The organism is Brevundimonas sp. LjRoot202, assembly GCF_964253355.1.
Lineage (GTDB): Bacteria > Pseudomonadota > Alphaproteobacteria > Caulobacterales > Caulobacteraceae > Brevundimonas.
This window is the reverse complement of record NZ_CAXUQW020000002.1, coordinates 414,324-521,801: the sequence shown is the minus strand read 5'-3', so window position 1 is coordinate 521,801 and position 107,478 is coordinate 414,324. Positions and strand designations below refer to the sequence as shown.

General features: G+C 69.4%; 112 protein-coding genes, 2 tRNA genes and 1 riboswitch (2 of these 115 running past the window's edge). Of the genes, 64 read left to right on the top strand and 50 right to left on the bottom strand.

Annotation, left to right across the window (positions count from 1 at the left end; genetic code table 11):
• From ACSQ1L_RS07525 to coxB, 5 genes are all read right to left on the bottom strand, one after another.
• On the bottom strand, positions 1–401 hold the 5' portion of the coding sequence (locus ACSQ1L_RS07525; RefSeq protein ID WP_435993525.1) for a cytochrome c oxidase assembly protein. The gene continues 163 nt to the left of window position 1, outside the view; 401 of the gene's 564 nt are visible here — the first part of the coding sequence; its start codon is at positions 399–401; its stop codon lies beyond the left edge, outside the window.
• The gene (locus tag ACSQ1L_RS07520) at positions 398–583 is read right to left on the bottom strand and encodes a hypothetical protein (RefSeq protein WP_435993523.1); all 186 of its coding nucleotides are present in this window, start codon (positions 581–583) and stop codon (positions 398–400) included. Before ACSQ1L_RS07520 ends, ACSQ1L_RS07525 begins: the two co-directional genes overlap by 4 nt.
• A gap of 6 nt (positions 584–589) precedes the next feature.
• Positions 590–1,558, bottom strand: coding sequence for a heme o synthase (locus tag ACSQ1L_RS07515; RefSeq protein WP_435993522.1), 969 nt, complete (start codon positions 1,556–1,558; stop codon positions 590–592).
• A 77-nt stretch (positions 1,559–1,635) separates the two neighbouring features.
• Entirely contained in the window at positions 1,636–3,300 is a 1,665-nt protein-coding gene (gene ctaD, locus ACSQ1L_RS07510; protein ID WP_435993520.1) for a cytochrome c oxidase subunit I, read from the bottom strand.
• Positions 3,301–3,324: 24 nt separating this feature from the next.
• Entirely contained in the window at positions 3,325–4,353 is a 1,029-nt protein-coding gene (gene coxB / locus ACSQ1L_RS07505; protein ID WP_435993518.1) for a cytochrome c oxidase subunit II, read from the bottom strand.
• 241 nt (positions 4,354–4,594) lie between these two features.
• On the opposite strand from coxB, the gene ACSQ1L_RS07500 reads away from it, so the two are divergent.
• The 9 genes from ACSQ1L_RS07500 (at position 4,595) to ACSQ1L_RS07460 (ending at position 12,388) form a co-directional block, all read left to right on the top strand.
• Positions 4,595–4,975: a PadR family transcriptional regulator gene (locus ACSQ1L_RS07500; RefSeq protein ID WP_435993516.1), complete on the top strand. Its 381-nt coding sequence runs from the start codon at positions 4,595–4,597 to the stop codon at positions 4,973–4,975.
• A complete protein-coding gene (locus ACSQ1L_RS07495) occupies positions 4,972–5,544 on the top strand; it encodes a DUF1700 domain-containing protein (protein WP_435993514.1) in 573 nt (190 codons plus the stop codon). The genes ACSQ1L_RS07500 and ACSQ1L_RS07495 overlap by 4 nt, the downstream gene beginning before the upstream one ends.
• 12 nt (positions 5,545–5,556) lie before the next feature.
• Positions 5,557–6,309 (top strand): GIN domain-containing protein, encoded by a 753-nt coding sequence (locus tag ACSQ1L_RS07490; protein WP_435993512.1) that lies wholly within the window; start codon positions 5,557–5,559, stop codon positions 6,307–6,309.
• 52 nt (positions 6,310–6,361) lie between these two features.
• Positions 6,362–7,792, top strand: coding sequence for a metalloprotease TldD (gene tldD / locus ACSQ1L_RS07485; RefSeq protein WP_435993673.1), 1,431 nt, complete (start codon positions 6,362–6,364; stop codon positions 7,790–7,792).
• A gap of 51 nt (positions 7,793–7,843) precedes the next feature.
• Positions 7,844–8,203: a helix-turn-helix domain-containing protein gene (locus ACSQ1L_RS07480; RefSeq protein WP_435993510.1), complete on the top strand. Its 360-nt coding sequence runs from the start codon at positions 7,844–7,846 to the stop codon at positions 8,201–8,203.
• 156 nt (positions 8,204–8,359) lie between these two features.
• Positions 8,360–9,037, top strand: a complete 678-nt coding sequence (locus ACSQ1L_RS07475; RefSeq protein ID WP_435993508.1) for a hypothetical protein — start codon at positions 8,360–8,362, stop codon at positions 9,035–9,037.
• A gap of 10 nt (positions 9,038–9,047) precedes the next feature.
• Positions 9,048–9,284 (top strand): hypothetical protein, encoded by a 237-nt coding sequence (locus ACSQ1L_RS07470; RefSeq protein ID WP_435993506.1) that lies wholly within the window; start codon positions 9,048–9,050, stop codon positions 9,282–9,284.
• An 81-nt stretch (positions 9,285–9,365) separates the two neighbouring features.
• Positions 9,366–10,049, top strand: coding sequence for a hypothetical protein (locus ACSQ1L_RS07465; protein ID WP_435993504.1), 684 nt, complete (start codon positions 9,366–9,368; stop codon positions 10,047–10,049).
• A gap of 248 nt (positions 10,050–10,297) precedes the next feature.
• On the top strand, positions 10,298–12,388 hold the full coding sequence (locus tag ACSQ1L_RS07460) for a TonB-dependent receptor plug domain-containing protein (protein WP_435993502.1): 2,091 nt from the start codon (positions 10,298–10,300) through the stop codon (positions 12,386–12,388).
• 3 nt (positions 12,389–12,391) lie between these two features.
• Here the strand turns inward: ACSQ1L_RS07460 and ACSQ1L_RS07455 are convergent, their stop codons facing one another.
• The gene (locus ACSQ1L_RS07455) at positions 12,392–14,059 is read right to left on the bottom strand and encodes an amidohydrolase (protein ID WP_435993501.1); all 1,668 of its coding nucleotides are present in this window, start codon (positions 14,057–14,059) and stop codon (positions 12,392–12,394) included.
• A gap of 83 nt (positions 14,060–14,142) precedes the next feature.
• On the opposite strand from ACSQ1L_RS07455, the gene ACSQ1L_RS07450 reads away from it, so the two are divergent.
• Complete coding sequence (locus ACSQ1L_RS07450) at positions 14,143–14,472, top strand: hypothetical protein (RefSeq protein WP_435993499.1); 330 nt, start codon at positions 14,143–14,145, stop codon at positions 14,470–14,472.
• On the top strand, positions 14,469–14,900 hold the full coding sequence (locus tag ACSQ1L_RS07445; protein ID WP_435993497.1) for a DUF488 domain-containing protein: 432 nt from the start codon (positions 14,469–14,471) through the stop codon (positions 14,898–14,900). Before ACSQ1L_RS07450 ends, ACSQ1L_RS07445 begins: the two co-directional genes overlap by 4 nt.
• Here ACSQ1L_RS07445 and ACSQ1L_RS07440 read toward each other — a convergent pair.
• The 4 genes from ACSQ1L_RS07440 to ACSQ1L_RS07425 form a co-directional block, all read right to left on the bottom strand.
• Positions 14,897–15,328 (bottom strand): hypothetical protein, encoded by a 432-nt coding sequence (locus ACSQ1L_RS07440; RefSeq protein ID WP_435993495.1) that lies wholly within the window; start codon positions 15,326–15,328, stop codon positions 14,897–14,899. The two genes, ACSQ1L_RS07445 and ACSQ1L_RS07440, sit on opposite strands and share 4 nt — an antisense overlap.
• Entirely contained in the window at positions 15,325–17,502 is a 2,178-nt protein-coding gene (locus ACSQ1L_RS07435) for a 3-hydroxyacyl-CoA dehydrogenase NAD-binding domain-containing protein (RefSeq protein ID WP_435993493.1), read from the bottom strand. The genes ACSQ1L_RS07440 and ACSQ1L_RS07435 overlap by 4 nt, the downstream gene beginning before the upstream one ends.
• 17 nt (positions 17,503–17,519) lie before the next feature.
• Complete coding sequence (locus tag ACSQ1L_RS07430; protein ID WP_435993491.1) at positions 17,520–18,725, bottom strand: acetyl-CoA C-acetyltransferase; 1,206 nt, start codon at positions 18,723–18,725, stop codon at positions 17,520–17,522.
• An 88-nt stretch (positions 18,726–18,813) separates the two neighbouring features.
• Entirely contained in the window at positions 18,814–19,206 is a 393-nt protein-coding gene (locus ACSQ1L_RS07425) for a VOC family protein (protein ID WP_435993489.1), read from the bottom strand.
• A 181-nt stretch (positions 19,207–19,387) separates the two neighbouring features.
• Between ACSQ1L_RS07425 and ACSQ1L_RS07420 the strand changes: the two genes are divergently transcribed.
• Complete coding sequence (locus ACSQ1L_RS07420) at positions 19,388–19,945, top strand: hemerythrin domain-containing protein (RefSeq protein ID WP_435993487.1); 558 nt, start codon at positions 19,388–19,390, stop codon at positions 19,943–19,945.
• Positions 19,946–19,953: 8 nt separating this feature from the next.
• On the top strand, positions 19,954–20,541 hold the full coding sequence (locus tag ACSQ1L_RS07415) for a CAP domain-containing protein (RefSeq protein WP_435993485.1): 588 nt from the start codon (positions 19,954–19,956) through the stop codon (positions 20,539–20,541).
• A gap of 109 nt (positions 20,542–20,650) precedes the next feature.
• On the opposite strand, the gene ACSQ1L_RS07410 is transcribed toward ACSQ1L_RS07415, so the two are convergent.
• Positions 20,651–21,667, bottom strand: a complete 1,017-nt coding sequence (locus tag ACSQ1L_RS07410; protein ID WP_435993483.1) for a KpsF/GutQ family sugar-phosphate isomerase — start codon at positions 21,665–21,667, stop codon at positions 20,651–20,653.
• Positions 21,668–21,773: 106 nt separating this feature from the next.
• Here ACSQ1L_RS07410 and otsB point away from each other — a divergent pair, with 106 nt between their 5' ends.
• The 3 genes from otsB to ACSQ1L_RS07395 are packed head-to-tail and all read left to right on the top strand — an operon-like array spanning position 21,774 to position 25,826.
• Entirely contained in the window at positions 21,774–22,565 is a 792-nt protein-coding gene (gene otsB / locus ACSQ1L_RS07405) for a trehalose-phosphatase (protein ID WP_435993481.1), read from the top strand.
• A complete protein-coding gene (locus ACSQ1L_RS07400) occupies positions 22,562–24,346 on the top strand; it encodes a glycoside hydrolase family 15 protein (protein WP_435993479.1) in 1,785 nt (594 codons plus the stop codon). The genes otsB and ACSQ1L_RS07400 overlap by 4 nt, the downstream gene beginning before the upstream one ends.
• 55 nt (positions 24,347–24,401) lie before the next feature.
• Entirely contained in the window at positions 24,402–25,826 is a 1,425-nt protein-coding gene (locus ACSQ1L_RS07395; protein ID WP_435993477.1) for an alpha,alpha-trehalose-phosphate synthase (UDP-forming), read from the top strand.
• 9 nt (positions 25,827–25,835) lie between these two features.
• Here the strand turns inward: ACSQ1L_RS07395 and ACSQ1L_RS07390 are convergent, their stop codons facing one another.
• Entirely contained in the window at positions 25,836–26,447 is a 612-nt protein-coding gene (locus ACSQ1L_RS07390) for a glutathione S-transferase family protein (RefSeq protein WP_435993475.1), read from the bottom strand.
• Positions 26,448–26,596: 149 nt separating this feature from the next.
• On the opposite strand from ACSQ1L_RS07390, the gene ACSQ1L_RS07385 reads away from it, so the two are divergent.
• Complete coding sequence (locus ACSQ1L_RS07385) at positions 26,597–27,322, top strand: helix-turn-helix transcriptional regulator (RefSeq protein WP_435993473.1); 726 nt, start codon at positions 26,597–26,599, stop codon at positions 27,320–27,322.
• Here ACSQ1L_RS07385 and ACSQ1L_RS07380 read toward each other — a convergent pair.
• Both ACSQ1L_RS07380 and ACSQ1L_RS07375 read right to left on the bottom strand, forming a co-directional pair.
• Positions 27,316–28,518 (bottom strand): acetyl-CoA C-acyltransferase, encoded by a 1,203-nt coding sequence (locus ACSQ1L_RS07380; protein WP_435993471.1) that lies wholly within the window; start codon positions 28,516–28,518, stop codon positions 27,316–27,318. The genes ACSQ1L_RS07385 and ACSQ1L_RS07380 overlap by 7 nt on opposite strands.
• Before the next feature lie 62 nt (positions 28,519–28,580).
• Positions 28,581–29,489 carry an SDR family NAD(P)-dependent oxidoreductase gene (locus ACSQ1L_RS07375; protein WP_435993469.1) on the bottom strand — a complete coding sequence of 303 codons (909 nt, stop codon included), beginning with the start codon at positions 29,487–29,489 and terminating at the stop codon, positions 28,581–28,583.
• 198 nt (positions 29,490–29,687) lie between these two features.
• Here ACSQ1L_RS07375 and ACSQ1L_RS07370 point away from each other — a divergent pair, with 198 nt between their 5' ends.
• From ACSQ1L_RS07370 to aguB, 5 genes are all read left to right on the top strand, one after another.
• Entirely contained in the window at positions 29,688–30,812 is a 1,125-nt protein-coding gene (locus ACSQ1L_RS07370; RefSeq protein ID WP_435993467.1) for an OmpA family protein, read from the top strand.
• A gap of 174 nt (positions 30,813–30,986) precedes the next feature.
• Positions 30,987–31,631 carry a peptide-methionine (S)-S-oxide reductase MsrA gene (msrA, locus tag ACSQ1L_RS07365; RefSeq protein WP_435993465.1) on the top strand — a complete coding sequence of 215 codons (645 nt, stop codon included), beginning with the start codon at positions 30,987–30,989 and terminating at the stop codon, positions 31,629–31,631.
• Positions 31,632–31,841: 210 nt separating this feature from the next.
• Complete coding sequence (locus tag ACSQ1L_RS07360) at positions 31,842–34,217, top strand: TonB-dependent receptor (RefSeq protein ID WP_435993463.1); 2,376 nt, start codon at positions 31,842–31,844, stop codon at positions 34,215–34,217.
• 177 nt (positions 34,218–34,394) lie between these two features.
• Complete coding sequence (locus ACSQ1L_RS07355) at positions 34,395–35,396, top strand: agmatine deiminase family protein (protein WP_435993461.1); 1,002 nt, start codon at positions 34,395–34,397, stop codon at positions 35,394–35,396.
• On the top strand, positions 35,396–36,265 hold the full coding sequence (gene aguB, locus ACSQ1L_RS07350; protein ID WP_435993459.1) for an N-carbamoylputrescine amidase: 870 nt from the start codon (positions 35,396–35,398) through the stop codon (positions 36,263–36,265). The genes ACSQ1L_RS07355 and aguB overlap by 1 nt, the downstream gene beginning before the upstream one ends.
• Here aguB and ACSQ1L_RS07345 read toward each other — a convergent pair.
• The 5 genes from ACSQ1L_RS07345 to ACSQ1L_RS07325 all read right to left on the bottom strand — a co-directional run bounded on the left by ACSQ1L_RS07345 (position 36,246) and on the right by ACSQ1L_RS07325 (position 40,562).
• Positions 36,246–37,016, bottom strand: a complete 771-nt coding sequence (locus tag ACSQ1L_RS07345) for a PA-phosphatase (RefSeq protein ID WP_435993457.1) — start codon at positions 37,014–37,016, stop codon at positions 36,246–36,248. The genes aguB and ACSQ1L_RS07345 overlap by 20 nt on opposite strands.
• A complete protein-coding gene (locus tag ACSQ1L_RS07340; protein WP_435993455.1) occupies positions 37,013–37,522 on the bottom strand; it encodes a hypothetical protein in 510 nt (169 codons plus the stop codon). The genes ACSQ1L_RS07345 and ACSQ1L_RS07340 overlap by 4 nt, the downstream gene beginning before the upstream one ends.
• 109 nt (positions 37,523–37,631) lie before the next feature.
• Positions 37,632–38,003: a ribonuclease gene (locus ACSQ1L_RS07335; RefSeq protein ID WP_435993453.1), complete on the bottom strand. Its 372-nt coding sequence runs from the start codon at positions 38,001–38,003 to the stop codon at positions 37,632–37,634.
• A gap of 141 nt (positions 38,004–38,144) precedes the next feature.
• Positions 38,145–39,197 (bottom strand): 1,9-bis(guanidino)-5-aza-nonane synthase, encoded by a 1,053-nt coding sequence (locus ACSQ1L_RS07330; RefSeq protein ID WP_435993451.1) that lies wholly within the window; start codon positions 39,195–39,197, stop codon positions 38,145–38,147.
• A 99-nt stretch (positions 39,198–39,296) separates the two neighbouring features.
• Positions 39,297–40,562, bottom strand: coding sequence for a type III PLP-dependent enzyme (locus tag ACSQ1L_RS07325; protein WP_435993449.1), 1,266 nt, complete (start codon positions 40,560–40,562; stop codon positions 39,297–39,299).
• A 296-nt stretch (positions 40,563–40,858) separates the two neighbouring features.
• Between ACSQ1L_RS07325 and phnC the strand changes: the two genes are divergently transcribed.
• From phnC to phnE, 3 genes are read left to right on the top strand one after another with little or no spacing between them, the layout of a single operon-like run.
• On the top strand, positions 40,859–41,656 hold the full coding sequence (gene phnC / locus ACSQ1L_RS07320) for a phosphonate ABC transporter ATP-binding protein (RefSeq protein ID WP_435993447.1): 798 nt from the start codon (positions 40,859–40,861) through the stop codon (positions 41,654–41,656).
• Positions 41,653–42,651, top strand: coding sequence for a phosphate/phosphite/phosphonate ABC transporter substrate-binding protein (phnD, locus tag ACSQ1L_RS07315; RefSeq protein WP_435993445.1), 999 nt, complete (start codon positions 41,653–41,655; stop codon positions 42,649–42,651). The genes phnC and phnD overlap by 4 nt, the downstream gene beginning before the upstream one ends.
• Positions 42,652–42,707: 56 nt before the next feature.
• Positions 42,708–43,466 (top strand): phosphonate ABC transporter, permease protein PhnE, encoded by a 759-nt coding sequence (gene phnE, locus ACSQ1L_RS07310; protein ID WP_435993671.1) that lies wholly within the window; start codon positions 42,708–42,710, stop codon positions 43,464–43,466.
• A gap of 75 nt (positions 43,467–43,541) precedes the next feature.
• Here the strand turns inward: phnE and thrS are convergent, their stop codons facing one another.
• From thrS to ACSQ1L_RS07290, 4 genes are all read right to left on the bottom strand, one after another.
• Positions 43,542–45,467, bottom strand: a complete 1,926-nt coding sequence (thrS, locus tag ACSQ1L_RS07305) for a threonine--tRNA ligase (RefSeq protein ID WP_435993443.1) — start codon at positions 45,465–45,467, stop codon at positions 43,542–43,544.
• The gene (gene yidD / locus ACSQ1L_RS07300) at positions 45,464–45,715 is read right to left on the bottom strand and encodes a membrane protein insertion efficiency factor YidD (RefSeq protein WP_435993441.1); all 252 of its coding nucleotides are present in this window, start codon (positions 45,713–45,715) and stop codon (positions 45,464–45,466) included. Before yidD ends, thrS begins: the two co-directional genes overlap by 4 nt.
• Positions 45,716–45,794: 79 nt before the next feature.
• Positions 45,795–46,265, bottom strand: a complete 471-nt coding sequence (locus ACSQ1L_RS07295) for an iron-sulfur cluster assembly scaffold protein (protein WP_435993439.1) — start codon at positions 46,263–46,265, stop codon at positions 45,795–45,797.
• A 47-nt stretch (positions 46,266–46,312) separates the two neighbouring features.
• A complete protein-coding gene (locus ACSQ1L_RS07290; RefSeq protein WP_435993437.1) occupies positions 46,313–47,125 on the bottom strand; it encodes a tetratricopeptide repeat protein in 813 nt (270 codons plus the stop codon).
• Between the two features lie 95 nt (positions 47,126–47,220).
• On the opposite strand from ACSQ1L_RS07290, the gene ACSQ1L_RS07285 reads away from it, so the two are divergent.
• Entirely contained in the window at positions 47,221–48,600 is a 1,380-nt protein-coding gene (locus ACSQ1L_RS07285; protein WP_435993435.1) for a leucyl aminopeptidase family protein, read from the top strand.
• 87 nt (positions 48,601–48,687) lie between these two features.
• Positions 48,688–49,488: an NlpC/P60 family protein gene (locus ACSQ1L_RS07280; protein WP_435993433.1), complete on the top strand. Its 801-nt coding sequence runs from the start codon at positions 48,688–48,690 to the stop codon at positions 49,486–49,488.
• Here the strand turns inward: ACSQ1L_RS07280 and queG are convergent.
• The 3 genes from queG to ACSQ1L_RS07265 all read right to left on the bottom strand — a co-directional run bounded on the left by queG (position 49,479) and on the right by ACSQ1L_RS07265 (position 52,311).
• Entirely contained in the window at positions 49,479–50,600 is a 1,122-nt protein-coding gene (gene queG, locus ACSQ1L_RS07275) for a tRNA epoxyqueuosine(34) reductase QueG (RefSeq protein WP_435993431.1), read from the bottom strand. The two genes, ACSQ1L_RS07280 and queG, sit on opposite strands and share 10 nt — an antisense overlap.
• Positions 50,601–50,625: 25 nt before the next feature.
• On the bottom strand, positions 50,626–51,309 hold the full coding sequence (fzlA, locus tag ACSQ1L_RS07270) for an FtsZ-binding protein FzlA (RefSeq protein ID WP_435993429.1): 684 nt from the start codon (positions 51,307–51,309) through the stop codon (positions 50,626–50,628).
• 69 nt (positions 51,310–51,378) lie between these two features.
• A complete protein-coding gene (locus ACSQ1L_RS07265) occupies positions 51,379–52,311 on the bottom strand; it encodes a cation diffusion facilitator family transporter (RefSeq protein WP_435993669.1) in 933 nt (310 codons plus the stop codon).
• A 129-nt stretch (positions 52,312–52,440) separates the two neighbouring features.
• Between ACSQ1L_RS07265 and ACSQ1L_RS07260 the strand changes: the two genes are divergently transcribed.
• Both ACSQ1L_RS07260 and ACSQ1L_RS07255 read left to right on the top strand, forming a co-directional pair.
• A complete protein-coding gene (locus ACSQ1L_RS07260; RefSeq protein ID WP_435993428.1) occupies positions 52,441–53,622 on the top strand; it encodes a citrate/2-methylcitrate synthase in 1,182 nt (393 codons plus the stop codon).
• Positions 53,623–53,649: 27 nt separating this feature from the next.
• A complete protein-coding gene (locus tag ACSQ1L_RS07255) occupies positions 53,650–54,456 on the top strand; it encodes an undecaprenyl-diphosphate phosphatase (protein WP_435993426.1) in 807 nt (268 codons plus the stop codon).
• A gap of 4 nt (positions 54,457–54,460) precedes the next feature.
• Here ACSQ1L_RS07255 and ACSQ1L_RS07250 read toward each other — a convergent pair whose 3' ends face one another.
• Positions 54,461–55,432 (bottom strand): complex I NDUFA9 subunit family protein, encoded by a 972-nt coding sequence (locus tag ACSQ1L_RS07250; protein ID WP_435993424.1) that lies wholly within the window; start codon positions 55,430–55,432, stop codon positions 54,461–54,463.
• A gap of 174 nt (positions 55,433–55,606) precedes the next feature.
• Here ACSQ1L_RS07250 and ACSQ1L_RS07245 point away from each other — a divergent pair.
• From ACSQ1L_RS07245 to ACSQ1L_RS07205, 9 genes are all read left to right on the top strand, one after another.
• Positions 55,607–55,693, top strand: a tRNA-Leu gene (locus tag ACSQ1L_RS07245).
• A 117-nt stretch (positions 55,694–55,810) separates the two neighbouring features.
• Positions 55,811–56,425 (top strand): ribonuclease D, encoded by a 615-nt coding sequence (locus tag ACSQ1L_RS07240; RefSeq protein WP_435993422.1) that lies wholly within the window; start codon positions 55,811–55,813, stop codon positions 56,423–56,425.
• The gene (gene lptC, locus ACSQ1L_RS07235; protein ID WP_435993420.1) at positions 56,425–57,081 is read left to right on the top strand and encodes an LPS export ABC transporter periplasmic protein LptC; all 657 of its coding nucleotides are present in this window, start codon (positions 56,425–56,427) and stop codon (positions 57,079–57,081) included. The genes ACSQ1L_RS07240 and lptC overlap by 1 nt, the downstream gene beginning before the upstream one ends.
• Positions 57,082–57,083: 2 nt before the next feature.
• A complete protein-coding gene (locus tag ACSQ1L_RS07230; RefSeq protein WP_435993418.1) occupies positions 57,084–57,557 on the top strand; it encodes an LptA/OstA family protein in 474 nt (157 codons plus the stop codon).
• Between the two features lie 20 nt (positions 57,558–57,577).
• Positions 57,578–58,372, top strand: coding sequence for an LPS export ABC transporter ATP-binding protein (lptB, locus tag ACSQ1L_RS07225; protein ID WP_435993416.1), 795 nt, complete (start codon positions 57,578–57,580; stop codon positions 58,370–58,372).
• Positions 58,373–58,485: 113 nt separating this feature from the next.
• Positions 58,486–59,121 carry a DUF998 domain-containing protein gene (locus ACSQ1L_RS07220; RefSeq protein WP_435993414.1) on the top strand — a complete coding sequence of 212 codons (636 nt, stop codon included), beginning with the start codon at positions 58,486–58,488 and terminating at the stop codon, positions 59,119–59,121.
• Positions 59,122–59,184: 63 nt separating this feature from the next.
• Complete coding sequence (rpoN, locus tag ACSQ1L_RS07215; RefSeq protein WP_435993412.1) at positions 59,185–60,705, top strand: RNA polymerase factor sigma-54; 1,521 nt, start codon at positions 59,185–59,187, stop codon at positions 60,703–60,705.
• 62 nt (positions 60,706–60,767) lie between these two features.
• Positions 60,768–61,433, top strand: a complete 666-nt coding sequence (gene hpf / locus ACSQ1L_RS07210; RefSeq protein WP_435993410.1) for a ribosome hibernation-promoting factor, HPF/YfiA family — start codon at positions 60,768–60,770, stop codon at positions 61,431–61,433.
• A gap of 78 nt (positions 61,434–61,511) precedes the next feature.
• Positions 61,512–61,976 carry a PTS sugar transporter subunit IIA gene (locus tag ACSQ1L_RS07205; protein ID WP_435993408.1) on the top strand — a complete coding sequence of 155 codons (465 nt, stop codon included), beginning with the start codon at positions 61,512–61,514 and terminating at the stop codon, positions 61,974–61,976.
• Positions 61,977–62,030: 54 nt separating this feature from the next.
• Here the strand turns inward: ACSQ1L_RS07205 and ACSQ1L_RS07200 are convergent, their stop codons facing one another.
• The 4 genes from ACSQ1L_RS07200 to ACSQ1L_RS07185 all read right to left on the bottom strand — a co-directional run bounded on the left by ACSQ1L_RS07200 (position 62,031) and on the right by ACSQ1L_RS07185 (position 63,670).
• The gene (locus ACSQ1L_RS07200) at positions 62,031–62,291 is read right to left on the bottom strand and encodes a DUF1150 family protein (RefSeq protein WP_435993406.1); all 261 of its coding nucleotides are present in this window, start codon (positions 62,289–62,291) and stop codon (positions 62,031–62,033) included.
• Positions 62,292–62,378: 87 nt separating this feature from the next.
• Positions 62,379–62,798 carry an Hsp20 family protein gene (locus ACSQ1L_RS07195; protein ID WP_435993404.1) on the bottom strand — a complete coding sequence of 140 codons (420 nt, stop codon included), beginning with the start codon at positions 62,796–62,798 and terminating at the stop codon, positions 62,379–62,381.
• A gap of 155 nt (positions 62,799–62,953) precedes the next feature.
• Positions 62,954–63,029 (bottom strand) — tRNA-Ala (locus ACSQ1L_RS07190).
• A gap of 164 nt (positions 63,030–63,193) precedes the next feature.
• Complete coding sequence (locus ACSQ1L_RS07185) at positions 63,194–63,670, bottom strand: TIGR02300 family protein (protein ID WP_435993402.1); 477 nt, start codon at positions 63,668–63,670, stop codon at positions 63,194–63,196.
• A gap of 126 nt (positions 63,671–63,796) precedes the next feature.
• On the opposite strand from ACSQ1L_RS07185, the gene aroA reads away from it, so the two are divergent.
• From aroA to ACSQ1L_RS07145, 8 genes are all read left to right on the top strand, one after another.
• Positions 63,797–65,110 (top strand): 3-phosphoshikimate 1-carboxyvinyltransferase, encoded by a 1,314-nt coding sequence (gene aroA / locus ACSQ1L_RS07180; RefSeq protein WP_435993667.1) that lies wholly within the window; start codon positions 63,797–63,799, stop codon positions 65,108–65,110.
• Complete coding sequence (cmk, locus tag ACSQ1L_RS07175; RefSeq protein WP_435993400.1) at positions 65,107–65,757, top strand: (d)CMP kinase; 651 nt, start codon at positions 65,107–65,109, stop codon at positions 65,755–65,757. Before aroA ends, cmk begins: the two co-directional genes overlap by 4 nt.
• Before the next feature lie 153 nt (positions 65,758–65,910).
• Positions 65,911–67,620 (top strand): 30S ribosomal protein S1, encoded by a 1,710-nt coding sequence (gene rpsA / locus ACSQ1L_RS07170; protein WP_435993398.1) that lies wholly within the window; start codon positions 65,911–65,913, stop codon positions 67,618–67,620.
• 236 nt (positions 67,621–67,856) lie between these two features.
• Positions 67,857–68,147 (top strand): integration host factor subunit beta, encoded by a 291-nt coding sequence (locus ACSQ1L_RS07165; protein WP_435993396.1) that lies wholly within the window; start codon positions 67,857–67,859, stop codon positions 68,145–68,147.
• Between the two features lie 41 nt (positions 68,148–68,188).
• Positions 68,189–68,593, top strand: coding sequence for a large-conductance mechanosensitive channel protein MscL (gene mscL / locus ACSQ1L_RS07160; RefSeq protein WP_435993394.1), 405 nt, complete (start codon positions 68,189–68,191; stop codon positions 68,591–68,593).
• A gap of 160 nt (positions 68,594–68,753) precedes the next feature.
• Positions 68,754–69,413 (top strand): ImuA family protein, encoded by a 660-nt coding sequence (locus tag ACSQ1L_RS07155; protein ID WP_435993392.1) that lies wholly within the window; start codon positions 68,754–68,756, stop codon positions 69,411–69,413.
• The gene (locus ACSQ1L_RS07150; RefSeq protein ID WP_435993390.1) at positions 69,319–70,926 is read left to right on the top strand and encodes a Y-family DNA polymerase; all 1,608 of its coding nucleotides are present in this window, start codon (positions 69,319–69,321) and stop codon (positions 70,924–70,926) included. Before ACSQ1L_RS07155 ends, ACSQ1L_RS07150 begins: the two co-directional genes overlap by 95 nt.
• Positions 70,923–74,207 (top strand): error-prone DNA polymerase, encoded by a 3,285-nt coding sequence (locus tag ACSQ1L_RS07145; protein WP_435993388.1) that lies wholly within the window; start codon positions 70,923–70,925, stop codon positions 74,205–74,207. The genes ACSQ1L_RS07150 and ACSQ1L_RS07145 overlap by 4 nt, the downstream gene beginning before the upstream one ends.
• Here the strand turns inward: ACSQ1L_RS07145 and ACSQ1L_RS07140 are convergent.
• The 4 genes from ACSQ1L_RS07140 to ACSQ1L_RS07125 all read right to left on the bottom strand — a co-directional run bounded on the left by ACSQ1L_RS07140 (position 74,201) and on the right by ACSQ1L_RS07125 (position 76,350).
• Positions 74,201–74,401, bottom strand: a complete 201-nt coding sequence (locus tag ACSQ1L_RS07140; protein ID WP_435993386.1) for a hypothetical protein — start codon at positions 74,399–74,401, stop codon at positions 74,201–74,203. The genes ACSQ1L_RS07145 and ACSQ1L_RS07140 overlap by 7 nt on opposite strands.
• A 34-nt stretch (positions 74,402–74,435) precedes the next feature.
• Entirely contained in the window at positions 74,436–75,536 is a 1,101-nt protein-coding gene (gene hppD, locus ACSQ1L_RS07135; RefSeq protein WP_435993384.1) for a 4-hydroxyphenylpyruvate dioxygenase, read from the bottom strand.
• A 110-nt stretch (positions 75,537–75,646) separates the two neighbouring features.
• Positions 75,647–76,060 carry a DUF6766 family protein gene (locus ACSQ1L_RS07130; RefSeq protein WP_435993382.1) on the bottom strand — a complete coding sequence of 138 codons (414 nt, stop codon included), beginning with the start codon at positions 76,058–76,060 and terminating at the stop codon, positions 75,647–75,649.
• Between the two features lie 47 nt (positions 76,061–76,107).
• The gene (locus ACSQ1L_RS07125; protein ID WP_435993380.1) at positions 76,108–76,350 is read right to left on the bottom strand and encodes a hypothetical protein; all 243 of its coding nucleotides are present in this window, start codon (positions 76,348–76,350) and stop codon (positions 76,108–76,110) included.
• Positions 76,351–76,591: 241 nt separating this feature from the next.
• Between ACSQ1L_RS07125 and ACSQ1L_RS07120 the strand changes: the two genes are divergently transcribed.
• The 3 genes from ACSQ1L_RS07120 to ACSQ1L_RS07110 all read left to right on the top strand — a co-directional run bounded on the left by ACSQ1L_RS07120 (position 76,592) and on the right by ACSQ1L_RS07110 (position 79,070).
• Positions 76,592–77,272, top strand: a complete 681-nt coding sequence (locus ACSQ1L_RS07120) for a DsbA family oxidoreductase (protein ID WP_435993378.1) — start codon at positions 76,592–76,594, stop codon at positions 77,270–77,272.
• A gap of 116 nt (positions 77,273–77,388) precedes the next feature.
• Positions 77,389–77,526, top strand: a complete 138-nt coding sequence (locus ACSQ1L_RS07115) for a hypothetical protein (protein ID WP_435993376.1) — start codon at positions 77,389–77,391, stop codon at positions 77,524–77,526.
• Positions 77,527–77,891: 365 nt separating this feature from the next.
• On the top strand, positions 77,892–79,070 hold the full coding sequence (locus ACSQ1L_RS07110) for a DUF262 domain-containing protein (RefSeq protein WP_435993374.1): 1,179 nt from the start codon (positions 77,892–77,894) through the stop codon (positions 79,068–79,070).
• A 672-nt stretch (positions 79,071–79,742) separates the two neighbouring features.
• Here ACSQ1L_RS07110 and thiC read toward each other — a convergent pair.
• Complete coding sequence (gene thiC / locus ACSQ1L_RS07105; RefSeq protein WP_435993665.1) at positions 79,743–81,578, bottom strand: phosphomethylpyrimidine synthase ThiC; 1,836 nt, start codon at positions 81,576–81,578, stop codon at positions 79,743–79,745.
• Positions 81,579–81,725: 147 nt separating this feature from the next.
• Positions 81,726–81,834: riboswitch (TPP riboswitch) on the bottom strand.
• Positions 81,835–81,901: 67 nt separating this feature from the next.
• Between thiC and ACSQ1L_RS07100 the strand changes: the two genes are divergently transcribed.
• Positions 81,902–82,459, top strand: coding sequence for a hypothetical protein (locus tag ACSQ1L_RS07100; protein ID WP_435993372.1), 558 nt, complete (start codon positions 81,902–81,904; stop codon positions 82,457–82,459).
• Here ACSQ1L_RS07100 and ACSQ1L_RS07095 read toward each other — a convergent pair.
• The 4 genes from ACSQ1L_RS07095 to ACSQ1L_RS07080 form a co-directional block, all read right to left on the bottom strand.
• Complete coding sequence (locus tag ACSQ1L_RS07095) at positions 82,456–82,914, bottom strand: hypothetical protein (RefSeq protein ID WP_435993370.1); 459 nt, start codon at positions 82,912–82,914, stop codon at positions 82,456–82,458. The genes ACSQ1L_RS07100 and ACSQ1L_RS07095 overlap by 4 nt on opposite strands.
• Positions 82,915–82,998: 84 nt before the next feature.
• A complete protein-coding gene (locus ACSQ1L_RS07090) occupies positions 82,999–83,376 on the bottom strand; it encodes a hypothetical protein (RefSeq protein ID WP_435993368.1) in 378 nt (125 codons plus the stop codon).
• Between the two features lie 2 nt (positions 83,377–83,378).
• A complete protein-coding gene (locus tag ACSQ1L_RS07085; protein ID WP_435993366.1) occupies positions 83,379–84,203 on the bottom strand; it encodes a TIGR02587 family membrane protein in 825 nt (274 codons plus the stop codon).
• Positions 84,204–84,274: 71 nt separating this feature from the next.
• Positions 84,275–84,895, bottom strand: coding sequence for a TetR/AcrR family transcriptional regulator (locus tag ACSQ1L_RS07080; RefSeq protein ID WP_435993364.1), 621 nt, complete (start codon positions 84,893–84,895; stop codon positions 84,275–84,277).
• A gap of 341 nt (positions 84,896–85,236) precedes the next feature.
• Here ACSQ1L_RS07080 and ACSQ1L_RS07075 point away from each other — a divergent pair, with 341 nt between their 5' ends.
• Positions 85,237–86,235, top strand: coding sequence for a D-cysteine desulfhydrase (locus tag ACSQ1L_RS07075; protein ID WP_435993362.1), 999 nt, complete (start codon positions 85,237–85,239; stop codon positions 86,233–86,235).
• 65 nt (positions 86,236–86,300) lie between these two features.
• Here ACSQ1L_RS07075 and ACSQ1L_RS07070 read toward each other — a convergent pair whose 3' ends face one another.
• Both ACSQ1L_RS07070 and ACSQ1L_RS07065 read right to left on the bottom strand, forming a co-directional pair.
• Positions 86,301–86,813 (bottom strand): hypothetical protein, encoded by a 513-nt coding sequence (locus ACSQ1L_RS07070; RefSeq protein ID WP_435993360.1) that lies wholly within the window; start codon positions 86,811–86,813, stop codon positions 86,301–86,303.
• A 153-nt stretch (positions 86,814–86,966) separates the two neighbouring features.
• Positions 86,967–88,235 (bottom strand): DUF819 family protein, encoded by a 1,269-nt coding sequence (locus ACSQ1L_RS07065; RefSeq protein WP_435993358.1) that lies wholly within the window; start codon positions 88,233–88,235, stop codon positions 86,967–86,969.
• A 78-nt stretch (positions 88,236–88,313) separates the two neighbouring features.
• On the opposite strand from ACSQ1L_RS07065, the gene ACSQ1L_RS07060 reads away from it, so the two are divergent.
• The 4 genes from ACSQ1L_RS07060 (at position 88,314) to ACSQ1L_RS07045 (ending at position 93,701) form a co-directional block, all read left to right on the top strand.
• The gene (locus ACSQ1L_RS07060) at positions 88,314–88,976 is read left to right on the top strand and encodes an aspartate/glutamate racemase family protein (protein WP_435993356.1); all 663 of its coding nucleotides are present in this window, start codon (positions 88,314–88,316) and stop codon (positions 88,974–88,976) included.
• A 48-nt stretch (positions 88,977–89,024) separates the two neighbouring features.
• The gene (locus ACSQ1L_RS07055; RefSeq protein WP_435993354.1) at positions 89,025–89,957 is read left to right on the top strand and encodes a nucleoside hydrolase; all 933 of its coding nucleotides are present in this window, start codon (positions 89,025–89,027) and stop codon (positions 89,955–89,957) included.
• Positions 89,954–90,802, top strand: a complete 849-nt coding sequence (locus tag ACSQ1L_RS07050; RefSeq protein ID WP_435993352.1) for a ribokinase — start codon at positions 89,954–89,956, stop codon at positions 90,800–90,802. Before ACSQ1L_RS07055 ends, ACSQ1L_RS07050 begins: the two co-directional genes overlap by 4 nt.
• 70 nt (positions 90,803–90,872) lie before the next feature.
• Positions 90,873–93,701, top strand: a complete 2,829-nt coding sequence (locus tag ACSQ1L_RS07045) for a M16 family metallopeptidase (RefSeq protein WP_435993350.1) — start codon at positions 90,873–90,875, stop codon at positions 93,699–93,701.
• Between the two features lie 90 nt (positions 93,702–93,791).
• Here the strand turns inward: ACSQ1L_RS07045 and ACSQ1L_RS07040 are convergent, their stop codons facing one another.
• The gene (locus tag ACSQ1L_RS07040; protein WP_435993348.1) at positions 93,792–94,463 is read right to left on the bottom strand and encodes a bifunctional 4-hydroxy-2-oxoglutarate aldolase/2-dehydro-3-deoxy-phosphogluconate aldolase; all 672 of its coding nucleotides are present in this window, start codon (positions 94,461–94,463) and stop codon (positions 93,792–93,794) included.
• A 118-nt stretch (positions 94,464–94,581) separates the two neighbouring features.
• Between ACSQ1L_RS07040 and ACSQ1L_RS07035 the strand changes: the two genes are divergently transcribed.
• The 3 genes from ACSQ1L_RS07035 to ACSQ1L_RS07025 are packed head-to-tail and all read left to right on the top strand — an operon-like array spanning position 94,582 to position 95,805.
• A complete protein-coding gene (locus ACSQ1L_RS07035; protein ID WP_435993346.1) occupies positions 94,582–94,935 on the top strand; it encodes a hypothetical protein in 354 nt (117 codons plus the stop codon).
• Positions 94,932–95,489, top strand: a complete 558-nt coding sequence (locus ACSQ1L_RS07030; RefSeq protein WP_435993344.1) for a hypothetical protein — start codon at positions 94,932–94,934, stop codon at positions 95,487–95,489. The genes ACSQ1L_RS07035 and ACSQ1L_RS07030 overlap by 4 nt, the downstream gene beginning before the upstream one ends.
• A gap of 31 nt (positions 95,490–95,520) precedes the next feature.
• Positions 95,521–95,805 (top strand): hypothetical protein, encoded by a 285-nt coding sequence (locus tag ACSQ1L_RS07025; protein WP_435993342.1) that lies wholly within the window; start codon positions 95,521–95,523, stop codon positions 95,803–95,805.
• Between the two features lie 55 nt (positions 95,806–95,860).
• On the opposite strand, the gene ACSQ1L_RS07020 is transcribed toward ACSQ1L_RS07025, so the two are convergent.
• Positions 95,861–96,679 (bottom strand): alpha/beta hydrolase, encoded by an 819-nt coding sequence (locus ACSQ1L_RS07020; protein ID WP_435993340.1) that lies wholly within the window; start codon positions 96,677–96,679, stop codon positions 95,861–95,863.
• Positions 96,680–96,725: 46 nt separating this feature from the next.
• Between ACSQ1L_RS07020 and ACSQ1L_RS07015 the strand changes: the two genes are divergently transcribed.
• From ACSQ1L_RS07015 to ACSQ1L_RS06990, 6 genes are all read left to right on the top strand, one after another.
• Complete coding sequence (locus ACSQ1L_RS07015) at positions 96,726–96,983, top strand: Lrp/AsnC ligand binding domain-containing protein (protein WP_435993338.1); 258 nt, start codon at positions 96,726–96,728, stop codon at positions 96,981–96,983.
• Between the two features lie 73 nt (positions 96,984–97,056).
• Positions 97,057–98,241 carry an acyl-CoA dehydrogenase family protein gene (locus ACSQ1L_RS07010; RefSeq protein WP_435993336.1) on the top strand — a complete coding sequence of 395 codons (1,185 nt, stop codon included), beginning with the start codon at positions 97,057–97,059 and terminating at the stop codon, positions 98,239–98,241.
• 4 nt (positions 98,242–98,245) lie between these two features.
• Positions 98,246–99,364 carry an acyl-CoA dehydrogenase family protein gene (locus ACSQ1L_RS07005; RefSeq protein WP_435993334.1) on the top strand — a complete coding sequence of 373 codons (1,119 nt, stop codon included), beginning with the start codon at positions 98,246–98,248 and terminating at the stop codon, positions 99,362–99,364.
• A gap of 49 nt (positions 99,365–99,413) precedes the next feature.
• Positions 99,414–100,712, top strand: coding sequence for a homogentisate 1,2-dioxygenase (hmgA, locus tag ACSQ1L_RS07000; RefSeq protein ID WP_435993332.1), 1,299 nt, complete (start codon positions 99,414–99,416; stop codon positions 100,710–100,712).
• Complete coding sequence (locus ACSQ1L_RS06995) at positions 100,709–101,128, top strand: hypothetical protein (protein ID WP_435993330.1); 420 nt, start codon at positions 100,709–100,711, stop codon at positions 101,126–101,128. Before hmgA ends, ACSQ1L_RS06995 begins: the two co-directional genes overlap by 4 nt.
• Before the next feature lie 39 nt (positions 101,129–101,167).
• The gene (locus tag ACSQ1L_RS06990) at positions 101,168–101,902 is read left to right on the top strand and encodes a DUF1295 domain-containing protein (protein WP_435993328.1); all 735 of its coding nucleotides are present in this window, start codon (positions 101,168–101,170) and stop codon (positions 101,900–101,902) included.
• A gap of 62 nt (positions 101,903–101,964) precedes the next feature.
• Here the strand turns inward: ACSQ1L_RS06990 and ACSQ1L_RS06985 are convergent, their stop codons facing one another.
• The 6 genes from ACSQ1L_RS06985 to hisIE all read right to left on the bottom strand — a co-directional run.
• Positions 101,965–102,225, bottom strand: a complete 261-nt coding sequence (locus ACSQ1L_RS06985; protein ID WP_435993326.1) for a hypothetical protein — start codon at positions 102,223–102,225, stop codon at positions 101,965–101,967.
• 89 nt (positions 102,226–102,314) lie between these two features.
• The gene (glk, locus tag ACSQ1L_RS06980; protein WP_435993324.1) at positions 102,315–103,292 is read right to left on the bottom strand and encodes a glucokinase; all 978 of its coding nucleotides are present in this window, start codon (positions 103,290–103,292) and stop codon (positions 102,315–102,317) included.
• Positions 103,293–103,319: 27 nt separating this feature from the next.
• Positions 103,320–105,209 carry a phosphogluconate dehydratase gene (gene edd, locus ACSQ1L_RS06975; RefSeq protein ID WP_435993322.1) on the bottom strand — a complete coding sequence of 630 codons (1,890 nt, stop codon included), beginning with the start codon at positions 105,207–105,209 and terminating at the stop codon, positions 103,320–103,322.
• Entirely contained in the window at positions 105,209–105,937 is a 729-nt protein-coding gene (gene pgl / locus ACSQ1L_RS06970) for a 6-phosphogluconolactonase (protein ID WP_435993320.1), read from the bottom strand. The genes edd and pgl overlap by 1 nt, the downstream gene beginning before the upstream one ends.
• The gene (zwf, locus tag ACSQ1L_RS06965; protein ID WP_435993318.1) at positions 105,930–107,390 is read right to left on the bottom strand and encodes a glucose-6-phosphate dehydrogenase; all 1,461 of its coding nucleotides are present in this window, start codon (positions 107,388–107,390) and stop codon (positions 105,930–105,932) included. Before zwf ends, pgl begins: the two co-directional genes overlap by 8 nt.
• Before the next feature lie 15 nt (positions 107,391–107,405).
• Positions 107,406–107,478 carry the 3' end of a bifunctional phosphoribosyl-AMP cyclohydrolase/phosphoribosyl-ATP diphosphatase HisIE gene (gene hisIE, locus ACSQ1L_RS06960; RefSeq protein WP_435993316.1) on the bottom strand. 566 nt of this gene lie beyond the right edge of the window, so the window shows 73 of its 639 coding nt (coding positions 567–639); its start codon lies beyond the right edge, outside the window; the stop codon is at positions 107,406–107,408.

The window sequence follows — 107,478 nt, the reverse complement described above, 5'->3', positions numbered from 1 at the left end:
CCGGGCTCGATGGTCTGGCTGTCGAAGCAGAAGCATTGCAGCTTCTGGAAATACGGCCCGGCCCGTTCCGGCACGACGTTGTACGCCGCCGTCGCCTGGATCGGCTGGTCCGAGGTGTTGGTCACGTCGAAGAAGGCCATGCCGGTCTCGCCGATGCGCACCCGCTGGCTGACCTGTTCGGCCCGGAAGATCATCGGCAGGTCGCGGACATTGGTGTCGAAGCGGATCAGCACCGTTTCGTCCAGCACCGTGTCCGGGGCGTTGTCGGCGCGGGACACCGTGCCGTTGAAGCCGGTGACCTGGCAGAACATCCGGTACAGCGGCACGGCGGCGAAGGCCGCGCCGGTCATCGCCATGACCGCGAAGACGCAGGCGATAGCGATGAGGTTCTTGCGGTTCACGGCGTCGGCCTCACGTCCTGCCCGATCGTCTGACCCTCGACGATGGCGGCGGCCTCATCCCGGTTGCCCTGCAGCTTGAGGATGGTCGTCGCGAACACCAGCACGATGAAGGCCACGAGCGCGACGGCGAGCGCGATGTTGCGCTTCTTGCGGGCGGAGAGCTGTTCGGGGGTCAGGCGCATGGCGGGCTACAGGCTCATCATCGGGGCCGCGCTCTCGACCAGCAAGGCCGCGAACAGGGCCATCAGATACAGAATCGAGAAGGCGAACAGGTTGCGGGCTGGTTTGGCCTCGGCGCGCACATCATACAATGCGGCCTCTCGCCCCACGGCCTCGGCCTTGTCGGGCTGGTCGCCGGCCCGCGAGCGCCACAGCCGGACCGCCAGCCACAGGAAGCCGACGCCGCCGGCCGCCGACACCGCCAGATAGACCGGTCCGCCCAGCCCCGTCAGCCCCGGCGCGATGGCGACGGGCACGAAGACGAGGCTGTAGAGCAGGATCTGCAGCCGCGTCGACTTCGCCCCGCGCGCCACCGGCATCATGGGAATCCCCGCCTTGGCGTAGTCGCCGGCCGAATACAGCGCCAGCGCCCAGCTGTGCGGCGGGGTCCACAGGAAGATGATCAGGAACAGCAGCCACGCGTGCCACGGCGCCGTCCCGGTCGCGGCCGCCCAGCCGATCACCGGCGGGAACGCCCCGGCGGCCCCGCCGATGACGATGTTCTGGGGCGTCCGCCGCTTGAGCAGCAGGGTGTAGAAGCCGGCGTAATAGACGATGGTCAGGCCCAGCAGCCCGCCGGCCAGCCAGTTGGTCGCCATGCCCAGCAGCATGACCGAGAACACCGACAGCACGACCCCGAAGGTCAGGGCGTCGTTGCGGCTGACCCGCCCGGCCGCCACGGGTCGCCCGCGCGTGCGCCGCATGAGGGCGTCGGTCTCGCCTTCCAGGGCCATGTTCAGGGCCCCCGCCGCGCCCGCGCCGACGGCGATGCACAGGATGGCGATGGCCGCCGACAACCAGCCGATATCGCCGCGCGCGACGACCAGGCCCGTCACCGCGGTGAAGATCACCAGCGACATCACGCGCGGCTTCAGCAGCTGGAAAAAGTCTTCCGGCTGGGCCGTGGAGATCGAGGGCGTTGCGGCGGGTTGGGTCATGGTGCTTTCAAAAACCCAGAGGCCGCCCCTTCGTCTGAAAGAGCGGCCCCCGTGTGTCAGTTCCGGCTGGACCGGTCCTAGTGCTCGTCGCTCTTGACCACCGGCAGTTCGTTGAACTGGTGGTGCGGCGGCGGCGAGGACAGGGTCCACTCCAGGGTCGTGGCGCCCTCGCCCCACGGATTGTCGACGGCCGGACGGCGGCGGATCGCCGCCTCGATCAGCATGACCAGGAAGACCGCGACGCCCACGATGGTGATGACGTAACCCACCGACGAGACGTGGTTCCAGAAGGCGTAGCCGTCGGCGTAGTCCACGTAGCGGCGCGGCATGCCCTGCAGGCCGAGGAAATGCTGCGGGAAGAACACGATGTTCACGCCCACGAACATGATCCAGAAGTGCGCGGCGCCGAGGAACTCGTTGTACTTCACGCCGAACATCTTCTCGAACCAGTAGTAGAAGCCGGCGAAGATGGCGAAGACGGCGCCCAGCGACAGCACATAGTGGAAGTGGGCCACCACATAGTAGGTGTCGTGCAGGGTGTAGTCGATGCCGGCGTTGGCCAGCACCACGCCGGTGACGCCGCCGACGGTGAACAGGAAGATGAAGCCGATCGCCCACAGCATGGGCGTCTTGAAGCTGATCGAACCGCCCCACATGGTGGCGATCCAGCTGAAGATCTTCACCCCGGTCGGGACCGCGATGATCATGGTCGCGGCGACGAAATAGGCCCGCAGGTTCACGCTCATGCCGACCGTGAACATGTGGTGGGCCCACACGATGAAGCCGACGAAGCCGATGGCGACCATGGCGTAGGCCATGGCGAGGTAGCCGAAGATCGGCTTCTTCGAGAAGGTCGAGACGATGTGGCTGACCATGCCGAAGCCCGGCAGGATCAGGATGTAGACCTCGGGGTGGCCGAAGAACCAGAACAGGTGCTGGTACATGACCGGATCGCCGCCGCCGGCGGGATCGAAGAAGCTGGTGCCGAAGTTGCGGTCGGCCAGCAGCATGGTGATGGCGCCGGCCAGCACCGGCAGCGACAGCAGCAGCAGGAAGGCGGTGACCAGCACCGACCAGGCGAACAGCGGCATCCGGTGCAGGGTCATGCCCGGCGCGCGCATGTTGAAGATGGTGGTGATGAAGTTGATCGCCCCGAGGATCGAGCTGGCGCCGGCCACGTGCAGCGAGAAGATCGCCAGGTCGAAGGCCGGGCCGGTGTGGCCCATGGTCGAGAGCGGCGGATAGGCCGTCCAGCCGCCGCCGAAGCCCTTGCCCGGGCCGCCGTCGACGAACATCGAGGTGCACAGCAGGATCCACGCGGCGACCAGCAGCCAGAACGACACGTTGTTCATGCGCGGGAAGGCCATGTCGGGCGCGCCGATCATGATCGGCACGAACCAGTTGCCGAAGCCGCCGATCATCGCCGGCATGACCATGAAGAAGATCATGATCAGGGCGTGGGCCGTGACGGTGACGTTGTAGCCGTGCTTGCTCGCCTCGACGAAGCCGAGTTGCTCGACCAGTCCGCCGGCGATGAACACCTGCATGCCCGGCTCGGCCAGCTCCCAGCGGATCAGGCCGGACAGGGCGCCGCCCACGATGCCCGCCATGATGGCGAACATCAGGTACAGGGTGCCGATGTCCTTGTGGTTGGTCGACAGGAACCAGCGGGTGAAGAAGCCCGGCTTGTGGTCATGATGCCCGTCGTGGTCGTGGGCGAGGTTCGCGGCTGCGGTGGCCATGGTCTTTGGGGCTCTCGCGTATCGTTACTGGGCGGCCGGAGCGGCGGCGGGGACGGGGGCGGCGGGGGCCGGAGCGGCCGCCGGGGCGGGGGCCGACTGGCCGGCCACGGCGTCCGAAGCGGCCCGCATCGGTCCCGAGGAGACGTTGCGGGTGGCGACCGCGCCGGTGGTGCCGGCCTCGATCTGCGCCGCCGTGCCGCCGGGGGCCTGGTCGGCCGTGCGGGGCGTCATCGAACCGCCCTTGGAGGCCACCCATGAGGCGAACTCGGCGCGCGAGACGACGTTGATCTGGATCGGCATGAAGGCGTGGTCGACGCCGCACAGTTCCGAGCACTGGCCATAGTAGACGCCCGGACGATCGGCGCGGAACCACGTCTCGTTGACCCGGCCCGGAACGGCGTCGGTCTTGAGGCCGAAGGCCGGCAGGGCCACGGCGTGGATCACGTCGGCGGCGGTCACCAGCAGGCGGACGTTGGCGCCGACCGGCACCACCATCGGCTCGTCGGCGGCCAGACGGTAGAGGCTGTGCGGCATGCCGCGCTGGGCCACTTCCTCTTCCGGCAGCATGTTGGAGATGTACTCCGGGATCGCCTGGTCGGGGTATTCGTAGGCCCAGTTCCACTGGTTGCCGGTGACCTTCACGGTCAGGTCCGGCTCCGGCATGTCGTGATAGTTGAACAGCAGCCGGAACGAGAACAGCGAGATGAAGACGAGGATCAGGACCGGGACGACCGTCCAGATAACCTCGACCAAGGTGTTGTGGCTCCACTTGGCCGGGACCGGGTTGGACTTCTTGTTGTAGCGGATGACGATCCACACGATCAGGCCCAACACCAGCAGGCAGATGAAGGTGATGATCGGCATCAGGATGGCGTCATGGAACATGTGCGCCTCGACCTTCAGCGGCGAGGCGGCCGCCTGCAGCCCGAGGGCGCCGTCGGTCGGCTGGCCCACCAATTCCTGCGCCGCGGCCGGTGCGGCGGCGAAAAGGGCCAGGGCCAGGGCGGCCATGCCGCCACCGATCAGACCCCGGGCCCGCGTGCCCATCCCCATGCGAGACATCCTCATAAACCGTTCTGTCGCAAGCGCTTGCGAGTGAATCGCAAGCAGGCGCCGGGGCGGACGCCGCGGCGGTTCTTGCGGGGGTCCATATCGCCCTGCCCGGCGCTTGCCAAGCGATTGGACGCCGCACCCCATCCCGAGGGTCGGATTAAATCGCTGTCATGTTTCACCAGCTACCTTGCATCGCCAGATACCTTGCGATACCCCTTTGGCCATCAAGGGAGACGCCGAGGTGCCTGAAACCATTGAGATCCAGCTGAAGAAGGGGGTGCTCACGCTATGTGTGCTGGCCCTTCTCAACCGCCGCGACAGCTATGCCTACGAGATCGCCTCGACCCTGTCGGACGCGATCGACATGGGCGAGGGCACCATCTACCCGCTGATGCGGCGGATGCAGTCCGACGGCCAGGTCGAGACCTATCTGGTCGAATCGACCTCCGGCCCGTCGCGCAAATACTATCGCCTGACCGACGCCGGTCGGCGCGCCCTGGAGGGGCAGACCGCCGAATGGCGCGCCTTCGTGGTCGCCGTCGAGAACGTCATGAACGCCGACGCGGAGACCGAATCGGCTGCGCCCGTCGCCAACACCGAAGAAAGGGGAGCTGAACTATGACCCGCGCCGAATTCATGGGCCGGTTGAGACGAGGCCTGGTCGGCATGCCGACCGTAGCCGCCGCCGAGATCGCCTCCGATTACGAGATGCATTTCGAGGACGGCGCCGCAGCCGGCCGCACCGAGGCCGAAGTCGCTGAAGCCCTCGGCGACCCCGACCGTCTCGCCCGCGAACTGCGCGCCGAGGCCGGGGCGCGCCGCTGGGACCAGGAGAAGAACCCGTCCGCCGCCGCCGGGGCCGTGTTCGCGGTGCTGGGGCTGGGAGCGATCGACCTGCTGATCCTGCTGCCCATCTTCATGGGGGTGGTCGGGACGCTGTTCGGCTTCTTCATGGCCGCCATCGGCCTGTTCATCGGCGGCGGCGCGATCATGGTCGCCGGCCCGTTCGCGGGCTTCCCCGGCGGCGTCGCCGCCGCGCTCCTTGGCGGCCTCGGCATGATGGCCGGAGCCGCCGCCATCGGCGCCCTGACCGCGATCGCCACCATTCTGCTGGTCAACGCCACCGTCTGGTACGCCCGCCTGCACTACCGGTTGCTGAAGCCGGCCCTTGAACCCCAAGCCCAGGCCTGAGGAGAGACCCGCATGATCCGCACCCTTCTCATCATCACCGGCGCCAGCCTCGTACTCTGCGTCGCCGCCCTGGGCGGAGCCGCCGCCATCGGCGGCCAGGACATCGCCCGCCACGGCGGAAACTGGACCTTCTGGGACAACGACGGTGAAAAGCACGTCGTCCACTTCCAGCGCAACGACGACGGCGAGACGCTCAGCCGCACCCTGGCCTGGACCGGCGGCGACCGCCTCGAGGTCGATGTCGCGGCCGAGGTCATCTACGTCCAGGGCGACGAGGCCTCCGTGACCGTCACCGGGCCGAAGGCGCAGGTCGAGGGCCTCCGCCTCGCCGACGGCCGCCTGACCTTCGACGATGAGGACAACGTCGATCACGTGGTGTTCGGCTGGCGCGACCACCAGCCCCTGAGGATCACCGTGACCGCGCCCTCGGTCCGCAATTTCGGCCTCGGCAGTTCCGGCGACCTGTCGATCCGCAACTACGACCAGCCCAGCCTGTTCGTCGCCATCGACGGCTCGGGAGAGGTCGATGCGACCGGCCGCACCGATGCGGTCGAACTGGACATCTCCGGTTCCGGCGAGGCCGACTTCTCGGGCCTGGAGACCCGCGACGCCGATGTCGAGATCTCGGGTTCCGGCGAGGCCGTTGTCGGCCCGACCGGCGCCGCCCGGATCGCCATCTCCGGCTCCGGCGACGTCGAGCTGAGCCGGCGCCCGGCCAGCCTGACCCAGAGCATCTCCGGCTCCGGCGACGTCAACCAGCGGTAGGATTTCGGGTGGGGCCGGTGACTTGGCCGGCCCCACCCCCTATCTCTGCGGCATGACCCTGCACGTCTCCCCGCCCGCCATCCTCGAGTCCGCCGACGTCGCCCCCGACGAAGCCCTGTCCGTCCTTCAGGACGCGCTGGCCGGCGCCGACGACGGCGAGCTGTTCCTCGAACGCTCCGAATCCGAATCGCTCGTCTTCGACGACGGCCGCCTGAAGTCCGCGGCCTATGACGCCGCCGAAGGCTTCGGCCTGCGCGTGGTGGCGGGCGAGACCGCCGGCTACGCCCACGCCAACGAGATCAGCGGTCCCGCCCTGCGCCGCGCCGCCGACAGCGCCGCCCTGGCCAAGGCCGGTCACGCGGGCGTCGCCGCCGAGGCGCCGCGCGCCACCAACCAGAAGCTCTATGAGGCCGTCGATCCGCTGGCCTCGCCGGCCTTCTCCGACAAGATCGCCCTGCTGTCCGAGATCGACGCCTGGGCCCGCGCGCGCGACCCGCGCGTCGTGCAGGTCTCGGCCTCGCTGGTCGGCGAGCGCCGTCATATCGAAATCCTGCGCGGCGATGGCCGGCGGGTGGACGACATCCGCCCCCTCGTCCGCCTCAATGTCTCGGTCACCGTCGAGAAGGACGGCCGCCGCGAGAGCGCCTCCTCGGGCGCCGGCGGCCGCGCCGGCTTCGAGACGTGGATCGCGCCCGAGCGCTGGCAGGGCCAGGTCGATGAGGCGCTGCGCCAGGCGCTGGTCAATCTGGAGGCCGTCGACTGCCCGGCCGGCGAGATGGACGTGGTGCTCGGAGCCGGCTGGCCCGGCGTGCTGCTGCACGAGGCGATCGGCCACGGCTTCGAGGGCGATTTCCACCGCAAGGGCTCGTCGGTGTTCACCGGCAAGATGGGCCAGCGGGTCGCGGCGCCCGGCGTCACCGTCGTCGACGACGGCTCCATCGCCGGCCGGCGCGGCTCGCTCAGCATCGACGACGAGGGCACGCCGACCTCGCGCACCGTGCTGATCGAGGACGGCGTCATGGTCGGGCTGATGCACGACCGGCTGTCGGCGCGTCAGCTGGGCGCCCGGGCCACCGGCAACGGCCGGCGCCAGTCCTTCGCCCACATGCCGATGCCGCGCATGACCAACACCTTCATGGAGGGCGGCAAGGATTCGCAGGCCGACATGATCGCCTCGACGAAGCGCGGCCTCTACGCGGCCAATTTCGGCGGCGGCCAGGTCGACATCACCAATGGCAAATTCGTCTTCCAGTGCACCGAGGCCTATCTGATCGAGGACGGCCGGATCACCGCCCCGGTGCGCGGCGCCACCCTGATCGGCGACGGAGCCACGGCGCTCCAGCAGGTCCGGATGATCGGCGACGACTTCGCCTTCGATCCCGGCGTCGGGGTCTGCGGCAAGGCCGGCCAAGGGGTCCCGGTCGGCATCGGCCAGCCCAGCCTGAAGATCGGCGGCCTGACGGTGGGCGGCACGGCGGTATAGAACTAAGGGTTGTATAATAGTCCACCTCGCAATCTAAGCGGGGGGAGTTCTATGCGTGTTTCCACCGACGCCTCGGCGTGGGCCGAACGGCTGGGCGAGGCGCTGCGTCAGCGCCGGATCGGCAAGCTGCAAGCGCTGGCCGCCGAATTGGGGGTGGACGAGAGCGCCATCAGCCGTTGGCGTCGCGGGCCGGCCATCTCGATCACCAACGCCATCAGGCTGAGCCAGACGCTGGACGTGTCGCTGGACTGGCTCTTCACCGGCCGTGGCCATATCGACGCGCACCGGGAAGCGGCTCCCGCCGTTGAACGCCTGGCGCGAGAGCTTTTCCCCGGACTGCCGCACGGCCGCGCCCTGATCGCCGCCCAGGCCCTGCTCGACCTGACCCAGGCGGTCGATCCTCGCGCCTGATGCGCGTCGCGCAAACGACTCGCTGTCCGGTTGCGCATCACGCAATCGGTTGCGCTCGCAGAGATCGAAATAAGGGCCAAAAGTTCTCTCGCTGGTTGCGTCCCGTGACCAGCGCCGGACCGATCCGGCCCGGCGAGCTGTTTGGAGGAAGAAACCATGGCGACCTCATACGAGATCGACATCGCGCTATCGTCGGCCACCCTCACCACCCTGAAGACCCAGGGCTTCAGCCTGTATGCATTCAAGGCGGTCCAGAGCACCGTCCAGGGCGGCGCGCCCCTGGTCTGGTTCAAGACCAACAACTTCCTGCCGTCGACCCAGGTGGTCTGGCAGGAACAGTACCAGGCCTACATTTCCAACAGTCAGGTCATCTCCGGCGGCGCGGTCAACGCGCAGAACTCGATCGACATGAACCTGGGCGACACCGCCGACGTCGACCAGTACGGCAACCTCACGTCGACCAGCGGCGGCACGGACTCGGCGATCTCGGTGCTGAACCAGGGTCCGCAGCCGTGGACGACCGGCATCTCGCAGATGACCAACGGCGTGGCCAATCCGATGTGCGCCATTCCGCTGAACGGCAACATGATGGACGTGGTGGCCCCGATCGAGCGAGTGCTGCTGACCTTCGCGACCAACACGGTCGACACCGGCACCGTCCAGTACAAATGCTTCTCGTCCGGCGCGCTGGTCGATCTGACCGCCGCCCAGACCCGGGCGGTGTCCTTCGACATCAACCAGGGCTGGTCGTGGGGCACCGGGACCTGGGCCCGATCGATCCTGCCGAACGCCAGTCTCGTTCCGTTGCTGATCACCAGCAACGCCAGCGCGTAGGGGAAGCGATATGGAAACCCGAATTGGCGCAGGCGCCACCTACGTCTTTCCCGCCGGAGCCCTGGATGAGCAGGTCCGGCTGGAAAACCGGCACAACGTCGCCGGCCAGGTCACCTACCGGATCGCCGCCCAGCCGGCGGTGAACATCCAGATCCAGCCCAACCAGGAGAATACGATCAACCAGATACGGGCACAGTCGCTCACCATCACCAACGGCCTGCCCAACAGCCTCTACGCGGTCTACTAGTCCGCGAAGTCGATACAATCTAGACTTGAAGGGCCGGCGCCCCCCATCCCCGCCGGCCCTCTTTTTTGGGACCGGTCCCTCATGCAACGCACCCTGACGATCAGTCTGTCGAGCGCTACGGTGCAGGCGCTCTCCGCCGGGAACCTCGCGCTCTACGGCTTCACCGCGGTCAGCTACGGCCCCGTCCTCAAGGCCGACGCCGGCTACGGAGGCGGTTACCCCCTGGTCTGGTTCCGGGCGCCCCACTGCCTCCAGAACACGGTCGTGACCCTGTCCGACCCGGCCGTCGCTTTCATCTCGGTCACGCCCCTGTCCGAGAACGCCATCGTGGCCATGTCCGCCTCGGCCCCGGCCGCCGTCGGCCAGACCGTCCAGGTCGCCGCCACGGGCCTCCTGACGACCGAGACAGGCGGCCAGCCGGGGACGATTTCCCTGGTCAACCAGGGGTCCACGCCCTGGACCTGCGGCCTTGGGGCCGACGCGGGATCCGGGCTCGCACCGATCTGCGCCTTTCCGCTCCACGGCAACAGCATGGACATGATCGGGCCGACAGCGAAGGTGCTGGTGATGTTCACCCTCGACAAGATCCCCGTCGGCTCGGCGGTGAGCACCGCCTACGCCGAGGGACTGCTCATCGACTTCCAGACGGAGACGGCCCGGGCGGTCGGCTTCGATATCGATCAGGGCTGGAGCTGGGGCAACCGGACCTGGGCGAGCGTGGTCGCGCCCCAGACGGACCTCGGCGCCCTGCTGATCACCCGGTGAGGCCTATTCCTCCCGCCCGCCATCCGGCCCTTCGACTTCGAACCCCCGCGCCTCCAACCCGCCCAACACAATGATCTCGCGATTACCTGCCATCCTTAATATTAAAGTCGAAATGGCGGTCTTGATAAGAACACCAGCATGACAACTCTGTAATGCTGTCCGAGATTTAATCCACCTTGCCGTCTTGTAACTGGAGCCGGCGGCGTCGGGACGCCACACCTTCGTCACACGACGAGGGGAACCCTGCAATGACCAAGACCATCCTGTTGGCCACGACCGCCATCCTGCTCACCGGAGGCGTGGCCGCGGCCCAGACCGCCTCGGATGGCCCCGAGCCGCAGGTGGCGCAGGCCCCGGTCCCCACCGGGCCGACCAGCCAGGACCCGCAGACCGACGCCGCCCAGCAGGGCGTGCTGGTCTTCACGCCCGACTTCTTCGCCGACCAGCGCCCGAACACAGCGCTGGACATGGTCTCCCGGGTGCCCGGCTTCTCGATCAGCGACGGCTCCGGCAACCGCGGCTTCGAGGGCGCGGTCGGCAACATCCTGATCAACAACGCCCGCCCCGCCTCCAAGAACGACACCGGCTCCAACGTCCTGTCGCGCACCGCCGCCAGCCAGGTCGAGCGCATCGAGCTGATCCGCGGCGGCGCCCCGGGCATCGACATGCAGGGCTATTCGGTGGTGGTGAACGTGATCCTGAAGACGGAGAACACCCGCCAGTCGATCCTCACCGGCACCGGCTATTTCTTCGAAGACGGTCGGGACCAGTTCAACGGCTCGTACCAGTTCACCGCCCGCGAGGGCGAGCGTACCTGGGGCGTCACCCTGAGCGACGGCCTCTCGATGAGCGACGCCAACGGCGTGGGGCCCGTAGTCCGCACCGACGCCAACGGGAACGTCACCCGCCGCGAGGATTACTTCAACGACTCCTGGGGCGGCGGCCAGTCGGTGCGCGGCAACTACGCGGCCCCGCTGCTGGGCGGCAAGATCGACCTGACCGCCCGCTACGGCGTCAACGATTTCGAGGCCGTCAACCTGCAGACCGCCCCCGATGTCCGGCGCGAAAGCCTCTATGCCGAGGACGGCGACGGTGGCGAGGTGGGCGCGGTCTACACCCGGCCGCTGGGCGCCCGGCTGAATCTGGAAACCCGCCTGATCCATGAATGGAACGCGTTCGACTCGGTCTCCACATCGAACACCCGGCTGGGCGGCGTCGACGATCCCGAACAGGCCTTCACCGCCACGGGCGAGGCCTCCGAATCCATCCTGCGCGGCCTGGTGCGCTTCGAGAAATCGGCCGCCCTGACCTTCGAGGGCGGCGGCGAGGTGGCCTACAACATGCTGGAGGTCGACCAGGCCTTCACCGTCGGCGGCACGCCGGTTCCCCTGCCCTCGGCCTCGGTCAAGGTCGAGGAAACCCGGGGCGAACTGTTCGGCAAGGGAACGTGGCGCGTCCGGTCCGACCTGACCCTCGAGGGCGGCCTGCGGCTGGAGAGTTCGACCATCAGCCAGTCCGGCGACGCCGACCAGGAGAAGAGCTTCTTCTTCGCCAAGCCGCGCTTCCTCGCGACCTGGACGCCGATGGCCAATAATCAGGTGCGCGTGCGTTTCGAGCGCGAGGTCGGCCAGCTCGACTTCGGCGACTTCGCGGCCTCGGCCGATCTCGACGACGAGAACGTGTTCGGCGGCAACGTCGATCTCGAACCCGAGCAGCGCTGGATCAGCGAACTGATCTACGAGCGCCGCTTCTGGGGCGACGGCATCGTCAGCGTCGGCCTGCGCCACGACGAGATCACCGACGCCATCGACGTGATCCCGCTGGACCAGGGCCTGTCCGCCGTCGGCAACATCGGCGACGCCACCCTCGATCAGCTGAACCTGACCGTGGCCGTCCCGACCGACAAGCTGGGCGTCTCGGGCGGCATGTTCCGCTTCCGCAACACCTGGAACCACACCGAGGTCACCGACCCGACCACCGGCGAGATCCGGCCGATCTCGAACGTCCGCGCCAGCCAGGCGGTGATCTCGTTCGAGCAGGACATCACCAGCTGGAAGCTGCAGTGGGGCGCGGCCTACATCCCGCTGCTGACCGGCCAGTGGAGCTACGACCCGGACCAGACCTCGGGATGGCGCGGCCACGACTATCTCGAGGCCTGGGCGGAGTACAAACCCACCGATACGCTCTCGATCCGGGCCCAGATCAACCTCTGGAACGACTTCGACGTCGAGCGGACCGTCTACGCCGATCGCACGCCGGCGCGGCCGGTGGCCTTCGTCGAGCACCGCTTCATCGATCCGCGAACCTTCGTTCAGATCCGCGTCCGCAAGACCTTCTAGGGTTCAGTCGGCGCGGTGGACGACGACGCCGTCGACCACCGTCAGCACGGCATGGCCCTTGGGAATATCGGCCACGGGCGCGGTCATCAGGTCGACCGAGAAGGCGGTGAAGTCGGCCCGCTTGCCGACCTCGATGGTGCCCAGCTCGTCCTCGCGGAAGCTGGCGTAGGCCGGCCACAGGGTGAACATCTTCAGGGCCGTCTGGCGGTCCACCGCCTCGTGCGGCCGCCAGTCGGGGCCCTGGAAGCCCTGCAGGTCGCGGCGGGCGACGGCGGCGTAGAACTCGATCAGGGGCGCGCCGCGCTCGACCGGCGCGTCCGAGCCGCCGACGACGATGACGCCGAGGTCGACCAGGCTGTGCCAGGCGTAGGCCCCGTCCAGCCGGGCGTCGCCGAGCCGGGCGGGCGCGAAATGCAGGTCGCCGATGGCGTGGCTGGGCTGCATCGAGGCGATGATCGGCAGGTCGACGAACCAGTGATAGTCCGAGGGCCGCAGGATCTGGGCGTGCTCGATGCGCCAGCGCACGTCGGCGCCGTTCGGGCGATCGGCGGGGGCCACGCCGGCGAGCGCCTGCTGGTACCACTCCGCCACCGAGGCGTTGCCGCGGTCGCCGATGGCGTGGGTGGCGATCTGGATGCCGCCCCGCAGCGCCGCCTGGTACAGGGGCACGATCTCCTGCTCGCCGATCTGCATCAGGCCGGCGGTGTCGGGCCGGTCGGCGTAGGGCTCGAACAGGGCCGCGCCGCGCGAACCGAGGGCCCCGTCGGCGTAGTATTTGATCGCCCGGGTGATGATCCGGCCGTCGGCGACGCTGCGCGGCCCGCCGGCGATCAGTTCGGCGGCGCCGTCGGGGGTGACGCTGTTGTAGATGCGCAGGGGTGCCTCGCCGGCCTCGGCCATCTGTTCCAGCAGCGGGATGTCGCGCCACGGCGCGCTCATGAAGTGGACGCCGGTCCAGCCGTATTCGGCCTCGACGCGGAAACCGGCCCGATAGGCCTCGCGCAGGGCGGCGGGGTCGGCCTGGGGGGCGAGACCGGAAACCAGCTGTTCGGCGGCGTCGACCAGCAGGCCGGTGGGCCGGCCGGCCTCGTCCTTGAGGATTTCGCCGCCCGAGGGCGCGGCGGTGTCGGCGGTGATCCCGGCGGCGGCGAGGGCGGCGCTGGAGGCGACCACGGCGTGGCCGTCGGCGCGGCTGAGCAGCACCACGCGCCCGGGCGCGGCGGCGTCGAGGTCGGCGGCGGTCAGGAAGCGGGCCTCGGGCCAGTGGGTCTCGATCCAGCCCCGCCCGATGATCGGGCCGTCGGGATGGGCTTCGGCCCAAGCGGTCAGGCGGGCCATGGCCTCGGCGACGGAGGCCGAGCCCTCGAGATTCAGGGTCAGCTCGCGCCAGCCGATCCCGTCGAGGTGGGCGTGACCGTCGGTGAAGCCGGGGAACAGGGCCGCGCCCTTCAGGTCGATCTCGGTCAGGCCACTCAAATCTGACGGCAGGGCCCAGTGCGTGCCCACAAAGGCGACGCGGCCGTCTCTGACCACCACAAACTCGGCAGGCCCGTTCGATGCTTCTGCCGGAGCGCCGGTATAGATCGGGCCTCCGTAGATCAGCAGATCCTGCGCCTGCGAAGTCGTGGCCGCCCCGGCGAGGAGCAGGGCGAGAAGGAGGGTGCGGCGCATCTGACGGTTCCTGAGTCTGGCGGAAACCGGACTCGCCTTATGAAGAGGCCTGCGTCAAGTTCGGCGAGACACAGGAGCCGCCGATGATCCTTTCCGCCCTGCTCGCCCTGGCCGCCGCCGACCCGACGCTGGAGGAGGCCCAGACCTGCCGCGCGCACATGGAGTTGTTCATCGAGGACGTGGCCCGCGAGAGCGAGCATGTCGCCGGGCCGACCTGGTTCATCCGCGACTGGTGGACGCGAAAGGCGATCGAGGCGGGTTCGCCGGAAGACGACGACGCGATCGTCGACGGCCTGAAGCGGGACCTGACGGCCCTGAGGGCGGAACATTCCGACCGGTTCGACGCTGGACGGCGGGGCTGTGTCGACACCGCCATTGAGGCGGGCGCGGTTCCCGGAATGGGCCCTGAATGAAACTGTTCACCATCGGCTATGAGGGCGAGACGCAGCCCGCCGTCATCGACCGGCTCAAGGCCGCCGGGGTCGAGGTCGTGGCCGATGTGCGGGCGGTGGCGGCGTCGCGGCGGGCGGGTTTCTCCAAGACCGTGTTGAGGAACAGCCTCGGGGAGGCCGGCATCGACTACGTCCATCTGCGGGCGCTGGGCACGCCGAAGGCGGGGCGGGACGCGGCGCACAAGGGTCATGTCGCGGAAATGCACGCCATCTACGCCGAGCATATGGAGGAGCCGGCGTCGGAACTGGCCTTCCAGGAGCTGCGCGAGGTGGTGGCGAAGCGGCCGACGGCCCTGCTCTGCTACGAGGCCGACGCGGCCGGCTGCCACCGCACCATCCTGTCGCGCCGGCTGGCGGACGAGGATGGGTTCGAGGTGGTGAACCTCTAGACCTCGCGGATGGCGAAGCTGACCTGGCCGAGGACCGCCACCAGAGCGATCAGGGCAAACAGCCACGAGGACGGAAACCGCCAAGGGCGGATGCCGCCTTTGAGCGCCACCCACACCGTCAGCGGCGACAGGATCGCCGCCAGGATCGACAGCAGCATTGCGATATCGAAGGCGTCGGGACGGAAGGCCGCCCAGCCATAGCCGGCGGCCATAACCAGCAGCAGAGCCGTGACCATGTGCCAAGTTAGGTAATTCAGCCAGCGGCTGGCCGGGGGGAAGTCGGGCGCGGCCAAGAGGGGTCGGGCGGCGAACCGGCCGCCGACGAAGGTGTGGACCCCGAAGGTGATCAGGGACAGGACCGCCGCCGCCGCGAAGCCGGGATTCAACGTCCCCTGCGCCAGGATGACGGTGGGCCCCGGCTCTATCATGCCGCCGCCTTCTGCTTGCCCGCGAAGTCGCCGTAGAAGGTGCGGCCCTGGGCGGCCATGTCGCGCAGCAGCTGGGGCGGCGAGAAGCGGTCGCCGTATTGGGCGGCGTATTTGTCCGCCTGCTCGACGAAGGCCTTCAGCCCGGTCTGGTCGATCATGGTGATCGGGCCGCCGGTCCAGGGCGCGAAGCCCCAGGCCAGGATGGCGCCGACGTCGGCCTCGCGCGGGTCGTCGATGACGCCCTCTTCCCAGCAGCGGGCGACCTCGACCGCCTGGCGGTAGAGCAGGCGCTGCTTCTGGTCTTCGATCATCTCGGGCGTGGAGTCGTTGATCCTGACCGGGGCGAGCTCGGACAGGCCCGACCACAGCTTTTTCGGCTTGGTTTCGTAGTCGTAGAAGCCCTTGCCGTTCTTGCGGCCGTAACGGCCGAGGTCCTCGACCATGGTCTGGACGATCTTCCAGCCCGGCAGCGGCTGGTAGGCGTCGCCGAGGTCTTCCTTCGTCTGCTTGGCGATCTTGACCGACAGGTCCAGCGCGACGTCGTCGTGCATTTCCAGCGGACCGCGCGGCATGCCGGTCATGCGGCCGATGTTGTCGATCATGGCGGGGGCGTAGCCCTCCTCCAGCATGGCCAGGCCCTCGGCGACATAGGTGCCGAAGCAGCGCGAGGTGTAGAAGCCGCGGCCGTCGTTGACGACGATCGGGGTCTTCCTGATCTTCATCACATAGTCGAGCGACTTCGCGATGGCGTCCTCGCCGGTCTTTTCGCCGAGGATGATCTCGACCAGCATCATCTTGTCGACCGGCGAGAAGAAGTGGATGCCGATGAAGTCCTCGGGCCGCACGCTGGCCTCCGCCAGGCCGGTGATCGGCAGGGTCGAGGTGTTGGAGCCGAACACGGCGCCGGGGGCCAGTTGGGCCTCCGCCCGCTTCGTCACATCGGCCTTGATCTCGCGGTTCTCGAACACCGCCTCGATGACCAGGTCCGAGCCCTTGATCAGGTCGTAGTCGGTGGTGGCGGTGACGGAGGCGAGCAGGGCGTCGAACTTCTCCTTCGTGAGCTGGCCGCGCGACAGGCGCTTCTTGAGCAGTTCCTCGACGTGGGCCTTGCCCTTGTCGGCGGCCTCCTGATCGCGGTCGATCAGGATGGTCTCGATGCCGGCCATGGCCTGCACATAGGCGATGCCCGCGCCCATCATGCCGGCGCCGATGACCGTGACTTTCTTCGGATCGGATTTCGGCACGCCGGCCGGGCGGACGGCGCCCTTGTCGAGCTCCTGCTTGGACAGGAACAGGCTGCGGATCATGCCCTGGGCCTGCGGCGTCATCAGGGTCTTGATGAAGTAGCGGGTCTCGATGCGCAGGGCGGCGTCCATGGGGACCTGCACGCCCTCGTAGACCGCCTTCATCAGGTTCAGGACGGCCGGGTAGTTGCCGTAGGACTGCTTGCGCAGCATGGCGTTGCCGACGAGGAAATTCTGGATGCCGGCCGGGTGGTAGGGACCGCCGCCGGGCAGTTTGAAGGACTTGTCGTCCCACGGCTGGACGGCCTTGCCGCCGCCCTTGATCCACGCCTTCGCGGCCTCGACCTCGGCGCCCTTGGCCACGACCTCGTGGACGATGCCCGCGCCCTTGGCGTCGTTGGGGCGGAAGGACTTGCCCTCGCTCATCGCCATCATCGCCGCCTGCACGCCGATCAGGCGCGTCAGCCGCTGGGTGCCGCCGCCGCCGGGGAACAGGCCGACCTTGATCTCGGGCAGGCCGAGCTGGATCTTCGGATCGTCGCCGACCACCCGGTAGTGGCAGGCCAGGGTCAGTTCGAGGCCGCCGCCGAGGGCGAGGCCGTTGATCGCCGCCGCCACCGGCTTGCCGCAGGTCTCCAGCGCGCGCAGGGCGCCGTTCAGCCGCCAGCCGGCGTCATAGGCCGCCTGCAGGTCGGCGCCGCCCAGCATGCCCGAGGCCATGTCGCCGAGGTCGGCGCCGGCGCAGAAGCCGCTGGCCTTGCCCGAGGTCAGGACCGCGCCCTTGATGGCGTCGTCGGTCTTCACCCGTTCGACCCATTGCGGGATCTCGGCCATCACGCCCGAGGTCAGGGTGTTCATCGACCGTCCCGGGACGTCGAAGGTGATCAGGGCGATGCCGTCGGCATCGACGTCGATCTTGAAGTTTTCCATGGCTGTCGAGCTCCCGATCAGACGCGTTCGATGACGGTGGCGGTGCCCATGCCGCCGCCGATGCACAGGGTGATCAGGGCGGTCGACTTGCCGGAGCGCTCCAGCTCGTCGAGCACCACGCCGGTGATCATGGCCCCGGTGGCGCCCAGCGGGTGGCCCATGGCGATGGCGCCGCCGCAGACGTTGATCTTGTCATGCGGGATGTCGAGCGCCTGCATGTAGCGCAGCACCACGGCGGCGAAGGCCTCGTTGAGCTCCCACAGGTCGATGTCGGCGGTGGTCATGCCCAGCTTGCCGAGCAGCTTGTTGGTCACGAACTCGGGGCCGGTCAGCATGATCGAGGGCTCCGAGCCGATCGAGGCGGCGCCCTTGATGCGGGCGCGCGGCTTGAGGCCCGCGGCCTTGCCGGCCTCCAGCGAGCCGATCAGCACGCCGGCCGAGCCGTCGACGATGCCCGAGCTGTTGCCCGGGGTGTGGACGTGGTTGACCCGCTCGACCTCGGGATAGCGCTGGTTGATCACGGAATCGAAGGCAAGCTCACCCATCATGGCGAAGGACGGGTTCAGCGCGCCGAGGGTCTGCATGTCGGTGTTGGGGCGGATGGTCTCGTCACGGTCCAGCTGGACCAGGCCGAGCTGGTTCTTCACCGGCACCACCGATTTCGAGAACCGGCCCTCGGCCCAGCTGCGGGCGGAGCGCTTGTGGCTCTCGACGGAGTAGGCGTCGACGTCGTCGCGGGAGAAGCCCCACTTGGAGGCGATCATGTCGGCCGAGACGCCCTGGGGCACGAAATAGGTCGGGAAGGCGCTGGACGGATCGACCGGCCAGGCCCCGCCGTCGGAGCCCATGGGGACGCGGCTCATGGCCTCGACGCCGCCGCCGACGGCGAAGTCGGCCTCGCCGGACTTCACCTTGGCCGCGGCCATGTTCACGGCCTCGAGGCCCGAGGCGCAGAAGCGGTTGACCTGGACGCCGGCCGTGGTCTGGGCCCAGCCCGCCGACAGCACGGCGGTGCGGGCGATGTCGGCGCCGAGTTCGCCGATCGGGGTGACGCAGCCGAGGATGACGTCGTCGACCTTCGAGGTGTCGAGGTCGTTACGGTCCCGCAGCGCCTCCAGCACCTGGGTCGCCAGGCTGAGGCCCGTGATCTCGTGCAGGGAGCCGTCCTTCTTGCCCTTGCCGCGCGGGGTGCGGACCGCATCGTAGATATAGGCGTCGGCCATGGGTGCGTCTCCAATAAGGACGGATTCGAAGCGTGCCCGCCACAAACCCTACGTTTACGTCAACGTCAAGTATCTCGTCGACGGACGGTCATTCGGGCGCATGGCAGACGGCCTCGACGTTGAAGCCGTCCGGGCCGATGACGAAGGCGGCGTAGTAGGTCGGGCCGTAGTGTTCGCGCAGCCCGGGCCCGCCGTTGTCGCGTCCGCCGGCGGCCAGGGCGGCCGCGTGGAAGGCCTGGACCTGATCCCGCGTGCCCGCCCGAAAGGCGACGTGAGTGCCCTCGCCCGGGCGTTCCTCGTCGCCGGCGATCACGAAGGTCGGCCCCTCGTCGCCGCCGAACATCACCACCGTGCCGCCGTGCCCGGTCCGTTCGGGCGGGATCGTCGCCACGACCTTCATGCCCAACGGCGCGAGGGCCTTCTCATAGAAGGTCCGTGAACGGACGATGTCGGATACGGCGAGGCCGATGTGGTCGATCATGGTGCGGCTCCGGGACGGACATGCAGTCAACGCGAAACCCGCGAAAACGGCTCGTCGTGTCCGCGACCGGACAGCCGGAACCGCCGAACGCGCGAACGATTCTCAGCTAACTTCACCGTAGGAACGCCAGACTTGTCCGCGCCTTAAAGCCGCCAGAGCTATTCACTGACAGGAGACCACCATGGCCCAGACCTACGCACAGATGGACGCGATCGCGATGCTGAAGGCCGACCACCGCAAGGTGGAGGAGTTGTTCGAGAAATTCGAGCAGACCAACGGCAAGGCCACCAAGCAGAAACTGGCCGAGGAGATCTGTCTCGAGCTGAAGGTTCACACCGCGATCGAGGAGGAGATCTTCTACCCGGCCTGCCGCGGCAAGATCGAGGACGACCTCGTCGACGAGGCCTATGTCGAACACGACGCCGCCAAGCTGCTGATCAACGAGATCGAGGCGGGCGGCCCCGACGAGGAGTTTTACGACGCCAAGGTCAAGGTGCTGTCGGAGATGATCGAGCACCACGTCGAGGAGGAAGAGAAGCGCTCGGAGGGCATGTTCAGTCAGGCCCGGGCGGCCGGCCTGGACATGGACGCGCTGGCCGACCAGATGCGCGACCGCAAACGCACCGCCATGGAGGAGTTCCAGGCCGGCCGGCCCGCCGAGACCCGGACAATGACGGGCGACGACGTCGAAAGCGCAAGGATCGACCAACCCTCCAGCGAAGGCGTCGGCTCGCGCTGAGGCGGCCGATGTTCCGTCGATTTGCTTCAGGCCTCGCGGCGCTGGTCGTGACGGCCGGGGCGGCGGCGTGCGCCGCCTCGCCGCCGCCGTTCCTCACGCCCGCGTCGTCGCAGGCCCGGACGGTCCAGCCCGCCCCGCCGCCGCGCGAAACCGCGCCTTCGAACGAGATCGAGGCGCGCCTGCTGACCGCGCACAACGCCGAACGGGCCCGGGCCGGAACGCCGCCGCTGCGCTGGGCCGACTCTCTGGAAGTGGAAGCGCGGGCCTGGGCGCGTGAGCTGATCGCCACGAACCGTTTCGCCCATGATCCCGCCCTGCACGGCCACGGCGAGAACCTGTGGACCGGCTGGGGCGGGCGCGTCTGGACGCCCGAGGAGATGATCGGCGAATGGATCGCCGAGAAGACGAATTACCGCCACGGAGTGTTCCCGAACGTCAGCCGGACCGGACGATGGAGCGACGTTGGACACTACACCCAGCTGATCTGGCGCGACTCGACCCATGTCGGTTGCGCGATCGAGACGCGCGGGGACCGGTCGGTCCTGGCCTGCCGCTATGCGCCGCCCGGGAATATCGACGGGCGGATGGCGTATTGAGGAGGGGCACTAGGGAGTAGGGACCAGGGTCGTTGCAGAGCCTGAACTTCTGACTCTCTTCGCCACCTGATCCCAATCCCTAATCCCCAATCCCTTCTCACGCCCGAGCTCAGCTGACGTAACCCGCCTGCATCAGTTCGGCGATGTGGACGATGGCCATGGGCCGGTCGTCCTCGACCACCAGCAGGGTGGCGATCTTGTTCTGGGTCATCAGGTCGATGGCGTCGCTCATGCGCGCGTCCGGCCCGATGACCTTGGGGCGAGGGCTCATGACGGCGGCGGCGGTCAGGCCTCCGAGGTCGCCGCGCGAGAAGGCCCGGCGCACGTCGCCGTCGGTGACGATCCCCGCCAGGGTTTCGTCGGCGTTGAGCACGGCCGCCGCGCCCTTGCGGCCCTCGGTGATGGCCGACACCACTTCGGCGAAGGTGGCGGTCAGAGGGACGGTCGCCGGGGCCGGCGGACGATCGCCCATCCAGTCGCGCACGCTCTGCAGGCTCATGCCCAGCTTGCCGCCGGGGTGGTGCAGGCCGAAGGCCTCGGCGGTGAAGCCGCGCCGGTCCATCAGCACCATGGCCAAGGCGTCGCCCAGCGCCAGGGTCATCAGGGTCGAGGTCGTGGGGGCCAGGCCGTTGGGGCAGGCCTCGGCCACCTGCGGCATGGTCAGGCAGACGGCGGACGAGCGGCCGAGGAAACTGTTCGGCCGCTGGGTCAGGCCGATGACCGGAATGCCCTCGCGCTGGCAGAAGATCAGCGGATCGCGCAGTTCGCGGCTTTCGCCCGAGTTGGAGATGGCCAGCAGGGTGACGTCCTTGCGCAGCATGCCGAGGTCGCCGTGGCTCATCTCGGCCGGGTGCACGAAGAAGGAATTGGTGCCGGTCGAGGCCAGGGTGGCGGCGATCTTGCCGCCGATGTGGCCGGACTTGCCCATGCCGGTGACGACCAGATAGCCGGGCCGGGACAGGATGATCTCGCAGGCCCGGGCGAGGCTGTCGTCGAGGCCCGCCTCGAGCGCCTGCAGCGCCTCGATGTTGAGGCGGATGACCTCCCGGGCCCGGGCGGTCATCGCGGCGGGATCGGCGGACAGGACGGGTCTGGCGTCTTCGGTCATCCCCGCGATGTGGCGCATCGGGCGGCGATTCACAATCGCCCGGCGCCATGCGGAAGATTGCTGCAATGCGAGAAATTGCGCCTCCGGGGTCAACCTTTGCCGGAGGATCGCGTTAGAAGGAGCCATGCGGACCTCAAACCTGATCACCGACGGCGCGTCCGCGCCGGTCGACGTCGTTTCACATCTGCCGCCGCCGCCCCCGCAACTGCCGCGCCCCGCCGCCCTGTTTCTGGACATGGACGGCGTGCTGGCTCCGCTGGCCGAAACGCCCGACGCCGTGGTCCCCCGTCCGGAGCGAACGGCGGCTCTGCGGGCCGTGACGGCGCGGCTGGACGGCCGGGTGGCGATCATCAGCGGCCGGACGATCGCCGAGATCGACCGCATCGCCGAAGCCGCCACCGCCCCGGCGTCCGGCGTGCACGGGCTTGAACGCCGCCGGGCCGACGGCTTCCTGCACCGTGCCGAGGCCGCGCCCGCCGTCCGCGACGCGGTCGCCGCCTTCGAGGCCTTCGCCAGCACCCGGCCGGGGATCATCGTCGAGGACAAGACGGTGTCGGCCGGACTGCACTATCGGGGAGCCCCGGCCGAAGAGGCCCACGCGCTGGCGCTGGCCCGACGGCTGGCCGACGAGACCGGCCTGTCGATGCAGGCCGGCAACCTTGTGGTGGAGCTGAAGACGCCCGGGAGCAGCAAGGGCACGGCCCTGACCGCCTTCATGCAGGAGCCTCCGTTCGCCGGAGCCGTTCCGATCATGCTGGGCGACGACCTGACGGACGAGGACGGCTTCCGCGCGGCCGAGGCCCTGGGCGGCTTCGGCGTGCTGGTCGGCCCCGTCCGGGAGACCGCCGCCCGGTACGGCCTGCCCGACGTGGTGGCCGTCCTGGCCTGGCTGAACACCGTCGAGGAGCGTGCATGACCCCGAACCTGGACCTCGCCCCGATCGGCAACTGCTCGATCAGCGCCCTGATCGACCGCGAGGGCCGCTACGTCTGGGCCTGCGCGCCGCGGGTCGACGGCGATCCGGTCTTCTCGGCCCTGATGGACGGCGCCGACCCGGGCCACGGCTTCTGGGACATCCAGCTGGAGGGACAGAAGCACGTCTCGCAGGCCTATATCCGCAACACGCCGGTGCTGAGGACCGTGCTGACGGCGGAGGACGGGGCGTCGGTCGAGGTCATCGACTTCGCCCCGCGGCATCCCAAGCACAGCCGGACCTACCGCCCCCTCGCCTTCGCCCGGGTCGTGCGGCCGCTGCACGGCGCCCCGCGCATCCGGGTGCGGCTGCGGCCGTCGGCGGACTGGGGCGCGCGGCTGGCGGAACGGACCAGCGGCTCCAACCACATCCGCTATCTGTGCACCGACGTGATCTTCCGGCTGACCACCGACTGCCCGGTGTCGCACATCCTCAACGAGCGGGTGTTCCGGCTGGAGCGGCCGCACGCCTTCTTCTTCGGACCGGACGAGGGCTACGACCAGGACGTCGGACCGGGCGTGACCGCCGCGCTGGATCGCACCGTCGCCTACTGGCAGGACTGGGTGCGCACGCTGTACCTGCCGCTGGACTGGCAGGAGGCGGTGATGCGCGCCGCCATCACGCTGAAGCTCTGCGCCTATGAGGAAACGGGCGCCATCGTCGCGGCGCTGACCACCTCCGTGCCCGAGTTCCCCGAGAGCGGACGCAACTGGGACTACCGCTACTGCTGGATCCGCGACGCCTACTATGTGGTGCGGGCGCTGAACCGGCTGGGCGCGGTGGACATCCTCGAGAACTACCTCGCCTACCTGCGCAACCTCGTCGACAATTCCGCGGGCGGCCACGTCCAGCCGGTGTACGGCGTGGGGCTGGAGCCCGGGATCGGCGAGCGCATCGTCGAGAGCGTCGAAGGCTATCGCGGCATGAAGCCGGTGCGCATCGGCAACCAGGCGCACGAGCATCTGCAGCACGACGTCTACGGCCAGATCGTCCTGCCGCTGGTCCAGGCCTTCTACGACCTGCGGCTGCTGCGACCGGGCACGATCGACGACTTCTACGCGCTGGAGAAGGTCGGCGAGCGGGCCTTCGCCATGCACGACCAGCCCGACGCCGGCCTGTGGGAGTTCCGCACCATCGCCCGGGTGCACACCTATTCCTCGGTCATGTGCTGGGCGGCCTGCGACCGTCTGGCCAAGGCGGCGGATCATCTCGGTCTCCCGGACCGGGGCCGCATCTGGCGCGACCGGGCCACGATCATCCGGGACCGGATCGAGTCGGAGGCCTATCTGCCGGACGAGGGCCGGTTCGCCGCCAGCTTCGGCAACCGCGAGCTGGACGCGTCGCTGCTGCAGCTGACGGACCTCGGCTTCCTCGACGCGCTGGACCCGCGCCAGGTCAAGACCTTCGAGGCCATCGAGCGCGACCTGAAGAAGGGACCCTATCTGTTCCGATACGTCGAGGCCGACGATTTCGGCGAACCCGAGACGGCGTTCAACTTCTGCACCTTCTGGTTCATCGAGGCCCTGCACCAGAACGGCCGCATCGAGGAGGCGCGGGAAATCTTCGAGGAAATGCTGAGCCGGCGGACCCATGCCGGCCTGCTGTCCGAGGACATATCGCTGGGGGACAACCAACTATGGGGCAACTATCCGCAGACCTATTCGCTGGTCGGCATCATCAACTGCGCCGTCCTGCTGAGCCGCTCGTGGACGGACGCCCGATGACTCCGCTCACGAAATCGCGTTGCCTCCACGGTCCCGCTTCGGACGTTTTCACGCCATGAGCCGCCTCATCGTCGTCTCCAACCGCGTCTCCGCGCCCAAGGACCCGGCCGCCGGGTCGGCGGGCGGGCTGGCTATGGCCCTGTCGGCGGCGCTGCGGAAGTATGACGGCCTTTGGTTCGGCTGGTCCGGCGACACGGTCGAAACCTTCGTGCCTGAGGCCAAGGTCGAGGACCGGGCCGGGGTCACCGTCGCCCTTGTCGATCTGGAGGCCCAGGACGTCGAGGAATACTACAACGGCTACGCCAACAAGACGCTGTGGCCGCTGTTCCATCACCGGGTCGATCTGACCGCCTACGAACGATCCTACGGCGAGGGCTACGAGCGGACCAACGCCCGCTTCGCCGAGGTGCTGGCCCCACTGCTCCAGCCCGATGACCTGATCTGGATTCACGACTACCACATGATCCCGCTGGCCCGGGATCTGAGGCGGCTGGGCGTGAAGAACCGCATCGGCTTCTTCCTGCACACGCCGTGGCCGGCGCGGCAGTTGCTGGTCACCCTGCCGCATCACCGGCGGTTGGTGGAGTCGATGTTCGACTATGACCTGATCGGCTTCCAGACCCGGGAATGGCTGGATCTCTTCCGGGATTACGTCGCCTCCGAGCCGAGCGTGCACGGCCGGCTGCTGCCCAATGACGCGCTGGAGGCGTTCGGCAAGACGGTGCAGACCGGCGTCTTCCCCATCGGAATCGACGTCGAGGCCTTCCTGTCGGCGCGCAACTCGACGTTCGGCGCCCGCACCTATGACCGGATGGCCGCTTCGGCCGCGTTCCGCTCGATGATGGTCGGCGTCGACCGGCTGGACTATTCCAAGGGCCTGGAAGAGCGGCTGCTGGGCTTCGAGCAATTCCTCGCCGACAATCCGGACATGCGCGGCGAGGTCTTCCTGCTGCAGGTCACGCCGATCAGCCGCGACGATGTCGACACCTACCAGGACATCCGGGCCCGGCTCGACGCCCTGGCGGGGCGGATCAACGGCGAATACGCCGACATGGACTGGCAGCCGATCCGCTACCTGAACCGCACCTATCGCCGGGACCAGCTGGCCGGCATCTATCGCGCGGCGCGGGTCGGGCTGGTCACGCCGCTGCGCGACGGGATGAACCTGGTCGCCAAGGAATATGTGGCGGCCCAGAACCCGGAGGACCCCGGCGTGCTGGTGCTGTCGCGTTTCGCCGGGGCGGCCGAGCAGATGGGCGAGGCCCTGCTGGTCAATCCGTTCAGCCGCGAGGAGCTGTCCGACGCGATCAAGCGGGCGCTGACCATGCCGCTGAACGAACGCCGGCGGAAATGGGAGTGCCTGATGCAGGTGGTGCGGGACACCGATGTGGGCGCCTGGCGTAACGACTTCGTCGCCACGCTGAGGGCCGTGGTCAAGCCGGCGGACGGCGACGCCGATGACGCCGCCCACGCGGCCTGAGCGCTGGGCTCAGGCGACCTGCGCCAACACCGGCGGCGTGCCGTCCTTCGCCGTGGCCATGGCGTTGGCCGGTCGATCCAGCACCCGCGCCAGATAGTCGTCCAGCGCCGCGCTGGGCGGCGAGAACTCGCGCCCCCAGGCCAGGGCGCTGCCGACCATGACGTCGACGGCGGTGAACCGCTGGCCCATCAGGTAAGGCCCGCGCTCCAGCGCGTCGAACAGCCGGGCGATGACGGCGTCGTAGCGCGCCTGGGCCTTCGGATCGCTGGTCGTCGCGCCGCTGATCTTCGCCCAGAAGGCCGGCTCCATCTCGCCCGCCGTCCACGCCAGCCAGGTCAGGTAGGCCCCGCGCTCGGGCGATCCGACGGGCGCGCCCAGCCCGGCTTCCGGAAACAGGTCGGTCAGGTACAGCGCCACGGCGGCCGATTCCGTCACCAGCATGTCGTCGTGCAGCAGCGCGGGGACCTTGCCGTCCGGGTGGGGATTGCGCGGATCGCGGGCGCCGGTCCCATCCATACGGGGAATGTCGCAGTAGCAGATGTCGTAGGCCGCCCCGATCTCCTCGAGCAGCCAGACCAGCCGCGAGGACCGGGACCAGGGGGCGTGGAACAGCGTCAGCATGATCTCTCTCCATCTTTGGGCGCTATCGCTCGCGACGCGGTCGCTTGCTGCTTGAGCGCCAGCCGTGCGGCCCCTCGCCGCCGACCTCGGTTGACTACTGCCACCCTGCTGCCAGCATGCTGTCAGCAGCGGGGGCTCAGGGTGACGGAATGAGACGCGCCGACCGGCTATTCCAGATCATCCAGGTGCTGCGGCGCTCTTCGAAGCCGCTGACGGCCGACGCCATCGCGGCCGAGCTGGAGACCTCGAAGCGCACCATCTACCGCGACATCGCCACCCTGATGGGCCAGCGGGTGCCGATCCGGGGCGAGGCGGGCCTGGGCTATGTGCTGGACGGCGGCTTCGACATGCCGCCGCTGATGCTGACCTCGGACGAGATCGAGGCGGCGGTGCTGGGCGCGCAGTGGGTGGCGGGGCGGGCTGATCCCGCCCTGGCCCGGGCCGCCCGGGACCTCGTGGCCAAAATCGCCGCCACCGTACCCGAACGGCTGCGCCCCGTGGTGCTGGAGCCGGCCGTCGCCAGTCCGCCGTCGTGGAAGGTCAAGCCCGAAACGCTGGACATGCCGCGCGTGCGGGCCTGGATCCATTCCGGCCGCAAGCTGACCCTGCAGTACCGCGACGAGCAGGAGCGCGAGACCCGCCGGACGATCTGGCCGTTCCTGATCGGGTATCTGGACACGACGCGCCTGCTGGTCGGCTGGTGCGAGATGCGCGAGGACTTCCGGACCTTCCGCACCGACCGGGTGATCGATGCGGAGTTCCTCGAGGATCGTTATCCGGGCCGGCCGGCGGTGCTCCGGGCCCGCTGGCTGGCGGCCAAGGAGGCCGGGCGCCGGGCCGCTGGATGCGAGGGTCCGCCGGAGCGGCCTCAGTAGATTTCGAACAGTCCCGCCGCCCCCATGCCTCCGCCGACGCACATGGTGACGACGCCGTATTTCGCCCCGCGCCGCTTGCCCTCGATCAGGACGTGACCGGTCATCCGGGCGCCCGACATGCCGTAGGGGTGGCCGATGGAGATAGCCCCGCCCGAGACGTTGAGGCGGTCGTCGGGGATGCCGAGCCGGTCGCGGCAGTAGATCACCTGCACGGCGAAGGCCTCGTTCAGCTCCCAGATGCCGATGTCGTCGACGGTCAGGCCGTGGCGCTCGAGCAGCCGGGGCACGGCGAAGACGGGGCCGATGCCCATCTCGTCCGGCTCGCAGCCGGCCACGGCCATGCCGCGGTAGGCGCCCAGCGGGGCCAGCCCGCGGCGCTCCGCCTCTTTCGCGTCCATGATGACGCTGGCCGAGGCGCCGTCGGACAGCTGGGAGGCGTTGCCGGCGGTGATGAAGCGGCCCTGTTGGATCTCCTCGCCGCCGCCGAACACCGGCTTCAGCGCCGACAGGCCTTCCAGCGTGGTGTCGGGGCGGTTGCCCTCGTCCATCGACAGGGTGACCTCCTTCGGCGAGGTCTGGCCGGTCGCCTTGTCCGTGACCAGCATGGTGGTGGTCATCGGCGCGATCTCGGCGTCGAGATGGCCCGCGGCCTGCGCCGCGGCCGTGCGCTGCTGCGAGCGCAGGGCGTATTCGTCCTGGGCCTCGCGGCTGATGCCATAGCGGGCGGCGACGACCTCGGCGGTCTCCAGCATCGCCATATAGACATGCGGTTGAAGCTTCAGCAGCGCCTCGTCCTTCATGCGGTAGAGGTTCATGTGCTGGTTCTGGACCAGCGAAATGCTCTCCAGCCCGCCGCCCACCGCCACGACCTGACCGTCGTGGACGACCTGTTTCGCGGCCGTGGCGATGGCCATCAGGCCCGAGGCGCATTGCCGGTCCAGGCTCATGCCCGCCGTGGTGACCGGCAGGCCGGCGGCCAGCGCGGCCTGACGGCCGATGTTGGTGCCGGTCGAGCCCTGCTGAAGCGCGGCCCCCATGACCACGTCCTCGATTTCGGCCGGATCGACGCCCGAACGCGCCACCGCATGCCGGATGGCGTGGCCGCCCAGCTGCTGGGCCTGGGTGTCGTTGAAGGCGCCGCGATAGGCCCGGCCGATCGGGGTCCGGGCCGTCGATACGATCACCGCTTCACGCATAGGATAGCTCCATTTGTCTGCCGGGACGGTTTAGCGGCCTGCCCCTGCGTTAACGCAAGGGGTCAGGCCTTCCGCGCCGCCTGCGCCTTGGTCAGCTCGATGAAGCCTTGGGCGGCCCCCATCTCGGGCACGGTCTCGCCGGCCCGGTCCGAAATTTCGGCGAAGCGGGCCGCCACCTGTTCCGGTGCGTCGTCGCCGGCGATCCAGTCGCCCTGCGTGAGCGTGACATAGGCGCGTTCGAAGCCGCCGGCGCCGGCGGCCAGGATGCAGCGGCTCGGGGCGTCCTCACTGACGAGATACAGCAGGCCCGGCGTGACCATGTCGGGCCCCAGCAGGTCCAGCGGCAAGCGCGCGCCAAGGTCCTCGGTCATGCGGGTGTGGGCGGTCGGGGCCAGACAATTGACCCGAATGTCGTTCTTCGCCCCCTCGATCGACAGCGTCTGCATCAGGCCGACCAGCGCCATCTTGGCCGCGCCGTAGTTCGATTGGCCGAAATTCCCGTACAGGCCCGAGGACGAGGTGGTCATGACGATACGGCCGTAGTTCGCGTCGCGCATGACATCCCACACCGCCTTGGTGCAGTTGACCGCGCCCATCAGGTGGACGTCGACCACGAAGCGGAAATCCTCCAGCTCCATCTTGGCGAAGGTCTTGTCGCGAAGGACGCCGGCGTTGTTCACCAGAATGTCGACGCGGCCCCAACGCGCCATGACGGCGTCGACCATGGCCTGTACGGCGGCGGCGTCGGTGACCGAGGCGGCGTTGGCCATGGCCTGGCCGCCTGCGGCCTCGATCTCGGCCACCACGGCCTCCGCGGCGGTCGCGGAACCGCCCGAGCCGTCCCGGGCGCCGCCCAGATCATTGACCACCACCCGCGCGCCGCGCTTCGCCAGCGCCAGGGCATGCTCGCGGCCCAGCCCGCCGCCGGCCCCCGTCACGATCGCCACGCGACCATCGAACCTTATCGCCATTCATCCGCTCCGTCTGATGCCGCCACTTCCTAGCAGGCCGTCCCGGCCCGGGGCAGCCCCGCAAAATGTGTTGGAATGGCGCCACAGTCGCCGCAATCCGAGCGAAAACAAGGAACCGGAACCGTACATTGCCGTTCGGCTCCGGAGCGTCCCGCATACAGCGTGGACATTCGGGCAACCTTGAGTGTGAGGGATATCATGAAGGTGAAGCTATTAGCTGGCGTCGCGATGGCGGGGCTGTTCGCAGCCGGCGCCGCGGCCGCCGAACCGAACGGCTGGTATGGCGCGATTGACGCCGGCTGGCATTCCGCGGACGTCGAGACGTCCAGGAACACCGAATTCGCGATCGAGGAAGACTGGGCCGGCTTCGCCCGCCTCGGCTACCGGTTCACGGAAAACTGGCGCGTCGAACTCGAAGGCGGCTATCGTCCCGGCGACATCGCCGCCGTGACCGGCGCATCCGATGCGGCGGTCCTCTGCAACGTCAGCCCGGCCGTGGGCGCCTGCGACGCCCCGGATGGCGAGATCACCTCGACCACCCTGATGGCCAATGTGATCTACGACTTCGGCTCCGCGGGCTCGAGCCTGCGTCCGTTCATCGGCCTCGGCGCCGGCATCAACCGGGTCAACACCGAGTTCCTCGGCACGCTGGCGTCCAACCGCGCCATCGCGCTCGGCGCCGACGACAGCTCGGCCAAGCTCGCGGCGCAAGCCATCCTCGGCCTGGCCTGGGCGATCAGCGATCGGGCCCATCTGGACCTGACCTACCGCTACCTGCTGTCGAACATGGAGTTCGAGACGTTCGACAACGCTGCAGGGTTCGACGTCGGTCCGTACGAGGGTCGCTACGAAGACCACTCGATCAGCCTGGGCCTGCGCTATGCGTTCGGCGCCGTCGAGCCGGCCTACATTCCGCCGCCGCCGCCGCCGGCCATCCTGCCGCCGCCCCCGCCGCCGCCTCCCCCGCCGCCGCCGCCGCCGGCTCCGGTCGCGCGTGAGTTCGTGGTCTACTTCGACTGGGATCGCTCCGACCTGACGGCCGAAGCCTCCTCGGTGGTGACGCAAGCGGCCAACTACGCCAAGTCGGGTCGTCCGACCCGCATCCTGGTCGTCGGCCACGCCGACACCTCGGGCTCGGCCGCCTACAACGTCGGCCTGTCCAACCGCCGCGCCCGCACCGTTGCGGACGCGCTGGTCGCCCAGGGCGTCAACGGCGGCGTCATCTCGCTCGACGGCAAGGGCGAAACCCAGCTGGCCCGCCCGACCGCCGACGGCGTTCGCGAGCCTCTGAACCGCCGCGCCACCATCGGCATCAACTTCTAGGACGGTCTGTCCGGGCGCTGCACGAAGCGCCCGGACCTGCCTCCCGGAAGGCCGAACGGCCTTTAACTGCAGCACCGCCGGTCCTTCACGGGGCCGGCGGTCTTGTTTTGTCTGCTGGAATGGTGAGATCCTTCGGCTCCGGTCCCAAGCCGGACGCGACGCCCGGAGGTTCCGATGTCCCGCCGTCTGCTCCTTGGTTTTGTTCTGTTCAGCGTCGTCGCCTGTTCTCCCGGCGATCCCGCCGAAGGCGCGCCGTCCACCGAGGCGTCCGCCATACAGCCGGGGGACAGCGGCCGGCGTGAGACGGCGGTCTTCGCGGGGGGCTGCTTCTGGTCCGTCGAGGCCAATTTCGAGGCGGTCCCCGGGGTGGTGTCGGCGGTGTCGGGCTTCGCCGGCGGCGCCACAGCCAGCCCGTCGTACGATCAGGTGGTGCGGGGCGGTACGGGCCATCTCGAAGCCGTCCAGGTGACCTTCGATCCGGCCCGGATCAGCTATCGCCAGCTGGTTGACCGCTTCTGGCTGACCATCGACCCGACCGATCCGGACGGACAGTTCTGCGATCAGGGCCCCTCCTATGCGACGGCCGTCTTCGCAGACCCGCGCCAGAAGGCGGCCGCCGAGGCCTCGCGCCGGGCGGCGGCGGCCCGAATCGGCACGGCCCGTTTCGTCACGCCGGTGCGAGACGCCGTCCGCTTCTGGCCGGCCGCGGCCGCCCACCAGGATTTCGCCCGCAGGAACCCGAGCCGCTACGGCGGCTACACCCGATTCTGCGGCCGCGCCGCGCGCCTGCGCGCCGTCTGGGGCGACGCGGCGGCGTGAATCGGAGCGGCCGCGGGCTTTCGCACAAAGCCATCCACAGACAATCCGCCCATAGCGGTGTGTCTCTCGCGCCACCCGGCGGGGCTGTCACATCACTGTCACACGAATGTCGTCCCACTTTCCGATGGGGCCCGTAGAGGGAGCGGGATTTCAGCCGGCCGAGGCCGGTCGGTGGGCGTTCGCGCCCTTCTTCATCGGGGATAGATGACAATGACGAACCGCAAACGCGTGTTCTGGGCGACGACCGCCCTTTGCAGCGGCCTACTGGTCGCCGGCGCCGCCGCCGCTCAGTCGACGGCCAGCCAGACGGTGGAAGCCACCGAAATCGAGACGGTGGTCGTCACCGGCATCCGCGGACCGCGCTCGCTGGCGGGCGCGATCGTCGCCGAGACCAATCCGAAGTCGCGCGCGACGATCACCCAGGAATACCTGGCGACCCAGAACGCCGGCCAGACGCCGCTGGCCTCGCTGAACATGGTTCCGGGCGTCAACTTCAACAACGCCGACGCCTTCGGTTCGTCGGGCGGCGACATCACCATGCGCGGCTTTGACGCGGCGCGGATTTCGCTGACCGTCGACGGCATCCCGCTGAACGACACCGGCAACTACGCCATCTATTCGAACCAGCAGCCGGACCCGGAAACGCTCCAGAGCGTCGCCGTGAACCTCGGCACGACCGACGTCGACAGCCCGACGGCCTCGGCCGCCGGCGGCACGATCAACATGATCACCCGTCGCCCCAGCCGCGACTTCGGCCTGACCGCCCAGGCGTCGGTCGCCAACAGCGACTTCATGCGCTTCTTCGGCATGGTCGACACCGGCGAGTTCGGCCCGTGGGGCACCTCCGCCTGGTTCTCCGCCTCGCAGGCTGAATACACCCACCACAACGGCCCGGGCGGCGTGGAAAAATGGCAGCTGAACGGCCGCATCTATCAGCCGCTGGGCGACAACGGCGACTTCCTCAGCCTGACCGGCCACTACAATGAGAACCGCAACGACTTCGGCCGTCGCGTGACCAAGGAAGAGTTCGAAGACGGCACCGCCTATGAGGACAGGGGGTTCGCTTTCGGTCCCCGGACCGGCATCAACCCGTCGAACACCGGCAACCTCCGCGGCCAGTCGCGCTTCACCCTCGCCGACAATCTGCGCCTGACGATCGACCCGACCTTCCAGTACACTCTGGCCAACGGCGGCGGGAACAACACCTTCCGGGAAACCGATCTGCAACTGATCGGCAACTCGGGCGCCGCCGGCGTCGACCTGAACGGCGACGGCGACTTCGGTGACCGCGTGACCCTGTACCGCCCGAACAACACCAACACCCACCGCTACACCGTCTCCAGCTCGCTGATCTGGGACATCAACGAAGATCACCAGGTGCGCGGCGCCTACACCTATGAGTTCGGGCGCCACCGCCAGACGGGCCAGCAAGGCTATCTCAACGCCGACGGCAGCCCGGAGAACGTGTTCGGCGGCCGTGGCGGCCGTGCGGTGGAGCTGCCGGACGGCACCATCCTGCAACGCCGGGACCGCCTGTCGCACGCCATCCTGAACCAGTTCTCGCTCGAGTACCGCGGTTCGTTCCTGGATGACGCCGTGGACGTCGTCGCCGGCCTGCGCGCGCCGTTCTTCAAGCGTGAGCTGAACAACTACTGCTACCAGCGCGACACCTTCAACGCCTTCTGCACCACCCAGACGCCGACGGTGGTGAACCCGGACGGCACCGTGCAGTTCCCGGCCTCGGGCCCGCTCAACTCGAGCCCGAACAACCGCTACGGCGTGCCGCGTCAGTTCGAGAAGGAGTACGACGATCTGCTGCCGAACCTGGGCGCCACCTGGCGGTTCGCGGCGGGTCATTCGGTCTACGCCAGCTACGCCAAGGGCTTCTCGGCCCCGCGCACGGATGACCTGTACGACCGGTTCATCCCGAGCCCCGAGCCGGAAACCACCCAGTCCTACGACCTGGGCTACCGCTACAGCTCGCCGTCGATCATCGCCTCGGCCGCGATCTGGCACACGGACTTCACCGACAAGATCGTCCGCAGCCTGACCGTCGTTGACCAGGAAGAAATCGCGATGAGCCGCAACATCGGCGACGTCCAGATGCAGGGCTTCGACGCCCAGGTGGGCTGGTCGCCGATCGACGCCCTGACGCTGTACGCCAGCGCCAGCTACATCGACTCGGAAGTCCTGGACGACGCGCCGGGCCTGAACCCCGGCGACGTGGTTCCGACCAAGGGCAAGCAAGTGGTTGAAACGCCGGAATGGCAGTACGCCGTCCGCGCCGACTACGAGATCGGTTCGTTCAACGTCGGCCTGCAAGGCAAGTGGGTCGACGACCGCTTCGCCAACGACGTCAACACGGAAGTCGCGCCGTCCTACCAGGTCTGGGATCTGGACGTCCGCTACAACCTGGCGGCGCTCGGGTCGGAAGACTCGTGGATCCAGCTGAACGTCACCAACCTGTTCGACGAAGAATACCTGGGCAACATCAACAGCCCGGACTTCGGTCTGGACCCGCGCCCGGCGACCTACGATGTCGGCGCGCCGCGCACCGCGATGCTGACTGTGCGCACCTCGTTCTAAGAGACGCACGCGGCTAAGGCTCGGGGGCGGTCCGGAAACGGGCCGCCCCTTTCCTTTTGGGCCCTGTCGCTTCGCGCCCTCTGAAGGCCCGGAAGCGATCCTGGAGCCTCCCGCATTTGTATCCGGGGCCATCTGCTCCTATCTGGCCCCGTTCTGTCTCCTTCATCGGATCCGCCCATGACCACCCCCGTCCCCGCTGAATGGTCGCCGCATCGCGCCATGTGGGTCGGCTGGCCCAGCCATGGCGAACTGTGGGAAGAGAACCTCGAACCGGCCCGGGCCGAGGTCGAGGCGCTGGTGCGCGCGCTGGCCGGCCCGGGTCGCGAGCGGGTGAAGCTGCTGGTCGGCAAGGCCGGGGCGCTGGACGACGCGCGCGCGCGATTCGTCGACGTCGCCGGTGTCGAGGTCATAGACGGCCGTTTTGGCGACATCTGGCTGCGCGACACGGGTCCGATCTTCGGCGAGGGCTCGCGCACGGCGGCCGCCTTCCGCTTCAACGGCTGGGGCGGCAAGTACGAGCTCGAACACGACGACACCGTCGCCGATCAGATCGGCGCGGCCTCCGGCGTCGCGCTGGATCGCCACGACGTCGTCCTCGAAGGGGGAGCGCTGGATCATGACGGGCAGGGGACGGTCCTCACCACCCGCCAGTGCCTGCTGAACCCGAACCGCAACCCCGGGTGGACCGAAGCCGCGGCCGAAGCCGCGCTCGCCGCCTCGCTCGGGGCCCGCAAGGTGCTGTGGCTGGGGGACGGCCTGCTCAACGACCACACCGACGGCCATGTCGACAACCTGGCCCGCTTCGTCGCACCGGGCGTCGTGGCCTGTCCGGTCGCCTGGGGCCGGGGCGACCCCAACGACGAGGTCTATGCCCAGGTGGCGAGGACGCTGTCGGAGATGACGGATGCCGGGGGGACGCCGATCCGCGTCCTGCCGCTGCCGTCACCCGGCTTCGTCGGAGACGACGACGAAAAGCCCATTCCGGCCAGCCACATGAATTTCCTCATCGCCAACGGGGCCGTGATCGTGCCGACCTACGGCGACGCCCGCGCCGCCGATCTCGTCTGCCAGGGCTTGAAGACGGTCTTCCCCGATCGTGAGATCATCCCGCTGCCGTCCCTCGCCATCCTCTCCGGCGGCGGATCCTTCCACTGCATCACTCAGCAGGAGCCCGCCTGATGGCCCGAACGATCAGCGTCGCAGCGATCCAGACCTCCTATGGCGAGGACTTGGACGCCAATATCGCCAGGACCATCGCCTTCGTGCGCGAGGCGGCGGGCAAGGGCGCGCAGGTGATCCTCCCGTCCGAGCTGTTCCAGGGGCCGTATTTCTGCGTCAGCCAGGAAGAGAAGTGGTTCGCCACGGCCTACCCTTGGCGCGAGCACCCGTGCGTGACGGCGTTGCAACCCGTCGCCGCCGAACTGGGCGTGGCCATCCCCGTGTCGATCTTCGAGCGCGAGGGGCCGCACTATTTCAACAGCATGGTCATGCTCGACGCCGATGGCTCGGCCATGGGCGTCTATCGCAAGAGCCACATCCCCGACGGCCCCGGCTATCAGGAGAAATACTATTTCCGGCCCGGCGACACGGGCTTCAAGGTCTGGAACACCCGTCACGGCCGTATCGGCGTCGGCATCTGTTGGGACCAGTGGTATCCGGAAACCGCGCGGGCGATGATGCTGCAGGGGGCCGAGGTGCTGATGTATCCGACCGCCATCGGCTCCGAGCCGCATGACAAGGAGCTCGACACCGCCGATCCCTGGCGCCGCGCCATGCAGGGCCACGCCGTGTCGAACGTCGTGCCCGTCGTCGGTTCGAACCGCACGGGGGCGGAACACGCCACCGAGGTCGGCCAGGTCTTCTACGGTTCGTCCTTCATCGCCGACCATCGCGGCGACTTGGTCGAGAGCCTGGGTCGGGACGAGGAGGGCGTGCTGGTTCACGCCTTCGACCTCGACTACATCGACCGCCACCGCGCCGCATGGGGCTTCTTCCGCGATCGCCGGACGGACCTGTACGGCTCGCTGGTCAGCCCGCGTCCGGCCTGAGCCCCAGCGCCCGCCGTTCGGCGGCGCAGGAGGGATTGCTCAGGCCCTCGGCCCGGGCGGCGGCCACTTCGGCCCGCGCCGCGTCGAAATCGGCCCGAAATTCGTTCGACGCGGCGATCCGCGGGAACAGCTCCCGGCCGCCCTGCTCGCCGGCGTAGACGTCCGGCGCGCTGTTCATCCGGCAGACCAGGCGGCTCGCGCCGATTTCCCGGCCGATCCGGCGGACCTGCTCCGCCCGGTCCGGCGCGAGCGCGGCGAAGGCCTCGCCGTAGAGGGTTCCCGCGATCGCCCCGGCCGCCGGGTACGACGGACTGTCCCGCATCGCCGGCGTGACCCGCTGACACGGCTCCAGCCCGGGATTGCGGACGATGGGGCGGGCGCTGCGTCCGTGTCTTGTCGCCGCCTCCCGGGTGAGGGCGTTGGCGTCGGCCAGCAGCCGGGCCATCAGTCGCGTCAGCGCGGGCCTCGGCCGGGCGGCCAGACGGGTTCCGAGCGCGCAATCGAAATGCTGCGCCGCCTCGGGCGGACGAAGTTCGGCGTGGGCGATCGCCAGCCACCAGCGATCCGTGCCGGGCTCGACCGGCTGGACCGTCTCCTCGAAAGGGGCGCGAAGGTTCGCGATCCGGTCGGCGACAGGCGCGACCTCGCTGGCGGGCAGATACCCCTGGGTGGCGATTACCGGGGGCGGGGCGCCAGCGGTCGCGCAGGCCGCCAGAAGGACGCAGGCGGCCATGGCGGCCGCCGGTTTCATCGTCCGGCGGTCCAGGAAAGCTGGACGCTGGTCGGCTCGCCTTCGATGCGGGTGGCCACGACGCTCAGCAACTGCCCCCGGCCGTCGGCCCCGTCTCCGGCCGCGTAGCCCATCGAGTCGCCACGATTCATCGTGTTGATCGACTTCAGACCGGCCGCCTCGGCGCGCTCGCGATAAAAGGCGACCACCGCCGCCGGGGTCGCGTCGGTGCTGAAGGTGACGATTCCGCCGGGCCCCTCAGGCCCCTGGGCGACGGTCGCGGGACCGCCGGGGGTCCCGCCGGGGTAGATCACGGCGAAGGCCGGCGCGCCCTCGGCCGCGGGCCGGGCGGTCGCGGCCCCCGCGGGCGGCGCCAGTCTTGTACCGGCCGGCGCGTCGGCGGCCGGAGCGACAGCTTCGACAGCAACCTCGCCAGCCGCCGGGGCGACCTCGGCCGGCTCCCGTTCCCCACACCCGGCCAGAACCATGGCTCCCATGACGGCGGTGGCCGCAAGACTGCGCTTCATCCCTGGATCGTCCCTTGAAAAGACTGTGTCGTTGGCTTCACCGTGGCCCATGCCTGCGGCGGCGGCAAGGCGGGTTCACGCCGCGAGCAAGGCGTCGATGACGCGGGATTCAGCCGGTGGCGGCGTCGGCCTCGTCGCCGACCTCCGGCTTGCCCTCGGCCGGGTCGCCGGCCGGGCCGGTGAAGTCGTGGCCGGTGTTGTTGATCGGCTGGTCCGGATTGGTCCCGGCGGGCGGTCGGGCGGCGGCGGAGCGCATCCCTTCGCTGGCGAGGCTCTCGTTGATCCGGTCCTGGTCCGGATCGATCTCCGACCCCGTGGCGGCGCCGCCCTGCAGCGAGCCGGCCCGGGTGTCGGATCCCATGCCGCTGCCCGAAACGGCCTCGGTGAGAGCGTCCGGGGTCCGGCCCAGATCAGGCTTTTCGCCCATGTCGTCGGCCTCGCGGGCGTCTTCGGTTTGCTGCGGATGTTGCTGCTGGGTCATGGCGAGCTCCTTCGTCGGAGTAAGCGAACCGCCCGGCGAGCGGTTCCGCCCGCGGCCGGCGCCGACGCCCGTCGAGACAGGAAAAAGGGCCGGGATTCGCATCCCGGCCCTCGGTCATCCATCAGGGTTCTGACGTTCGGCTCACTTGCCGAACAGTTTGGCCCAGCGGCGCTTCTCGCGGGTCTTCCAGGCGCCCCGGTGATAGGCGTCCGAGCCGATCAGCGGCACGACCGTGGTGGCTTCGGCGAAGACCATCTGCTCGTGCGTGGTCTGCACCTTGCCCCACGAGGCGGCCTCCTTGAGGGTCGACGACGAGCAGGCCCCGTCGCGGACGTCGGCGACGGTGATCTGGACCGCATAGCGGTGCATCTCCGCCTCGACGCCGAGGATCTCGGCGCAGACGACGGTGTCCTGGGCGAAGTTCTTGGGCACCCCGCCGCCGACCATGAACAGGCCGGTGACGCCGGCCGCGATCTTGATGTCGGTCAGTTCGCGGAAGTCGGCGATGGCGTCCAGCATCATATAGGGCTGGCCGGCGGCGGCCCGTTCCTTCTGGTGCTTGACCAGGCCGAAGCCGGCCGAGGAGTCGACGAAGGCCGGGCAGAAGATCGGCACGCCCTCTTCATAGGCGGTCTGGATCAGGCTGCCGGGCTTCTTGGCGTTACCCTCGGACAGCCACTTGCCCATCTCCCAGATGAACTCGCGCGAGGAATAGCCGCGCGGCTCCAGCCGGTTGGCGATCTCCAGGATGGTGTGGTCGCAGGCCTGGAGCTCTTCCTCGTCGATATAGGTGTCGTAGATCCGGTCGATGTAGTTGTCGCGCAGGACGTTGTCGTCCACCTCGCCGGCGGCCTGGTAGTGTTTGAAGCCGAGGGCCTCGAAGAAGTCCATGTCGACGATCGAGGCGCCGGTGGCGACCACGGCGTCGATCATGCCGAACTTCACCATGTCGCGGTACACGTGCATGCAGCCGCCGGCCGAGGTCGAGCCGGCCAGGATCAGCCACGGAGAGCAGTCCTTGTCCTCCAGCGCCATGTTGAAGATGTCGGCGGCCCGGGCCGTGTCGCGGCTCGAGAACGACATCTTGCGCATGCTGTCGATGATCGGACGGGCGTCGAAGGAGGTGATGTCGACGTGTTCGACGGTGTTCTGAAGGAGCTGGGCCTTCTGGTTGGTCTGAACGGGAGCGTTCATTGCAAGGGTTTCCCTTTGGTTTGAGCGCCCGTCGTCAAAGAGAACAGCGGCCCGGACGGAGCGACGGGCCGCTGCTGATTACAACGCGTAAGCGACAGATTAGCGCCGACGCTGCTTCCGCTGGCCGGCCTTGCCCTTCGGACGGCTCAGGCGAACCACCTTGCGGGCCTGTTCCTCGGCCGAGGTGCGAACCGTCGGGATCGACCGCGGCGCCAGGCCGTACAGCGAAGCCATCGGGGCGTCCTCGACCACGGCGAGGTCGTGCTCGCCATAGCCGTTGAAGCCGGTCGACATGGCCACGCCATAGGCGCCGAGCATGCCGATCTCGATGAAGTCGCCTTCCTGCACGTCGGCCGGCAGCCAGAACGGGCCCGGCATGTGGTCGATGCTGTCGCAGGTCGGACCGTAGAAGCGGAACGGCTTCAGGTCGGCCGAGGCCGCGCCGTCCCGGACCAGCTTGGTCGGGAAGGGCCAGCGCGAGTGCGTCGCGTCGAACAGCGAGCCGTACGAGCCGTCGTTCAGGTACAGGGCATCGCCCTTGCGCAGGTCGACCCGGCACAGCACCGACGAGCTTTCGGCGACCAGCGCCCGGCCGGGCTCGCACCACAGTTCGGTGGTGTGGGTGACCGGCATCTCGGCGAAGCCGCGGTGGATGGCGTCGGCGTATTCGCTCATGTCCGGCGGGACCATGCCCGGATAGACCGAGGGGAAGCCGCCGCCGACATCGACGATGTCGACGATCACGCCGGCGCGGGTGATGGCGCGGCCGACCTGGGCCATGGCGGCCTCATAGGCGGACGGGCGCATGCACTGCGAACCGACATGGAACGACACGCCCATCAGACCGTCCTGTACGGCCTGGCGGGTGGCCAGCAGCAGGGACGGGGCCTGGTCCGGCGACACGCCGAACTTGCCCGACAGGGAATAGGCCGCGCCGTCGGCCGACACCGCCATGCGCACGACCAGGTTCAGGTCGGCCGCGCCGCCGGTGGCGTCGAGGATCTTGGCCAGTTCGTCATGGCTGTCGAGCGAGAAGGTGCGGACGCCGAACTCGAAATAGGCGCGGGTGATGGCGCCGCGGCTCTTGACCGGATGCATGAAGGCCAGGCGCGCGTCGGCGCTGACCGAACGCACCAGTTCGACCTCGGCGAGCGATGCGACATCAAACCCGGTGACGCCGGCCTCGACCAGGGTCTCGATGACCCAGCGCGAGGGATTGGCCTTCACCGCATAGAAGACGTCAGCCTTTAGATTGTCCTGGAACCAGCGCGCCGCTACGGAAACCGAACGCGGCCGCACGAGGGCGACGGGACGCTCAGGGGACCGCTCACGGACCAGGTCCAGGGGAAACTGGTACGTGCGCAATTCACGTAACCCCCTGTTGATTGTGAAACCCAGACCGGCGTTAGCAGCGCTTAACGGTTAGACCACGGGGTCCGCCGGAAAGCGCGATATGGGGATAACGGGGCGTCATGTAAAGCGGTATTTTCGTGACGGCGCCTCGACCGGGATGCGCGCTCCACGGGTCCGCCGGCGCCGGGACGCAGGCGATGTTCACGCCGTCACGCTGGACGAAATCGTCGCGGGCGTGCCATTAAGACTTGCCCGATGGGCCCGTTCGGGCCATGCGGCGCGCCCCTGCAACCGCCGACAGTCTGTTCATGACCGCATCCGCCGCCGCCGTCGCGTCCGTCCGGGACGTGTCCAAGACATTCGGCGCCCGCAAGGCCCTGAACGGCGTGTCCGTCGAGGTCGCGGCCGGCGAAATGGTCGCCCTGATCGGCCCGTCCGGCTCGGGCAAATCGACCCTGCTGCGCTCCATCACCGGCCTGCAGAGCATCGACGCCGGCAAGGGCGTCATCGAGGTCTTCGGCGAAACCGTGCAGAAGAACGGGCGAACCACCGGCTCCGTCCGCGCCGCGCGCCAGAAGCTCGGCATGATTTTCCAGCAATTCAACCTGGTCGGCCGCCTGTCGCTGTTCTCCAACGTCATGCTCGGCGCGCTCGGCCGCATCCCCGAGTGGAAGGGCTTCCTCGGCCTCTGGCCGGCGGCGGACAAGCGCAAGGCGATGGAAGCCCTGCACCGCGTGGGCGTCTCCGACTACGCCGCCCAGCGCGCCAACACCCTGTCCGGCGGCCAGCAGCAGCGCGGGGCCATCGCCCGGGCGCTCGTCCAGGGCGCCCAGGCCATCCTCGCCGACGAGCCGGTCGCCTCGCTGGACCCGGTCTCGGCCCGCAAGGTCATGGAGCTGCTGGTCGAGCTGAACCAGCGCGACGGTCTCGGCGTCATCGTCACCCTGCACCAGGTCGACTACGCGATCCGCTACTGTGATCGCGTCATCGCGCTGAAGGCCGGGCGGATCGTCTATGATGGGCCCGCCACCGGCCTGGACACCAAACAGCTTATCGACATCTACGGTCCCGAGTTTGAGGACGCGTTCTGGGAAGCCAAGGCATGACCCTGCCAACCTTCACCCGCCGGCTGGCGCTCGTCGCCGCCCTCGCCCTCGGCGTCGCCTCGTGCGGCGGTGGTGACGACAGCAAGATCGGCGGCACCCCGTCCGAGCTGACCTTCTCCATCCTGTCGGCCGAGGGCCAGGCCTCCGCCGGCCCGCTGTGGCAGCCGCTGCTGGACGACATGTCCAGGGCCATCGGCGTGCCGGTGAAGCCCTATTTCGGCTCGAACTACACCGTGCTGGTCGAGGCCATGCGCGGTGGGCAGACCCATGTCGCGTGGTTCTCGGCCAAACCCGCCATCGAGGCCATCGACCGCGCCAACGCCGAGGTCATCGCCCGTACGGTGAACAAGGAAGGGATGGACAGCTACCACTCCACCCTGATCGTGCGGACCGGCTCGGGCATCACGCTCGACCAGGTCCTCGCCTGCGGCAAACGCTTCGACTTCGGCATCGGCGACGCCCAGTCGACCTCGGGCACGCTGGCCCCCATGGCCTTTCTGTTCAACCCGCGCGGCATCGCGCCGGCCCAGTGCTTCAAGACCGTGCGTTCGGCCAACCACCAGTCGAACGCCTTCTCGGTCGCCGCGGGCGTGCTCGACGTCGCCACGTCCAACACGGTCAACACCGTCTTCCTGACCAAGCAGAACCCCCAGGTGGCGGCCCAGATTCAGGAGATCTGGCAGTCGCCGCCCATTCCGGAGAGCGGCATCGTGCTCCGTGAGGACCTGGACCCCGCGCTGAAGGAAAAAATTCGCAGCTTCTTCCTGACCTATGGCCAAGGCGAAACCCCTGAGGCCGAGCGCCAGCGTCGGGTGTTGGCGGGACTGGAGTATTCCCGCTTCAGCGCCGCCGATGACAACTATCTGAATCCTGTCCGCGAGATGGTGGCCGACCAACAACTGGGCGAGGCGCGGGCGAAAGGCGACACGACCGCCGCCGCCGCCGCCGAACGCGAACTGCAGCGCCTGCGCAGCCTGCGCGAGGTCCAGCCTTGACCGACGTCGCCGTCAAACCGGCCGCGACGGCCATTCCAAACCCGCCGACCAAGTCGATGGGCGCGTGGGCGCTGGACATCCTGATCTGGGGCGGCGTGGCCGCCCTGCTGATCTACAGCTTCGCTCCGCTCGAGCTGGTCAGGGTCTCCAAGCTGTTCAGTAACAACGAGCACACCCAGAATTTCGCTCGCGAACTGCTGCGGCCCGACTTCGCAAACTGGAAGCTGTTCGTCACCAAGATGTGGGAGACGGTGCAGATCGCGCTGTGGGGCACCTTTATCGCCGTTTTCGCCGCTGTTCCGATGGGCTTGGCCGCCGCGCGCAATATCGCCCCGGGCTGGGTCGTCACGCCGATGCGCTGGCTGATGAACATGCTGCGGTCGATCCCGGATCTGGTGATCGGCCTGCTGTTCGTCGTCGCCGTCGGCCTCGGCTCGCCGGCGGGTGTGCTGGCCATTGCCCTGAACACCGCAGGCGTGCTGGCCAAGCTGTTCTCCGAGGCCGTCGAGTCGATCGACAAGGGCCCGGTCGAGGGCGTCCGCGCCACCGGCGCATCCAAGCTGCACGAGATCGTCTGGGGCGTGATTCCGCAGGTCGGTCCCCTGTGGACCTCGTTCGCCCTCTACCGCTTCGAGTCCAACAGCCGCTCGGCCACGGTACTGGGTCTGATCGGCGCCGGCGGCATCGGCCAGGTCCTGTTCGACAACATGAACGCCTTCAACTTCCGCGCGGTCTCGGCCATCGTCATCGTGATCATCGTCGCCGTGACCCTGATCGACATGCTGTCCCAGGCCATGCGCAAACGGCTGCTCTGATTACGGACTGAAGACTCAACGAAAAGCCCGCCCCTGCGTCGCAAGGGCGGGCTTTTTTCTGTTCCGGGGAACGGCTCAGGCCTGACGCAAATCCGGCGGCGTCGCCTCTTCCGTCAGCATCCGGATGGCCGCCTCGACCGACACCACCTCTTGCGCCTGCGAGCCCAGCCGACGGATCGCGACCATGCCCTCTTCGGCCTCCTTCTTGCCGACCACGGCGATGACCGGGACCTTGCCCACCGAGTGCTCCCGCACCTTGTAGCCGACCTTCTCGTTGCGCAGGTCGATCTCGGTGCGCAGGCCGGCCGCCTTGAACTTCGCCACCACCTCGCGGGCGTAGTCGTCGGCCTCGGACACGATGGTCGCCACCACCGCCTGGGTCGGCGCCAGCCACAGGGGGAAGGCCCCGGCGTAGTTCTCGATCATGATGCCGATGAAGCGCTCGAACGAGCCGAGGATGGCCCGGTGCAGCATCACCGGCCGGTGCTTCTGGCCGTCCTCGCCGATGTATTCGGCATTCAGCCGCTCCGGCAGGACATAGTCGAGCTGCAGCGTGCCGCAGGTCCACTCCCGGCCGATGGCGTCCTTGACCACGAAGTCGAGCTTGGGCGCGTAGAAGGCGCCGTCGCCTTCGGCGATCACCGGCTCGACGCCCGCCGCCGCCGCCGCCTCGGCCAGCATGCCTTCGGCCTTGTCCCAGAACTCGTCCGAACCGGCGCGGACGTCCGGGCGGGTGGCCAGGTTGATGTAGGCCGTTTCCATGCCGAGATCGGCGTGGACGATCTTCGTCAGTTCGATGAACCGGCGCGTCTCGTCGACGATCTGGTCCTCGCGGCAGAAGATGTGGGCGTCGTCCTGGGTGAAGCCGCGCACCCGCATCAGACCGTGCAGGGCGCCCGACGGCTCATAGCGGTGGCAGGCCCCGAACTCGGCCATGCGCAACGGCAGCTCGCGGTACGACCGCTGGCCCTGGTCGAAGATCTGGACGTGGCCCGGGCAGTTCATCGGCTTCAGCGACAGCGTCTCGCCCTCGACCGTCTCGCAGACGAACATATTGGGCCGGTATTTCTCCCAGTGGCCCGAGGCCTCCCAGAATTTCCGGTCCAGGACCTGGGGCGTCTTCACCTCGACATAGCCGGCGGCGTCGAGGCGGCGGCGCATATAGGCCTCGATGACCTGCCACAGCATCCAGCCCTTCGGATGCCAGAACACCATGCCCCGGCCCTCTTCCTGCATGTGGAAGAGCTCCATCGCCCGGCCGATCTTGCGATGGTCCCGCTTCTCGGCCTCCTCGACGCGCAGCAGATAGGCGTCGAGGTCCTCCTTCGAGGCCCAGGCGGTGGCGTAGATGCGCTGCAGCTGCGGATTGCGGTGGTCGCCCCGCCAGTAGGCGCCGGCCAGCTTGGTCAGCTTGAAGGCCTTGCCGACGAACTTCGTCGACGGGAAGTGCGGCCCGCGGCACAGGTCGACCCAGTCGCCGGTGCGGTAGGTGGTGATCGTCTCCGTGCCCGGCAGGTCGCGGATAAGCTCGGCTTTGAAGGTCTCGCCCTTGCCCTCGAACAGCTTGATGGCCTCGTCGCGGTCCCAGACCTCACGGACCAGCTTCTCGTCGCGGTCGACGATCTCGGCCATCTTCTTCTCGATGGCGGCGAAGTCGTCGGTCGAGAACGGCTCCTCGCGGAAGAAGTCGTAGTAGAAGCCGTCCTCGATGGCCGGGCCGATGGTCACCTGGGTGCCGGGGAACAACTCCTGCACCGCCTGGGCGAGGATGTGCGCCGCGTCGTGGCGGATGGTTTCCAGCGCCGCCGGGTCGTCGCGCATGATCAGCTTGAAGTCGCCGCCGCTTTCCAGCGGGCGGTCGAGGTCGCGCTGCTGGCCGTTGATCTCGACCAAGGCGGCGCGCTTGGCCAGCGAGGGCGAGATGGAGGCGGCGACGTCGCGGCCCGTGGCGCCGTCGGGGTATTCGCGGCTCGCGCCGTCGGGGAATTTCAGTTCGATCATCGTTCAGTCTTTGCAGGCGGCGGAACCGGGTCATAGCCCGATTTGCCGAGAGGATGGCATTTGCAGAGGCGCCGGACGGTGAGCCATCCCCCCTTGATCGGTCCGTGCTGGATCAGCGCGTCCCGGCCGTAGTCGGAGCAGGTCGGCAGGAACCGGCACTGCTGCCCGATCAGGGGAGACAGCGTCAGCTTGTAGCCGCGATGGGCCAGCCGGACGCCGCGTTCGTAGAGATTACCGCCGGGTGCCATGTCGCCGCGCTTATCCCTCGCAAAGACGGCGGGGGCAACACGGCCTCAAGCAGCGAAGCGGCAGGCCGACGGCAGGCCTTCAGGCCGCGCCGGCGAGGCTAGTTCGTGTGTCGGGGCTCCTGCGGGCGAGCGCCTGACGCACCGCGTCCAGCGTCGCCTCGATGGCCACCATGGTCGAGGCGTGGCGCGCCGGATAGTCGGCGACCAGCTTCAGCGCCCGCAGGCCCTCGAACCGGCCCTCGGGACCCTCGCCGCCGGCCTTGAGCATGGCGGCCATGGCGTCCCGCGTCGCCGCGATTTCTTCGGCCGAGGCGCCGATGACGCTCTCGCCCAGCACGCCCGCCGCGGCCTGGCCGAGGGCGCAGGCCTTCACATCCTGTGCGAAGGCGGCGATCCGGCCGTCGTCGTCCAGCGTCACGTCCACGACCGCCTTCGATCCGCACAGCTTGGCGACGCGCTCGCCCGTGCCCTGCGGCGCGGCCAGCCGTCCGCTGTGCGGCATATTGGCCGCGAGCTTGAGGATGCGCGCGCTGTAGAGCTCGTCGATCATGGGCTGAAGATAGGCGGGGCGGGCCCGAACGGGAAGGGTTCGCGCGCTCAGCTTCCTTGCAGCGAGCCCCAGGTCCGGGCCTGGTCGGCGGCGGCCGATCCGGTTCGCGCCCGCAGCCAGGCCAGGTTGCGGTCGGCGGCGTCCGGCGGCAGGTCGCGGCGCATCATCGCCTCGGCCTCGGCCATCTTGCCGTTCAGGCCCAGGGCCATGGCCAGGTTCAGCCGGACCTTGAGCGAGGCTCCGGGCTGGGCGACGGCGCGGCGCAGCAGCGGCTCGGCCGTCGCGGTGTCGCCGCGCGTCATGGCCGAGATCGCCATATTGGTCAGCACATCGGGATTGTCGGGCGACAGCGCCAGCGCCTGGGCCCAGGCTGTCTGGGCGTCCTGCGACCGGCGCACCTGCTCATAGGCGGTGCCCAGCAGCGACCAGGCCCGCCAGTCGTCCGGCCGCGCCTCCCGCGCCCGCTCCAGCGCGGCGACGCCGTAGAAGGCCTGCCCCCGGGCGATATGGCTCCGGCCGACTTCCAGCATGGCTTCGACATTGCCCGGCTGGACCAGCAGGATCCGCTCGGCCATCTCGACGGCCTGGTCGTACCGGCCCAGTTCGCGCAGCGCCTGCGCCGCCTTGACCCCGGCGGCGGGGTCGAGCGGATTGATTTCGGCCTGCTCGGTCCAGAACAGCGAGCGGCTCAGCGGGTCGGCCCGGTCATAGGCGGCGCGCGCCTCGGCGGTGGCGGGCGCCCGCGTCGCTGCGGCCGGTTCCGCGGCGGGGGCGGTCTGCGCCAGGGCGGGGCTCCCGAGCGCCGCCAGGGGCGCGACGAACAGGGCGATGGTTGCGATGCGGGCGGTCGTGCGCGACATGGAAGGCGCTCCGGAAGGTTCGGGCTCCAGACTCGGCTCTTCGCGTCAATCCTTGGTTAAGATCGGCCCGTTCGCGGCCGGAAAGGCCGCCTGCGATGTCCGTCCTCCACCCCGACCTGCTCACCACCGACGGCGAGGGCGCCCTTCCGGTCCGGATCGTGATGAAGGACGCCCCGCTCGACGGCGCCGAGGCGGCCTGGGCCCGCGCCCATGATTTCACCGGCAAGGCGGGTCAGGTGCTTCTGCTGCCCGGCGCCGACGGCGCGATCGCGGCCGCTTTGCTGGGCGCCGGAGACACCTTCGACCCGATGAGCGCCCGCGCCCTGCCGGTCCGGCTGCCCGAGGGCCTGTGGCGGCTCGAGGGCCTCGAGGCCGGGGACGCCGCGCGGGCCGCCCTGGCCTTCGCCCTCGGGGCCTACCGCTTCGACCGCTACAAGGCGCGGCCTTCCCGCGCCGCCCGACTGGCCGTCGGAGCGGATGTGGACGTCGCCGCCACCCTGCGGATCGCCGCCGCCTGCGCCCTGGCCCGCGAGATGGTCGACACGCCGGCGGCCGACATGGGGCCGCTGCAGATCGAGACCATCGCCCGCGAGATCGCCGAGGCGGCGGGGGCGTCCCTGACCGTCACCACCGGCGACGCCCTGCTGGAGGACAACTACCCGGCCGTCCACGCCGTCGGCCGCGCCGCCGCGCCGCACAGGGCCCCGCGGGTCCTCGAGATCGGCTGGAAGCTGGACCGCGCCGAGCTGCCGCTGGTGGCCCTGGTCGGCAAGGGCGTGGTCTTCGACTCCGGCGGTCTCGACATCAAGCCCGCGACCGGCATGCGCAATATGAAGAAGGACATGGGCGGATCGGCCCACGCCCTGGCGCTCGGCCGGCTGGTCATGCAGGCCGACCTGCCGGTTCGGCTGGTGGTGCTGGTCGCCGCCGTCGAGAACGCCATCTCGGCCGACGCCTTCCGGCCAGGGGACATCCTCGGCAGCCGCAAGGGCCTGACCATCGAGGTCGGCAACACCGACGCCGAAGGGCGGCTGATCCTCGCCGACATCCTGACCCGGGCCGGCGAGCATGCGCCCGACCTGACCCTCGACTTCGCGACCCTGACCGGGGCCGCCCGCGTCGCCCTGGGGCCGGACCTGCCGCCGCTCTACACCGACGACGAGGCGCTGGCCGCCGATCTGCTCGAGGCCGCGCGCGGCGTCGCCGACCCGCTGTGGCGCATGCCGCTGTGGCCCGGCTACCGCGCGGCGCTGGAGACGGAGATCGCCGACGTGCGCAACGATTCCGCCGCCTGGGCCCAGGCGGGTTCGATCACCGCCGCCCTCTTCCTGCAGAAATTCGCCCCCACGACCGGGTCATGGGCGCACATGGACATCTTCGCCTGGAACCCGCGCGCCCAGCCCGGGCGGCCCGAAGGCGGCGAGGCGCAGGGCCTGCGCGCCTGTTTCGAAATGCTCTCCCGCAGATACCGGTGATCGCCCGCGCCACGATAAAGCCTTCGTTCGTTAACGGCCTTTTCGGCATATCGGATCATTCTGTCGTCTCAACCGGACGAGCCTCGCTTGACCTTAGCCGCCGCCACGCTTGACCCTCGCACCACGCTCGCGCGGCCCGATCTGGCCGAGCAGGCGCTGGAAGGCCTCGTGCGCGCCCGGACTTTCCGCCCGGCCCGGCCCATGCACGCCGCCGTGCCCCTCGCCGACATCCACGCCGAGGCCGACCCCGCCTCCGAGCGCATCGATCAGCTGATCTTCGGCGAGGCCTTCGACGTGCTGGACCAGAAGGGCGATCGCCTGTGGGGCCGCGCCCGCCGCGACGGCCTGGTCGGCTGGATCTCCGCCTCGGCCCTGAAGCCGGGCGCCCGCCTGCCGACCCACCGCGTCGCCGCCATCGCCGCCGCCCTCCCGCTCAACGCCCTCGTCGCCGGCACGGCCGATGTGTCGCCTGATGACCTCGCCCCGATCGGCGCCTTCGAGAGCGATCCCGTCGCGGTGGCTGAGCGCCTGCTCGGCGTGCCCCACAGCCTCGGGGCCCGCAGCTCGACCGCCACCGACTGCTCCGGCCTGATCCAGCAGGCCCTCTACGCCTGCGGCCTCGCCGGCCCGCGTTACGCCGACCAGCAGGCCGAACTCGGCGAGCCCGTCCATCGTCCGTCGGCGCGCCGCGGCGATCTCGTCGTCTGGCTCTCGCCCCCGGGCGACCACAGCTGGACCGGCCATTCGGCCTTCATGCTCGACCCGGACCGGGTGATTCACGCCACCGGCCACCACGGCGCCGTGGTCGTCGAGGCCTTCGCGGAGGCCGACGCCCGCTACCGCGCCGCCGGGTTCGACGCCCCGGTCTTCCGCCGCCTTCAGGCCTGATCGCCGGTCCACTCGGTCCGCACCGAGGCGTCCGCCTCGTCCCGCAGCCGCTCCGCCCGCAGCCCCGCGAACGCCGTCTCGTCCATCAGCCTCGACAGCGCCCAGACCGCCGCCCCCCGCACCAGCGGCGAGGAATCGTCCAGCAAGGCGCGCGCGGCCTCGACCAGGGCCGGGTCGCCGCTGTTGCCGATGGCGTAGAGGACGTTGCGCGTGAACCGGTCCCGCCCGATCCGCTTGACCGGGCTCTTTGCGAACAGCGTCCGGAAGGCGGCGTCGTCCAGCGCCGCCAGATCGGCCAGCCTCGGCGACACCAGCGTGTCGCGCGCCTGCACCCGCGCCTCGTGCGAGCTCACCGCGAACTTGTTCCACGGACAGATGGCCAGACAGTCGTCGCAGCCGTAGATGCGCGAGCCGGTCATCGCCCGGAATTCCACCGGCCACGGCCCGGCGAACTCGATGGTCAGGTAGGACAGGCAGCGCCGCGCATCGAGTTGGAACGGCGCCGGAAACGCCTTCGTGGGGCAGACGTCCAGACAGGCGGTGCAGGCCCCGCAATGCTCAGTTTCGGGCGCATCCGGCTCCAGCTCGGCGGCGCTGAGGATCACGCCCAGGAACAGCCAGTTGCCCCGGCTCCGCGACAGCAGGTTGGTGTGTTTGCCCTGCCAGCCGACGCCCGCCCGCTGCGCCAGCGGCTTCTCCATCAACGGCGCGGTGTCGACGAAGACCTTGATCTCTTCGCCGGTCCGCGCCGCGATCTGTCCCGCCAGCGTCTTGAGCCGGCCCTTGATCAGCTCGTGATAGTCGTCGCCCCGCGCATAGACCGAGATATAGCCTGCCGAGGCGTCGTCCAGCTCCGGCAGGGGATCGCGCCCCGGCCCGTAGTTCAGCCCCAGAACGATGGCGGTCTTCGCCTCCGGCCACATGGCGGTCGGATGGGCCCGCCGCTCCAGCGTGGTCTCCATCCAGCCCATGTCGCCGTGCCGCCCGGCGCCGACGAAATGCGCCAGCCGCTCGCCCGCGCTCCATGGCTCCGAGGCCGACGCGAACCGGCACACGTCGAAGCCCAGGGCTGACGCGCGCTCGCGGATGAAAATGCGGATGTCGGCCGCCATGCGCGTCGTCCTGACGCCTCGGCGCTCAGAAGTCGAGGTCGTGATACCAGGCGGAGGGCTGGACCCCCGGGAACCGGTCCGCCAGCAGGGGGCGGAAGCAGGGCCGCGATTTCAACTTCATGTACCAGGTCTTCACCGCGGGATACGCCGCCCAGGCCACCTCGCCGAAATAGTCGAGCACCGACAGGTGCGCTGCGGCGACGATGTCCGCCTGCGTCAGCCGGCGTCCCGCCAGGGCGTCCCGGGTCGCCAGCAGGGCTTCCATCATGCCGAGGTGCGCCTTCAGCGCCTCGCGTCCGGCGCGCAGCGCGCGCGCCTCCGGCGGACCCAGCCGCAGCAGGGGCTTCTCCATTCGCTCATGCAGCAGGACCGCGTCGACCTCGTCGTTGAAGCGGCGGTCGAACCAGCTCACCAGACGCCGGGTCTCGGCCCGCTCGGCGGCGTCCGTCGGCATCAGGAAGGGCTCTTTCGAACGATCCTCCAGCCAGCCGAGGATGGCGGCGGGTTCGCACAGGGTCAGGGCCCGCCCCGCCTCGTTGACCTGAAGCACCGGCGGCATGCCAGAGGGGTTCAGCGTCGCGACCGGGCAGCCGTCCTCCCAGGGCCGGACCAGGGTGTCGGTGAACTCGACCCTGGCCTCGCCCAACGCCAGCCGCGCGGCGCGGGAGCCGGGATCGAAGGGAAAATGATACAGGACGCAGGCCGACATGCGCTGATCCATGCGCCCGAGGGCGTTAAGCCTGCGTTAGCTATGGGCCGGCCACCGGCCGCCCGGACACTATTTTCGCTTGCCCACGGTCCCTGCCTGGGCCTCGACGGCCGGCGCCGGCCGCCCCCTCGGATCGGGGTGGATGAGGATGTCGGCGCGGGGAAAGGCCTCCAGCAGCCGCTGCTCGGCCTCGACGATGATGCCGTGGGCCTGCGCCAGCGTCAGGTCGGGTTCGAGGTCGACGTGCATCTGGATCATGGTCACGGGCCCGGCCGCGCGGCTGCGCAACTGATGCACGCCGGAGATGCGGGGGTCGGCGAGCACGGCGGTGGTGATGGCGATGCGGTCGGCGTCAGACACGGCGCGATCCAGCAAATGGTCCGCCGCCTCCCGAAGCAGGCCCAGCGCGCCCCAGAACAGCCAGACGGCGACGATCAGGCCCGCCGCCGCGTCCAGTCCCGGCGCGGCCAGGAAGGCGCCCGACACCACGCCGATCAGCACCACCGCGTTGGCGGCCATGTCGGCGGCGTAATGGGCGCGGTCGGCCTTGACCGCCATCGAGCCGCTGCGCCGGATGGCCCGGTCCTGCATCCACACCAGCCAGCCGGTCAGGGCGATCGAGATCAGCACGACCATGACGGCCCAGGAGCCGGCCGTCACCGGGCGCGGATCAAAGGTGCGCTGGATCGCCGTCCAGCCGATGAACAGGGCCGAGGCGAAGACCAGACCGGCCTGCACCAGCGCGGCCATCGCCTCGCCCTTGCCGTGGCCGTAGCGGTGCTCGGCGTCCGGCGGCGCGGCCGCCCAGCGTACGGCGAAGTAGGTCACCAGCGACGCCACCAGATCCAGCGCCGAATCCGCCAGCGAGGCGAGGATGGCCACCGATCCCGAGGCGCCCAGGGCGAACGCCTTCAGCGAAATCAGGACCAGCGCCACGCCGACGGACAGCCGCGTCACGTCGCGGGTGGCCAGATGAACGTCGTCGAGGGTGGTCGTGGTCATCGCCGTCTTGTCGCGGAAAGCGTCGGCGGCGCCAAGACTCGCCTCGGGTTTCGGCGTTAGCGTCATCGTCACGAAATGGTCCCAGACTGCGCGCGCCATGGACGCTGGTTCATGGTTTTCGGAGGCGACATGTCGGCAGGGACGGCATCGCAGGCCGACCGCTGGATCGGACGCGGCGAGGCTCTGGCCCGGTTGGGGGTCAAGGCCCAGACCCTGTACGCCTATGTCAGCCGCGGCCGCATCACCGCCCGCCCCGACCCCGAGGACCCGCGCCGCAGCCTCTATGCGGTGTCCGACATCGTCCGGCTGAGCGGCGACGAGCCGGAAACCGGCGACATCGGCCAATGGCTGCCGCCGCCCGAGGAGGCGGAAACCTCCACCGTCGAGGTTCGGTCGTCGGTGTCGATGAGCGTCCACGGCCGGCTGTTCTATCGCGGCATGGACGCCGTCCAGCTGGCCGAGGCGGCCACGTTGGAGGATGTGGCGCGGCTGATGTGGGACGCCCGCTCGGTCAATCCCTTCGCCGAGGTGCGGCCGCGCGTCGGCGCCACGCCCGGTCCCTCGGCGCGCGGCCGGGTGTTCGCCGCCCTGGCCCGTCGGGCGGAAGAGGACGCCGAACTCAAGGTGCGGCCCGCCGAGGCGCTGCGTATCGAATGCGCCCGGGTGCTGGACGAGGCGGTCGACGCCGTCGCCGGCCCCGGGCCGCGGCTGTTCCTGCACCAGCGGCTGGCGCGGGCGTGGAAGGTGCAGGAGCGCGACGCCCATCTGGTTCGCCGCGCCCTGGTCCTGTCGGGCGACGACGGCCTGGATGCGGCCGCCATGGCGACGAGGACGGCCGCCGTCGGCGGCGCGTCCCCCGCCGGCGCGGCCCTCGCCGGCCTGGCGGTGCTGACCGGTTCCAGCCTCATCGTCGACCTGGCCCGGGAGTCCGCCTGGGTCCTCGCGGTCCGCCGCCAGGCGGTCGACGCCGCCCGGCGGGCGCACGAGGCAGGGGCGTTGTCCGGGTTCGGCGATCCGGCCTGGCCCGGCGGCGATCCCCGCGCCGCGGCCCTGTTGGCGGTCGCGGACCTCCCGCCGGATCTCACCCGCGCCATGCGTGAGGGCCGGGAGATGACCGGCCGCGCCCCGACCTTCGGCCTGGCCCTCGTCGCCGTCACCCGCCGGCTGGAGTTGCCGCGCGAGGCCGCCGCCGACCTGCTGATGATCGGCCGGCTGGCCGGACTGCTGGCCCATGCGCTCGACCAGACCACGAACGGCTCGCCTATCCGGGGGCGGCTGCGCTATGTGGGTCCCGAACCGGGCGCGAACTGATCCGCCTGATCCTTATCGGGGACGCGGATGGCGGACTGGCTGGCGGCGATCATTCTGGGGCTGGTCGAGGGGCTGACCGAGTTCATTCCGGTGTCCTCGACGGGCCACATGCTCCTGCTGGGTCATTTCCTCGGCTTCGAGAGCAACGGCAAGACCTTCGAGATCGTCATCCAGCTGGGCGCCCTGCTGGCCATCGTCAGCGTCTATTTCCAGCGGCTCTGGCATCTGGCCACCCGCTGGCCGTCCGATCTCGAGGCGCGGCGTTTCCTGATCGGCCTGCTGGTGGCCTTCGCCCCGGCGGTGGTGATCGGCTTCCTGGCCTACGACTTCATCAAGACGGTGCTGTTCGAGACGCCGCTGGTGATCTGCATCGCCCTGATCGTGGGCGGCGTCCTGCTGCTGTGGCTCGACCGGATGAAGAGGGTCCCGACCTTCCTCGAGGCCGACCGCTATCCGATCCGGGTCTATTTCCTGATCGGCCTGTTCCAGTGCCTGGCCATGATCCCCGGCGTGTCCCGCTCGGGCGCCACCATCGCCGGCGGCCTGCTGCTGGGCACCGACAAGCGCTCCGCGGCCGAGTTCAGCTTCTTCCTCGCCCTGCCGACCATGGGCAGCGCCGTCGCCTGGGACCTGCTCAAGAGCTGGGACCGCCTCGACTTCAGCGACGCGGGGCTGATCGCCCTCGGCTTCGTCACCGCCTTCCTGACGGCGCTGGCGGTGGTCCGCTTCCTGCTGAACTTCGTCAGCCGCCACGGCTTCGGGCCCTTCGCCTGGTGGCGGATCGCGGTGGGTCTGGCCGGACTGGCCGGCCTCGCGGCGACGGGCGCCCTCTGACGGCTCAGGCCGCCGGGCGTTCCGAGAACTGTCCGCCCCGGCGGTAGCGCCACAGGTAGGACGGGGCGATCGCCTCGATCCCGGTCGGCTCGATCCCGAGCTCCGCCAGGCCCTCCGCGCCGTCCGCGACGACGTTGTCGGCTTCCAGCAGCACCACCTGGTCGCGCGTCAGGGCCGGCGCGATGCCGGCCACGCTGGTCAGCTGGGCCAGCGAACCGATGGTCCGGGCGGCGAAGAAGGGCAGGGGGATCAGGCCGTTCCGGCGGCGGGTCTCGCGCAGGACCAGCTCCAGCACCTCCTTGAAGGTCATGACCTCCGGCCCGCCGAGTTCGAAGGTGCGGCCGGCGGCGTCGGTCCGCTCCACCGCGCGGACGATCGCCTCGGCCACGTCGCCGACATAGACCGGCTGGAACCGGGTCCTGCCGCCGCCGATCAGGGGCAGGGCGGGAGACATGGTCGCCATCGAGGCGAAGCGGTTCAGGAAGCCGTCGCCGGCGCCGAACACGATCGAGGGCCGGATCACCACCGCGTCCGGTTTCACCTCGCGCACGGCCATCTCGCCGGCGGCCTTGGTGCAGGCGTATCTCGAGGCGCTCTCGGGATTGGCCCCCACGGCCGAGATATGCACCAGCCGGCCGACGCCGGCGGCGGCGCAGCCCGTGGCGATGTTGCGGGCGGCGTCGACATGCAGCGCCTGGAAGGAGCGCCCCCCGGCCTCATACAGCACGCCGATCAGGTTGATCGCGGCGTCGGCGCCGGCCAACGCCGTCTCGACCTGGGCCGGATCGGTCGCGTCGCAGCGGACGGCCTGGATCTGGCCGACGTGGCCGGAAGTCTGCAGCTTGTAAGCCCGGTCGGGCCGGCGGACGGCCACGCGGATGCGCCATCCGCGGCGGGCCAGGTCCTGGACCACCTGGCTGCCGACAAAGCCGGAGCCGCCGAAGACGGTGATCAGGCCGGGGGCAGCTTCGCTCATGACAGACTCCAGTAGGCGGACAGCCGGTGCGGGACCGGCCTCGGCGCGGGGATTAGACGATGGCCCCGACGGCTGCAACGCAAACAGGACAAAAGCCTGTTGACCCGCCCCGGGGGCTGCCTTAAGGGTCCGCGCCTTCCGGACGGGAACGCGTGCAAGCGCGAAATCGTCTGGGCCCAGATGGCGGAATTGGTAGACGCGCTGGCTTCAGGTGCCAGTGGCTTAACGGCCGTGGAGGTTCGAGTCCTCTTCTGGGCACCATTTTTTCGGCGGCGCCGTGTCCCAGCGATACGGCGCCGTTCGTTTTTGGCGCCCTATCGCCTCGCGCGCGGCGCTCGGCTACTTGAGGGCGTATAGTTCGCCCATGAGATACCGCCGATGACCGTTTACCTGCACGAAGGCGACCTGCCGGACGGCCTCGACCTCGGTCCCGAGGTCGCGATCGATTCCGAGACCATGGGCCTGCGCTTCCGCCGCGACCCGCTGTGCGTGGTGCAGCTCTCGGCCGGCGACGGCGACGCCCACGTCGTGCGCATGAATCGCCCGGGCTACGACTGCCCCAACCTGAAGCGGCTGCTGACCGACCCGGCGGTGCTCAAGCTGTTCCACTTCGGCCGCTTCGACATCGGCATGTTCCAGCTCCACCTCGGGGTCGAGACGCGGCCGGTCTACTGCACCAAGATCGCCTCGAAACTGGCTCGCACCTACACCGACCGTCACGGCCTCAAGGACGTGGTGCGCGAACTGGCGGGCGTCGATCTGTCCAAGGCCCAGCAGAGTTCCGACTGGGGCGCGCCGGAGCTCACCCCGGCCCAGCTGGAATACGCCGCCTCCGACGTCCTCTACCTACATGCCGTCAAGGCCCGGCTGGACGAGATTCTCGTGCGCGAGGGCCGGATGGACCTGGCCCGGAAATGCTTCGACTTCCTGCCCACCCGGTCCGCCCTGGACCTGGCCGGCTGGGACGAGATGGACATCTTCGCGCACAGCTGATGACCGACCCCGCCGACATGCGCGATCAGGCGGACGAGGCCCGGGTCGCCGCCACGGCCCGGGCCTTCCGCGCCCGATCCCGTCGCGTGCGTCTGCTGCGACGGGTGCTGCCGGTGGCGATCATCGTGCTGGCGGGCGGCACGGTCAGCTGGATCGTGCTGCGCAGCGTCATCTCGGATGTCGAGCGCAAGGCCGGGACGTCGCGCGAGGTGACGCTCGAGAATTCCCGCTTCCTCGGGCAGGACGCCCAGGGCCGCAGCTTCATCATCGGCTTCGAGCGGGCGGTGCGCGACGCTGAAACGGGCCGCTTCCGGCTGATCGGCCCGGCGCTGCGGCTCAATCTCGGAGGCCGCAAGGTCACCACGATGACGGCCGATGGCGGCTTCTATGATGAGGCGGCGAAGTCTGTGACCATCGGCCCGAACGTGCGCATATCCGACGGCGGCTCGGGCTTCACCCTGGTCACGCCCGAGGCGGTGGTCGACACCGAAACGGGCGTGGTTACGGGATCGAAGGGCGTCCAGGGCTCCGGCCCCCTTGGAACCGTCTCCGCTTCGTCCTATGCGATCTATGAACAGGGTGAACGGGTCGTGTTCAGCGGTTCGGGTGATAACAAGGTGCGCGGGACCATCAACACCGCGAGGTCGGACGGATGAGCATGACCAGAACCCTGAGGATAGCGGCGACCGCCCTGGCGCTGGCCGCCCTGCCCACGATCGGCGACGCGCAGAGCTTCCAGGGCGGGCAGCCGATCATGTGGGGCGCCGACGAGGTCTCGCGCACGCCGACCGCCCTGTCCCTGCGCGGACGGGCCGAACTGACCCAGGGCGACAGCCGTATCCGCGCCGACCGCGTCGAGGGCGTGATCAGCAATGGCGACCTGAGCCGGGTCGAGGCTGTCGGCAACGTCTATTTCGTCACGCCGGAGCAGACCATCCGGGGCGACCGCGCGGTCTACACGCCGTCCAACGACACCATCGTCCTGACCGGCGACGTGATCCTGACCCAGGGCGAGAACGTCATGACCGGCGGACGCCTGACCTACAACACCCGGACCGAGGCGGCCGAGATGGACGGCGCCGGAAACGGCCGCGTGCAGGGCGTTTTCTATCCCGAAAGCAGCGGGACCTGAGCCCCGGCTCGGCCTGAACCGTGGCGCGCAAGGAACTCTCAGCCCTCAATGTCCATGACGCCGCCGCCGACGAGGCGGTGGTCGAGGCGCCGCGCCCGACCGGCCTGCGGGTCGAGAACATCGCCCGCTCCTTCGGCCAGCGGCAGGTGGTGCGCGACGTCTCCCTGCACGTCGAGCGGGGCCAGGTGGCCGGCCTGCTGGGCCCCAACGGCGCCGGCAAGACCACCTGCTTCTACATGATCACCGGCCTGATCCCGCCGGACAGCGGCAAGATCTTCCTCGACGGCGAGGACATCACCGCCCAGCCCATGTACCAGCGCGCCCGCATGGGCCTCGGCTACCTGGCCCAGGAGGCCTCGATCTTCCGCGGCATGACGGTCGAGCAGAACGTTCGCGCCGTGGTCGAGCTGCACCACACCGGGCGTCAGGCCATCGCCGACGAGACCAGCCGCCTGCTGGAGGAGCTGCGCATCGACCACCTGCGCCACGCCCCGGCCTCGGGCCTGTCGGGCGGCGAACGGCGGCGCTGCGAGATCGCCCGGGCGCTGGCCGGCCGCCCGTCGTTCATGCTGCTGGACGAACCCTTCGCCGGCATCGACCCCCTGGCCATCGCCGACATCCGCCAGGTGATCCGCTATCTGGCCGGCGAGGGCATCGGCGTGCTGATCACCGACCATAATGTCCGTGAGACCCTGGAGATCATCGACCACGCCTCGATCATCTCGGGCGGCGCGGTCCTGTTCGAGGGCGAGGCCGAGGACGTCATCCGCGACCCGGAAGTGCGCCGCGTCTATCTGGGCGACATGTACGGCTGAAGCTTCGCCGTTCATTGCGGAAACTTCATCTGCGCCGCCGCATCCATGGTCGCCGCCTACCGCCTCTTCCCCACAAAGGCGCGATCACGCGCCCGTCAGGGGTCTGTTCCGATATGCGAATTCTGTTGCTGCTGGCCGGCGTCGTCGGCCCGTTGATCTATGTCGCCCTGGCGCTGGCGGGCCAGTGGCTCGCTCCGGGATACGATCCCGCCGTCCGCATGATCAGCGAGCTGGGCATGGCCGGGATGCCGTCCGCCGCCCTGTTCAACATCGGACTCGTCGCGGCGGGTGCGCTGACGGTGCTCGCCGCCCTCGGCCTGCGCCTCGAAGCCGCCCGGCGGGGCGCGCCCGTCTCCGGCGCCCTGGCCGGTCTGGCCGTTGCGGTGTTCGGGGTCTCGATCCTGATCGGCGGCCTGTTTCCCCTGCCGGATGAGCGCCATCTGGCCTGGGGCGCGGGCTTCGCCGTCCAGATCGCGCCGCTGCTGACCCTCGTTGCGCTGCGCAAGACGCAGGGTCTCGCCGCGCTCAAGGTCTTTCTCGCGGTGGCCTTCCTGGCGGTGAATGGCCTGCTCGCGGTCATGTTCGGGGTCGGCGACCTGGTCGACGGGACCAATGTGGGCCTGTGGCAGCGCGCCTACGGTCTCGCCATGTTCCCGTGGATCACGGTCACCGCCCTGGCCCTGATCGCCGCGCCGACCGGCCGGTTCGCCAAGACCGGGACCGCGGCGCCCGTGTTCGCGCCCCGTTAACCGTTCCGGCCACAAGGTGGCCGCCAGCAAGTTTCGGGCCAACCGGCCCGGCGGGGGGCGGCGGTGCTTGGACAAAGGCTGGAGATACGGCAGGGGCAGGGGCTCGTCATCACGCCCCAGCTGCAGCAGGCGATCAAGCTGCTGCAACTGTCGAACCTCGAGCTGGACGCCTTCGTTGAGGCCGAACTGGAAAAGAACCCGCTGCTGCAGCGTGAGGACGCCGAGCCCGGCCGCGAGGCGGACGCTCCCGCCGAGGTCGTCGAGACCCATGACGCCGCCGAAATGAGCTTCGACGAGGGACGGGTCCAGGACGCGGACCGGGCCCTCGACGCCCGCTCCGACGACGTTTACGGCGACGCCAGCCCGGGTGAGCGGACCTCGGACCGGATGGAGGATGTCGGGACCGGCGAAGCCCAGGTCGGCCTCAACGACTGGTCGCGCGCGGGCTCGGGCGGCGGCGTGCCCGACGGCGAGGGCCGCGAACAGCCCGACACCCGCGACGCCACCCTGTGGGAGCACCTGCAGGCCCAGGCGTCGCAGGCCGGTTTCAGCCCCGCCGACCACGCCATCGCCCTGACCCTGATCGACGCCGTCGACGAGGGCGGCTACCTGCGCGGCGAACTGGCCGAGACCGCCGACCGGCTGGGCGTCTCGATGGAGCGCGTCGAGGCGGTGCTGGCGACCTGCCAGGGCTTCGAGCCGACCGGCGTCATGGCGCGCTCGGTGCCAGAATGCCTGAAGCTGCAGTTGATCGAGCGCAACCGCTTCGATCCGGCCATGCAATGCCTGCTCGACAACCTCGACCTGCTGGCGAAACGCGACCTGACCGCCCTGAAGAGGGCTTGCGACGTCGACGCCGAGGACATGGCCGAGATGATCGCCGAGCTGAAGGCGCTGACGCCGCGGCCCGGCGCGGGCTTCGGCGGCGAGCCGGCCCAGACGGTCATCCCGGACGTGCACGTGCGGCCCGATCCGGCCGGCGGCTGGAAGGTCGAACTCAACGCCGACACCCTGCCGCGCCTGATCATGGACAAGCGCTATCACGGCGTCGTTTCGGCCGGCGCGCGATCGGAGACCGAGAAGACCTTCGTCGCCGAATGCGCGGCCCAGGCCAGCTGGCTGGTCAAGTCGCTGGACCAGCGGGCGAAGACCATCCTCAAGGTGTCGTCCGAGATCGTGCGCCAGCAAGACGCCTTCCTCGCCTTCGGCGTCGAGTTCCTGCGGCCGCTGAATCTCAAGACGGTGGCCGACGCCATCGGCATGCATGAGTCGACGGTCAGCCGGGTCACCTCGAACAAATACGTCGCGACGCCGCGCGGGGTGTTCGAGCTGAAGTTCTTCTTCACGGCGGCCATCCAGTCGTCCGACGGCGGGGCCACGCACTCGGCCGAGGCGGTGCGTCACCGCATCAAGGCGATGATCGACGGCGAGACCCGGGATGGCGACGTTTTGTCCGACGACCGGATCGTCGAGATCCTTAACGAGGCGGGCATCGACATCGCCCGGCGCACCGTCGCCAAGTACCGGGAAGCGCTGCGAATTCCTTCGTCCGTTCAACGCCGGCGGATGCTTAGGACCGGCTGAAGCGCCACCACATTTCGGTGATCGGCGTTGACACCAAACGCCATCGGTCGCGTTCTACCAGCATGCAAATCCAGGTCAGCGGTAAGCAAGTGGATGTTGGCGAAGCGTTAGGCTCGCGCATCTCCCAGGAACTCCAGGACGGGATCGGCAAATACTTCGAACGAGGGGCCCAGGACGCCGAGGTGATCGTCACCAAGGAGGGTCACAGCTTCAAGGTCGACTGCTGGGTGCGCCTCGCGTCCGGCCAGGTGGTGTTCACCACCGGCTTGGGCGGCGACGCCCATTCGGCCTTCACCGAGAGCCTCGACAAGCTCGAGAAGCGGGTGCGGCGCTACAAGCGGCGGCTCAAGGATCACCACATCGGTCCGAAGGGTCTCTCGCCCGAGAAGTCGGAGGACGCCGCCCGCGAGGTCGCCCGCAGCATCGTGCTGCGCGACCCCGATTCCGTAGAGGACGAGGCCTTCGGCGAGGCCGGGGCGCCCGGCGAGCCGCCTCCCGTCGGCATGGTCATCGCCGAGACCGAGTCGGAGATCCGGACGGTCACGGTCGGCCGCGCGGTGCTGGAGCTGGACATGACCGGCTATCCGGTCGTGGTGTTCCGCAACGCGGCCCACGGCGGCCTGTCGGTGGTCTATCGCCGGCCCGACGGCAATGTCGGCTGGATTGACCCGGAGCGGACCTCGAAAGCGTTCAATGGACACGGTTCGGTAAACGGTGTCACGTCATAGTGCTTCCCACAACGAGGCGGGTCGTCTACACGGCGCCCGCCCAGCGGGAATGATTGGGTAGAGTCGGGACAGGGCCTTATGGACATCGGTGATTTGCTGGCGGACGGCGGTGTCGTCCTGCGCAGCGGCGCGTCCTCGAAGCGCCAGGCGTTGCACACGGTGGCGGAAGCCGCCGCCCAGACCCTCGGACTGCCAGAGGCCCGCATCATGGAGGCCCTGCTCGAACGCGAGGCCCTGGGCTCGACCGGCCTCGGCTCGGGCGTGGCCGTGCCGCACGCCCGCATCGAGGGCCTCGAGCGGGTCACGGCCGTGTTCGTGCGGCTGGACACCCCGGTGGCCTACGGCTCGGTCGACGATCGCCCCGTCGATCTGATCTTCGCCCTGTTCGCCCCGCCTCGCGACGGCGCGGAACATCTGCGCGCCCTGGCCGCGGTGTCGCGCGCCCTGCGGTCGTCAGAAATGCGGGAACATCTGCGTCAGGCCCGGACCGTCGACGCGATCCGCGCCCTGTTCGTCAAGAACCAGCCCGCCACGGCGGCCTGACGGGTTTTCAGCGCCGGCGACGCCGGGCTCAGCTAGCGCGAACGCGTTCTTCGATCAGTGAACCGAGACGGGCTCCAGTTCGTGCGCCACGGCGGCGGCGAAGGCGGTCTCGCGGTCCATCATAACGGCCAGCCGTTCGCCGTCGGCGCCGTGGACGGCGTACAGCGTCATCTCGGGATCGATCGCCAGGCCCTTGGCCTCGGGGATGGGCGTATCTGCCAGCACATCGGCGGCGCGGATCTCGCGCACATACACCAGGTCAGGCGCGCCCAGGCCCCTGAAGTCTTCCTTGGTCATCATCATCATAGGCGTCATGGCGACCGCCTCCTTGTTCTGAGCTAACGCCCCGAAAGGCCGTGTGGTTCGGCCCCGCGAGCGGCGACCGGTGAAAACGACGGCGGATCAGCCCGTCGTGATAGGAATGCGCCGGACCGTGGGCAGGTCCTCGGGCCGGCTCAGCTCGACATGCAGCAGGCCGTGCTCCAGCTTCGCCTGATCCACCTCCAGCCCGTCGGCGAGCACGAAGCTGCGCACGAAGCCGCGGCCGGCGATGCCGCGATGCAGGAAGGCCTGATCCGTCTTGCCGGCGTCCTCGCGCTTGCCGGCGATGGTCAGCTGACGACCTTCCAGGGTCACGGTCAGATCGTCGGGGCCGAAGCCCGCGACGGCGAGGCTGATGCGGACGGAGCGCTCGCCCAGTTGTTCGACATTGTAGGGCGGATAGCTATCCGCCGCCGCCCGCGCGGCCCGGTCGATCAGGGCCCGGGTATGGTCGAAGCCCAGCAGGAACGGGCTGTCGAACAGGATGGTGCGCGTCGTCATCGTCTTTCGCCCCCGAAGCAGGCCGTGGGCCGTCTGCACCTCCCGGAATCGGCGAGGCGTCGGCCGCTGCAGATTAAATGGGGATTTGCCGTCCCGGATCAACGATCGCGGGGCCAGATAAGGCGAAGGCCCCGCGGTCTCCCGCGGGGCCTTCATGGTGGAGCTTAGCGGAGTCGAACCGCTGACCTCTTGCATGCCATGCAAGCGCTCTACCAACTGAGCTAAAGCCCCAATCAAAAGGCCGGAGCCTTTCGGTCGGATCGCCGGGTGCTGTATGCGGCCCCCGGCGAGGCGGCGGAACCTATGTCAGGGCCTGATCGCGATCAAGCCCGGTTCCGCCATTTATTTTCGCCCCCTCCGGAGCCGCCCGCGGCGACCCCGGAAAGGTTGAAATCCTAGTCCTCGTCCTTGCCCGGCTTGACGATGTCGTCGTCGAAGGAGTCGTCGTCCTCGTCTTCGATGAAGGGCACGGAGTCGTCGTCGTCATCGTCGGCCAGCACGTCGTCGTCGTCGCTGGCCTCGCCCATGCCGGACTCCTCGGTCGGATCGACGGGGGTCTCGTCGTCGTCGTCCGGGGTCAGGATGGGCTCGTGCCCTTCCTCGTCGATCTCCGGGGTGGCGACCGCTTCTTCTTCCTCGTCCTCGTCCTCGGACGGGGCCTTCTTGACGACCTGATCCTCGGCGTCCTCTTCGGGCGTCTCGTCGGCGGCGTAGCCGGCCGGGCGTCCGCGGCGGTTGCGCAGCTTCAGCGCCTCCTCCGGATCGAAATCGGTCGCGCATTTGGGGCAGTGGGCCGGGCGGCGGCCCAGGTCATAGAATTTGGCCTGGCAGTTCGGGCAGACCTGCTTCTGGCCCAGTTCGGGATTGGCCACGGTGTAAGACCTTTGGCGGGAGTGGGAAATCGGGCGCGTCCCTTGCCACCAAGGGGGGCCGCTGTCAAAAGCCATCTCTCGCGCCGCCCGCGCCCGCCTGAACTATTCGGAGACCGCCGGGTGACGATCCCCCCCACCCTGACTGCCCGAGGCGCTCCCGCGCTGTCCGGCGTGGTGCGCGCGCCGGGCGACAAGTCGATATCGCACCGCGCCCTGATCCTGGGCGCCATGGCGACCGGCGTCACCGAAATCGACGGCCTGCTGGAAGGCGACGACATCCTCGCCACGGCCAGGGCGGCCGGGGCCTTCGGGGCCGACGTCGAGCGGTTGGGCGAGGGCCGCTGGCGCGTCACCGGCCACGGTGGCTTTCGCCGGCCGGATGGCGTCATCGACTGCGGCAACGCCGGCACCGGCGTGCGCCTGCTGATGGGCGCGGCGGCGGGGTATCCGATCAGCGTAACCTTCGACGGCGACGCTTCGCTGCGGAAGCGCCCCATGAAACGGGTCACAGGGCCGCTGGCGGACATGGGCGCACGGTTCGAATGGCCGGGCGAGGAGGACCGTCTGCCGCTCGCGCTATCGGGCGGCGCCCTCAAGGCCATCGACTACGTCCAGACGATCGCCTCGGCCCAGATCAAGTCCGCTGTCCTGCTGGCCGGGCTGAACGCCGACGGCGTCACCACCGTGACGGAGCCCGAACCCAGCCGCGATCACACCGAGCGGATGCTTCGGGCCTTCGGGGCCGAGGTCGGCGTGCTGCCCGCCGGACGCGGCTGGCGGGTCAGCCTCAAGGGCGGCCAGGCCCTGGTCGGAACCGCCGTCTCGGTGCCGGGGGACCCGTCGTCCGCCGCCTTCCCGCTGGCCGCCGCCCTGATCGTCCCCGGCGCGGCGGTGACCGTCGAGAACGTCATGCTCAATCCCCTGCGCACCGGCCTGTTCGAGACCTGGCGCGAGATGGGCGCCGACCTGACCGTCTCGAACCGCCGAATGGCCGGCGGCGAGGAGGTCGGCGACGTCACCGCCCGCCATTCCCGCCTCAAAGGCGTCGTCGTCCCGCCCGATCGCGCCGCCTCGATGATCGACGAATACCCCATCCTCGCCGCCACCGCCGCCTTCGCCTCGGGCGCCACGGTGATGCGCGGCATCGGCGAGATGCGGGTCAAGGAAAGCGACCGCATCGCCCTGATGGCCGCCGGCCTGCAGGCCTGCGGCGTCGCGGTCGAGGAGGAACCCGAGGGCTTCACCGTCACCGGCGGCGCCGTGCGCGGCGGCGCGACGGTGACCACCCACGGCGACCACCGTATCGCCATGAGCCATCTGGTGCTCGGTCTGGCGGCGGATCAGGCGGTCACGGTCGACGAGCCCGGCATGATCGCCACAAGCTTCCCGGGGTTTGTCGAGTTGATGCGCGGCCTCGGCGCGGATATCGCGTCCGGATGACCCGTCCCCTGATCATCGCCGTCGACGGTCCCGCCGCCTCGGGCAAGGGGACCATCGCCGCGCGTCTGGCCGCGACCTGGGGCCTGCCCCACCTCGACACCGGCCTGCTCTACCGCGCCGTCGGGCTCGGCCTGCTGGACCGCGGCGGCTCGCTGGACGACGCGGCGGCGGCGGAAGCCCTGGCCCGGGCGCTGGACGCCAGCCAGCTGAGCGACACCGAACGGCTGACCGGCCGCGGCGCCGGCGAGGCCGCCAGCCGCGTGGCCGGCTATCCCGGCGTCCGCGCCGCCCTGCTCGAATTCCAGAAGGCCTTCGCCAACCAGCCCGGCGGGGCGGTGCTGGACGGACGCGACATCGGCACGGTCATCGCGCCCGATGCGCCGGCCAAGCTGTTCGTCACCGCCACGCCGGAGGTCCGCGCCGCCCGCCGCTGGAAGCAGCTGACCGCCCGCGGCGAGATCATCGCTTACGAGGACATGCTCGAGGACATCGTTCGCCGCGACCAGCGCGACGCCGGCCGGGGCGCGGCCCCGATGGTGCAGGCCGAAGACGCCGTCTTGCTGGATACGACCGATATGGATATAGAGACCGCCTTCGATGCGGCCCGCCGTATCGTCGAGGCGGCGCGCGCGAAACACGGTCTCTGACCCGTTCCGCAAATCCAACGCTCCCATCCTCGGCTTCCGCGGGCGATCTGGCTTCATTTGCCTCGCATCCCGACGACCTGATCTCACTCTTCAACTCACCTCGCGCGGGGCCATCCGGTCACGCGCCACAACCGTTAGAAACCTCAACCCTGCATGACTGACACCCAAAGCTTCTCCCCCTCGCGTGACGACTTCGCCGCGCTGCTCGACGAAACCCTTCAGGGCCGCGACCTCGGCGAAGGCCAGGTCGTCCACGGCCGCGTCGTCGGCGTAGAGAAGGACATCCTGATCATCGACGTCGGTCTGAAGACCGAAGGCCGCATCCCGGCCCGCGAGTTCGGCATCGGCGAAGGCGCCGTGATCCCGAAGCTCGGCGACAACGTCGAAGTCTACCTCGAGCGCGTCGAGAACGCCCTGGGTGAAGCGGTCATCAGCCGCGACAAGGCTCGCCGCGAGGAAGCCTGGACCCGTCTGGAAGTGGTCTTCGCCGACGGCCAGCCGGTCAACGGCACCATCATCGGCCGCGTCAAGGGCGGCTTCACCGTCGACCTCGGCGGCGCCTCGGCCTTCCTGCCGGGCTCGCAGGTCGACATCCGTCCGGTGCGCGACGTCGCGCCGCTGATGGGCAAGGAACAGCCCTTCGCCATCCTCAAGATGGACCGTCCGCGCGGCAACATCGTCGTCTCGCGTCGCGCCATCCTGGAAGAAGCCCGCGCCGAACAGCGCACCGAGCTGGTCGGCCAGCTGCAAGAGGGCGAAGTCCGCGAAGGCGTGGTCAAGAACATCACCGACTACGGCGCGTTCGTGGACCTGGGCGGCATCGACGGCCTGCTGCACGTCACCGACATGTCGTGGAAGCGCGTCTCGCACCCCTCGCAGGTCCTCGCCGTCGGCGACACCGTCAAGGTCCAGATCGTCAAGATCAACCCGGACACCCAGCGTATCTCGCTGGGCATGAAGCAGCTCCAGGCCGATCCGTGGGACGGCGTCGAAGCCAAATATCCGGTCGGCGCCAAGATGTCGGGCCGCATCACCAACATCACCGACTACGGCGCGTTTGTTGAGCTGGAAGCCGGCGTCGAGGGCCTGGTGCACGTCTCGGAAATGTCGTGGACCAAGAAGAACGTCCACCCCGGCAAGATCGTCTCAACCTCGCAGGAAGTCGACGTGGTCGTGCTGGATGTCGACGCCTCCAAGCGCCGCATCTCGCTGGGTCTGAAGCAGGCCCAGGACAATCCGTGGGACGCCTTCGTGGCCTCGCATCCGATCGGCTCGACCGTCGAGGGCGAAGTCAAGAACGCCACCGAGTTCGGCCTGTTCATCGGCCTGGACAACGACATCGACGGCATGGTCCACCTGTCGGACCTCGACTGGAACGTCTCGGGCGAGGAAGCCATCCAGCGCTACCGCAAGGGCGAGACCGTCAAGGCCAAGGTGCTGGACGTCGACGTCGAGAAGGAACGCGTCTCGCTGGGCATCAAGCAGCTCGGCGGCGATCCGATGGAAGGCGACACCTTCAAGAAGGGCCAGCAGATCACCGTCACTGTGACGGCGGTCGAGACCGGCGGCATCGAGGTCAAGTTCGGTGAAGAGGACGCCCCGGCGACCGCCTTCATCCGCAAGTCCGACCTGTCCCGCGACCGCAACGAGCAGCGCACCGAGCGCTTCTCGGTCGGCGATCGCGTGGACGCCATGGTCACCGGCATCGACAAGGCCTCGCGCCGCGTCTCGGTGTCGATCAAGGCGCTCGAAATGAAGGACGAGGCCGCGGCCATCGAGCAGTTCGGGTCGTCGGACTCGGGCGCTTCGCTGGGCGACATCCTCGGCGCCGCCCTGCGCGAGAAGGCCGGCTCCAAGGAGTAAGGCCTCAAGCCGCGAGCGACCGTGTCGCGAGCGTCAGGCTACAAGAATGAAGGGGCGGCCGGAGCGATCCGGCCGCCTTTTTCATGGCCGCTCACGGTCAGGGTGAATGTCCGGTAACCGTCATTTACGATCTCGGGCCTTTTGCCGTGGGCATGGGGAGTCTAGGGTGGGCTTGCATTCGGGTTTCGAATGCACCCGTATGGCTCTGGGAAGAGCTTAGGAGGGCGGGGGCCTGCATGATCAAATCTGAGTTGATCGAGAAACTCGCCGCCGAGAACACTCATCTGACCCACGCCGAGGTCGAGCGGGTGGTCAACATCGTGCTCGGTCAGATGGTCGAGGCGCTGGGCGACGGCGGCCGTGTCGAACTGCGCGGCTTCGGGGCCTTTTCGGTTCGCAGCCGGCCGGCGCGGGCCGGACGCAATCCGCGCACCGGCGAGACCGTGGACGTGCCCGCCAAGGCCGTGCCCTTCTTCAAGAGCGGCAAGGAACTGCGTGAACGGCTGAATGCGGCCGGAGACGCCTGACGGTTCACCGGCAAGCCAGAGACGGAGAGAGGGACGCCGCTATGGGTATGGTCACCGAGTTCAAGGACTTCATCTCCAGGGGCAATGTCATCGACCTGGCCGTCGGCGTCATCATCGGCGCGGCCTTCGGCAAGATCGTCACCAGCCTGGTCGAACAGGTGATCATGCCGCCGATCGGCCTGGCTTTGGGCGGGGTGGATTTTTCGAAACTGAAATGGGTGCTGGCGCCCGAGAACCCGGCCACCGAAGCGGTCGAGGAAGTGGCCGTCCAGTACGGCGCCTTCATCAACACCCTGATCCAGTTCCTGATCGTCGCCTTCGTCATCTTCCTGATGGTCAAGGTGATCAACAAGATGCGGCGAGACCAGGCCGCCTCACCCGAGGCCCCGACGCCGACCGAGGCCCTGCTCGCCGAAATCCGCGACGAGTTGAAAGCCCGGCGGTAGGGCCGGACCCTGACCCGAGGATCAGACGTCGGGCCTGGCTGTGCTTTTGGGCGAAGCACCATTCGATAATGTCCGGGTGAAAATAGCCCGGTTCGGGGATTCCGGATTCCGGATTTGACTCTTTTCGGGCTGGAACAAATAATGAACATTCAGCTTCTGAATGATCATGCACCCCTCGTCCGCCCTGTCACAGGACCCGTTCCCCGAGGTCGCCGCGTCCCTTGAGGAGGCGTGCGCTCCCGCGCCCCGCGACGTGGCCGCGAGCCTGCTGTTCGCCCTGTCGCGACGCCGCGAAGGCGACGACCGGCCGGTGCTGATGACCGCGCCGCGGGCGTGGTTCGTGGAGTATGGGCGGCCCTACGGCCCGGGGCTGGGCGGCCTGCCCCTGATCCTCGCGCCGGTCGCCAACCTGGCCGAGGCTCTATGGGCGCTGGAGCAAGGCCTGCGTTCGGGGGCGGTGTCGCTGGGACTGGGGGCGGTCGAGGGGGCGACGCTGACCCAGACGCGCCGACTCGATTTCGCGGCCAGACAGGGCGAGGCGACCGGGCTGGTCCTGTCGCGCGGTCTGGAGGGATTGAGCGCGGCCCGGCGGCGCTGGCGGATAGCGACGCAGCCCAGCGCCATCGATCCGGAAGACGAGCGGGCGCCGGGGCGGTCGCGTCTTCTCGCCGAACTGACGCGCGGGCGGGGCGAACGGCCCGGCGCCTGGATGCTGGAGCAGGATGATGAGACGCATCGTCTCCGTCTGGCTGATCGACTGGCCGATCTCGGTCCGCCGTCGATCGCTGGAACGGGCGCGCCGTCCGGCCTCGCCGCCTGAGCCCGTCCACGATCCCCGCAACCCCTTCGCCCTGATCCTCAAGAACAGTCAGGGCGCGGCGGTGATCCACGCCCTGAATCCGGCCGCCCGGGCCGCCGGCCTCCGGCGCGGCCAGACCCAGGCCGACGCCCTGGCCATGATCCCGCAGCTGATCTCTCAGCCGGCCGATCCCGACGCCGACGTCCGGGCCCTGAAAGCGCTGGCGCATTGGGCAGAGCGCTGGTCGCCGTCGGTCAGCGCCGATCCGTCCGGCGAAGGGCTGGGGGGCCTGTTCCTCGATGTCACCGGCGCGGCCCACCTGTTCGGCGGCGAGGCGGCGTTGGCGCGCCAGATTCGCGAACGGCTGGCCGAGGCGGGGATTCCCGCAGGCGTGGCCATGGCCCCCACGCCCGGCGCGGCTTGGGCCCTGGCGCGCTGGGGCGAGGGCGATGCGCCGGTCGCCACGGACGACACGGTCCGCGACCGGCTGGCCCCCCTGCCGGTGGAGGCGTTGCGGATCGAGGCGGGCACGCTGGCGCAGGCCCGGCGTTTCGGCCTGAAGCGGATCGGCGATCTGTATCCGATGCCGCGGGCTGGTCTGGCCCGGCGGTTCCGGGCGAACGGCGGCGTCGATCTGGTCCGGCGGCTGGACCAGGCGTTGGGCTATACGGGTGAAGCTCTCGTTCCGGTGCGTCCGCCGGCCCGCTATCGGGCGTGGCAGGCCTGGGCCGAGCCGGTCGGCGATCTGGAGGGGGTGGAGGCGCGGCTCCCCGAACTGGCCTCCGATCTCGCCAAACCCCTGGAGCGCGACGGGCAGGGGGCGCGGGCCCTGACCTTGACCGGCTTCCGCTCGGACGGACGGACGACCGCCCTGTCGGTCCGCATGGGCCGGCCGGGCCGGGACGCGGACATCTGGCTGCGCCTGTTCCGCGAGGCCGGACTGGGCCGGCTGGAACTGGGCTTCGGCCTCGACGCCCTGATGCTGACCGCCGACGCGGTCGAGCCGATGGTCGCCCGGCAGGCGGCGCTGGAGGCCGGGGCGGAGACCCGGCAGGCCGAAAGCCTGGCCGCGCTGGTCGACCGGCTGTCGGCACGGCTGGGCGAGACGCATGTGCTGACGCCCGAGCCGGTGGACAGCTGGATCCCCGAACGGGCCGAGCGGCTGCGTCCCGCGCTTGGCCGCCGCATCGCGGCCGCTTCGGGCGACGCCGCCCGCCGCCCGATCCTGCTGCTGGACCCGCCCGAACCGATCCGCGATCCGCTGTTTGACCTGCCGGACGGAGCGCCGGCCCGCTTCACCTGGCGACGGGCGCCACGGCGGGTGGTCCGCGCCGAGGGGCCCGAGCGCCTGGCGCCGGAATGGTGGCGGACGGCCAAGGCCCGCACCCGCGACTATTACTGCCTCGAGGATGCGGACGGCGGCCGCTACTGGGTGTTCCGCGAAGGCCTCTACGGCCGCGACTACACCGGCGACCCGGACCGGGCGGCCGAGGAACGGGCCCCGACCTGGTGGATGCACGGGGTGCTCCCGTGAGCGGCTGGAACGGCGAGTACGTCGAGCTCGGCGTCAGGACCAATTTCAGCTTCCTGGAAGGAGCGTCGCACCCCGGCGAGCTGATGGTTCAGGCGAAGGCGCTGGGGCTGGCCGCCGTCGGCGTGGCCGACCGCAACACCCTGGCGGGCATGGTGCGGGCCTTGATGGGGGCCGAGAAGGTCGACCTCCGGCTGGTGATCGGCGCGCGCCTGGGCTTCACCGACGGGACCGAGCTGATCGTCTTCCCCCGCGACCGTACCGCCTACGGCCGCCTGTGCCGCCTGCTGTCGCTGGGCAAGAGCGAGGCCGTGCCGCAGCCCGGCGCCGATCCCGACGGAGAGCGGATCGAAAAAGCCGAAACCCGGCTGAGCTTCGAACAGGCGGTCGGGCTGGGCGCGGGGATGATCGCCCTCGCGCCCGCGCCGGACCGCCCGGACGCCGCCTTCGAGACACGGCTGGCGGCGTGGCGGGCGGCGTGGCCCGACGACCTCTATCTGGCCGCCTCGCCCCTGTGGCGCGGCGACGACCGGCGGCGGCTGACTCGGCTGGCGGCCATGGCTCGCCGGACCGGCGCCCCGATGATCGCCACCAACGCCGTGCTCTACCACCACCCCGACCGGCGCAGGCTGCAGGACGTGCTGACCTGCATCCGCGAGGGGACCACCATCGACAAGGCGGGCCGCCGGCTGCAGGCCAACGCCGAACGTTCCCTGAAGTCGCCGGTCCAGATGGCGCGGATGTTTCGCGGCCACGAAGCGGCGCTGGCGCGGACCGTGGAGGTGGCGCGGGCCTGCACCTTCTCGCTCAGGGAGCTGAGCTATCAGTACCCGGACGAACCGGTGCCGGAGGGCTGGACGGCCCAACGCCGGCTGATCCGCCTGACCTTCAAGGGCGCCAGGGAGCGTTGGCCCGAGGGTGTGCCGGAAAAGCTGCGCCGTTCGATCCGCTCGGAGCTGAAGCTGATCAAGCAGCTCAAGTACCCGAACTACTTCCTGACCGTGCACGACATCGTCGCCTGGGCCCGGCGGCAGGAGCATCCGATCCTCTGTCAGGGGCGCGGCTCGGCGGCCAATTCGGTGGTCTGCTACTGCCTCGGCGTCACCAATGTGAACCCGGCCGAGCAGGACGTTCTGATCGAGCGATTCATGTCCGCCGACCGCGACGAGCCGCCCGACATCGACGTCGACTTCGAGCACGAGCGGCGCGAGGAGGTGATGCAGTACGTCTATCGCCGCTACGGGCGCGACCGGGCGGCCATCGTCGCGACGGTCATCCACTACCGGCCCCGTTCGGCCATCCGCGACGTTGGCAAGGCGATGGGGCTGACCGAGGACGTCACGGCCCGTATGGCCGACACCGTCTGGGGCTCATGGGGCGAGGGGGTGAAGGACGAGCACGTCGACCGGACCGGCCTGAGCCGTGATGACGCACGCATGCGGCTGGCGCTGGAACTGACCGCCGAACTGATCAAATTCCCCCGCCACCTGAGCCAGCACGTCGGCGGTTATGTCCTGAGCCAGACGCCCCTGCTCGAGATCGTGCCCATCGGCAACGCGGCGATGCCGGACCGCACCTTCATCGAATGGGACAAGGACGACATCGACTGGCTCAGGCTGATGAAGGTCGACGTGCTGGCGCTGGGCATGCTGACGGCGCTGCGGCGCGGTTTCGACCTGATCTCTGAAAGCTACGGCAAGCGCTTCGAGCTGCACACGGTCCCGCAGGGCGACCCGCAGGTCTATCGGATGCTGCAGCGAGCCGACTCCCTGGGAGTCTTCCAGGTCGAGAGCCGGGCCCAGATGTCGATGCTGCCGCGGCTGAGGCCCGAGACCTTCTACGACCTGGTGGTCGAGGTGGCGATCGTGCGGCCGGGCCCGATCCAGGGCGGCATGGTCCATCCCTATCTGAAGCGCCGGGCCGAACGGCGCGCGGCTCAGGCGAAGAATCTGCCCTACCGGATCGACTATCCGAGTCCGTCGCCGGAACACGGCCCGGCCGACGAGTTGAAGCAGGTGCTGCACAAGACACTGGGCGTGCCGCTGTTCCAGGAGCAGGCGATGCGGATCGCCATGGATGCGGCGAAGTTCACCCCCGCCGAGGCCAACGGCCTGCGCCGCGCCATGGCCACCTTCCGGCATATGGGCACCATCCACGAGTACGAAGACATGTTCGTCGGACGGATGATCGAGCGCGGCTACCCGCCCGACTTCGCCCGCAGTTGTTTCGACCAGATCAAGGGGTTCGGCGAATACGGCTTTCCCGAAAGCCACGCCTGTTCATTCGCCCTGCTGGTCTACATCTCGGCGTGGATGAAGCATCACTATCCGGAGGTGTTCACGGCCGCGCTGCTGAACAGCCAGCCGATGGGCTTCTATGCGCCGGCGCAGCTGGTCCGGGACGCTCGCGAACACGACGTCGAGGTGCGGCATCCGGACGTCAACGCCAGCGACTGGGACGCGACCCTGGAGCCGTGCGGCGAGGACCAACCCTGCGCCCTGCGGCTGGGGCTGCGGTCGATCGGCGGGTTCCGCAAGGAGTGGGCGGAGCGGATCATGGAGGTGCGCAAAGAGGGCGCCGTCGCCGATCTGGAAGACCTGCGGCTGCGGGCCCGGCTGCCGCCGGCGGCGTTGGACCGGTTGGCCGAGGCGGACGCCTATGGCTCGCTCGACCTGACCCGCCGGCAGGGGCTGTGGGCGGCCAAAGGCGCCCCGCCGGCCTCATCGGCCCCGCTGTTCGAGGCCATGGGGCTGGACGAGGCCGACGGCCGTCCGCCCGAGGCCCTGCCGAAGCTTTCGGCGTCCGAGGAGGTGGTCGGAGACTACCAGACCATCCGGTTGTCGCTGAAGGGGCACCCGGTCGCCTTCCTCCGGGAACGGCTGGAGCAGGCCGGCGTGGTGACGGCGAAGGGGTATGACGGCCTGCCGGACGGCCGCCGGGTGCAGGTCGGCGGGGTGGTGCTGGTGAGGCAGCGGCCCGGCACGGCCAAGGGCGTCTGCTTCATGACCATCGAGGACGAGACCGGGATCGCCAATCTGGTGCTGTGGGAGACGGTGTTCGAGCGGTTCCGGCCGACGGCGATGGGCGCGCGGATGGTGGTGGCGAAAGGACGGGTGCAGAGCGCCGAAGGGGTGACCCATCTGGTCGTCGAGGAGCTGGCCGACTGGACGCCGATGCTGGGAGACCTGACCCCGGACCGTGCTCCCGGCTCGGCGCATGAGCCGGCCCGGGGCCGGCACCCGCGCGACGTGCGGGTGCTGCCGGGGTCACGCGACTTTCACTGACCGCCGCGGTGGCGCCGCCATTTCCACAGCCGGTAGGCGACGATGGGCGCGAAGCCGCCGACCAGGGCCGCGAGCAGCACGGTCCAGAAGTCGCCGCCCAGTCCGTAGCGTCCGACGGCCGCCCCGATCGCGGCCGCCAGCCACGGGCCCAGCCAGGGCAGCCACGCCGGCGGTGCGGGCAGGGACGACTTCATGGCGATACCCGTTCCGGCCCCCCCGGGCCCCGCCTCAGGCATCGACCTTGATCACTCCGCGCCGGATCTGGTCCAGTTCGATGGAGTCGAACAGGGCCTGGAAATTGCCCTCGCCGAAGGCCTGGTTGCCCTTGCGCTGGATGATCTCGAAGAAGATCGGGCCGAAGGTGTCCTGGGTGAAGATCTGCAGCAGCAGGCCCTCCTCGTCCGAACCGTCGATCAGGATGCGGTTTTTCCTCATCCGCTCCACGTCCTCGCCGTGGTTGGGGAGGCGTTTGTCGATCAACTCGAAATAGGTCTCGATGGTGTCCTGGAAGGGGATGCCGCGGCGCTTCAGCTCCTCGACGGTCTCGAAGATGTCGTCGGTGGCCAGGGCGATGTGCTGGATGCCCTCGCCGTTGTAGCGGCGCAGGAATTCCTCGATCTGCGAGTTCTCGTCCTGGCTTTCGTTCAGGGGGATGCGGATGGCGCGGTCGGGGGCGATCATGGCCTGGGAGAACAGGCCGGTCGCCTTGCCCTTGATGTCGAAATACTTCTGCTCCTCGAAGGCGAAGACGTCGCCGTAGAAGCCGGACCAGGTGCGCATCTGGCCGCGCCGCACATTGTGGGTCAGGTGGTCGAGCATGAACAGGCCGACCGCGTTCTTGCGCTCGGCCTCCTCCCAGCCCTCGATCTCGTCCCAGCCGTCGTAGAGGGAGCCCTGCTCGCCGTACTGGTCGACGAGGTAGAGCAGCGAACCGCCGATGCCCTGCAGGATCCAGGGATAGCCGTTCCCCAAGGCGCCGCCGTCGGCGCCTTCGGCCGGACGGGCGCCGCGCGCCACGGCGCCGTCGAAGGCGGCCTTCGCGTCGGCGACCCGGAAGGCCATGCCGTTGGCCGAGGGGCCGTGCTCGCGGGCGAACTCGGCGGCCTGACCCCTGGGCGACAGGTCGACCAGCATGGTGATGTCGCCCTGCTTGAGGCGGACGACGCCGGTGGCCGGGTTCACATGGGTGCGGGTGAAGCCCATCAGCTCGAGCCGGGCGGCCATGGCCTCCGGCTCGGGGCCGGTGAACTCGACGAACTCGAAGCCGTCGACGCCGAGCGGGTTTTCCTTGTCCAGCCGGTCGGCGGGGGTTTGGGCGGCGTCGGTCATGGGGCGTCTCCTGAAAGGCTCTCGGCGTTCGGCCGTTGTTGCGGCGGAACCTAGTGGCCGGGGACGCCGAAGCCAAGGTTGGCGACGGTCACAGGACCGGGAGGCCGCGCCTATTCGCCGCCGTCGACCGTGCCCTGGGCGGCGTGGACCCGGGCGTGGCCGTGGTGGCGCAGGTGGCTCCCGTCGATCTCCTCGATCAGCTTCTTGCCCTTCTCCTTGCCGACGAACTGCAGGATGGCGTCGATCTTGGCCTCGACCCGGTCGTCGTTCTCCTTGGACGAGGGCGAGCCGACGTAGAGGAAATAGGCCAGGCCGACGACCTGCCAGAGCAGCTGCAGGAACTCGGACTGCCAGTTCTCGAAGGTGTCGCGGCCCATCTCGATCAGATACGGCGACAGCTGGGCGGCCTGGCCGTGCTCGCGCGCCTCGTCGACGAAGGCGAACCAGCCGAAGATCCAGTGCAGCAGGATCGAGACGGTGAAGAAGCCCAGGGTGATCCAGGCGTAGGCGTATTTCTTCAACATGACGGCGTTTCTCCCTTGATGGCGTCGGACAACGCCCGGGAGGCCGGTCAGGCTCCGTCGGCCCCGTGGATGGCGGCGTGAGCCGAAGCGGACGCGGGCGGCGTGGCGCCGCGTTCGAGCCGCATGACCAGGCGCTGGTCCTCGAACACCTCGACGCCGTCGCAGCTGTCGTGCTGCTGCAGCTGGCCGAAGGCGATGCGGGCGGCCTCGCCGTCGTGGCGGCAGTCGGCGAAATCCAGCGCGGGACGCCGGCCGCGCCGGTCGAAGAAGTGGAACTGGTAGATTCGCATGGCCCGACCCCTCCTCGCCGGGCACTCAAGACCCGTGTGGAGAACGCTGTCTGTTGGGCCCCCGACATAACGGCGATTGCGCACGCGTTTGTGAGGTTTGTCGGGGAACGCACAAGGGGGCGGGGCTCAGGTCCCTTTCCCGAGAAAGGGCGGCGTGACCCCTCATCCGTCCCGCTTGGCGGGCCACCTTCTCCCGCAGGGGGAGAAGGACCATATGCGGGCCTCACCGCGGAGACATCACATGGCCAAGACCCTTCACATCGACTTCGTCTCCGACGTGGTCTGCCCGTGGTGCGTGGTCGGGCTGGGCGGGCTGGAGCAGGCGCTGGAGACGCTGAAGGGCGAGGGGATCGAGGCGGAGGTGAGCTTCCGGCCGTTCGAGCTGAACCCCGACATGGCGCCCGAGGGCGAGAACATCGTCGAGCACATCGGCCGCAAATACGGCTCGACGCCGGAGCAGTCGGCGAAGAACCGCGCGATGATCCGCGAGCGGGCGGCGGAGGCCTGGCCCGACTTTTCGGACGGAAAGCCGTTCGAGATGCGGATGGGCGAGGACAGCCGCATCTGGAACACCTTCGACGCCCACCGGCTGATCCACTGGGCGGGCGAGGCGGGGCAGGAGACGCAGGCGGCGATGAAGAAGGCGCTGTTCCGGGTGCATTTCACCGAGGGCCGCAACCTGACCGACGCCGGGGTGCTGACGGCGGCGGCCGAGAGCGTCGGCCTGGACCGGGCCGAGGCGGGCGAGGTGCTGACCTCGGGGCGCTATGTGGAGGCGGTGCGGGCCGAGCAGGCGCTGTGGCGGTCGCGGGGGATCAATGCGGTGCCGGCGGTGGTGGTGGAGGGGAAATGGCTGATCTCGGGCGGGCAGCCGGCGGGGGTGTTTGAGGAGGCGTTGCGGGGAATGGCGAGGGAGGGGTGAGGCCTCTTCCGGTCAGCCGTGATTGACTGGCTCCGTCGTTGGCCCACGATGCCGCCCGGTCCTGAACTGAAGGATGCCCTCGAGTGCCGCCAGCCAAGCTTCCCCCGCGCCCGGTGATGGTCATCATCATCGGCGCCGGCTCAGCCGTTGGCTCCCACATCGCGGACAACCCGTGGCAGATGTCGGTTGTTGTCGGCGTCGCGGCCGCTGCTCTGTCCTGGGTGGTGCTTCGAAGGATGAGCAGCGAGCGCTGACCCTTCTCCCCTTGAGGGAGAAGATGGGCCGGAGGCCCGGATGAGGGGGCTGTTTCGGCGTCCCTGCTGCGGGACGGTCGGCGGCTTGTCGTAGGCATGGGTGTCTCACCCCTCATCCGCCCCCTGACGGGGCGCCTTCTCCCTCAAGGGAAAAGGAACCGGATGTGGCGGTCGCGGGGGATCAATGCGGCGCCGGCGGTGGTGGTGGAGGGGAAGTGGCTGGTCTCGGGCGGGCAGCCGGCGGAGGTGTTTGAGGAGGCGTTGCGGGGATGGCGGGGGAGGGTGAGGCGTGACGCGAGCGGGATTGACGCGTACAACTCCGTGATGTGCCGTGACTCTGGCAACGTCTAAATATACGGGCCGCTATGACCGAAGAGATCGTCGAGTTTTCCAATGAAGAGGAAACTCCGCCGCCCACCGTTGATGTCGCATCGTTCAGCGATGCCGTGCTCTGGGGGACCGACTGGACCGTCGAGACTATTGTGGCCCAGCTCCGACGGCAAAATATTGAAATAAATCCTAGATTCCAACGTCGAGATGCGTGGACACGGTCGGCGAAAAGCAAATTTGTCGAATCAATTATACTTGGTCTGCCGATCCCTCAGGTGGTTCTGGCTGAGCTTCCCGACCAGAGGGGAAAGTATATAATACTGGACGGCAAGCAAAGATTATTATCTTTGCTGCAGTTTAGCGGTTTAGGTGAGGGACCGAACAACGGTTTTTCGTTGTCAGGCCTAGAGGTGCGTACGGATCTTGCCAGAAAGCGCTTTCGTCACTTGGAGCGAGACGTCGATCTTCAAAATGATCTGAACGCCTTTTTGACTCACACGATACGAGCGGTGGTGATCCGGAACTGGCCTTCCCTCGATTTTCTGCACATTGTTTTCCAGCGGTTGAACACAGGGAGTTTGAAGCTGTCCCCGCAGGAGCTTCGGCAGGCATTAGCGCCGGGCTCGTTCACCTATTTCGCCGACGATTCCACGGTCGGCGCGGAACCCGTTCACCGATTGCTAGGGCGCTCAGGCCCTGACCCTCGCATGCGAGATGTTGAGCTTCTTGTGCGGTTCATCGCCTTCCGGCTTAGGCTGGAATTTTATACGGGCCGGATGAAGGACTTTCTCGACACTACGTGTGTCGATCTCAACCGGAGCTGGGATGCCCAGCGTGAGATAGTTGAGCGGGAGACTGCGCAGTTCATTCTTGCCATCGAGGCCTTAGAAGCTGTGCTCGGTGAGCGATTGGCGCGGAAGCGCCACTCAAGACTCTTCAACCGATCGATTTTCGATGTGCTGTCTTACTACGCCGCCGTACCGGATGTGCGAGACGCGATGCTGGCTCAGCCTGGGCGTGTGATTCAGGCGTACGAAGCTGTGGTCGCGGACGAGGTGTTTCAAGCTGCGATTGAGAGCGATACCGCCGGGATACCTCACACGTCTGACCGTTTGCGTGTTTGGGGTGAAGCTTTGCAGCAGCACCTCAATATCCAAATCGCGATCCCTACGCTTAGGGAACGGGACAACGGTGAACTGAGATTTGTGAGATAGCGGATGGCGTCGTTACGCTATCGAAAAATGCGATCGCAAGTAGGGCAACTTTCCCGGTCGCTTCTACCCAAGAATCTCAAGAAGGATATTCTCGATCTGCCGACGCGAGTGAGCCTTCGGGCGCTCTCGTTTAGAATATTGTCTCATGCAGAGATCGAGTCCTACTTGGAAGAGCGCGCAGTCGAGGTTGCAAAGGCTGCGGATGTGGCGTGGAAAAAGAAGGGGCACGTCTCAAACGTAACTCTTTGCCTCCTAGCATTCGGTGAGGGCCAGCTTAAAAAACTTCCGAGTACTCTGAAGTGTCCGCCAAACAGAAAACAAAGTGATTGGTCGGATTTGATAACTCCAGACAAGCGTCTGTCCGACTCAATTACAAGATTTACATATCACGCAACCAATAAGAATCACGGAATACGTGAAGAGAATATAATCTATATTTTGTTGCCGATCGGGATAAGGCCGGATCAAATAGACGAGTCCTTACTGGCCGACTTGAATGATCTGTCCACAAAGCGAGGTGAGTCGGCTCATGGTGGTTCATTCGGTCAACTGACGAAGGGCGTAAATCCGCGAGACGAACATGCTCAAGTCATGCGCATTCTAGAGAGCCTTAAAGTAATCGACGGCGCGTTAGATGGGGTGCTGTCCGCTGCTACGGGTTCTCGCTAACCTTCACACCTCCACCTTCACCTCCACCACGCCGCCCCCTGCCCGAAACTTCGCCGACATCTCCGCCATCCCGGCCTCCGCTTCGGCCAGGCTCCCGCCCGCATCGTTCTGCGCCTGCGCATCCCTGCGGATGTCCTGGCTGATCTTCATCGAGCAGAATTTCGGGCCGCACATGCTGCAGAAGTGGGCCGTCTTGTGGGCCTCCTTGGGCAGGGTGGCGTCGTGGTATTTGCGGGCCGTCTCGGGGTCGAGGCCGAGGTTGAACTGGTCTTCCCAGCGGAACTCGAAGCGGGCGCGGCTGAGGGCGTCGTCGTGGGCGCGGGCGGCCGGGTGGCCCTTGGCGAGGTCGGCGGCGTGGGCGGCGATCTTGTAGGTGATGACGCCGTCCTTGACGTCCTGGCGGTCGGGAAGGCCGAGGTGCTCCTTGGGCGTGACGTAGCAGAGCATGGCGGTGCCGAACCAGCCGATCATGGCCGCGCCGATGGCGCTGGTGATGTGGTCGTAGCCGGGGGCGATGTCGGTGGTCAGGGGGCCAAGCGTGTAGAAGGGCGCCTCGTGGCAGTGCTTCAGCTGCTCATCCATGTTGGCCTTGATCTTGTGCATCGGCACGTGGCCGGGGCCCTCGATCATGACCTGGCAGCCGTGGTCCCAGGCGATTTTGGTCAGCTCGCCGAGGGTGCGCAGCTCGGCGAACTGGGCCTCGTCGTTGGCGTCGGCGATGGAGCCGGGACGCAGGCCGTCGCCGAGGGAGAAGGAGACATCGTAGGCGCGCATGATCTCGCAGATGTCGGCGAAATGCTCGTAAAGGAAGGACTCCTTGTGGTGGGACAGGCACCACTTGGCCATGATCGAGCCGCCGCGTGAGACGATGCCGGTGACGCGGTTGGCGGTGAGGGGCACGAACGGCAGGCGGACGCCGGCGTGGATGGTGAAATAGTCGACGCCCTGCTCGGCCTGTTCGATCAGGGTGTCGCGATAGACCTCCCAGGTCAGGTCCTCGGCGACGCCGTTGACCTTCTCCAGCGCCTGGTAGATGGGCACGGTGCCGATGGGGACGCTGGAGTTGCGGATGATCCAGTCGCGGATGTTGTGGATGTTGCGGCCGGTCGACAGGTCCATGACGTTGTCGGCGCCCCAGCGGGTGGCCCAGACCAGCTTGTCGACCTCGTCGTCGACGCTGGAGAGGACGGCCGAGTTGCCGATGTTGGCGTTGATCTTCACCAGGAAGTTGCGGCCGATGATCATCGGCTCGACCTCGGGGTGGTTGATGTTGTGCGGGATTATGGCGCGGCCGCGGGCGATCTCCTGACGCACGAACTCGGGGGTGACGAAGTCGGGGATCGAGGCGCCGAAGTCCTCGCCGTCGCGGATGCAGGGGGCGGTCTGTTCGCGGCGCAGGTTCTCGCGGATGGCGACGTATTCCATCTCGGGGGTGATGATGCCGGCCCTGGCGTATTCGTACTGGGTGACCGGGCGGCCGGGGACGCCCTTGAACACCTTGTGGTTGGAGACGTCGAAGCGGGGGGCGAGGTGTTTGCCGCTGGCGTGGCCGTTGTCCTCGGGCTTGACCTCGCGCGGCTCAGCCACCGGGGCGATGTCGCCGCGGTCGAGCTGCCAGCTGGATTTGACCAGCGGCAGGCCGCGCTTGATGTCGATGGTCACCGTCGGGTCGGTGTAGGGGCCGGAGGAGTCGTAGATGGTCACCGGCGGCTCGTTGGCGCTGGGGTGGACGGCGACCTCGCGGAAGGGGACGCGGATGTCGGGATAGAGCTCGCCGGCGACATAGACCTTGCGGCTGCCGGCGCGTTCGCCGGTCGGGATGGCGCCGGTCTCGCGCATCACCTGATCGCGGGCGTCCTTGAGCGCCAGATCGACGCCCGAGTCATGGGGGGGCTCTTCGGGGAGCGACGGGGGGGTGACGGCGATGTTCATGGCGGCCTCTCTTTGGAGGTCCGCCGACGTCGGGCGAGAGGGTCCTGTGGCGTGGACCCGAAGCGTTTCCCATCCCTTCGCCGGCATGACCCGGATCAGGTTCGACGGGTCAGGGGATCACCCCAATCTCAGCCGCTCAGGCGCGACCCCCCGGAGAACGGGCGCACCCTAGTCCCGGGGGGCGTTGGCTGTCGAGCGGGGCCGTCGTAGTTAGTGGCGGGGAGGCGGGCATGGACACACGGTATGACGCGGAAGCGCTGAGGCTGGCGCGGCAGGCGAGCGCGCCCGGAGAGGGTGTGTTGTGGGCGGGGCGGCCGGGGCGGCGGTGGGTCCCGGGCTGGGAGGTGCTCCATCCGGCGGCGCTGCTGGCGGTGATCGTCGGGACGCTCTCGTGGCACGCGTGGCAGGACAGGGCGAATCTGGCGGATCGGTGGTGGTTCTTCGCGCTGATGGGGCTGATCCCGGGGGCGCCGCTGGGGCTGTTGCTCTGGCTCCAGGGACGGCGGGATCGGGAGGTCTATGCCGTCACCGACCAGCGGGTGCTGATCCTCCATCCCGGCGGGATGGTCCGGCACGCCGTCGGCCTGGAGCGGGCCGGCGAGTTCCGGCTGGTGGGCCGCAGCCTGTGGCTGGGGGGCGAGGAGGCGGCCGTCAAGCGGGGCAAGACAGACCTCGACGGCGGGCTGGCCCGGTTCGACGCCCTGCCGAAGCTGGAGCGGCTGGGGGACGCAGAGCGGGTGATGGCAATCATCAAGGCCGCGGCCCCGAAGGCCGCCGGCGCGACCTAGGCCGGAGCGCGGGTTCCGGCGAGACGGGTCTTGTGGGTCGTCGGGCTGAGCAGGATGACGAGGGCGAGCAGCAGCAGGACCGGGACGGCCAGCGCCGCCAGCAGGGCCAGGACCCAGAAGAACCGGCCCGTGGCCTCGGCCAGCGCGAGCAGACCGACCGCCGCCGCGGCGCAGATGGCCGCGCCGCCGAGGGTGACGGCGACCATCGTCAGCCGGTTGCCGAGAGCGCCCGGCGCGAACTTGTGGCAGCTGGGGCAGCGCACGATGGCCATGGCGGACTCCGTCTGCTGGCGCTCGAGCTCGATCTCGGCCGCGTGGACGGCGGCGGCCTCCCCGCCGGGGACGACCTCGCGGTCCGTCTCGAGGATCCGGTCGTATTCGTAGAGGGCGGCGCAGCGGGGGCAGCTCACCCGCTCCACCACGGTCCGCGAGAATTTCGTCCTTGCGCCGGTCATCGTCCACTCCCCTTCGTGCGACGGCGTTACTCAAGCGGGGCTATGGGCGGGGGTCAAGCCACCGAACCTGACGGCGACCGCCGGTCAGGGCTCGGTCCAGCCGCGGGCGTGGAGCTCGAGGCCGGCCCGGGGGTCGGCGGCGAAGCCGAGGGTGATGGTCTCGCGGCCGCCGGCGGGGACGTAGTCGAGCGTGGCGGCGGCGGTCTCGTCGCCGAGCCGGCCCTCGATCTCGACGGCGGCGGCGGTGGTCGGGCCGGTGTTGCGCACCTCGATCTCGGCCCGCCACCGGCCGGGGCCGCCGTGCACCGCCTGCAGGGTCGGTTCGATCACCGGCGGGCCGCCGGCGGACAGGCCCTCGCGCAGGATGATCGCCAGGACGGCGAGGGTCAGCAGCAGGCCGAGGCCGCCCATGATCCATTCGAGGACCGGCGGGCGCGTATGCGGGGCGGCTTTCTTCGGCATGATCAGACCAGCAGCCGGGCGGCGGCGGCGCCGACCGAGCCGGGGAAGGCGAGGACGACGGCGGCGTCGACGATCTCGGTCAGGCCGTGACCGTCGGTGCGCCCGAACACCCACAGCACATAGAGGCTGACCAGCAGCACGAGGCCGTAGCCGGCCAGGGTGTAGTGGAAGAAGGCCGTGACCGGATGGCCCTGCTCCTCCTGGCCGGCGAAACCGGCGCGGTAGACGATGGCGTGCATGACGGCGAGGGAGACGGCGATCAGGGCCAGGGCGTGCCACGGCGTCATCCGGTAGGCGATCAGGATCATCTCCTCCGTCGGGGCGAGGTTGAGGACGAGGAACAGGGCCCCGGCGACCATCAGGAACAACTCGCCGAGATAGCGGGCCTCGTCCTCATCGCCGTCGCCGCGCCCGGCGCTGAGCTGACGCCGGGCCAGCAGGGCGCCCATGGCCCCGGCCACGGCCTGCAGGGCGATCTGGCCGACCGGGTGGCGCAGCGGACCGTCCGCCTCGATGATGGCCATGACGGTCAGCAGCACGGCGGCGGTCAGATAGCCGACGGCCAGGGCGACGAAGGTGTCGAGCACGGCGTGGACGAGGCCGTGATGGCGATGGCTGAAGCCGGCGAAGAAGGCGAGGCCGACCAGCAGCGGCACGGCGGCGACGAGGAAGACGGCGAGCCGGGCCGGGTGCAGGGTGAAGCCGAACCACCACATCTCCATGGTCATCAGCAGCGGCAGGCTGAACAGCAGGGCGCCGCCGAAGGCGCGGCCGAGGTCGCGGGCGTAGGCGGTTTCGCGGCGCGGCTGGAGGGCGGCGGGGCTCATGGATACGGCAACGCCTGAGCCGACGGTCCGCTCCCGGGTAGGGGCTTGGGCCACTACGCAATGGGCGCGGGCTACTCCGGGAAGGCGACCAGCAGGGCGTCGAGCGCCGTCTCGATCCGGGCCCAGCCGGCCTCGTCGAGGGCCACGCCGCCGACCCCGGGCCGGGTTCCGCCGGACAGGGCGAGGTGCTGGACGGCGGCCAGCAGCACGGCGTTGATGGCCACCGCGTCGCCGGCGGGCGGGGTGCGCAGCCGGGGCCGGCGCTCGCGCATCCACGCCTGCAGCACGGCCGAGCGCTCGGCCTCGATGCGGTTGAGCAGGGGCGAGGACTCGACCAGGGCCCAGGCCATCAGGCGCAGGGTCAGGGGGCTGGCCCTGAGCGCGCCGAGCCAGGCGGTCAGGCTCTCGTGGGCGAAGGCGCGCAGCGACTCGGTCCCGGAGGCGGGGACGGCGTCGAGCGAACGGACCAGCGAGGCGTGGGCGCGGGCGGCGATGCGCTCGACCGCCCCGTCGACGCCGTCGAAATAACGGTACACCAGCTTCCGATCGCAGCCGGCCTCGGCGGCGAGGGTCTGGACATTGAGGCCGGGGAAGCCGTCGCGCAGCAGGATGCGCTCGCCGGCCTCGACGATGAGGGCCTCGGTGGCGGAGCGGTCGCGCAGGCGGGCGGGGGCGGCAGGCGATTCGGCCATGCCTCAGCATCACGCCATGGAGGCGGGGCGGCAAGGGAGGGATTGGGGATTGGGGATGAGGGATTAGGGATTAGGGAAGCGAGCGAACGGGACGAGGCCTAATCCCTCATCCCTAATCCCTGTGTCCAGATAAGGTGCGGCCCGGCCTGCGTCGGGGGGGCGTGGCAGAGGCCGGGCCGCGGGTGGACTAGTCGAGCGCGCATCGCCGCTTGGTCCGAGCGATAAACATCACGCGGTGCGTTCGGTTCCGGACGGTGGGCGAACTTTTCTCGTTTCAGGCGCGCGCTTGGGCGGGGGCGGCGATCGCGCTAGGGACGGAAGGCATCAAGGAGCCCTTCGTCATGCACCTCGCCCGCTTTCCCCGCATCCGTCTCGCCCACCTGCCGACGCCGCTGGAGCCCCTGCCGCGACTGTCGGAGGAACTGGGCGTCGACCTGTGGATCAAGCGTGACGATTGCACCGGTCTGGCCGGCGGCGGCAACAAGACGCGCAAGCTGGAATTCCTGCTCGGCGAGGCCTTCGAGCAGGAGGCCGACACCCTGGTGACCCAGGGGGCGGTGCAGTCGAACCACGTGCGCCAGACGGCGGCCGCGGCGGCGGCGCACGGGCTGGCCTGCGAGGTCATCCTGGAAGAGCGGACCGGGTCGAAGGCGCACGACTATGTGGCCAACGGAAACGTGCTGCTGGACCGGCTGTTCGGGGCCGGGGTGCGGTTCGCGGCCGGCGGATCGGACATGCCGGCGGAATTGGAGCGGACGGCCGCCGAGGTGCGGGCCCGGAGCGGGAAACCGTATGTGATCCCGGGCGGCGGCTCGAACCCGGTGGGGGCGCTGGGCTATGTCGACTGCGCGCGCGAGATCGTGGTCGGGGCCGACGAACTGGACCTGCGGGTCGACCGCATCGTCACCGCGACGGGCAGCGCAGGGACGCATGCCGGTCTGGTGGCCGGGCTGGCGGTGATGGGGGCGGACATCCCGGTGCTGGGCATCGGGGTGCGGGCGCCGCGGCCGAAGCAGGAGGAGATGGTGCTAAAGCTGGCGCGCGAGACGGCGGCGCTGCTGGGACGGCCGGAGGCGGTGACCGCGGATATGGTGGTCGCGGATTGCGACTATGTCGGCGAGGGCTACGGCCTCGTCGACGACGGTGTGATCGAAGCGCTGAAGCTGGCGGCGCGGACCGACGGCATCGTGCTGGACCCGGTCTACAGCGGCAAGGCGATGAAAGGGCTGATCGCGCTGGCGCGGAAGGGCGCGTTCAGGGGCGAGACGGTGGTGTTCCTGCACACCGGCGGGGCGCAGGGGCTGTTCGGGTATGAGAGCGAAATCGCCCGCACCTTGTAGGCCGCCCAACCGGATTCGAGGTTGTCGACAGTCCTCGACGCCACGACCTCATCCCGCCGGCCGGATCACTCGGACCGATCAGCCCGCGGGGTGCGCGCCAGGTGGGCGCGGTACATCCGCGCAAAGGCGAGGCTCGTGTCCGCGGTCGGGCCCAGCGGGTTCGCCTGCGTCCCCTCGCATATCCACCGGACGACGTCCCAGGATGCGCCGTCCACCCAGTAGTCCGCGATGCCTTCGAACTCGCTCAGCTTGCGTCCACGGGCGTCAAAGTCCGCATGGCCCAGCGAGTGGGAGTACCGGCTGCCGCACCGGACCTCTATCCGCTGTTCCGTATAAGCGGACTCGCCCGGTTCCGATTGTGCGGGGACGCTGAGAAGCCACAGAACGCGGGGCGGCTCGTCGGCGGTTGCGGCGGCCAGATACTGCCCCGGCGGGACGCTCACCGCGGTCGCCATCTCGTCGCCATACTCGAAGGCTCGCCAAGGCGCCCACCGGTCCTGGGCATGGAGCGGGCCAGCGAACGCCAGGGTCAGGATGACGACGGCCGGAGCCGCAATGGTCTGTCGTATACGAAACATGGTGGCGGAACCCCTTTCGGTCGCCGCTTCCAGACCGGAGCGCGGAGCCGACGTTTCGGAAGGGGCCTCGTCCCGCGGTTCGCTGTCAAGCTTACCGTTTCTGATGCCGTTCCATTCAGAGGGCCGTTTCCACCCGTAGCGGACGATACGCCGCTACCCCGCCCCCGCCGCGATCTGCATCATCACCAGCCCCGTGAACCACGCCGCCGCCGTGCCGATGATGTAGCCGACCACGGCCAGCAGGACGCCGACCGGGGCCAGCGAGGGATGGAAGGCGGCGGCGGCGACGGGGGCGCTGGCGGCGCCGCCGATGTTGGCCATGGAGCCGACGCCGAGGAAGAAGCTGGGCGCGCGGATCAGGAAGGCCATGCCGATCATCAGGGCCACGTGGATCAGCATCCAGACGCCGCCGATCAGGAAGTAGGCCGGCGAGTCGAGCACGGCGCCGATGTTCATGTTGAGGCCGACGGTGGCGACCAGCACATAGACCAGCAGCGAACCGACCTTGGCCGCGCCGGCGCCCTGCAGCCTGCGGGCGCCGGTGAAGGACAGAACGACGCCGACGATGGTGGCGACCAGCACCAGCCAGAAGAAGCTGGAGTCGAGCGACAGCCGCTGGGCGATCGGGACATGGGCGCCGAACCACGCCGACAGCGGATCGGCGATGGCGTGTGACAGGCCGACCGCGCCGAAGCCGACGCCGAAGATCAGCACCAGGTCCTTGAGGACGGGGATGCGGGCGTGCTCGACCTCATAGGCCTCGGCCTTCTCGCGCACCCGGTCGACGGCCGAGACGTCGGCGCGGAGGATCCGGTCGACCTTCTTCTGGTTGGCGGCGATCCACAGCACGCAGGCCATCCAGACGTTGGCGACGAGGACGTCGACGGCGATCCAGATCGAGAAGACGTCGGGACCGGCCTCGAAGATCTCGTACAGGGCGGTCTGGTTGGCCGAGCCGCCGATCCAGCTGCCGGCGACCGTGGCCATGCCGCGCCAGATGGCCTCGGGCCCGGCGCCCATCAGGTCGGGCGCGATCCAGCTGGTCAGCAGCAGGGCGATCGGGCCGCCGATCATCACGCCGACCGTGCCGGTGAAGAACATGATCAGCGCCTTGGGCCCGAGCCCGACGAAGGCGGGCAGGTCGGCCGACACCGTCAGCAGCACCAGGGCGGCGGGCAGCAGGAAGCGCGAGGCGATGAAATAGAGCCGCGACGTCTCGGGATCGACGACGCCGAAGGTGGTCAGCAGCGAGGGCAGGAAGTAGCAGAGCAGGATCGGCGGGAAGATGGCGTAGAAACGGCCGACCAGCTTGCTGGACAGGCTGGAGGTCCAGAACACCAGCGCCAGGATGGCGGCCAGCAGGCCGAGCACGACGGCGTCGTTGGTGATCAGGGCCGTCGCGGCCCCCGTTTCGGTCTGCATTGGCGTCCCCGCATGGTTTCGGCGCATAAGGACGACTGAAAGTCCGGTTGGCAACCCGCCGCCGGGAGCGGAGGCGATATGGGCAAGGTATTGGGCGTGCTGGGCGGCATGGGGCCGGCGGCGACGGTGGCGTTTCTGGCGCGGGTGCAGGCGCTGACGCCGGCGGTGGTCGATCACGACCACATCCGCATCCTGGCCGACATCAATCCGCAGGTGCCGGACCGGCAGCGGGCGCCGGATGCGGCCGAGGCCCGGCTGGGACAGATGGCGATGCGGCTGCGCGACGCCGGGGCCCAGGTGCTGGCCATGCCCTGCAACACCGCCCACGCCCTGACGGCCAGCATCCGCAAGGTCGGCCTGCCCTTCATCGACATGATCGCCGAGACGGCCGAGGCCGCCACGGCCGGCGGGGCCAGGAAGATCGGGGTGCTGGCCACACCGGGCGGCGAGGCGCTGTACACCCGGGCCCTGCAGGCGAAGGGGGCGAAGATCGTGCGGCTGACGGGAGCGGACCGCAACGCCATCATGGCCGGCATCAACGCGGTCAAGGCGGGCGACACCGGCGAGGCGCCGCGCGCCGAGATGCGGCGGCTGGCGGCGGCGCTGGTCGGGGCGGGGGCCGAGGTGGTCATCGCCGGCTGCACCGAGGTGCCGCTGCTGCTCGGGCCGGAGGACGTGTCGGTTCCGCTGGTGGACTCGGCCGAGGTGCTGGCGGCGGCGTGCGTCAAGGCGTGCCGGTGAGATGGCGCGGTGTTGCCTAACGGCCCGGTCCGCTCCAAACCGGAGCCGGTGAACACCCAGGCCCTGATCATCGATTGCGACCCCGGCGTGGACGACGCCGTGGCTCTGATGCTCGCGTTCGGCTCGGACGCGCTGGAGCTGCTGGCCGTCACCACGGTGGCGGGCAATGCGCCGCTGAAGAAGACCACGCGCAATGCGCTGATGCTGCGCCAGATCGCCGGGCGCGAGGACGTGCCTGTGCATGCCGGGGCGGACCGGCCGCTGCGGCGCAAGCCGGCGGGCGCCGGCGAGTTCCACGGCGAGGAGGGGCTGGGCTTCATGGCGCCGTTCCCGCCGGCGGGGCTGGTCGCCGACGGCCACGGGGTGGACGCCCTCATCAACCGGGTCATGGAGCGCGAACCGGGGACGGTGGCGCTGGCCGTGCTGGGGCCGCTGACCAACCTGGCGCTGGCGCTGCGCAAGGAGGCGGCGCTGCGGGACCGGCTGGGGCCGGTGGCGGTGATGGGCGGGGCGCGCAGCGAGGGCGGCAACATCACCGCCTCGGCCGAGTTCAACATCTGGGCCGATCCCGAAGCCGCCGACGAGGTGCTGCGCAGCGGCCTGCCGGTCACGATGTTCGGCCTCGACGCGACCCATCAGGTGCGGGCCACCGAGGCGCGGATCGCGGCGATCGCCTCCATCGGCACGCCGAAGGGCGACACGGCGGCGGCGATGATGCGGTTCTCGCAGAAGGTCGAGCGCGAGATCGTCGGCTGGGACGCGCCGCCGGTGCATGACCTCTGTCCCGTGGCGTGGCTGGCGCGGCCGGAGCTGTTCGACCTGGCGCCGTGCCGGATCGCGGTGGAGATCGGCAGCGAGCTGACGCGCGGGCATACGGCGGTGGAGTTCCGCGAGGCGGTGGCCGGGAGCCTGCCGCACCGCTGGGCGACCCGGGCGGACGCCGACGGCGTGTTCGCCCTGATCGCGGAGGCCTGCGCGTGAGGATCACCGTGGTCGGTTCGATCAATCTCGACCTGGTCGCCAGCGCGCCGCAGCTGCCGCGGGCCGGGGAGACGGTGACCGGGGCGACGCTGGCGCGGCATCCGGGGGGCAAGGGGGCCAACCAGGCGCTGGCGGCGCGGCGGCTGGGGGCCGAGGTCTGCCTGGTTGGCCGGGTCGGCGACGACGCCATGGCGGCGGAGGCGACGGCGCTGCTGGCCGCCGCCGGGGTCGACCTGTCGGAGGTGGAGGCCGACGCGGCGGCGCCGACCGGGGTGGCGCTGATCGCCGTCGATCCGTCGGGCGAGAACCAGATCGTGGTGGCGGCGGGAGCCAATCACCGGATGGCGCCGGGGCAGTTGCCGGCGCGGATCGAGGGGCCGCTGATCCTGCAGCTGGAGCTGCCGCTCGAGACGGTCGAGGCGGCGGTCGGGCGGGCCACGGACTTCGTCTGCGTCAACCTGGCCCCGGCCGGGCCGGTGTCGGACCAGCTGCTGCGCCGGGCCGACCTGATCGTGGTCAACGAGACCGAGGCGGCCTTCTACGGCGACGCGCTGCACCAGGGCGGCGGTCGGGTGGTGACGACGCTGGGGGCGAAGGGGGCGTTGATGCACCAGCGCGGGGCCGAGATCGCCCGCGCCGCGCCGCCGACGGTGACGGCGGTGGACGCGACCGGAGCCGGGGACGCCTTCGTGGGGGCGATCTGCGTGGCGCTGCTCGAGGGGATGGAGGCCGAGGCGGCGCTGAGGTTCGCCTGTGCGGCGGGGGCGCTGGCGGCGACGCGTCCGGGGGCCCAGCCGTCGCTGCCGACGCGGGCCGAGGTCGAGACCATCATTACAGCGTCGTAACTTGGGAGCCGGCGAGGCGGCTGGCAGGGTCCCGGTCCTGTTCAGACGCTGATCCCGGGGGACCGCCGACATGACCCGCACCGCCGCGCTTCTGGGGGCCTCGCTGCTGGCCCTCGCCTCTCCGTCCTTCGCCCAGACCGCGCCGATCAGCGTGCCGCCGCTCGAGTACACCCACCGCGAGCTGGCCAACGGGCTGGACGTCTACGCCATGCCGGACGCGACGGCGGGCACGGTGACGGTGACGCTGTGGTACGACGTCGGCGGCAAGGACGATCCGCAGGGCCGCTCGGGCTTCGCCCACCTGTTCGAGCACATCCTCAGCCGCAAGACGGTCAACCTGCCCTATGGCCACATCTCGACCATCGTCGAGAACGCCGGGGGGAGCCGCAACGCCTCGACCGGGCAGGACTTCACCAACTACTACGAGACGGTGCCGCCGCAGTATCTGGAGACGATGCTGTGGACCCACGCCGAACGGATGGCGCGGCCGGTGGTCGACCAGGCGGTGTTCGACGCCGAGCGCTCGATCGTCAAGGAAGAGCTGCGCCAGCGCGTGCTGGCCCCGCCCTACGGCCGGTTCGGCCGGTTCGTGATCGGCGACAACAGCTTCGACGAGAGCATCTACCGGCGCAGCGTGATCGGTTCGATCGAGGAGCTGGATTCGGCGCGGATCGAGGATGCGCGGGCGTTCCACGAGGCCTATTACCGCCCGGCCACGGCGACGATGATCGTGTCGGGCAATTTCGATCCGGCTCAGCTGGACCGATGGGTCGACCAGTATTTCGCCGGCATCCGCAATCCGGACCGGCCGGTGCCGGTGCTGGAGCGGCCGGTGGAGACGCCGCGCACCCAGCCGCGGCTGGTCGAGGCCTATGCGCCCAACGTCCCGCTGCCCGCCGTCGGCGTCATCTGGCCGGGCGTGTCGGCGTCCCATCCCGATGCGGCGGCGCTGGAGGTGATGTCGGCCATCCTGTCGCGCGGCGAGAGCTCGCGGCTGCACCAGGCGCTGGTCTATCGCAGCCAGCTGGCGGCCAATACGGACATCGGCGTCGATACGATGGAGGAGGACGGCTCGATCGTCGCCACCGCCATCGTGGCCCAGGGCAAGGCCATCGCCGATGTCGAGGCGGCGCTGGACGCCGAGGTGGCGCGCATCCGCGACGAGCCGGTGACCGAGGCCGAGCTGGCAGAGGCCAAGACCGAGATCGTGGCCGGCGAGCTGCGCCAGCGCGAGACCGCCTCGGGCCGGGCCTTCATTCTGGGCCGGGCCATCGTCAGCGAGAACGACCCGAAGGCGCCGGACGAGAACCTGGCGGCGCTCCAGGCGGTGACCGCGGCCGACGTCCAACGGGTGGCGCGGACGTATCTGAACGATCAGGCGCGGGTGTCGGTACGCTATCAGGATGAGAGCGCGCGCCCGGCCGGCGTGCCGGAAGACAGCTGGCGCAACCCGGCCCCGGTCCCGACCTTCGTGACCGTGCCGCCGGCCATCCTGCCGCCGAACGAACTGTTGCCGGAAGGCCAGCGGATGGCGCCGCCGGCGCTCGGCGAGGTGCGCGCGATGGCGACGCCGCGGGTGATGGAGCGGACCCTGCCGAACGGCCTGCGGGTCATCGTGGCCAGGTCAACCGACCTGCCGATCATGAACGCCCAACTGGTCATCGCCGGCGGGGCGGCCGCGGATCCGGCGGACCGGCCGGGCCTGGCCGCGATGACGGCCAACCTCGCCTCGCAGGGCGCGGGCGGACGCTCGGCGCCCGAGATCGCGCGAACGCTGGAGGCTCTCGGGGCGAGCATCGGCGGCGGGGCCGGGTCGGACGCGACCCAGCTGTCCGTCTCAGCGCCGTCGGCCTCGGCCGAGGCGGTGGGGGCGGTGCTGGCCGACGTGGTGCGGCGCCCCGACTTCGCCGAGGCCGAGGTGGCGCGCAGCCGGACCCAGGCGGTCAACGCCCTCAGGGTCAACCTGCGCCAGCCCGGACCGCTGGCTTCGCTGGTGCTGAACCGGCTGGTGTATGGGGCCGCGCCCTACGGCGCGCCCAGCTCGGGCACGCCGGACTCGGTCGCCGCCCTGACCCGCGACGAGATCGTCGCCTTCCACGACCGTTGGTGGCGGCCGGACAACGCCGCCCTGATCATCACCGGCGGCATGGAGCCGGAAGCCGCCTTCGCCTTCGCCGAAACGACCCTGGGCGGCTGGGAGCGGCCCTCCACACCGACCCCGACCGTGACCGGTCGGGCCGGGACGGCGACGGCGCCGCGGGTGGTGGTGGTCGACCTGCCCGGTGCGGGCCAGGCGGCGGTGACGGCGGCGGTGCGTGGACCGCGCCGCGCCGACCCTGCCTACTATCCGCTGGCCGTGGCCAACGCGGTCATGGGATCGGGCCAGGACGGGCGGCTGTTCCAGGAGATCCGGGCCAAGCGCGGGCTCAGCTACGGGGCCTATTCGACCCTGGTCGCGCGAGCCGAGGGCGGCGCCCTGATCGCCTCGACCCAGACCAAGAACGAGAGCGCCGCCGAGGTCGTCGCCCTCGTGCTGGCCGAGTTCGATCGGCTGGGGCGCGAACCGGTCGACGCCCAGGCCGTCACCGATCGGGAGACCTTCATCACCGGCGGTTTCTCGCGCGCCCTGGAGACGACCGGCGGCCTCGGCGGGGTGCTGGCCGGCGCGGTCACCGACGGCCTGCCGCTGGGCGAGATCGAGACCTATCCGGAGACGATCGCCGCCACCACGCCCGACAGTCTGCGGGCGGCCGCGCAGGCGGTCAGTTCGGAGCAGGCCTATGTGGTCGTGGTCGGAGAGTCGTCGATGTTCATCGACGCCCTGCGGGCCGTGCATCCGGACCTGGTGGTTGTCCCGGCCGCCGAGCTGGACCTGAACAGCCCGACGCTTGGGCTGTAGGGGGCGGCTTCCATTTTCCTTCCCGCGCCTTCGGCGTGGGGAGGAAAGATCAGCGCATCCCTGAAGTCTGGCGGCGCCGACCGGGGGTGGTTACCGCGCCCGGAAGGCCGTGATGGCCTCGACCGTCTTGCGCACCTGCGCCTCGATTCCCGCCCAGTCGCCGGCCTTCACCGCGGCGTCGGTGACCAGTTTCGAGCCCATGCCGGCGGCGACGATGCCGGCGCCGAACCATTTCGCGATCGAGGCCTCGTCGGGATCGACGCCGCCGGTCGGCATGATCTTCGTCCACGGCATGGGCCCGAGCACCGCCTTGACGAAGTCGGGGCCGCCGACACTGGCGCCGGGGAACAGTTTGACGATGTCGCAGCCCAGCTCGTGGGCCTGGCCGATCTCGGTGACCGAACCGCAGCCGGGGAAGTAGGCCGTCATGCGCCGGTTGCAGACGCGGGCGACTTCGGGGACGAGGCAGGGGCTGACCACGAAGCGGGCGCCGCGGTTGAGGTAGAGGGCGGCCGTGCCGGCGTCGACCACCGAGCCGATGCCGAGGATGACGTCCGGGTCGGTCTTCTGCAGCTCGCGGGCGATGTCGCCGAACAGGTCGACGGCGAAGTCGCCGCGGTTGGTGAATTCGATGGCCCTGGCGCCGCCGCGGGCGCAGGCGCGGATGACGTTGAGGCAGACCTCGGGGTCGGCGTGGTAGAAGACGGGGGCCACGCCCTGCGCTTCGAGGGCGGTGAGGACGGCGAGGCGGTCGTGGCGCATGGAAGTCTCCCTGGTCGATCCTGACTCGGCCGGACGATCGGGCGCGTCAAGGGAGCCGCCTTCAAACCGTGTGAACGGCGTTCGGAACCGAACGGGGGTCAGGCGGCTTCTTCCGCCCATGGTCGCCACCTTGCTGACACTTTTGCTGACGGCGTCGCCGCAGGAAGCGCCGGTCGCCGTCCCGCCCGCGGAACCGGATATCAGCCTGTCGATCACCGCCCGGGCGGACGAAGTGCGCTGGCGACAGGTCGGCAGCGTGTCGGTGCGGGCGTGGAGCGAGCCGTCCGGGACGATCGTCGAGGAGAACCTGACCACCGGCCTGCCCCGGCCGATCCCGGGCCAGCGCACCTTCCGCGACGTCGAATGGCGACTGCGCGGCGAGGCGACGATCGCCGCGCCCGAGCCCCGGATCGAGATCGAGGCCGGCCCGGCGGCCCCCGCAACCGAGACACCCCAAGGAGACCCCGAATGAAGCTGTTGCTGACGGGCGGCGCCGCCGCCGCCCTGCTGTTCGCCGCCGGAGCGGCCACCGCCCAGTCGTCTCCGCCCTCGCAGGTCCCGCCCGTGGCGCCCCTGTCGGCGGCGTCGCAACCGCAGACGCCGGAGGAGATCGCGGCCGAGCCCGATGTGCTGCTGGATGTGCCCAACCTGTCGGTCGAGGAGATCACCATCGAGGTCGAGAACCTCGAGGCGCATCTGGCGCTGGAGGCGCGGCTGGCCAACCTGCTGTTCCTCAAGGCCGGGGCCGACGTTTCGGTCGATAACGTCAAGATCACCATCAAAGGCGTCGAGGCGCAGGTGTTGCTGAAGGTGCGGCTGGACAATGTGAAGCAGATCATCGACCGGACGCTGACCACGATCGACCGCAATCCCGAGATCCTCGAACGGCTGCTGACCACGGTGGACAACACCGTCGGCACGGTCGGCGACGTCGCCAACACCACGCTGCAGCCCGGCGGCGTGGTCGACAATACGGTCGGAACCGTCGGCCAGGTGGCCGGCGAGGCCATCCCGCCGCGCCAGTGATCCCGTTTCGCAACCCCAGAAGGAGCCTTCCATGAACACCCTGACCCGACTGGTCGTCGCCGCGGCCCTCGTCGCCGCGCCGCTGGCCGCCTGCACGCAGCAGGAAGCCGACAACGCCGCGGACACGGCCGAGAACGCCGGCGCCGAGGTGGCGGACACCGCCGGCGACGCCGCAGATGCCACGCGCGACGCCGCCGTGAACGTGGCGGACGAGACCCGCGACACGGTCGACGACGCCACGACCACGACTGAGGAGACGACCGTCCGGGCCGGCGACGATGGGCTGGAGGTGCGCAATACGGAGACGCAGCGGTAGAATCCGCAGACGACCCGACAGGACGGGCCGCTCCGGGGGGCGGCCCGTTTCGCGTTCAGCCGGCGTTCGCCAGCGCCGCGATCCGCTTCACCAGTGCGCTGTCCTTGTCGAACAGCGGGTCGAGCACGGTGAAATGGTTGAGGCCGGGTAGGGCTTGATAGCGGGTCTCGACGCCGCGGGCGCCCCACAGGTCGGCCATCATCTTCGACTGGCGCAGGAACTCCGGGCTTTCGTCGCCGCCGACGACGCAGTCGAGCACCGTGCCGCCGGGGGTGGAGCCGTTGGGGACGGGCCAGTGGATGGGGCTGAGGGCGGCGGCCTCGGCCTCGTCGAGGCGCAGGGCGACGTTGAGCGAGGTCGGGATCAGGGGGGCGAGGTCGAAGACGCCGCTGATGGCCACCGCGGCCGAGGCGCGGGCCTCGGACAGCATGCAGGCCGCCATGTGGCCGCCGGCCGAGTGGCCGAAGACGACGGGGCGGGCGCCGGTTCGCCCGCGGACCGCTTCGACGGCGGCGCGGACCTGTTGGAGGATGCGGCCGAGACGGACCGAGGGGGCGAGGTCGTAGGACGGGATGGCGAGGCTGACGCGGTGGGCCAGCAAGGCGGGAGCGAGGCCGGAGAACCAGCTGCGGTCCAGCGCCTGCCAGTAGCCGCCGTGCAGGAAGACGGCGACCGGGGTGTCGTCGCCGGCGGAGAACAGGTCCATGACCTCGCGCTCGCCGGGGCCGTAGGCGATCTCGACCGGCGTATGGGCGGCGCGGGCGGCTTCGGCGGCGGCCCGCCAGCGCAGCATGACCGCCTGATGACCGGGCACGCGGGCGCGGTTGTTGTATTCGGCCTCGAGATCGATCGCCGCTTCGCCCTTACCCGCCACGCTGTCATCCGCTAGAGGAAGCCCTCGAACCTGAGGGACCGCCGCCATGATGACCGCCATCTTCGTCTTCATCAAATGCGAGCTGGGCCACGCCAACGACGTCGCGGCGGACGTGGTCGACAACGTGGAGTACGTCTCGGAGGTCTATTCGACCTCGGGCCAGTACGACCTGCTGGCCAAGTTCCAGCTGCCCAAGGACATGGACATCGGGACCTTCGTGACCAGGTCGGTGCAGACGCGGGCGAACATCCGCGACACCTTCACGGTGATCACCTTCTCGCCGTTCCTGCCAGGCGGGAAGTAGCCGGCGAGGCTCTTGCCTGACGCAACGTCATCCGTGAGACGCTGCCGACGTGGACGCGGACGGAGATGCGCGCATGACCGATCTCGAAACCTTCCGCGCGGAGACGCGGGCGTGGCTGGAGGCGAACTGCCCGGCCGAATGCCGCGGGCCGGTGGCCAGCGACGAGGACCGGGTGTGGGGCGGGCGCAACGCCGTGTTTCCGACGCCGGCGCACAAGCTCTGGCTGGAGCGGATGGGCGCGAGGGGCTGGACCGCGCCGGAGTGGCCAAAGGCCTACGGCGGCGGCGGGCTGAGCCGGGAGGAAGCCAAGGTGCTGGCCTCGGAGATGCGCCGCCTCGACGCCCAGGCGCCGCTGGCCAGTTTCGGCGTGTGGATGCTGGGCCCGGCCCTGCTGCAGTTCGGGACGGAAGAGCAGAAGCAGCGCTTCCTGCCCGAGATCGTCCGGGGGGAAATCCGCTGGTGCCAGGGCTATAGCGAGCCGGGGGCGGGGTCGGACCTGGCGGCGATCCAGACGCGGGCGGAGGACCGGGGCGACCACTGGATCGTCAACGGCCAGAAGGTGTGGACCAGCTACGCCGACAAGGCGGACTGGATCTTCTGTCTGGTGCGGACCGATCCGGAGGCGCCCAAGCATCTGGGCATTTCGTTCGTGCTGTTCGACATGGCGACGCAGGGGGTCAGCACGCGGCCGATCACCCTGATCAGCGGCAAGAGCCCGTTCTGCGAGACCTTCTTCGACGACGTGAGGGTCGAGAAGGCCAATCTGGTCGGGACGCTGAACCGCGGCTGGGACGTGGCCAAACATCTGCTGGCCCATGAGCGGACCATGATCGGGGCCATGGGCGAGGTGGCCGGCGGGCGGCCGCTGGGGCAGGTGGCGACCGGTTCGATCGGGCTGGACGACGAGGGGCGGCTGGACGAACCGATGCTCCGGGCCCGGATCGCCGAGCTGGAGGTGGACGCGGCGGCCTTCCGCCTGGCCATGGAGCGGACCGGGGACCAGGTGAAGGCGGGGCAGGCCCATCCGGCCATCGCCTCGATGCTGAAATACTACGGCTCGGAGCTGAACAAGCGGCGCCATGAACTGCTGATGGCGGCGGGCGGTTCGGACGCGCTGGAGTGGGAGGGGGAGCGGTCGCGCGAGGGGGCGATGGCCCGCGACTGGCTGCGCACCAAGGCCAATTCGATCGAGGGCGGGACCAGCGAGATCCAGCTCAACATCATCGCCAAACACCTGCTGCAACTGCCGGGGGCGTGACCTGATGCCGCTGACCCTGACCGAAGAGCAGACGATGCTGAAGGAGGCCGCGGACGGCTTCCTGGGCGAGAACGCGCCGATCGCGCATCTGCGCAAGCTGCGGGACAGCCGCGATCCGGACGGCGTGTCGCGCGCGCTCTGGCGGGCGTTCGGGGAGATGGGGTTCGCGGGGGTGCTGATCCCTGAGGAACACGGCGGCTCGGGGCTGGGTGCGGTCGAGGCGGGCGTGGTGGCCGAGGCGCTGGGGCGGACGCTGACTCCGTCGCCGTTCATGGGCTCGGGGGTTCTGGCGGCGACGGTGCTGAAGGGCGGTTCGACCGGGCAGCAGGCGGCGTGGCTGCCGCGGATCGCGGCGGGCGAGGCGATCGTGGCGCTGGCCGTGGACGAGGGGCCCAAGCACGCGCCGGCGCGGATGGCGGCGACGGCGGTGCGGTCGGGCAACGGCTTCCGGCTGAACGGGACCAAGGGGTTCGTGCTGGACGGGCATGTGGCCGACGCCCTGATCGTGGCGGCGCGGACGGAGGAGGGGTTTGGGCTGTTCCTCGTCGATCCGTCCACGGACGGTGTGGCGGTCGAGCGGACGGTGATGGTCGACGCGCACAATGCGGCGCGGGTGACGATGACCGATGTCGAGGTCGACGCCGACGCGCTGATCGGGTCGGTGGAGGCCGGCGAGGCGCTGCTGGAGGGGGCGCTGAACCTGGGCCGGGCGTGTGCGGCGGCGTCTCTGACCGGGGCGGGGGACCAGGCCTTCCAGACCACGCTGGCGTATCTGCGGACGCGGAAGCAGTTCGGGAAGCTGATCGGCGAGTTCCAGGCGCTGCAACACCGGACGGCGCATCTGTTCAGCGAGATCGAGATCGCCCGGGCGGCGGTGATGGGGGCGCTGCAGGCGCTGGACGAGGGGCGCGAGAGCGCGCCGCTGGCCGTGTCGGTGGCCAAGGCCAAGGCCGGGCGGGTCGCCGAGCTGGCGGTGCAGGAGGCGGTGCAGATGCACGGCGGCGTCGGCATGACCGACGAGTTCGACGTCGGCCTGTTCATGAAACGGGTGCGGGTGCTGAACGAACTGCTGGGCGACGCCGGCTTCCATCAGGAGCGGATGGCGCGAAGCCAGGGGTTCTAGCCCGCGCGGGCGCGGCGCCCTAAACCTCTCCCACGGGAGACGACGCACCATGACGACGCGAGCCAACGCGCCTGCCTACATGCCGGGGTTCGGCAATCACTTCTCGACCGAGGCGGTGGCCGGGGCGCTGCCGGAGGGGCGGAACTCGCCGCAGCGGCATCCGCTGGGACTGTACGCCGAGCAGCTGTCGGGGACGGCGTTCACGGCGCCGCGCAGTGAGAACCGACGCTCGTGGCTGTACCGGCTGAGGCCGTCGGCGCAGCACCCGGCCTACAAGCCGTTCCGGCAGGGTCTGGTGCGGTCGGGGCCGTTCCACGAGGCGCCGCCGTCGCCGAACCGGATGCGCTGGGACCCGCTGCCCATGCCGGAGGCGCCGACCGACTGGGTCGAGGGGCTGACGACCTATGGAGGTAACGGTGATCCGGAGGCGGGTCTCGGGACCGGGATACACCTGTATGCGGCCAACCGGTCGATGACGGACCGGGTGTTCTACTGCGCCGACGGGGAGCTGCTGATCGTCCCGCAACTGGGCGAACAGGTCTTTGTCACGGAAATGGGACGCATAGACGTCCGGCCCGGCGAGATCGTGGTCATACCGCGCGGGGTGCGGTTCCGGGTCGAGTGCGGCGGGCCGATCCGGGGTTATGTCTGCGAGAACTACGGGGCCGCGTTCCGGCTGCCCGACCTTGGGCCGATCGGCTCGAACGGGCTGGCCAATCCGAGGGATTTCCAGACGCCCGTGGCCGCCTTCGAGGATGTCGACCGCCAGACAGAGTGCGTGCAGAAGTTCGGCGGGCGGCTGTGGGGCACGACCTTCGACCACAGCCCGCTGGACGTGGTCGCCTGGCACGGCAACAACGCGCCGTACAAATACGACACGGCGAAATTCAACACCATCGGAACGGTCAGCTTCGACCATCCGGATCCGTCGATCTTCACGGTGCTCACCTCGCCCAGCGACACGCCGGGGACGGCCAACGCCGACTTCGTGATCTTCCCGCCGCGCTGGATGGTGGCCGAGGACACCTTCCGGCCGCCGTGGTTCCACCGCAACGTGATGAGCGAGTTCATGGGACTGGTGCACGGCGAGTATGACGCCAAGGAAGGCGGGTTCGCGCCGGGCGGCGCCTCGCTGCACAACTGCATGAGCGGGCACGGGCCGGATCAGGCGTCCTACGACAAGGCGGTGGCGGCTGATCTCAAGCCGGTGAAGATCGAGAACACCCTGGCCTTCATGTTCGAGACGCGGGCGCCGATCCGGACCACCGAATGGGCGCAAACCAGTCCGACCATGCAGCTGGACTACGACGACGTCTGGACCGGGTTCGAGAAGGGGCGGCTGGCATGAAGCGTCTGATGATCATCGCGGCCCTGCTGGCCGCCGCCTGCCAGCCGCTGCCGGCGGAGGACGGGCTCACCGGCGCGACCGACGGGCGGGTGGTGAACGAAATCGATACGACCGACGTGCCGCCGCCGGTCCGGGTTCCCGAGACCGCCGCGGCGGCCGAGTGCCAGGCGCGCGGCGGCAGGATGCTGCCGCAGGGGCGGATGCAGACGCTGCAGTGCGTGGTCTCGTACGCCGACGCCGGCAAACGCTGCACGACCGGCGGCGACTGCCAGGGCGACTGCCGGGTCGAGGATGTGGCGGCTGCGCCGGCCGCCGGAGCCGCCGCCGTCGGCCAGTGCCAGGCCGACAGCAGCCGGTTCGGCTGCTATACCACGGTCGAGAACGGCAGGGCCGAAGCCACGATCTGCGTCGACTGAGCCGATGGGTCCGGTGACGCGCGGCGGGACGCCCCCGCCATGACCCTGGCCGAGATCGCCGCCCTGCTGGGGCTGAACCTCGCTGTGTCCCTGGTCGTGATGCTGGGGCTGTCGGTCTGGGCGGTCCGCTCGAACCGGATCGGCGTGATCGACGGCGCCTGGCCCTTGCTCCTCGCCGGGCTGGCGGCCGTGACGTTCGCGGCCACCGAAGGCGATCCGGTCCGCAAGGGACTGCTGCTGTGGCTGGTGACGTTGTGGGCGCTGCCGCAGGCGTGGCGGCGGCTGTCGCCCGCGGTGAGACGCGCGGCGGACGCCCGTTACGCCGGCGTCGCGACGGCGCTGGCGGCCCGAGGACGCTGGAGGCCGGCCCTCGCCTCGCTGTTGCTGTTCTTCCTGCCGCAAGGCGCGCTCGCCTGGTTGACGGCGCTGCCCGTGCAACTGGGCCAGATCGATTTCCTGCCGCCGGTCGGCTGGATCGGCTGGACCGGCGCGGTGCTGGCGGTCCTCGGGATCGGTCTTGAAGGACTGGGAAGCCTGAAGCTGGCGACGCATCGCAAGGCGCCCGCCGTGGGAGCGCCTTCGCCCGCCGGGCCGCGGCGCTGGTTGCTCCGGCCCGATTATCTGGGCGACCTCGCCGTCTGGTGGGGGCTGTGCCTGATCGCGTCGGAGACCGGCCCCGGCCGCTGGTCGGTGCTGGGCCCCCTCTTCCTGACCTTCGCCATGGCCCATTGGGCGACGACGGAAAACCCCCGCCGCGAGCGCGACGGGGGCTGACCGTTCGAAGGGTTCAGCCGGAGGTCATGAGCCCCCGGATGGACTTGGTAGGCCGGAGCTTTTTACTGCCCCGGGTTCGCCGTCGAGGGCGAGGTGTTCGGGGTGTTTTCGGTGGTCATGCCGCCGTCAGCGTTGCCGGCTTGCTGTTCGATCATGTCCGCCTGCTCGTTGAGGGCGGTTTCGGCGGCCTCGGTCGGCGCGGCGGCGGCCTGTTCTTCCAGGGCGTCGGCTTGCTGTTCGGCGGCCTTGTCGGCCTGGCTTTCGCAGGCGGCGACGCCGGCGAGGGCGAAGGTGGCGACGGCGGCGATGATGAGTTTACGCATGGGTGGGTTTCCTTCCACAGTGGAGCCCGAATAATGCGCCGCTTCGTATTTGGTTCACGGCCGCGTGACCGTTACGTGAGAATCTTCTTTCAGCCCGCCTCGGCGAAGGCCACGCGGGCGGCGCCGAGCAGGGCCGCGTGCTTGTGCAGGATGACGTGGGTCGGGATGGCGGCCATGTAGTCGGTGAACCGGCCCTTGCGCTCGAACCGCTCGCGGAAGGGGCTGGCCTTCAGGAAGGGCAGGATGCGCGGGGCGATGCCGCCGGCGATGTAGACGCCGCCGCGCGCGCCCGTGGTCAGGGCGATGTCCCCGGCCACCGCGCCGAGGATGGCGCAGAAGCGGGCCAGGGTGGCCCCGCAGGCGCTGCGCGGATCGGCCATGGCCTGATCGGTGATCTCGGCCGGGTCGTCGATGTGGGTCTCGCGGCCGTCGATCTCGGCCAGGGCGCGATGCATGTTGAGCAGGCCGGGGCCGCAGATCAGCCGCTCGATCGAGACGCGGTCGTAGCGGCGACGCAGAATGCGCAGGATCTCGTCCTCGACCGGATCACCAGGGGCGAAACAGGCGTGGCCCCCTTCCGAGGGTATGGCCATCTCGCGACCGTGGAAGTCGCGGATAAGGGCCGAGACGCCGAAGCCGGTGCCGGGGCCGAGCACGGCGACGGCGGACTCCGGATCGCCCTCTTCCGGACCCCCCAGGGAGGCCAGTTCGTCCCGGGGCACGACCCCCGCGCCCCAGGCGAGGGCCTCGAAGTCATTGATCAGCCGCACCGGATTGAGACCGAGCGTGCCGAGTTCTCCCTCCGAGACCCGCCACGGCGAGTTGGTGAGGTCGATGGCGCCGTCGGTGACGGGGCCGGCCACGGCGATGACGCCCGAGGTCGGCTTGACCTCGCAGCCGTCGACATAGGCTTTGACCCCGCTGAGGAAGGTCGGATGGTCCGCGCCCTTGAAGCTCTGGTGCTGCTCCAGCACCGGCTTGCCGTTGATCATGTGGGCGATGGCGAAGCGGGCGTTGGTGCCGCCGACGTCGCCGACCAGCAGCGTCTTGTCCCAGGCGATGGTCATGCGGTGGTCTCCTCGGAGCGGGACATGTCAGGCGTCGACCGCGCGGTCGTTGAGATTCGGATCCGGCTGACGGTCGGTCCACGCCGACCCGCCCATGGGGCCGGCGAAGCAGATGGAGGCGCCTTCCTCGGCGGTCGAGACGACGTGGCGGAAGGCCGCGAACAGCTCCCGGCCATAGCCCCAGGCCGAGCCGCCGGCGTGGTCGGCGGACCGCTCCGCCGCGGGCCGCGTGGAGAGATCGACGCCGACGGTGGTCAGCGCCCCGGCCTCGGGATCGAGCCGGATGACGTCGCCGTCGCGGACGCGGGACAGCATGCCGCCGGCCAGCGCTTCGGGCGAGACATGGATCGCGGCGGGCGTCTTGCCCGAGGCGCCGGACATGCGGCCGTCGGTGACGAAGGCGACCTTGAAGCCCTTGTCCTGAAGCACGCCGAGGGCGGGGGACAGGCTGTGCAGTTCGGGCATGCCGTTGGCCTTGGGGCCCTGGAAGCGGAGCACGACGACGACGTCGCGATCCAGCTTGCCGTCCTTGAAAGCCTGGAGGGCGTCTTCCTGGGTTTCGAAGACAGCGGCGGGGGCCTCGACGATGCGGTTCTCCGGTTTGACGGCGGAGATCTTGATGACCGCGCGGCCGAGGTCGCCCTGGACGAGGCGCAGGCCGCCCTCGCGGTCGAATGGATCAGAGGCGGGGCGGAGAATGTCCGTGTCCAGACTTTCGGCCACCCCGTCCTGCCAGACCAGTTGGCCGTCGATCAGCGCCGGTTCCTGGAAATAGTGGTGGATGCCCGGACCCATGATGGTCCGGACGTCGGTGTGGATGTTCCCGGCGCCGGCCAGTTCGCGGGCCACGAAGGCGACGCCGCCGGCGGCCTGGAAGGCGTTCACGTCGGCCGAGCCGTTGGGATAGACCCGGGCCAGCAGGGGCGTGACCGACGACAGCTGGTCCATGTCGGTCCAGTCGATCAGGACGCCGGCCGCGCGGGCCATGGCCACAAGGTGGATGGCGTGGTTGGTCGAGCCGCCGGTGGCGAGCAGGGCGACGATCATGTTGACGATCGACTTCTCGTCGATCACGTCGGCCATGCGGCCCTCGCCCGAGCGGGCCAGCTCGACGGCGCGTTTGGCGGCGGCGGCGGTCAGGGCGTCGCGCAGGCCGGTCTCGGGATGGACGAAGGCCGTCGACGGCATGTGCAGGCCGCCGAGCTCCATCATCATCTGGTTGGAGTTGGCGGTGCCGTAGAAGGTGCAGGTGCCGGGCGAGTGGTAGGAGCCGATTTCGCTTTCCAGCAGCGTCGTCCGGTCGACCTTGTTCTGGGCGTAGAGGGCGCGGACGCGGGCCTTCTCGGCGTTGGGGATGCCGCTGGGCATCGGACCGGCCGGGGCGAAGACCACCGGCAGGTGGCCGAAGGCCAGGGAGCCCATGAACAGGCCGGGCACGATCTTGTCGCAGACACCCAGGCACATGACCGCGTCGAAGGCGTCGTGGGTCAGGGCCACGCCCGTGGACATGGCGATGACGTCGCGGCTGAACAGCGACAGCTCCATGCCGGGGCGGCCCTGGGTGACGCCGTCGCACATGGCGGGCGTGCCGCCGGCGACCTGGGCCGTGGCGCCCACTTCGCGGACGGCCTCGCGGATGACGGCCGGGAAGCGCTCGAACGGCTGGTGGGCCGAGAGCATGTCGTTGTAGGCGGTGACGACGCCGACGTTGGGTTCCTTGCCGCCCATGGCGGTGAGCTTGTCGGCGATGGTCTGGCCGGCGAAGGCGTGGGCCCAGTTGGCGCAACTCAGCTTGGCGCGGCCGACGCCCGAGCCGCCGGCCGCGTCCATGCGGCGCAGGTAGTCGGCCCGGGTTTCCCGGGAGCGTTCGACGATGCGGGCGGTGACCTCGGCCACGACGGGATTGAGCTTGGGCATCAGGCGGCCTCCGTCCAGACGACTTCCAGCGGAACCTTGTGGGCCACCAGGGCGGCGATCGGCTGGGTCGCAGGATCGCCCTTCGCCTCCCGCTCGAAGACATCACGCTTTTTCGCCCCGGCGAGGGCCAGAATAACGCGGCGGGCCTGCATCAGATACGGCAGGTTGATCGAGAGGCGCTCCAGCGAGGGGGCCGTGCCGTCGCGGCCCGGCGGCACGCCAAGGACGGTGGGCTTGAGGTCGGGCGACAGCAGGGTCTTCAGGGTCGGGCTTTCCGGGAACATGGAGCAGATATGGCCATCCTCCCCCATGCCGAGAAGGACCGCGTCGAGACGTCGACCGTCGAACTCAACGCTCATCTCGTGCGCAGCCAGCGCGGCGGCGCGGTCAACGGTAACGGCCGGTCGATACATCGGCAGGAACACCGCCTGGGCGGCCGGGCCCCTCAACAGGGTGCGCTTCAAAAGGGCGGCATTCGAGTGCGGAGACGATTCTGGTACGTACCGTTCGTCGATCAGAGTGACGAAGGTGTGCTGCCACTCTTCCATCGGGCGCATGGTCGATAACCGCCGATAGATCGGCTCCGGAGTCGAGCCGCCCGAGCCGGCGAAAGTCGCCCAGCCATTCTGAGCCGGATCCTTCAGGCCTTCTCCGAGCGCGTCCGCCAGTCGAGCGGCGCAGTACATCGCCCAATCCGGCGCGTCGGCGATGATCTCGATCTCACGCATTGCCGGAGTTCCATGCGCGGCCGGTGCGGGAGAGAAGCAGGTCGGCCGCCTCGGGTCCCCAGCTGCCGGCGACGTAATCGTGCGGTTTGAAGCCGGCGCCCTCCCAGGCCTCGGAGACCTCGTCGACCCATTTCCACGCCTGCTCCGCCTCGTCGCGGCGGACGAACAGGGTGGAGTCGCCGTGCAGGGCGTCGAGCAGCAGCCGTTCGTAGGCGATGCGGCGGCGCGGCGGGGCGGCGGTCCGGTCGTTCTGGCCCCACGACAGGCTCATGCGGATCGGCTGCAGTTGCATGCGCTGGTCGAGGCCCGGTTTCTTGTTCATCACCGAGAGGGAAATGTCCTCCTCGGGCTGCAGTTCGATGACGAGGCGATTGGCCTCCACCGCGCCACGGTCGCCGTGGTCGAAGATCGAATGCGGCACCGGCTTGAACTGGATGACGATCTCGGTGCGCTTCTCGGGCAGGCGCTTGCCGGTGCGCATGAAGAAGGGCACCCCGGCCCAGCGCCAGTTGTCGATGTCGGCGCGGACGGCGACGAAGGTCTCGGTGTCGGAGTCGGCGCCGCGCTCCTCGTCATAACCCTTGACCGGCTCGGCCTCGACGACGCCGGCGACGTACTGGCCGCGGACCGTGACCCGCTCGGCCTCCTCGGGCGTGATCGGGCGTAGCGAGCGAAGCACCTTGACCTTCTCGTTGCGGACCGAGTCCGGGTCGAGGTCGCTGGGCGGCTCCATGGCCACGAGGCAGAGCAGCTGGAGCATGTGGTTCTGGAGCATGTCCCGCAATGCTCCGTACTCGTCGTAATACGGCCAGCGGTCACCGACGCCGACGGTCTCGCCGACGGTGATCTGGACGTGGTCGATGCTGAGGTTGTTCCACAGCGGCTCGAAGATGGTGTTGCCGAAGCGCAGGGCGATCAGGTTCTGGACGGTTTCCTTGCCGAGGTAGTGGTCGATGCGGAAGACCTGGTTCTCGGAGAAGGCGTCGGCGACGGCGTCGTCGATCTGGCGGAAGGTCTCGAGGTCGCGGCCGATCGGCTTTTCCAGCACGACCCGGTCCTCTGGCTCGGCCAGGCCGGCGGCGCGCATGGCCGTGACGATGCGGGCGTAGAGCGACGGAGACACGGCCAGGAAGGAGGTGCAGGCGCCGTCGCCGACCTTGTCCTTCAGCGGCTTGAGGCTCTCGGCCGAGGTGGCGTCGACCGCAAGGTAGTCGAGCCGCGCCTCCATGCGGGTCCAGGCGTCGTCGGACCAGGCGGCGTCGGCCTTCGCCTTGGCCTCGACCGACTGGCGGACCTTGGCGACGTATTCATCGCGGGTCTCTTCGGAGCGGGCCGCGCCGATGATCTTGAGGCCGTCCGGCAGCAGGCCGTCATGCTCGAGGAAATAGAGCGAGGGCAGGAGCATCCGCATGGCCAGATCGCCGCCGCCTCCGAACAGCACCAAGGCCGCCATGCGCTCTCCTCAGGTTCAGGTCCCAGCTTGACCGGGGTTTGGTCTGGCCGCTTCCGCCCGCTGAGCCAAGACGTCGAGGACGTCCTGA

Excerpts from the sequence above, each read along its gene's own strand:
- ACSQ1L_RS07240 (WP_435993422.1), top strand. The coding sequence starts at position 55,811 with ATGACCGTTTACCTGCACGAAGGCGACCTGCCGGACGGCCTCGACCTC.
- ACSQ1L_RS07355 (WP_435993461.1), top strand. The coding sequence starts at position 34,395 with ATGACCACCCCCGTCCCCGCTGAATGGTCGCCGCATCGCGCCATGTGG.
- ACSQ1L_RS07295 (WP_435993439.1), bottom strand. The coding sequence starts at position 46,265 with ATGATCGACGAGCTCTACAGCGCGCGCATCCTCAAGCTCGCGGCCAAT.
- aguB (WP_435993459.1), top strand. The coding sequence starts at position 35,396 with ATGGCCCGAACGATCAGCGTCGCAGCGATCCAGACCTCCTATGGCGAG.
- ACSQ1L_RS07065 (WP_435993358.1), bottom strand. The coding sequence starts at position 88,235 with ATGCAGACCGAAACGGGGGCCGCGACGGCCCTGATCACCAACGACGCC.
- ACSQ1L_RS07130 (WP_435993382.1), bottom strand. The coding sequence starts at position 76,060 with ATGTTGAAGAAATACGCCTACGCCTGGATCACCCTGGGCTTCTTCACC.
- ACSQ1L_RS07455 (WP_435993501.1), bottom strand. The coding sequence starts at position 14,059 with ATGCGCCGCACCCTCCTTCTCGCCCTGCTCCTCGCCGGGGCGGCCACG.
- hmgA (WP_435993332.1), top strand. The coding sequence starts at position 99,414 with ATGACGACGCGAGCCAACGCGCCTGCCTACATGCCGGGGTTCGGCAAT.
- ACSQ1L_RS07150 (WP_435993390.1), top strand. The coding sequence starts at position 69,319 with ATGAGACGCATCGTCTCCGTCTGGCTGATCGACTGGCCGATCTCGGTC.
- ACSQ1L_RS07015 (WP_435993338.1), top strand. The coding sequence starts at position 96,726 with ATGATGACCGCCATCTTCGTCTTCATCAAATGCGAGCTGGGCCACGCC.
- ACSQ1L_RS07070 (WP_435993360.1), bottom strand. The coding sequence starts at position 86,813 with ATGTTTCGTATACGACAGACCATTGCGGCTCCGGCCGTCGTCATCCTG.
- cmk (WP_435993400.1), top strand. The coding sequence starts at position 65,107 with ATGACCCGTCCCCTGATCATCGCCGTCGACGGTCCCGCCGCCTCGGGC.
- ACSQ1L_RS07205 (WP_435993408.1), top strand. The coding sequence starts at position 61,512 with ATGGACATCGGTGATTTGCTGGCGGACGGCGGTGTCGTCCTGCGCAGC.
- ACSQ1L_RS07040 (WP_435993348.1), bottom strand. The coding sequence starts at position 94,463 with ATGCGCCACGACCGCCTCGCCGTCCTCACCGCCCTCGAAGCGCAGGGC.
- ACSQ1L_RS07420 (WP_435993487.1), top strand. The coding sequence starts at position 19,388 with ATGGCCCAGACCTACGCACAGATGGACGCGATCGCGATGCTGAAGGCC.
- ACSQ1L_RS07035 (WP_435993346.1), top strand. The coding sequence starts at position 94,582 with ATGGTCGCCACCTTGCTGACACTTTTGCTGACGGCGTCGCCGCAGGAA.
- ACSQ1L_RS07465 (WP_435993504.1), top strand. The coding sequence starts at position 9,366 with ATGCAACGCACCCTGACGATCAGTCTGTCGAGCGCTACGGTGCAGGCG.
- rpsA (WP_435993398.1), top strand. The coding sequence starts at position 65,911 with ATGACTGACACCCAAAGCTTCTCCCCCTCGCGTGACGACTTCGCCGCG.
- ACSQ1L_RS07140 (WP_435993386.1), bottom strand. The coding sequence starts at position 74,401 with ATGAAGTCGTCCCTGCCCGCACCGCCGGCGTGGCTGCCCTGGCTGGGC.
- ACSQ1L_RS07515 (WP_435993522.1), bottom strand. The coding sequence starts at position 1,558 with ATGACCCAACCCGCCGCAACGCCCTCGATCTCCACGGCCCAGCCGGAA.
- ACSQ1L_RS07435 (WP_435993493.1), bottom strand. The coding sequence starts at position 17,502 with ATGGAAAACTTCAAGATCGACGTCGATGCCGACGGCATCGCCCTGATC.
- ACSQ1L_RS07255 (WP_435993426.1), top strand. The coding sequence starts at position 53,650 with ATGGCGGACTGGCTGGCGGCGATCATTCTGGGGCTGGTCGAGGGGCTG.
- ACSQ1L_RS07025 (WP_435993342.1), top strand. The coding sequence starts at position 95,521 with ATGAACACCCTGACCCGACTGGTCGTCGCCGCGGCCCTCGTCGCCGCG.
- ACSQ1L_RS07010 (WP_435993336.1), top strand. The coding sequence starts at position 97,057 with ATGACCGATCTCGAAACCTTCCGCGCGGAGACGCGGGCGTGGCTGGAG.
- ACSQ1L_RS06985 (WP_435993326.1), bottom strand. The coding sequence starts at position 102,225 with ATGCGTAAACTCATCATCGCCGCCGTCGCCACCTTCGCCCTCGCCGGC.
- thrS (WP_435993443.1), bottom strand. The coding sequence starts at position 45,467 with ATGATCGAACTGAAATTCCCCGACGGCGCGAGCCGCGAATACCCCGAC.
- ctaD (WP_435993520.1), bottom strand. The coding sequence starts at position 3,300 with ATGGCCACCGCAGCCGCGAACCTCGCCCACGACCACGACGGGCATCAT.
- hpf (WP_435993410.1), top strand. The coding sequence starts at position 60,768 with ATGCAAATCCAGGTCAGCGGTAAGCAAGTGGATGTTGGCGAAGCGTTA.
- ACSQ1L_RS07385 (WP_435993473.1), top strand. The coding sequence starts at position 26,597 with ATGAGACGCGCCGACCGGCTATTCCAGATCATCCAGGTGCTGCGGCGC.
- ACSQ1L_RS07200 (WP_435993406.1), bottom strand. The coding sequence starts at position 62,291 with ATGACGCCTATGATGATGATGACCAAGGAAGACTTCAGGGGCCTGGGC.
- zwf (WP_435993318.1), bottom strand. The coding sequence starts at position 107,390 with ATGGCGGCCTTGGTGCTGTTCGGAGGCGGCGGCGATCTGGCCATGCGG.
- ACSQ1L_RS07400 (WP_435993479.1), top strand. The coding sequence starts at position 22,562 with ATGACCCCGAACCTGGACCTCGCCCCGATCGGCAACTGCTCGATCAGC.
- ACSQ1L_RS07480 (WP_435993510.1), top strand. The coding sequence starts at position 7,844 with ATGCGTGTTTCCACCGACGCCTCGGCGTGGGCCGAACGGCTGGGCGAG.
- ACSQ1L_RS07265 (WP_435993669.1), bottom strand. The coding sequence starts at position 52,311 with ATGACCACGACCACCCTCGACGACGTTCATCTGGCCACCCGCGACGTG.
- ACSQ1L_RS06990 (WP_435993328.1), top strand. The coding sequence starts at position 101,168 with ATGACCCTGGCCGAGATCGCCGCCCTGCTGGGGCTGAACCTCGCTGTG.
- ACSQ1L_RS07360 (WP_435993463.1), top strand. The coding sequence starts at position 31,842 with ATGACGAACCGCAAACGCGTGTTCTGGGCGACGACCGCCCTTTGCAGC.
- ACSQ1L_RS07260 (WP_435993428.1), top strand. The coding sequence starts at position 52,441 with ATGTCGGCAGGGACGGCATCGCAGGCCGACCGCTGGATCGGACGCGGC.
- ACSQ1L_RS07290 (WP_435993437.1), bottom strand. The coding sequence starts at position 47,125 with ATGTCGCGCACGACCGCCCGCATCGCAACCATCGCCCTGTTCGTCGCG.
- ACSQ1L_RS07370 (WP_435993467.1), top strand. The coding sequence starts at position 29,688 with ATGAAGGTGAAGCTATTAGCTGGCGTCGCGATGGCGGGGCTGTTCGCA.
- ACSQ1L_RS07410 (WP_435993483.1), bottom strand. The coding sequence starts at position 21,667 with ATGCGCCACATCGCGGGGATGACCGAAGACGCCAGACCCGTCCTGTCC.
- ACSQ1L_RS07375 (WP_435993469.1), bottom strand. The coding sequence starts at position 29,489 with ATGGCGATAAGGTTCGATGGTCGCGTGGCGATCGTGACGGGGGCCGGC.
- coxB (WP_435993518.1), bottom strand. The coding sequence starts at position 4,353 with ATGGGGATGGGCACGCGGGCCCGGGGTCTGATCGGTGGCGGCATGGCC.
- ACSQ1L_RS07430 (WP_435993491.1), bottom strand. The coding sequence starts at position 18,725 with ATGGCCGACGCCTATATCTACGATGCGGTCCGCACCCCGCGCGGCAAG.
- phnE (WP_435993671.1), top strand. The coding sequence starts at position 42,708 with ATGGGCGCGTGGGCGCTGGACATCCTGATCTGGGGCGGCGTGGCCGCC.
- ACSQ1L_RS07345 (WP_435993457.1), bottom strand. The coding sequence starts at position 37,016 with ATGAAACCGGCGGCCGCCATGGCCGCCTGCGTCCTTCTGGCGGCCTGC.
- ACSQ1L_RS07440 (WP_435993495.1), bottom strand. The coding sequence starts at position 15,328 with ATGATAGAGCCGGGGCCCACCGTCATCCTGGCGCAGGGGACGTTGAAT.
- ACSQ1L_RS07030 (WP_435993344.1), top strand. The coding sequence starts at position 94,932 with ATGAAGCTGTTGCTGACGGGCGGCGCCGCCGCCGCCCTGCTGTTCGCC.
- thiC (WP_435993665.1), bottom strand. The coding sequence starts at position 81,578 with ATGCGCGAGACCGGCGCCATCCCGACCGGCGAACGCGCCGGCAGCCGC.
- ACSQ1L_RS07100 (WP_435993372.1), top strand. The coding sequence starts at position 81,902 with ATGGACACACGGTATGACGCGGAAGCGCTGAGGCTGGCGCGGCAGGCG.
- ACSQ1L_RS07080 (WP_435993364.1), bottom strand. The coding sequence starts at position 84,895 with ATGGCCGAATCGCCTGCCGCCCCCGCCCGCCTGCGCGACCGCTCCGCC.
- ACSQ1L_RS07060 (WP_435993356.1), top strand. The coding sequence starts at position 88,314 with ATGGGCAAGGTATTGGGCGTGCTGGGCGGCATGGGGCCGGCGGCGACG.
- phnD (WP_435993445.1), top strand. The coding sequence starts at position 41,653 with ATGACCCTGCCAACCTTCACCCGCCGGCTGGCGCTCGTCGCCGCCCTC.
- ACSQ1L_RS07250 (WP_435993424.1), bottom strand. The coding sequence starts at position 55,432 with ATGAGCGAAGCTGCCCCCGGCCTGATCACCGTCTTCGGCGGCTCCGGC.
- ACSQ1L_RS07520 (WP_435993523.1), bottom strand. The coding sequence starts at position 583 with ATGCGCCTGACCCCCGAACAGCTCTCCGCCCGCAAGAAGCGCAACATC.
- yidD (WP_435993441.1), bottom strand. The coding sequence starts at position 45,715 with ATGGCACCCGGCGGTAATCTCTACGAACGCGGCGTCCGGCTGGCCCAT.
- hppD (WP_435993384.1), bottom strand. The coding sequence starts at position 75,536 with ATGACCGACGCCGCCCAAACCCCCGCCGACCGGCTGGACAAGGAAAAC.
- ACSQ1L_RS07335 (WP_435993453.1), bottom strand. The coding sequence starts at position 38,003 with ATGACCCAGCAGCAACATCCGCAGCAAACCGAAGACGCCCGCGAGGCC.
- ACSQ1L_RS07460 (WP_435993502.1), top strand. The coding sequence starts at position 10,298 with ATGACCAAGACCATCCTGTTGGCCACGACCGCCATCCTGCTCACCGGA.
- ACSQ1L_RS07445 (WP_435993497.1), top strand. The coding sequence starts at position 14,469 with ATGAAACTGTTCACCATCGGCTATGAGGGCGAGACGCAGCCCGCCGTC.
- ACSQ1L_RS07380 (WP_435993471.1), bottom strand. The coding sequence starts at position 28,518 with ATGCGTGAAGCGGTGATCGTATCGACGGCCCGGACCCCGATCGGCCGG.
- ACSQ1L_RS07475 (WP_435993508.1), top strand. The coding sequence starts at position 8,360 with ATGGCGACCTCATACGAGATCGACATCGCGCTATCGTCGGCCACCCTC.
- ACSQ1L_RS07495 (WP_435993514.1), top strand. The coding sequence starts at position 4,972 with ATGACCCGCGCCGAATTCATGGGCCGGTTGAGACGAGGCCTGGTCGGC.
- ACSQ1L_RS07470 (WP_435993506.1), top strand. The coding sequence starts at position 9,048 with ATGGAAACCCGAATTGGCGCAGGCGCCACCTACGTCTTTCCCGCCGGA.
- ACSQ1L_RS07395 (WP_435993477.1), top strand. The coding sequence starts at position 24,402 with ATGAGCCGCCTCATCGTCGTCTCCAACCGCGTCTCCGCGCCCAAGGAC.
- ACSQ1L_RS07125 (WP_435993380.1), bottom strand. The coding sequence starts at position 76,350 with ATGCGAATCTACCAGTTCCACTTCTTCGACCGGCGCGGCCGGCGTCCC.
- ACSQ1L_RS07005 (WP_435993334.1), top strand. The coding sequence starts at position 98,246 with ATGCCGCTGACCCTGACCGAAGAGCAGACGATGCTGAAGGAGGCCGCG.
- phnC (WP_435993447.1), top strand. The coding sequence starts at position 40,859 with ATGACCGCATCCGCCGCCGCCGTCGCGTCCGTCCGGGACGTGTCCAAG.
- ACSQ1L_RS07390 (WP_435993475.1), bottom strand. The coding sequence starts at position 26,447 with ATGCTGACGCTGTTCCACGCCCCCTGGTCCCGGTCCTCGCGGCTGGTC.
- ACSQ1L_RS07230 (WP_435993418.1), top strand. The coding sequence starts at position 57,084 with ATGACCAGAACCCTGAGGATAGCGGCGACCGCCCTGGCGCTGGCCGCC.
- ACSQ1L_RS07155 (WP_435993392.1), top strand. The coding sequence starts at position 68,754 with ATGATCATGCACCCCTCGTCCGCCCTGTCACAGGACCCGTTCCCCGAG.
- otsB (WP_435993481.1), top strand. The coding sequence starts at position 21,774 with ATGCGGACCTCAAACCTGATCACCGACGGCGCGTCCGCGCCGGTCGAC.
- ACSQ1L_RS07115 (WP_435993376.1), top strand. The coding sequence starts at position 77,389 with ATGGTCATCATCATCGGCGCCGGCTCAGCCGTTGGCTCCCACATCGCG.
- ACSQ1L_RS07415 (WP_435993485.1), top strand. The coding sequence starts at position 19,954 with ATGTTCCGTCGATTTGCTTCAGGCCTCGCGGCGCTGGTCGTGACGGCC.
- ACSQ1L_RS07045 (WP_435993350.1), top strand. The coding sequence starts at position 90,873 with ATGACCCGCACCGCCGCGCTTCTGGGGGCCTCGCTGCTGGCCCTCGCC.
- lptC (WP_435993420.1), top strand. The coding sequence starts at position 56,425 with ATGACCGACCCCGCCGACATGCGCGATCAGGCGGACGAGGCCCGGGTC.
- ACSQ1L_RS06995 (WP_435993330.1), top strand. The coding sequence starts at position 100,709 with ATGAAGCGTCTGATGATCATCGCGGCCCTGCTGGCCGCCGCCTGCCAG.
- edd (WP_435993322.1), bottom strand. The coding sequence starts at position 105,209 with ATGCCCAAGCTCAATCCCGTCGTGGCCGAGGTCACCGCCCGCATCGTC.
- queG (WP_435993431.1), bottom strand. The coding sequence starts at position 50,600 with ATGGCGGCCGACATCCGCATTTTCATCCGCGAGCGCGCGTCAGCCCTG.
- ACSQ1L_RS07285 (WP_435993435.1), top strand. The coding sequence starts at position 47,221 with ATGTCCGTCCTCCACCCCGACCTGCTCACCACCGACGGCGAGGGCGCC.
- ACSQ1L_RS07220 (WP_435993414.1), top strand. The coding sequence starts at position 58,486 with ATGCGAATTCTGTTGCTGCTGGCCGGCGTCGTCGGCCCGTTGATCTAT.
- ACSQ1L_RS07075 (WP_435993362.1), top strand. The coding sequence starts at position 85,237 with ATGCACCTCGCCCGCTTTCCCCGCATCCGTCTCGCCCACCTGCCGACG.
- ACSQ1L_RS07085 (WP_435993366.1), bottom strand. The coding sequence starts at position 84,203 with ATGAGCCCCGCCGCCCTCCAGCCGCGCCGCGAAACCGCCTACGCCCGC.
- msrA (WP_435993465.1), top strand. The coding sequence starts at position 30,987 with ATGTCCCGCCGTCTGCTCCTTGGTTTTGTTCTGTTCAGCGTCGTCGCC.
- glk (WP_435993324.1), bottom strand. The coding sequence starts at position 103,292 with ATGACCATCGCCTGGGACAAGACGCTGCTGGTCGGCGACGTCGGCGGC.
- mscL (WP_435993394.1), top strand. The coding sequence starts at position 68,189 with ATGGGTATGGTCACCGAGTTCAAGGACTTCATCTCCAGGGGCAATGTC.
- fzlA (WP_435993429.1), bottom strand. The coding sequence starts at position 51,309 with ATGTCGGCCTGCGTCCTGTATCATTTTCCCTTCGATCCCGGCTCCCGC.
- ACSQ1L_RS07450 (WP_435993499.1), top strand. The coding sequence starts at position 14,143 with ATGATCCTTTCCGCCCTGCTCGCCCTGGCCGCCGCCGACCCGACGCTG.
- tldD (WP_435993673.1), top strand. The coding sequence starts at position 6,362 with ATGACCCTGCACGTCTCCCCGCCCGCCATCCTCGAGTCCGCCGACGTC.
- ACSQ1L_RS07110 (WP_435993374.1), top strand. The coding sequence starts at position 77,892 with ATGACCGAAGAGATCGTCGAGTTTTCCAATGAAGAGGAAACTCCGCCG.
- ACSQ1L_RS07095 (WP_435993370.1), bottom strand. The coding sequence starts at position 82,914 with ATGACCGGCGCAAGGACGAAATTCTCGCGGACCGTGGTGGAGCGGGTG.
- ACSQ1L_RS07425 (WP_435993489.1), bottom strand. The coding sequence starts at position 19,206 with ATGATCGACCACATCGGCCTCGCCGTATCCGACATCGTCCGTTCACGG.
- ACSQ1L_RS07120 (WP_435993378.1), top strand. The coding sequence starts at position 76,592 with ATGGCCAAGACCCTTCACATCGACTTCGTCTCCGACGTGGTCTGCCCG.
- ACSQ1L_RS07490 (WP_435993512.1), top strand. The coding sequence starts at position 5,557 with ATGATCCGCACCCTTCTCATCATCACCGGCGCCAGCCTCGTACTCTGC.
- pgl (WP_435993320.1), bottom strand. The coding sequence starts at position 105,937 with ATGCGTGAGATCGAGATCATCGCCGACGCGCCGGATTGGGCGATGTAC.
- ACSQ1L_RS07195 (WP_435993404.1), bottom strand. The coding sequence starts at position 62,798 with ATGACGACGCGCACCATCCTGTTCGACAGCCCGTTCCTGCTGGGCTTC.
- ACSQ1L_RS07165 (WP_435993396.1), top strand. The coding sequence starts at position 67,857 with ATGATCAAATCTGAGTTGATCGAGAAACTCGCCGCCGAGAACACTCAT.
- ACSQ1L_RS07330 (WP_435993451.1), bottom strand. The coding sequence starts at position 39,197 with ATGAACGCTCCCGTTCAGACCAACCAGAAGGCCCAGCTCCTTCAGAAC.
- ACSQ1L_RS07090 (WP_435993368.1), bottom strand. The coding sequence starts at position 83,376 with ATGCCGAAGAAAGCCGCCCCGCATACGCGCCCGCCGGTCCTCGAATGG.
- ACSQ1L_RS07340 (WP_435993455.1), bottom strand. The coding sequence starts at position 37,522 with ATGAAGCGCAGTCTTGCGGCCACCGCCGTCATGGGAGCCATGGTTCTG.